Here is an 84,683-nt window from a genome sequence, read left to right as displayed (position 1 = left end):
GAATCTGGTTGCGGGAGCCGGATTTGAACCGACGACCTTCGGGTTATGAGCCCGACGAGCTACCAGGCTGCTCCATCCCGCGCCTGTGGAATCGAATTCTACGGAAATCCTTCCGTGAGTCAAGCTATTTTTCAAAAAACCCTTTTTTGTTCAATCCCTTAGCCTGTTGCACAGGCCAGGAGCTGAGCCATGACGCGGGTTGTAGCGGGTTTTGCGAGGGGGCAGTCATACCGATCATCCTTGCCCCCGTCGGGTGGGGCTGACGAATGCCGAGGCACGTGCTGTAATATCTGTATGAATTTACAGTGCTGACGGTCAGTCATGTCCCTGCGCAAGATCATCCACATCGATTGTGACTGTTTCTACGCCGCCATCGAGATGCGTGACGACCCCCGCCTGGCGGGTCGGCCCATGGCTGTGGGCGGTCAGCCGGGGCAGCGTGGGGTGATCGCTACCTGTAACTACGAGGCAAGGGCCTATGGTGTGCGTTCGGCGATGTCGTCGGGGCATGCCATGAAGTTGTGCCCGGACCTGCTGATCGTCAAGCCGCGTTTCGAGGCCTACCGTGAGGCCTCGCGGGAAATCCATGCGATATTTCGTGACTATACCGATCTGATCGAGCCCCTGTCGCTGGATGAGGCGTATCTGGATGTCAGCGACAGCCAGTGGTTTTCCGGCAGTGCCACGCGGATTGCCGAGGACATCCGTCGGCGCGTTTCCCAGACCTTGCACATCACGGTGTCCGCTGGCGTTGCACCGAACAAGTTCCTGGCCAAGATCGCCAGCGATTGGCGCAAACCCAATGGTTTGTTCGTGATCAGGCCCGATCAGGTCGATGAGTTCGTTGCCGCACTGCCGGTGGCACGCCTGCACGGGGTGGGCAAGGTGACTGCAGACAAGCTTTCAAGACTTGGTATCGATACCTGTCAGTCATTGCGCGAATGGTCGCGCCTGAGCCTGGTGCGCGAGTTCGGCAGTTTCGGTGAGCGGTTGTGGGGGCTTGCCCATGGCATCGACGAACGGGTCGTACAGAACGACAGCCGGCGCCAGTCGGTCAGCGTCGAAAACACCTACGACAACGATCTCCCTGACTTGGCCAGTTGCCTGGAAAAAATCCCGGATCTGCTCGACAGCCTGAACGGGCGGATTGCGCGGATGGACAGCAGCTACAAGCCAGACAAGCCTTTCGTCAAGGTCAAGTTCCATGATTTCAGCCAGACCACCCTGGAACAGGCGGGGGCAGGGCGGGACCTTGAAAGCTATCGGCAATTGCTCAGCCAGGCCTTCGCTCGGGGTGGCAAGCCGGTGAGGTTGCTGGGGGTGGGGGTAAGGTTGCGGGATCTGCGTGGTGCGCATGAGCAGTTGGAGCTGTTTCCTGCTCAATAAAAGAAAGGGGCGCATGGCGCCCCGTTCTTTTTACCGCTCTCCAGGGTCGGCGACCAATCTGCCGGTTTCCTTGGTCAGCGTCTTGAGGAATTCCTGCTGCAACTCCGGATCGTTGCGTGTCAGCTCGATCAGGCTCTGTTCCAGTTCGCTGGCTTCCTCTTCCAGGCCCAGTTCCGAGAGACGTTTGACCCGGTGTACCCACTGGCCAACGTCATCGTCCTCGAGGTCGTCGAAGATCAGCTCATGAGCCTCCAGCAGCTTGTTGCGCAGCGTACCGCTGACCAACAGGCTGGCGTCGCCGCGGATGCCGTTGTCTTCATCGATCGCCGCCAGGTGCAGGGTGCCGATATGGTTGAGGTTCTGCTCCGAGAATGGGCTGTCGAGCAGGTTCAGGCGTAGCACGCCATGCTTGTCGGTGGTCAGCTCGTGGGTCATCTTGCCAGCCTTGACCTCGACCAGGCGCTCGTTCCACGGCAGGCTGGTGAACTCCTCGCGCTTGTCCTTCTGGATTTCGCTGATGCCTGCGAGGTTCTGCTGTGCGCGACCGTTGGACTGCACGTTCATGAACGGATTGAGCCCGGCCAGGCCGTAGCTCAGCCAGTCGTGGGTCATGCTCTGCGGCAGGCTGTCGAAGGTGATCACGTTGACCACGTTGGCGCCTATGCCCGCGACCACCGCCACCGCACCCAGTGGGATCTCGTAGATCTCCCGCCAGGGCTGGTAGGGCGTGTAGCGGTCATAGCGCCGCGTGACTTCGAACTCGGTGACCTCGAAGCGTCGCTGTTCATTGATGCGAACACGCCGTTGCGGAAGCTCCATCACCTTGGGCTCGCCGACGTCGATCTGCAGACTGTGCTCGAGCAGCTTGCGCTCGACACGTTCCTCATGCTCGCTGCGCTGGGACATCTGGTTGGCGCAGCCGCTGAGGAACAGGGCGCCGCAGAGCGCGGCGCCCCCCAGGGTAAAGGTACTTCGCTTGGACATGTTCACTCGTGCATTGGTGGTCAGCGGCGGATGCGGGCCTGCAGGAAGGTCAGCACTTCGTTGAGCGGCAGCGGCTGGGCATCCTGTTCGGTGCGGTGCTTGTACTCCAGGTTGCCGTCGGCCAGACCGCGATCGCTGACGACGACGCGGTGCGGGATGCCGATCAGTTCCATGTCGGCGAACTTGATGCCGGGGCTGGTCTTCTTGTCACGGTCGTCCAGCAGCACTTCGTAGCCTGCGGCAGTCAGCTCGGCGTAGAGCTTGTCGGTTGCCTCGCGCACGGCGTCGGTCTCGTAGCGCAATGGCACGAGGGCGATCTGGAAGGGCGCCAGGGCATCGTTCCAGATGATGCCCTTGTCGTCATGGTTCTGCTCGATGGCGGCGGCGACCACGCGGGACACGCCGATACCGTAGCAACCCATCGACAGCACCACTGGCTTGCCGTTCTCGCCCAGTACCTGGCACTTGAGCGCCTCGCTGTACTTGGTGCCGAGCTGGAAGATGTGGCCCACTTCGATGCCGCGCTTGATGACCAGGGTGCCTTGGCCGTCGGGGCTCGGATCACCGGCGACGACGTTGCGCAGGTCCGCGACCTGTGGCACTGGCAGGTCACGCTCCCAGTTCACGCCGAAGTAGTGCTTGTCGTCGATGTTGGCGCCGATGCCGAAGTCGCTCATCAGGGCGACCGAGCGGTCGATGATGCATTCCAGCGGCAGGTTCAGCGGGCCGAGCGAGCCGGCACCGGCACCGATGGCTGCGCGCAGCTCGGCGTCGCTGGCCATGACCAGCGGGTCGGCAACCTGCTCCAGCTTGGTGGCCTTGATTTCATTCAACTCGTGGTCGCCACGTACGATCAGGGCGACCAGCTTGCCTTCCTCGGCGCCGCGCACGATCAGGGTCTTGACGGTCTTCTCGATCGCCAGGCCGTGGTTCTCGACCAGTTCGGCGATGGTCTTGGCGTTTGGCGTGTCGACCAGGCGCAGTTCTTCGGTCGGCGCTGGGCGCACGGTTTCCCGTGGAATCGCTTCGGCCTTCTCGATGTTGGCGGCGTAGTCGGAGGTGTCGCTGAAGATCACGTCGTCTTCGCCGGAAGAGGCCAGGACGTGGAATTCGTGAGAGTAGCTGCCACCGATAGAGCCGGTGTCGGCCTGCACCGGACGGAAGTCCAGACCCAGGCGGGTAAAGACGTTGGAGTACGCCTGGTGCATGCGGTCGTAGGTTTCCTGCAGGGAAGCCTGGTCGGCATGGAAGGAGTAGGCGTCCTTCATGATGAATTCGCGGCCGCGCATCAGGCCGAAGCGCGGACGGATCTCGTCACGGAACTTGGTCTGGATCTGGTACATGTTCAGCGGCAGCTGTTTATAGCTGGACAGCTCGTTGCGTGCCAGGTCTGTGATCACTTCTTCGTGAGTCGGGCCGACGCAGAAATCACGGTCATGGCGGTCTTTCAGGCGCAGCAGCTCGGGGCCGTATTGTTCCCAGCGCCCGGATTCCTGCCACAACTCTGCGGGCTGGATGCTTGGCATCAGCACTTCAAGGGCACCGGCGGCGTTCATTTCTTCGCGCACCACGTTCTCGACCTTGCGCATGACCCGCAGGCCCATCGGCAGCCAGGTGTACAGGCCGGAGGCCAGCTTGCGGATCATGCCGGCGCGCAGCATCAGCTGGTGGCTGATGACAACGGCGTCTGCCGGGGTTTCTTTCTGAGTGGCGAGCAAATATTGACTGGTGCGCATGGGAAGCCGTGTCGATTGCCTGAATGTTTGAAATGACCCCGCATTGTACGGGGGCGAGACGAAAGCGTACAGGATGCCCCAGGGCGCTTGGCTTGTCAGCCAAGAAAAAGCCCGGCAGATGCCGGGCTTCTTCAGGTGCGGGGCATTGCAAGCCGGGGCTTACAGGATGCTCAGCGGGTACTCGACGATCAGACGCAGTTCGTCGATCGAGCCGGAGCCGTAGTAGACGCCGTCGCTGGAGCGGTAGGTTGCCTGGCGTACGCGGAAGCTCAGGTCTTTCGCTGGACCTTCCTGCAGGACGTACTTGACGTCGATATCGCGTTCCCACTCTTTGCCGTCGTTGGTGGTGGCGGTATTGGCGCCGGTACCGCGGGCATAACGAGTCATGAAGGTCAGGCCAGGAACACCGAACTCGGCGAAGTTCAGGTCGTAGCGAGCCTGCCAGGATTTCTCGTCCTCGGCGTTGAAGTCCGAGCGAGCGATGGAGTTGGCGAGGAATACAGTGCCGCCACCGTCCACGCCGTAACCATAGTCGCCATCGCCGGTCACGCGCTGGAAGGCCAGGGTGAAGGTGTGGGCGCCAAAGGTGTAGGCGCCGGAAAGGCTGAACGCGCGGTTGTCGAGTTTGGTTTCCTCGTCTTTGGCTGCGCGCTGGATGCCTTGACCATCGCTCTTGGTGTCATAGATGTTGAAGTCGAATACCAGCCCTTGTTTGTCGGACAGCGGGATCGACCAGTTCACGTTGCCGTAGTACTTGCGCCAGTAGTCTTCGACTTTCGAGTAGTACAGGCTGGTGGTTAGACCATCGGTAATGGTGTAGGTACCACCAAATACGTTTGCCGATTTAAGGCCAAGGCTGTCGTGATTGGTTTCGGCCTGGGCGTTGAGCGCAGTGAAACGACCGGCGTGAAGAGTCAGGCCTTTGATTTCGTTGCTGGTGATGAGCGCGCCTTCAGCGGTTTCCGGCAGCAGGCGGCTGTCGTCGGTTGCCAGTACTGGCAGAGCAGTGAATTGCTGGCCAACTTTCAGTACGGTGTCGGAAACGCGGAATTTAACCGCAGCGCCACCCTTGGAGTAGTCGTCCTGCGAGCGGAAGTCAGAGCCAGTGGGGAAGAGGCCGGTCTGGGAGTAGCCGCGACCACTATCCAGCTTGATGCCCAGCAGGCCGATGGCATCGACGCCAACGCCGACGGTGCCCTGAGTGAAGCCCGACTCGAAGGTTCCAATGAAGCCCTGGCCCCATTCGCGCTGATCGTGGCGAATACGGTTGGCGCGGTTGCCGACGGTTTCCTTGTTGCGGTAGTCGCGGCTGAAATACAGGTTCCGCATTTTGACGTTCAGGCTGCTGTCTTCGATGAAACCCTTGGACTCATCTTGCGAAGAGGCGAGGGCCATCTGGGAAGTCCCCGCTGCAACAGCCAGGGCGATCATGCTCCACTTCATCACGCGCATCGTGATTTGCTCCTTTGGTTTTAGGAAGAGTACCGCTGCGCCCAAGTGTTTTAGTTATATGGGGCAGCTCTTTCTTTTTATGTCGGCGAAAATGTATATCACGCTGACTGTACTTGGCGACATGAAAAACGGAACCTTTCGGTAAGTTTACGGTCGTGTCGCTTTTGGCTATTTCCATGTCGCAAATCACGTCCCGCTAAAGGCGGGTCGTACACCCCAGCGCTGCTTCGAAGTCCGTCACGATTCCGTAAAGAATGGCTGCGTACTCGAAGCTCCCTGGTGAATCCCTTGTCGCTGTTGTTATTTGTCGCGTTCACCGGCTAATGCAGGTGCCGTGCCGACTTGGCGTAAAAAGAATGCAACAAGCGTGCACAAAAACGATCAGTGTTGATGAATTTTTCACAAATGCCCGCAAAGCGTCCTGAAACCTCCGGAAACACTGGTTCAGGCGCTTTGAGGGTATAGCGCGATGTTGATTATCGTTTGCAAAATAAAGCTGGCTTGAAAGTCAAGGTGTTACCGCTGACTGTTGATGCTGAGTAGTTTGTACCAGGCTGGTATGACAGGTGTATTTTTCGTTGCTTCATTTTGGTGCGAAAAGTAGCGCAGTGTTACCGCTTTTGGCGCGTACGTCTCGGTCGGGGGCGGACAAGTGAGTGGGTCGTGTCGTGGGCTCTGCAAGCAAGGTATCCTTGCGCTCCACCCGCGTTCGAGTCGGGTCGTGTCATTCGATGGAGGTTTGCCGTGTTTGTCCTGGATTCGCGTCTGCAGCAGGATTCCCTGGTGCTGGGGGATTTCCCGTTGTCCCGTCTTTTGCTGAGCAAGGATGCCAACTACCCCTGGTTCATCCTGGTGCCGCGCCGTGCTGATGTCAGCGAGCTGTTCCAGCTGGATCTGGCCGACCAGCAACAACTATTGAAGGAAACCACTTTGCTTGCCGAGGCGCTCAAGGGCGAATTCCTGGCTGACAAGATGAATGTCGCCACGCTGGGCAATGTCGTCAGTCAGTTACACATGCACGTGGTGGTGCGTCATCGCGGCGATGCGGCGTGGCCTGCGCCGGTGTGGGGCAAGGTGCCCGCGCTCGACTACGCGCCCGAGCAGGTCGTTGCAATTCGTCAGCGCCTGCGCGGGTTGGCGCTTGAAGGTTTCGAGGAGGCCTGAGCCATGTCACTGGAAGCGAGAATCGTCGAGCTGGAGATGCGCCAGGCGTTTCAGGATGACACCCTTCAGGCGCTCAGCGACGAAGTGGCCGGGCAGAACCGGCTGATCGAGCGTCTGCAGTTGCAGATCGCCGAGCTGATCAAGCGTCATGAAGAGATGGTCGGCCAGTACGAGGCCGGAGGGGAGGAGCCTCCACCGCCTCATTATTGAGGTGATGGAGGCGGGTGGTCAGCGGCGTGAAACCGCGACCACGTCTTCGGCCTGCAGGCCTTTGTCGCGATGCATTACCGAGAACTCCACGCGCTGGCCTTCGACCAGGACGCGATGGCCTTCGCCGCGGATGGCGCGAAAGTGCACGAAGATGTCATCGCCGGAGTCGCGGGAGATGAATCCGAAGCCTTTCGAGGTATTGAACCACTTCACGGTGCCGGTATCGCGCTTGCTGGCATCTTGCGGGCCTGCCTGGCTGGCGCGTGACTTGCGGCTGCTGCGGGCGAAGCCGGCGGCCAGGTGCAGGGCGGCTGCCAGTGCCGCGCAGAGCAGCGCCGACAAGCTGCCGAGCTCGGGGCGGGCAAGGACGGTGATGGTTTGCAGGATCACCGCCAGCACCAGGAGTGCGCTGGCCAGGTGTTGCAGTTGCTGGCGGGCGCCGCGGTAGTAAAGCGGTACAACCGGTGCCAGGACCAGGTTGAGCAGGCCCAGGAGTACCAGGTAAACCGCTTCGGGTTGTTGCAGGAAGGGTGTGGCGTCGGTTTTGAGGCTGGGTATGAACGACAGCAGCAAAGCCGCAACGCCCGTCACCAGATGGACGATCTTGAACATTGGGTTGGCTCACATATTTGGATAAGGCCGATCACAGGAAGAGCTGGCAGCACGGTGCGCATGAGGTATGGAGCGCGATCACGGGACTGTTCAGCCTATGCACCCGGCAATAACAGTCCGCACGGGTGGCACCCTGCCTATTTAACAGCAAAGCCAGGGGGTTCTCAAACCGCAGGGGGGGTCAGGCGATGTGTTGCCTTGTGTCACATGCAGCCGTCTGCAACTCTTGGTACAGTGTTTTCGCCCGCTTGATCGTCAAGCCTTATGGAAAGGGGAGATTCATGGCAATCGATATCGGTATCAGCGAAGAAGATCGCAAGTCCATCGTCGAAGGGTTGTCCCGCCTGCTGTCGGACACCTATGTGCTGTATCTGAAAACCCACAACTTCCACTGGAACGTTACCGGTCCGTCGTTCCGAACCCTGCACCTGATGTTCGAAGAGCAGTACAACGAACTGGCCCTGGCAGTCGACTCGATCGCCGAACGCATTCGCGCGCTGGGATTCCCGGCGCCGGGTTCCTATGCATTCTATGCGCGCCATTCCTCGATCAAGGAGGAAGAGGGAGTGCCCGCTGCCGATGAAATGATCCGCCAGCTGGTCCAGGGGCAAGAGGCGGTGGTGCGCACGGCGCGCAGCATCTTCCCGGTGGTGGACAAGGTCAGTGACGAGCCGACGGCCGACCTGCTCACCCAGCGCATGCAGGTGCACGAAAAAACCGCCTGGATGCTGCGAGTGCTGCTCGACGGCAAATAACGATGCGCCGGCCTATGGCCAGGCTGGTCCATCAAGCCCGGTGTCGCCTTGCGATCCCGGGCTTTTTTATTATGGGGAAACCCTTGCTGCTGCTCTGTGATGCCGGAACGGCGCTTCATTGAAGCACCCTCGACCTTGTTGTGCGGGGTATGAAGTGATCGCAATCAAGGAGCAGAACCATGGCGCAAGCAAGCAGGCACGGCGGTTGGCCAGGCAAGGATTGTCAGGATCCGTTCAGGGGTGATTTCGACATGTTGCAGGTCGTACCGGTCTCGCGGTCTGTAAGGCTCAATGGTTTTGCCACGTGCCTTCGGCTCGAGGCGGTCTACTGGCGTATTCTGGAGCGTATCGCCGAGGCCAATCGCTGTTCGGTGAGCGCTGTGCTGTCCTACGTCGATCGAGAGGTGCACCTGCGGCAGGGCGGTGTGCGTAATTTCAGTGGGCTGATTCGCGTCATCTGTGTGGCCTGGTTACTTGATCCGCCGAGTACACACTGATCGCCGGGCGGGCTGCACAGCACTCCTTAACCATATATAATCCCGCTTTTTGCTGCCCCGGCAGCCAGCGTTGTGGTTGACGAGAGACTTCCATGCCCCTTTATGACTATCAATGTGCTTCCTGCGACCACCGCATGGAGGTGTTGCAGAAAATCAGCGCCGCGCCATTGACCGATTGTCCGGCATGCCAGGCGTCGGCCCTGAAGAAATTGCTGTCGGTACCCGGCTTTCGCCTGAGTGGCAATGGCTGGTACGAGACCGACTTCAAGACCGGGGCGAAGAAGAACCTGGCCGGCGACAAGGCCGACTGAGTTGAATTGCAGCGACAGGGTCTTGCACTATTAGCCCTCAGGGCGGACAAGACCTCCACCGAATACACGAATCACGAGAAGCGAAACCACGATCATGATGCGCAGCCATTATTGCGGCCAACTGAACGAGAGCCTGGACGGCCAGGAAGTCACCCTTTGCGGCTGGGTCCATCGGCGTCGCGACCACGGCGGGGTGATCTTCCTCGATATCCGTGACCGCGAAGGCATGGCCCAGGTCGTGTTCGATCCGGATCGCGCCGAAACCTTCGCCGCCGCCGACCGCGTGCGCAGCGAATACGTGGTGCAGATCACCGGCAAGGTGCGCAAGCGCCCTGACGGCGCGGTGAACGCGAACATGGCCTCCGGCGCCATCGAGATCCTCGGTTACCAGCTGAACGTGCTCAACGAAGCCGAGACCCCGCCATTCCCGTTGAACGAATACTCCGACGTCGGCGAAGAAACCCGCCTGCGCTATCGTTTCATCGACCTGCGTCGCCCGGAAATGGCCGACAAGCTGCGCCTGCGTTCGCGCATCACCAGCAGCATTCGCCGCTTCCTCGACGAGAACGGCTTCCTCGACGTCGAAACGCCGATCCTGACCCGTGCCACTCCGGAAGGCGCGCGCGACTACCTGGTGCCCAGCCGCACCCACGCAGGCAGCTTCTTCGCCCTGCCGCAGTCGCCCCAGCTGTTCAAGCAACTGCTGATGGTGGCCGGCTTCGACCGCTACTACCAGATTGCCAAGTGCTTCCGCGATGAAGACCTGCGCGCCGACCGCCAGCCGGAATTCACCCAGATCGACATCGAGACCAGCTTCCTCGACGAGTCCGAGATCATGGGCCTCACCGAGAGCATGATCCGCAAGCTGTTCAAGGAAGTGCTCGACCTCGAGTTCGGCGACTTCCCACACATGACCTTCGAAGAAGCCATGCGTCGTTATGGCTCCGACAAGCCGGACCTGCGCATCCCGCTGGAACTGGTCGATGTTGCCGATCAGCTCAAGGACGTCGACTTCAAGGTCTTTGCAGGTCCTGCCAACGATCCGAAGTGCCGTGTCACTGCCCTGCGCCTGCCGGGCGGCGCTGCCATGCCGCGCAGCAAGATCGACGAGTACACCAAGTTCGTCGGCATCTACGGTGCCAAGGGCCTGGCGTACATCAAGGTCAACGAGCGCGCCAAGGGCGTCGAGGGCCTGCAGTCGCCGATCGTCAAGAACATCCCTGAGGCCAACCTCAACGTGATCCTCGATCGCGTCGGCGCGGTCGATGGCGACATCGTGTTCTTCGGGGCCGACAAGTTCAAGGTCGTCAGCGAGGCCCTGGGCGCGCTGCGTATCAAGCTGGGTCACGACTTCAACCTGCTCACCTGCGAGTGGGCACCGATGTGGGTCGTCGACTTCCCGATGTTCGAAGAGAACGAGGACGGCAGCTTCACCGCGCTGCACCACCCGTTCACCGCACCCAAGTGCACCCCTGAAGAGCTGGAGGCCAACCCGGCCACCGCCTTGTCGCGTGCCTACGACATGGTGCTCAACGGCACCGAGCTGGGTGGCGGTTCTATCCGTATCCACCGTAAAGAGATGCAGCAGGCAGTCTTCCGTCTGCTGGGTATCGAGGCGGCGGAACAGGAAGAGAAATTCGGCTTCCTGCTCGACGCCCTGAAGTTCGGCGCCCCGCCACATGGTGGTCTGGCCTTCGGCCTGGATCGTCTGGTCATGCTGATGACCGGCGCCCAGTCGATCCGCGAAGTGATCGCGTTCCCGAAAACCCAGAGCGCTGCGTGCGTCATGACTCAGGCTCCGGGCCTGGTCGATGCCAAGGCTCTGCGCGAGCTGCACATCCGTCTGCGTGAGCAGACCAAGGTCGAGTAACCGACCGCAGGCGCCCCGAAGTCGGGGCGCTTCGCGCTTGCGCGCAGGATTTTCCGCGTTCCGCCCTTCGGGGCGGAACCTGTTTCTGTTTCAAGGATTTGGAGTCGTTATGGCCGGTCATTCCAAGTGGGCGAATATCAAGCACCGCAAAGAACGCCAGGATGCCAAGAGAGGCAAGATCTTCACCAAGTGGATCCGCGAACTGACCGTCGCTGCCAAGCAGGGTGGTGGTGATCCGGCCTCCAATCCCCGGCTGCGGTTGGCGCTGGACAAGGCGCTGGGTGCCAACATGAGCCGCGACATCATCGATCGTGCGGTGGCGCGTGGGGCTGGCACCAACGAAAGCGACAACGTCGAAGAGCTCAGCTACGAGGGTTACGGCCCCGGTGGCGTGGCGATCATGGTCGAGGCCATGACCGACAACCGCAACCGCACTGCAGCAGCCGTGCGTCATGCCTTCACCAAGTGTGGCGGCAACCTCGGTACCGATGGCTCGGTGGCTTATCTGTTCGAGCGCAAGGGGCAGATCAGCTTTGCACCGGGCGTCGAGGAAGATGCGCTGATCGAGGCGGCCATGGAAGCCGATGCCGATGATGTGGTCGGCAATGACGATGGCTCCTTCGACGTCTTCACCTCCTTCAACAGCTTCTACGCTGTGCGCAATGCGCTGGAAGAGGCGGGCTTCAAGGCTGCCGACGCGGAAATCGTCATGCAGCCGACCACCAGCGCCGAGCTGGATCAGGACGGCGCGGAGAAGGTGCTCAAGCTGATCGATATGCTCGAGGACCTGGACGACGTGCAGAACGTCTACTCCAATGCGCAGATCTCCGACGAGATCATGGAAAAACTCGGCTAAGGTTTTCCTTGGTCTTCGAGGCCTCTTCGCGGGTCAGTGAAATGTGTAAAGAACCGCAGGCTTTATGACGCTGATTCTTGGTATCGACCCCGGTTCGCGAATCACCGGTTATGGTGTGGTACGCCACACGCCGCGGGGGTGCGAGTACGTGGCCTCCGGTTGCATCCGCACCGGTGGTGGCGAGTTGCATGAGCGACTGCAGATCGTGTTTCGCGGCGTCAGCGAGGTGATTCGCCTGCATGGCCCCGTCACCATGGGCATCGAGCGGGTGTTCATGGCACGCAATGCCGACTCGGCGCTCAAGCTTGGCCAGGCCCGCGGTGCAGCCATCGTCGCTGCCGCCGAGGCGGGCCTGGAGATCGCCGAATACACCGCCAGCCAGGTCAAGCAGTCGGTGGCCGGTACGGGCGGGGCGAACAAGGATCAGGTCATGCTGATGGTCATGCACCTGCTCAAGCTGACGCAGAAGCCGCAGATCGACGCCTCCGACGCCTTGGCCATCGCCCTGTGCCACGCCCATACACGCTCCAGCCTGGTGCCCCACGGCCTGGCCACCGCACGCCGGCGCGGTGGGCGCTTGCGTCTGTAACAGCTTCATGCCCTGATACACATTTTGTCCGGGTGACACGCTCACCCGCCGCATTTGCTGATAGGGTTGTCCGGTCTCCGACCAGACGCCCGAGAGAAAGGATCGGAACGTGATTGGACGTTTGCGTGGCACCCTGGCGGAAAAACAACCGCCGCACCTGATTATCGATGTCAATGGCCTGGGCTATGAGCTGGAGGTGCCGATGACGACGCTGTACCGCCTGCCCAAGGTCGGCGAAGCGGTGACGCTGCACACTCATCTGGTGGTGCGCGAAGACGCCCACCTGCTCTATGGCTTCTTCGAGAAGCGCGAGCGCGAGCTGTTCCGCGAGCTGATCCGTCTCAATGGCGTCGGCCCGAAGTTGGCTCTTGCGTTGATGTCGGGCCTCGAGGTCGATGAGCTGGTGCGCTGCGTGCAGGCCCAGGATGCGTCGGCTCTTGTGCGCGTACCCGGCGTCGGCAAGAAGACCGCCGAGCGCCTGCTGGTCGAGCTCAAGGACCGTTTCAAGGCCTGGGAAACCTCGCCTGCGATGTTCACCCTGGTGTCCGATGGGCCACTGCCGGTGGCCAGCACCTCCAGCGCCGAAGCCGATGCAGTCAGCGCCCTGATCTCGTTGGGCTACAAACCTCAGGAAGCCAGCAAGGCGGTGTCGGCGATCAAGGACAAGGCAAACATGACCAGCGAGGAACTGATTCGCCATAGCCTCAAAGGGATGATCGTCAAGTGATCGAAGCCGACCGCCTGATCGCCGCCAGCGGGCGCGACCGTGAAGAGGTTCAGGACCGTGCCATTCGTCCGTTGAGCTTGGACGAGTACATCGGCCAGCCGGTGGTGCGCGAGCAGATGGGCCTGTTCATCCAGGCCGCCCGCGGCCGCAACGAGTCCCTCGATCACACCTTGATCTTCGGTCCGCCCGGTCTGGGCAAGACCACCCTTGCCAATATCATCGCCCACGAGATGGGGGTTTCGGTCAAGAGCACTTCCGGCCCGATCCTCGAACGCCCGGGTGATCTGGCGGCAATGCTGACCAACCTCGAGCCGCACGACGTGCTGTTCATCGATGAAATCCACCGCCTGTCGCCTGTGGTCGAGGAAGTACTCTACCCGGCAATGGAGGACTTCCAGCTCGACATCATGATCGGTGAGGGGCCTGCCGCACGCTCGATCAAGCTCGACCTGCCGCCGTTCACCCTGGTCGGTGCGACCACCCGGGCCGGCATGCTCACCAACCCACTGCGTGATCGTTTCGGGATCGTCCAGCGCCTGGAGTTCTACAGCAACCAGGACCTGGCGACCATCGTCAGCCGGTCGGCGAACATTCTGGGGCTTGCCATCGAAGACAAGGGCGCTTTCGAGATCGCCCGTCGCGCCCGCGGTACGCCACGGATCGCCAACCGCCTGCTCCGCCGCGTGCGTGACTACGCCGAGGTACGTGCGAAGGGCCAGATCACCAAGGAAATCGCCGACAAGGCATTGAACCTTCTGGACGTCGACGAGCGCGGTTTCGACCATTCCGACCGGCGCCTGCTGTTGACCATGATCGAGAAGTTCGATGGCGGACCGGTAGGCGTGGACAACCTGGCGGCTGCGATCAGTGAAGAGCGGCACACCATCGAAGATGTCCTCGAACCGTACCTGATCCAGCAGGGCTACATCATGCGTACGCCGCGTGGCCGCGTGGTCACCCGGCACGCCTACCTGCATTTCGGCCTGAACATTCCGGGGCGCTTTGCCGAGGGCGGAGAATTTTCCGATCCTGACGATGAGTGACAGATCGAATCGGGGTTTTCGTGGTCCTAGCGCTGGCACTTTGCGACAGCGCTGGCAATACGACATTTCCCCTGAAAAAACAGTTGCCGGGGCGGATTGGCAAGCTGAGGAGTAAGCACTAGAGTATGCGCGCGCAAAATCGGCAGGACCCGTTCGCTCACCGTTGTCGCGTCTATTACGAGGATACTGACGCAGGCGGGGTGGTGTACTACGTCAACTACCTGAAATTCATGGAGCGTGCACGCACCGAGAGGTTGCGGCACCTGGGGTTCTCCCAGTCCGAGCTGGCGGAACAGAATCTATTGTTCGTCGTCCACTCCAGCGAGGCGCGCTACCACGCGCCGGCACGGTTGGACGATGCGTTGCGGGTAACCGCACAAGTACTTGAATTGAATCGCGCCAGCCTGCGCTTCGTGCAGCAGGTCTGGCGAGAAGCGGATGAAACACTGCTTTGCGAAGGGCAGTTCCTGGTGGCCGCCGTGCGCGCCGACACTTTCAAACCCCGGGCCATTCCCCCTGAACTGCGCGACGCTTTCATGGCGGACGGCACGGGTACTCAATCGAACGCAGGAGAATAAGCGTGGAAGCAAACGTCGTCGACCATACCTCCATGTGGAGCCTGGTCGCCAATGCCAGTGTGGTGGTTCAGCTGGTGATGCTGACTCTCGTGGCAGCCTCGGTGACCTCTTGGATCATGATCTTCCAGCGCAGCACCATGCTGCGCGCCGGTCGTCGTGCGCTGGACGCTTTCGAAGAGCGTTTCTGGTCGGGCATCGACCTATCCAAACTGTATCGCCAGGCCGGCAGCAACCCTGATCCGGATTCGGGTGTAGAGCAGGTCTTCCGCGCCGGCTTCAAGGAGTTTTCGCGCCTGCGCCAGCAGCCGGGCGTCGACCCTGATGCGGTCATGGAAGGGGTGGGGCGCGCCATGCGTGTAGCCATCTCCCGCGAGGAAGAGAAGCTCGAGCAGAGCCTGCCGTTCCTGGCCACCGTCGGTTCCACCAGCCCTTACATCGGCCTGTTCGGTACCGTATGGGGCATCATGAACTCCTTCCGCGGCCTGGCCAGCGCCCAGCAGGCCACCCTTGCCACCGTGGCACCCGGCATTGCCGAGGCACTGATCGCCACCGCGATCGGCCTGTTCGCCGCGATCCCGGCAGTCATCGCCTACAACCGCTTCGCTGCACGCAGCGAAACACTGATCGGTCGCTACTACACGTTCGCCGATGAGTTCCAGGCGATCCTGCACCGCAAAGTACACACCAGCGAAGAGTGATCAGGTAGACATCCATGGCCCGAGTTCGCCACAAACGCAAGCCGGTCGCCGAGATGAACGTGGTGCCCTACATCGACGTGATGCTGGTGCTGCTGGTCATCTTCATGGTGACCGCACCCATGCTCAACCAGGGCGTGAAGGTCGACCTGCCCAAGGTTTCCAGCGAAGCCTTGCCGCAGGACAACAACGTCCAGATCCTCACCATCTCGATCAAGGCCGACAAAACCTACTACTGGAACCTCGGTAGCGAAGTCGATACCGACAAACAGATGGACAAGGCGATGACCCTGCCGGAAATGACCAACGCGGTGACCAAGATCATCGCTGCCGGCCGCGACCAGGGCAAACAGACCCAGGTGTTCATCCGGGGTGACAAGGCCGTCGACTATGGCGCGGTCATGGGCGCCATGGGCGGGTTGCAGAAAGCCGGTGTCGGTAACGTTGGCCTGATTACCGAGGCGCCCTGATGCAACAGCGAGAGCCATCCGCCTCGGAAAGCTACTTCTGGCCCAGCGTCTGGGCCATTGGCCTGCATGTGCTGGTGTTCGGCCTGCTGTTCGTCAGCTTCGCCATGACGCCTGAACTGCCGCCGTCCAAGCCGATCGTCCAGGCTACGCTCTATCAGCTCAAGTCAAAGAGCCAGGCGACCACCCAGACCAATCAGAAGATTGCCGGGGAAGCCAAGAAAACGGCTTCACGCCAGACTGAAGTCGAGCAGATGGAGCAGAAGAAGGTCGAGCAGGAAGCTGTGAAGGCCGCGGAACAAAAGAAAGCCGACGCCGCTCAAAAGGCCGAGGAAGCTCGCGAGGCCGCCGAAGCCAAGAAAGCCGAGGACGCTGCCAAGGCTGCCGAGGCGAAAAAGGCCGCCGAGCAGAAGAAGGCCGAGGAAGCGAAGAAGCAGCAGGCTGACATCGCCAAGAAGAAGGCCGAAGACGAGGCCAAGAAACAGGCCGAGGAAGAAGCCAAGAAAGCTGCGGCCGAAGAGGCGAAGAAGAAAGCCGCCGAAGACGCCAAGAAAAAAGCAGCCGAGGACGCCAAGAAGAAAGCAGCGGCGGCCGAGGAAGCGAAGAAGAAGGCAGCCGAAGAGGCCAAGAAGAAGGCCGCTGCGGATGCACAGAAGAAAAAGGCACAGGATGCAGCCCGCAAGGCGGCTGAAGACAAGAAGGCTCAGGCTCTGGCCGAGTTGCTGTCCGACACCACCGAGCGTCAGCAGGCACTGGCCGACGAGCAAGGCGACCAGGTGGCGGGTGATTTCGACGACCTCATCCGCATGCGTGCGGCCGAAGGTTGGGCGCGTCCGCCATCCGCGCGCAAAGGCATGACGGTAGTCCTGCAGATCAACATGCTGCCGGACGGCACGATCACCAATGTGAGCGTGGCCAAGTCCAGTGGCGACGGTCCGTTCGACAGCTCGGCCGTGGCCGCGGTGAAGAACATTGGCCGGTTGACTGAAATGCAGGGCTTGAAGCCGAACGAGTTCAATCCGTATCGTTCGTTCAAGATGACATTTACACCTGAGGATCTAGCGTTGTGATTAAACGTCTGAGAGGACTGCTGGTCATGCTCTGCTGCGTGGCAGGCATGGCCGTGGCAGAGGAAAAGAACATCCTGGTCACCAGCGGCAGCGACCGGGCCACGCCCATTGCGGTAGTGCCGTTCGGTCTGCAGGGTGGCAGCGTGCTGCCGGAAGACATGGCCGACATCATCGGCAACGATCTGCGCAACTCCGGCTACTACGCGCCCATCCCGCGGCAGAACATGATCAGCCAGCCGACCCAGGCCAGCGAAGTCATCTTCCGCGACTGGAAAGCGCTGGGTGCCCAGTACGTGATGGTCGGTAGCATCGTGCCGTCCGGTGGTCGCCTGCAGATCAGCTACGCGCTGTTCAACGTTGCCACCGAGCAACAGGTGCTGACCGGCAGTGTCGGTGGTGGCGTCGATCAACTGCGCGACATGGCGCACTACATCGCCGACCAATCGTTCGAGAAGCTCACCGGTATCAAGGGTGCGTTCTCCACCCGCATGCTGTACGTGACCGCCGAGCGTTTCTCGACCAACAACACCCGCTACACCCTGCAGCGTTCCGACTACGACGGTGCCCGTGCAGTGACGCTGCTGCAGTCGCGCGAGCCCATCCTGTCGCCGCGTTTTGCGCCTGATGGCAAGCGTATCGCCTATGTTTCGTTCGAGCAGAAGCGTCCACGTATCTTCGTCCAGCACATTGACACCGGTCGCCGCGAGCAGATCACCAACTTCGAAGGCCTCAATGGTGCACCGGCCTGGTCGCCCGATGGCAATCGCCTGGCGTTCGTGCTGTCCAAGGACGGCAACCCGGACATCTATGTGATGAACATGGGGTCGCGTCAGATCAGCCGTGTCACTGCAGGCCCTGGTATCAATACCGAGCCGTTCTGGGGCAAGGATGGCAACACCCTGTACTTCACCTCCGACCGTGGTGGCAAGCCACAGATCTACAAGACGTCGGTGGGTGGCGGTGGCGCCGAGCGTGTCACCTTCGTTGGCAACTACAACGCCAACCCGAAACTGTCGGCGGATGAAAAGACCCTGGTAATGATTCATCGCCAGGAAGGTTTCACCAACTTCAAGGTGGCTGCCCAGGACTTGCAACGGGGAAGTGTAAAGATTCTTTCTGAAACGAGTCTTGATGAGTCTCCCACTGTTGCGCCTAACGGCACCATGCTAATCTACGCCACCCGCCAGCAGGGCCGGGGAGTCTTGATGCTCGTGTCGCTTAACGGCCGTGTGAGGCTCCCACTTCCTACCGCTCAAGGCGAAGTCAGAGAACCGTCCTGGTCCCCCTACCTGAACTGATTGCGGCGTAACAATTTTGCTTAACACACTGGGGTTTCATTAGGAGTTTCACGATGGAAATGCTGAAGTTTGGTAAATTCGCTGCGCTGGCTCTGGCCATGGCCGTAGCTGTAGGTTGCTCCTCCAAGGGCGGTGACAACGCTGGCGAAGGCGCTGTTGATCCGAACGCTGGCTACGGTGCAAACACCGGCGCTGTCGACGGTTCCCTGAGCGAAGAAGCCGCCCTGCGCGCAATCACCACCTTCTACTTCGAATACGACAGCTCGGATCTGAAGCCAGAAGCCATGCGCGCCCTGGACGTTCACGCCAAGGACCTGAAAGCCAACGGCAACCGCGTTGTTCTGGAAGGTAACACCGACGAGCGCGGTACCCGCGAGTACAACATGGCTCTGGGCGAGCGTCGTGCCAAGGCCGTTCAGCGCTACCTGGTTCTGCAGGGCGTTTCCCCTGCTCAGCTGGAACTGGTTTCCTACGGCGAAGAGCGTCCAGTTGCTACCGGCAACGACGAGCAGTCCTGGGCTCAGAACCGTCGCGTAGAACTGCGTAAGTAAGTTCTTATGCGTATGTGCCGTCGTGTTGTAACCGTCCTCGCCCTCAGCCTGCCGCTTTCTGCGTGGGCTGCGGTTCCTGTAGTTGATGACAACGGAGGCAGTTATCCGCCTTCGGGTTATGGCACGAGCGGCGCCTATGCCGGGGCAGGGGCTTCGGCCCCTGCTTCTGCACAGGGTCAGCTGTTCCTGCAGCTGCAACAGATGCAGGACCAGATTTCCCGTCAGCAAGGCATCATCGAAGAGCTGCAGAACGATGTGTCGCGCATGAAGCAGGAAAACCTGGAGCGATACCAGGATCTGGACCGCCGCATCAACAGTGGTGCCGCACCAGCCGCTACACCCGATAATTCCTCCACCGGTGGCGCATCCGACGCCGCAGGTGCCGCTGCAGGCGCAAGCGCTGCGCAGCAACCGGCTGCCAATGGCGAGCCGGCCGATCCGGCGAAAGAAAAGCTGTTCTACGATGCTGCTTTCGATCTGATCAAGCAGAAGGACTTCGACAAGGCCAGTCAGGCCTTCAGCGCCTTCCTGCGCAAGTATCCCAACAGCCAGTACGCCGGCAACGCGCAGTACTGGCTGGGTGAGGTCAACCTCGCCAAAGGCGACCTGCAAGGCGCCGGCCAGGCCTTCGCCAAGGTCAGCCAGTTGTACCCCAAGCACAGCAAGGTGCCTGACTCGCTGTACAAGTTGGCCGATGTCGAACGTCGCATGGGCCACACCGACAAGGTCAAGGGCATCCTGCAGCAAGTCATCACCCAGTACCCCGGCACCTCCGCCGCACAGCTGGCTCAGCGTGACCTGCAGAAGCTCTGAACTGCACCGCTTGAAAGAAACCCGCGCCTGGCGCGGGTTTTTTCGTTAGAATCTCTGCCCTTTTTTCGTAAACACGCTGTTGCGGATAACGCTATGTCGAGTCTGCAGCAGTGCCTGACGGAGGCGGTCAGCCTGTATAGCTGTCACGCCCGTGGCGACCATGCAAGACACATTACGTATCACCGAAGTCTTTTACTCGTTGCAGGGTGAAACGCGAACGGCTGGCTTGCCCACCGTGTTCGTGCGTTTGACCGGCTGCCCGCTGCGCTGCCAGTACTGCGACAGTGCCTATGCATTCAGTGGCGGCACACTGCGTACCCTCGACGACATTCTCGAGCAGGTCGCGGGTTTTCGTCCGCGCTATGTCTGCGTCACTGGGGGCGAACCGTTGGCTCAGCCCAACGCATTGCCTTTGCTTGAGCGCCTGTGCGATGCGGGCTACGAGGTTTCGCTGGAGACCAGCGGCGCGCTCGACATCTCGCGGGTGGACACGCGGGTCAGTCGCGTGGTCGACCTCAAGACCCCAGGTTCGGAAGAGGTTCACCGTAACCGCTACGAGAACATCGACCACCTGACGAGCAATGATCAGGTCAAGTTCGTCATATGCTCCCGCGAGGACTACGACTGGGCAGTGTCCAAGCTGATCCAGTACAACCTCGAAAGACGGGCAGGTGAAGTCCTGTTCTCGCCCAGCCACCATCAGGTGAGCGCCAGCGACCTGGCCGACTGGATCGTCGCCGACAACCTGCCCGTGCGTTTCCAGCTGCAACTGCACAAGTTGCTGTGGAACGACGAACCGGGCCGCTGATCAAGAGAGTGATGACATGACTGAAAAACGTGCGGTAATCCTGCTGTCTGGCGGCCTGGACTCGGCCACTGTGGTCGCCATGGCCAAGGCCGAGGGCTACAGTTGCTACACCATGAGCTTCGATTACGGCCAGCGCCACCGCGCCGAGCTCAACGCCGCTGCGCGGGTGGCTCGCGATCTGGGGGTGGTCGAGCACAAGGTCATTGGCTTGAACCTCGATGGTATTGGCGGTTCGGCCCTCACCGACAGCAGCATCGATGTGCCTGAAGCACCTACCGAGGGTATTCCGGTCACTTATGTACCGGCGCGCAACACCGTATTCCTGTCGTTGGCGCTGGGCTGGGCGGAAGTGCTGCACGCTCGTGACATCTTCATTGGCGTCAACGCTGTTGATTATTCGGGTTACCCCGATTGTCGCCCGGAGTTCGTCGAGGCCTTCGAGCGCATGGCCAACCTGGCTACCAAGGCGGGGGTGGAAGGGCAGGGGTTCCGCATCCAGGCGCCACTGCAGAACCTGAGCAAGGCGCAAATCGTCGAGGCCGGTATAGCCCGTGGGGTGGACTACAGTCTGACGGTTTCCTGCTATCAGGCAGATGATGATGGCCGCGCCTGTGGCAAATGCGACAGTTGCCGCCTGCGGGCAGAAGGCTTCAAGGCCGCAGGTGTGGCTGATCCGACACGCTATTTTTGAGAAATTTTCGATGGAGTGTTGATTTCCTCTGAGAAATCAGTAATATACGCGCCATCCAACGGGTCGTTAGCTCAGTTGGTAGAGCAGTTGGCTTTTAACCAATTGGTCGTAGGTTCGAATCCTACACGACCCACCATATTCACAGCGGTTCGCATGTATTGAACCACTGTACGAAAAGCCCGCCTTATGGCGGGCTTTTTCGTTTACGTCTCCGTGGTTCATGCCGGGTTCAACCAGCGTGTGCAGATCGTGGGAGCGTGACAACAAGCAAGCCTTGCAAATGACTTTAAAATGTTATGTTATAACTTTTATTGTAATCAGCTTTTTGTCGACACGAGTGCCCCTCCGCCATGGACAGACGCACCTTCCTGCAGCTGCTGTTTGCCGGCTGCACCTTGCCTGTCAGCCGCCTGGTGCTGGCAAATACCGCCGAGCAGGTTCGCGGTGCAGTATTGCGCCAGGCGGCAGAGGGCACGACCCTGCTGCTGGACCTCAGTGGCCCGGTAGCGGCCCGCACCTTCACCCTCGAAGCGCCGCCGCGGCTGGTTCTTGACCTGCAAGGCGCGGGGCTGGCGACTTCGCTTGATGGGCTGGCCCTCAAGGGCACGCCAATCAAGGCAATTCGCAGTGCAGCGACTGCAGACGGCGGCTTGCGCATTGTGCTGGACCTGCGCTCACCGGGGATTTCCGGCGAGTTGCAGACGCTCGCCCGCGGTCGGCAGTTGGCCCTGCGTCTTGGCGGATTGCCAGTTGCGGCCGCAGTGCCGACGGGCAAGGCTGTCGGGAATATGGCGCCGCCGCAGGGGCGTGACCTGCTGATCGTCATCGACGCCGGTCACGGCGGCAAGGATCCAGGTGCTGTCGGCAGTGGCGGCGAGCAGGAAAAGCTCGTCGCCTTGTCCATCGCCCGCCTGCTGGCGCGACGCATCGATGCGCAGAAGGGCTTCAAGGCGCGCCTGGTGCGCAATCAGGACGTGTTCATCCCGCTGCGCAAACGTGCCGAAATGGCCCAGCGGCTGAACGCCGACCTGTTCATTTCCGTGCATGCCGACGCCGCGCCGAGGCGCACCGCATCCGGTGCCTCGGTGTTCGCCCTGTCCGAGCATGGTGCCACCTCAACAGTGGCGCGCTGGATGGCACAACGCGAGAACGACGCCGATTTCGTCGGGGTGTCCAGCGTGTTGAAAAAGCCGCCCAAGGACCCGGTGGTGGCAGGCGTGCTGCTGGACATGTCGATGAACGCGACCATCTCCACCAGCCTGGACCTGGGGCATTTGGTGCTGGGCCAGCTGGAAGGCGTGGCCGGCCTGCACCAGGCCCGGGTGGAGCAGGCCGGTTTCGCGGTGCTCAAGTCGCCCAGCGTGCCTTCGATCCTGGTGGAGACTGGCTTCATGTCCAATGCCCGGGATTGCCAGCGGCTGCAGGATCCACGGCATCAGCGCAAGGTCGCCGAGGCGATTTTCGCCGGGCTCGACAAGCACTTTCGCAGGCGTGCACCCGATGGCAGCTACCTGGCCGCGCTTGCCGCGCATCGCCTAGCCGAGGCTGGCGTCCAAGGCTGAAGCTGGCCGCTTCGAGAACGCAGCGGGCTTGCGTATACTGTGCCGCTTCACGGTCCAGGGCTGAGCCTTGTGACCCGCTCACGCATCGCGCACAGAGGCTTGCCAGTACGATGACGCAAGGATGTACTTCCACCACCGAGGCTTCGGCACCGCTGATCTCGGTCGTCGCCCCCTGCTACAACGCCGAGAAGTACCTGGAGGCGGCCCTGGCGAGCATCTTTGCCCAGGACTACCCGAACTTCGAAGTCATCATCGTCGACGACGGCTCCAGCGACCGAAGCGTCGAGATGCTGCGCGCATTGCAATCGACCTACGATTTCACCCTGCTGACCCAGACCAACCAAGGGGTCAGCGGCGCGCTCAATACCGGTCTGCAGCATGCCCGCGGGGTCTATGTCTCGACCCCCGATCTCGACGACATCATGCTGCCGAACTCTCTCAGTGTTCGCGCCGCCTACCTGGATGCCCACCCGAAGGTCGGTTGTGTCGGTGCGTTGATCGTCTACATGGACACCGAAGGCTGTGACATCAAGACGCAGCAACGCACCGAGGTCAAGGTCTTCGATTTCGCCGAGATCCTGCGGGACGCAGTGGTGGTTGGCGCGCCAGGCTCGCTGTACCGGATGGAGGCGATGCGCGCGGCTGATTTCTACGATCCGGCCATCAAGGTCCAGGATTTCCAGATGACCTTGCGCATTGCCGCCCAGGGTTACGAGATCCACGAACTGCCGGTGTGCGTCACCCGCTACCGCCGCCACCCCAACAACCTGTCGCGCAAGTTCAAGGTGCTGCTGGAGGCCGATCTCAAGGCCATCGCGCCCTACCAGCAGTATCCGGGCTATGCCCGTGGGCGTTCGGTGCTGGTGCACAAGGCGCTCAAGTACGCCGTGGTTGCCGACAAGGCCTATGCCTGGGATCTGCTGCGCAGCATTCCCCTGCGCCACTACAACAAGACCACCCTCAAGCGCATCAAGCGCCTGATGTTCCACCGTTGATGCCGATCGAGGAGCGCCTGCCGTGAAATTTTTCAGGAACCTGGCCGAGCGCCGTGAACGCAAGCGTCTGCGGGCGATGGACAAGCTTGAGCGTGCGGCGGAGAAGATCCGCCTGCGCTATCCGCGTAGCACGGTCGGCGTGGGCAGCTACGGCATCCCCGAGGTCACCGATTTTGGTGATGATGCCGTCCTGCGCATCGGTAATTACACCTCCATCGCCGCAGGTGTTCAGGTGCTGTTGGGAGGCGAGCATCGAACCGACTGGCTGACCACCTATCCCTTTCCGGCAATGATCGACGGCCTGGAAGACATCAAGGATTACGCCCCCAGCAAGGGCGACGTGGTGATCGGCAGCGACTGCTGGATTTGCACCAACGCGGTGATCCTTTCCGGAGTCACCATCGGTCATGGCGCCATCGTTGCCGCCGGGGCGATGGTCACCCGCGATGTACCGCCGTTTGCCGTGGTCGGCGGCAACCCGTGCAAGTTCATCCGCTGGCGCTTCGACGAGCCGGTGCGCGAAGCCTTGCTGGAGGCGGCCTGGTGGGACTGGCCGATGGAAGAGGTCAAGCAGGTGGCGCGCATGCTCAGCAGCGCTGACCTGGACGCCTTCCTTGGCTACGCCAGAGCCCGTCAGGGCCGCTGACGCCTCGTCAGTCGGGCGGCAGGTCGCGCAGTTCTGCGGGGCGCCGTTGCTCGGTCGTTGTGGTCTGCTCGGCCGTGTGATCAATGCGCAGCAAGCGCTTGCCCAGCGGCAGCGCCTGCTCGCCGACCAACATTCCCAAAAGCCCGACCAACGCGATGACCGGCGGTGCAGGGGAGCGCACGCCGGTCAGCGAATAGATCAGGCCCACCACCACGCCGATGCCAAGCGATAGCAGATAGGGCTTCATCAGCTCACCCCTGGTGGGCGGCGAACATGCTCTTCACATACTGGATGCCGACCCCGAAGGCGCCGCCGTATTGGCGTGCAACGCCCGTGGTGAGGTCGTAGGTTTCAGTACGCGCCCAGTCACGCTGCAGCTCCAGCAGGTAGGTCAGGGCGGTGATCGGCCGGGCGCCGGCCTGGATCATGCGCTGCACGGCGCGCTCGTGGGCTTCGGCGGTGCAGTCGCCGCAGGCGTCGGTGACCACGTAGACCTCGAAGCCCTGTTCGAGCGCCGACAGTACCGGACCGTTGCAGCATACCGACGTCCATAGCCCGCAGATCACCAGGCGTGGCTTGCCCACGGCGTTGATCCGGGCGACGAACTGCTCGTCTTCCCAGGCGTTGGACGTGGTGCGGTCGATGATTGCAGCCTCCGGAAAGGCCCTGCTGACCTCCTCGAACAGCGGGCCGGCGAACGACTCGCGGGAAATCGTCGAGATGATCGTCGGTACGCCAAAGCCCTTGGCCGTTTCGGCGAGGATGCCGGTATTGGCGCGCAGGTTGGTGATGTCGATCGACTTGGTGTTGAAGGCCATCTGTGACTGGTGATCGATCAGCACCAGGGCGTGGTCATCGGGGCTGAGCAGTGAGCGGGCGGGCTTGGCGGTAGCGTTGATAGTCATGGCGGGATCCTTCTGGCAGCAGGCTGCATGAGTACGTCGAAAGATCGGGAGGGCAGGGCCCCCTCGACGCCAGCGAGTCTAGAGCGCCATCTGCGCGAGCAGTGTGCATGCATGCACGGACGCTCGCGCAAGGGTGCACGGGGCTTCAGTCGAATCGCCCGCAGCCTTCGATGAAATCGCGCCGGGCGATGATGGCCTCGGCGCAATGCTGCATGAACGCGTGCACCCTGCCGGACTTGCGGATATCGGGATGGGTGAGGATCCACAGCTCATCGTAGACCTCCGGCTGCACCGGGCTCAGGCGCACCAGACCTGGCTGCAGGTCGCCATGCATGCAGGGAAGAAGGCCCACACCGATTCCTGCCGCGATGGCCGCGGCGACGCCTGCGACCGAGTCGCTGCGGTAGATCACCTGCTCGGCGGCCACGGTCTGCTCGACGAAGTCGAACGCCCGCAGGCCCGACAATCCCTTGCCGTAGGAGACCCAGGGCATCCCCACCAGTTCACGAGCCTGCGGCATCGGCAGTGGCTGCACAGGTTTGCGGCCATAGACCGCCCAGGCAATGGTTGCGACCTTGCGCCCGAACAGGTTTTCCGGTGGTGCGAGGGTGGCGCGAAAGGCGATATCGGACTCGCCCCTGGCCAGGTTCAGCGCAGAGTTGCCGACGCTCACCTCGATGCGGATCTGTGGGTTGGCGGTCTGGAAGCGGGCGACGATGGGGGTGAGGAAGTCCAGCAGCAGCGCATCGCTGGTGGTCATGCGCAGCTCGCCTTTAAGTCCTTGGGCGTGACCAGAGACGCGGCGGGCGACGCTGAGAATCTCCAGCTCAAGACGGCCAGCCAGGGCCACCAGTTCGCTGCCGGCATCCGTTGCGACATAGCCGCTGCGACGGCGGTCGAACAGGCATACGCCCAGACAGGTTTCCAGCGCTGTCAGGTGTCTGGAGACAGTGGAGTGGTTGACCTGCAGGGCAGTGGCGGCGGCCACCAGGTTACCGTGATCGGCAATGGCCTTGACGATGCGCAGGTCATCCCAGCAAAGCGTTTGCAACGGGTCGTTCATGGGCTCTTTGGCTCGGCTGAGGCGGCTTTGCCCGCAGAGTAGGCCCAGGCCCGCTACCGGGCAAGCCTACCGGCGTTAGGTCAGCTCGGCTCCGCTCCGCCTGTATCCGCGCCCTGGTCAGCGTTCGATCGAGCGACTCCAGCGCGCGTTCCACTGTGGCCGCTGCTGGTTGACCTCGTCCCAGTTCACCACCACGGCGCTCTGCTGGTACTGCTGCATCGCTTCGACCTGGCCGCGCGTGCGTTCGGTGGTCGGGGTCGTGGGGTTGGACGGAATCTGGTCGCCTTCCTCCAGCGCCGGGGCCTGGGCCGCAGGCGTCAGCAGGTAGGCGGCGAGCTTCTGCGCCAGCTCCGGCTGGTCGTTGTTGGCTACCACGCATTCAGCGAAGTTCAGCACCACCGCCCCTTCCTTGGGCTGGGCGTAGGCCACCGGAATGCCCTTGGCCTGCAGGGTGGTGACCTGGGTGGGCGTCAGCGGGAACAGCGCAGCTTCGTCGGTCTGCACCATCTCGGAGATCTTCGCGGAGCTGGCGATGTACTCCAGCACGTTCGGCCCGACCTGTTTGGGCCAGGCCTTGAAGCCTGGTTCGACGTTGCTTTCGTCACCGCCCTGGAGGCGGTTGTACATCAGGAAGCCATGCAGGCCGAAGGTCGAGGAGGCCAGCGACTGGAACACCAGTTTGTCCTTGAAGCGCGGGTCTTGCAGGTCGCCCCACGAGGTTGGTGCGGCCCAGCCGTTCTTCTCGAACAGGCGAGTGTTGTAGGCCAGCCCCGTGACCCCGAGGCTGACAGCTACGGCTTCTTCCTTGATACGTGCCTTCTGCGGAATCTGCGACAAGGCCTCGCTGGGCTGCAGCTTGCTGCACAGCCCCATCGAGATGGCCCGGTACATGATGCCGTCGTCGAGCATCACCACATGCATCTGCGGCTTCTTGCTGTTGGCCTGGACCTTGGCCAGGTGGTCGGCCGAAGTGCCGGGCACGATCACCACCTTGACGTTGTTCGCCTGCTCGAAGGCCGGCAGCACCTTGTCGGCGTAGGTACGCTCCATGGTGCCGCCGTTCATGCCCAGGTACAGGGTCGGGGTGGCGGCCTGCAGCGTGGGGCTGGCGGCGAGCATAGCCAGTGACAGGCAGGACAAGCCGGTGCCGAGAATACGTTTGACGTGCTTCATGAAAGCGACCTTCCTCTTAGTGGTTACAGGCCAGGTCGTGACGGACCTGGAAACGACGGATGGAAAATGCCTCGATCGGCTGGCGGCTGGCGCCGTCGCAGACCAGCTCGGCCAGCGCCTCGCCGACTGCCGGGCCGATCTGGAAGCCTGCACCGGCAAAGCCGAAGCCATGCAGCAGACCGGGTTGGGTGGTGCTGGCGCCGATCACCGGCTCGTGGTCGGGCAGGTAGCCCTCGGTGCCGCTCCAGGTGCGGATCGCCTGGGCACCGGCCAGAAACGGGTAGAGTTCGACGGCGTTGCGCAGGATCGCCAGCACCGCCGATTGCCCTGGGCGGGCGCGGTAGGCGTCCAGGGCGAAGCCACGCCCACCACCGAGCACGCAATTGCCGCGGGCGACCTGGCGGGCATAGATGCCGCCGCCCTCGACACCGGTGCTGGCATTCATCACCCAGGGCAAGGGTTCGGTGACCAGCATCGCCGGGTGGCCAGACTCCATCGGTACCGGCTCGCCGAACTGCGCCGCCAGGTCGGCGGCCCAGGCACCGGCACAATTGAGTAGCCACGGCGCGCGCAGGCGCAGACCGCTCTGGGTGTGCATGATGAAGCGCTGGCCATCGTGCTCGACACGGCTGTCGCCGGCCTGCTCGATGACCCGTGCGCCTTTCTGGCGGGCGGCGCGGGCGAATGCGGGGGAGACCAGGCGCGGGTTGGCGTGGCCATCGTCGGCGCAGTACGAAGCGCCGACGGCGATCTCGCCGACCCAGGGGTAGCGGGCGCGCAAGGTGGTGCGGTCGAGTAGTTGCAGGTCCAGGCCGTGGTCGCGGCTGGCCGCTTCATAGCGTTGCAGCGCGACGAAGTCGGCCTCGCTGCGCGCCAGTTTCAGGTGCCCGGAGCGCAGGTACTCGCCATCGATGCCGATCAGCGCAGGCAGTTCGCCCCAGATCTGGTGTGCCCGCTGCGACAATGGCAATTGTGCCAGGCTGCGCCCCTGGCGGCGCACACCGCCGTAGTTGACGCCGCTGGACTGGGCGCCGCAGAAGCCGCGTTCCAGCAAGGTCAGCGAACGGCCACGTCGGGCCAGGGCAAGCGCTGCCGAGGCGCCAACGATACCGGCCCCCATGACGATCACCTCCGAGTCGATCCACGGGCTCATGCGTCATGCTCCACGCCGAAGGGCAGGGGTTTGATCGGTGCCTGGGCGCGCAGGCGGCCGACCTCGTGCAGGGCCTTGCCACTGCAACTGGCGATGATTTCCGCAGCTGCCGCGCCGCACATGCGGCCCTGGCAGCGGCCCATGCCGACCCGGCAGTGAGCCTTGACCCGGTTGATCTCCCAGTGGCCTTCGCCGACCACGGCGCGCAACTCACCGACGCTGATCTCTTCGCAGCGGCACACCACCAGATCGTCCGCTGCCTGCTCGGCCCAACGCTCGGGGAAGGGAAAGGCGGCTTCCAGCCCTTCACGGAAACGGCCAATGCGTGTCAGGCGTTTTTCCAGGGTGCGGCAGCGCTGGAGATCGACGCTTTGGCCGAGGTCCTGCAGCAGAGCCAGGGCGGCGCGTTCGCCTGCCATCTCGGCGGCGTCGGCGCCCATGATCCCGGCGCCGTCGCCGGCCAGGTAGACATCATGCTGGCTGCTGCGCCCGGCCTCGTCGCGGCGCGGCAACCAGGCGCGGTTGAGCGAATTCCAGTCGAATGCACAGCCGAGCAGGTCGGCCAGTTGCGTTTCGCTGCGCAGCGCATGGGCGAAGGCCAGCGCATCGCATTCGGTGTCATGAAGCTGGTCGCCCTTGCACCACAACGCCCGTTGCACCTGGTGCTCACCTTCGATGCGCTCCAGCGTCGCGCCGTGGTGCACCGGCACGCCATGGGCGGCGAGCCAGGCGCGGTAGTACAGGCCCTTGCCCAGGGTTGCCGGTTGCTCCAGCAGTTCAGGCAGGGCGCGGCACTGGGCGCTGAAGGGCGCGCTGTCGAGGACACCGAGTACCTTGGCGCCGGCCTTGGCGTACTGGTAGGCCACCAGGTAAAGCAATGGCCCGCTGCCGCAAAACAGCACGCGCTCGCCAATGGCGCAGCCCTGATGCTTGAGTGCGATCTGCGCAGCTCCCAGGGTGTAGACCCCAGGCAGCGTCCAGCCCGGCACTGGCAGCACCCGGTCGGTGGCGCCGGTGGCGATGATCAGGCGCTGGTAGGGCAGGTGTGCGGCATGGCCGTCGCGCAGGGTGTCCAGGGCGCCGTGTTCGGCGTTCCACACCAGGGTGCCGGGGCGATAGTCGATGTGCCCGGCGAGCTGGTCGAGGGTCTGGTGCAGCGCGCTGGCCTTGCGAGCCTCGAAGCCGTAGAGCTGGCGCGCCTGTCGCGTGAAGTTGGCCGGTTGGCGACGATAGATCTGCCCGCCGCCCTGGCTGGCTTCGTCGATCAGAACCGGACGCACACCGTGCTCCACCAGCGTCTGCGCGGCACGGATCCCGGCGGGGCCGGCTCCGACGATCACTACGGCGCTCATGGCCGGCGCCCCGGTTCGCGCAGCACCTGCTGTCCGGCTTCCAGCGCGGTGGCGCAGGCACGGACGCGGCGGCCATCACCCAACCGCACCCAGCAATCCTGGCAGGCACCCATCAGGCAGAACCCGGCGCGGGGCTCGGCGCTGAAGTCGCTGCCGCGCAGGTGCGTTCCACTGGTCAGCACGGCGGTCAGCAGGGTGTCGCCGAGCAAGCCTCTGGCCGGCTCGCCGTCGAGGGTGAATTCCAGCACCGGGCGCTGGCGCTCGGCGAGGCGTTTGAACAAGGCCATGTCAGTGCTTCCCTACCAGGACCCGATCCAGGCCATAGACCCGGTCGAGCAGAATCATGGTCACCGCCGTCAGGGCGATCACCAGGGCCGACACCGCAGCCATCATCGGATCGATGGATTCGGTGGCGTAGACGTACATCTTCACCGGCAGGGTCTGGGTGGCCGGGGAGGTGACGAAGATCGACAGCGTCACCTCATCGAAGCTGTTGATGAACGCCAGCAGCCAGCCGCCGGCGATACCGGGCAGGATCATCGGCAGGGTGATCTTGCGAAACAGCGTGAAGCGGCTCGCACCCAGCGACTCGGCGGCCTGCTCGGCGCTGCGGTCGACGCCGATGGCGGCGGCGATCACCAGGCGCAGTACATACGGGGTGATCACCACCGTGTGCGCCAGCACCAGCCAGGTGAAGCTGCCGTTGACCCCGAGCAGGGCGAACAGGCGCAGCAGCGCCACCCCCAGCACCAGGTGCGGAATGATGATCGGCGACAGGAACAGCACGTTGAGAAAGTCGCGCCCCGGGAACTGCAGGCGCGTGATTGCAAGCCCTGCCGGCACCGCGATCAGCGTCGCCAGGCTGGCGGCAAGAAACGCCAGTTGCAGGCTGTTGTTGAAGGCTTCGAGGAAGTCGGCGCGCTCGAACACCGCTTCGAACCAGCGCAGCGAGAACCCCGCCGTGGGCAGGCTCAAGGTGTTTTCCGGAGTGAATGCCACCAGGCACACCACCACCAGCGGTGCGAGCATGAAGACCACCACCAGGCTGTGGAAGGTCAGGGCCAGAGGACCGTTCTTGGACATGAGTTACCCCAGCGATTTCTTGTAGCGGCGTTCGATCATGCGGTTCCACGACAGCATGATCAGCAGGTTGACCAGCAGCAGGGCGATGGCGATGGCCGCGCCCATGGGCCAGTTCAGGTCGGCCAGGTACTGGTCGTAGACCAGCGTGGCGACCATCTTCAGTCGACGTCCGCCGAGCAGGCCGGGGATGGCGAAGGAGCTGGCGGCCAGGCCGAAGACGATCAGCGTGCCGGACAGCACCCCTGGCATCACCTGCGGCAGCACCACCAGGCGCATGACCTTGGCCTGGCTGGCCCCAAGTGACAGCGCGGCCTGTTCGGCGGCCGGGTCGAGCTTCTGCAGGCTGGTCCAGACCGGGATGATCATGAACGGCAGCATCACGTGGACCAGCGCGACGATCACCGCGAACGGGGTGTACAACAGCTTCATCGGCGCGCCACCCAGGGCCTGGATGGCGTGGTTGACCAGCCCATCGGCGCCCAGCAACAGGCTCCAGCCGAAGGCACGCACCACCACCGAGATCAGCAGCGGGGTGAGGATCACCACCAGGAAGATCGAGCGCCACGGGCTGCCCATGCGGCTGAGGATGTAGGCCTCGGGTACACCGATCACCACGCACAGCAGGGTGACCAGGGCGCTGATCCAGAAGGTGCGCCAGAAGATTTCGAGGAAATAGCTGTCGCCGAGCAGCGCCAGGTAGTGCTCGAAGGTCCAGTGGTCGGCACGGATGCCGACTTCGTAGTCGAACACATTGAACGACAGCACCAGGGTCAGCAGCAGCGGCACGATCAGCAGTGCGGCGAACAGTGCCAGCGCTGGTGTCGACAGCCAATAGCCGCGCAGGTCACGGTGTTGCCTGGCGCAGGTGGCGGGGGCAGGCACGGCGCTGTTCATGCGCTCACCTCGTCGGCGGCGAGCACCCGCAGCAGCTCGGGCTGCCAGTCCAGGCCGACATCGACACCTTCGCCGAGCGGGGCGCTGCCATCGTTGCGCCGCACCACGGTCAGCTCGCCCAGCGGTGTGCCGATGCGGTACAGCCATTGGCTGCCAAGGAAGTAGCGGGTCAGGATGCGGCCCTGCAGGCGACCGACGCCGTTGTCGAGCAGGTCGATCTTTTCCGGGCGCAGGCTCAGGGTCAGGCTGGCGTCGCGGCAGTGGTGCACCTGCGGCAGGCCTGCGCCGTCCAGCTCGCCGGGCAACAGGTTGGCCTTGCCGACGAAGTCGGAGATGAAGCGGGTGCGCGGGTGTTCGTAGAGGCGATATGGCTCGTCGACCTGGGTGACGCGTCCGGCCTGCATCACCACCACGCGGTCGCTGATCGACAGGGCTTCGGCCTGGTCGTGGGTGACCATCAGCGTGGTGATGCCGACTTCGCTCTGGATCCTGCGGATCTCGAACTGCATCTCCTCGCGCAGGTTGGCGTCGAGGTTCGACAGTGGCTCGTCGAGCAGCAGCACCGGTGGCTCGATCACCAGCGCCCGGGCCAGGGCCACGCGCTGGCGCTGGCCACCGGACAGCTCGCGTGGGTAGCGTTCGGCGTGCCGGTCCAGGCGCACCAGTGTCAGTACCTCGGTCACCTTGCGGCGAATCTCGGCTTCAGGCTGCTTGCGCATGCGCAGGCCGAAGGCGACGTTGTCGGCCACGGTCATGTGCGGGAACAGGGCGTAGCTCTGGAACACCACGCCCAGGCCACGACTGCTGGGCTTGGCGTGGGTGATGTCGCGCCCGTCGAGCAGGATGCGGCCGCTGCTGACGTCGACGAAGCCGGCGATCATCTGCAGGGTGGTGGTCTTGCCGCAGCCTGAAGGCCCGAGCAAGGAAACGAACTCGCCTTGTTCGATGGCGAGGTTGGTGGCGACCACGGCGTCGATCGCGCCGTAGCGTTTGCAAAGATTGTCCAGCTGCAGAAAGGCCATGACTGCGTTCCACCTGTCTTTTGTCGCGTGTCGGGCACGCTTGTTGTTGGGGCAGATGCAAGGAGGCAAATCGAGGACCGATGAATACTCACAAGGCCACCGGTGTGTTGTTCGATTTGTCCCGGTGGACGCAGAGTAGGCGCAAGCCTAGGATGGCCTCAATGGCGAATTTCACTGAGTCGAGCACTATTTTCAGTTTTATTCATTCAATGAAATTCTGATGAGGAAAAGCGCAAGTTGAATTCCGATAAGCGAAATCAGGAAGAACCAGGGGTCAGTGTGGTCTCGCGCTTGTTCGCGGTGCTGCGGGTATTGGGCGAGGCACCGGTGGAGGGCATGCGGGTGATCGAGCTGGCCGAGCAGGTGGGCCTGTCCCAGCCAACCGTGCACCGGCTGGTGCGCAGCCTGGTGGATGAAGGCATGGTCGAGCAGGAGGCGCGCAGCAAGCGTTATCGCCTGAGCCTGGCGTTCTTTGCCCTGGCGGCGCGGGCAGGCAACAGCGGTAACCTGCGCGATCTGGTGCGACCCAGCTTGCTGCGCCTGTCGGCTTCGCTGGGTGACTCGCTGTTTCTGCTGGCGCGCAGCGGCTTCGATGCGGTGTGCCTGGATCGCAGCGAAGGGCCGTATCCGATCCGTACCTTCACCAGCGATATCGGTGGGCGTGTGGCATTGGGCGTGGGGCAGGGGAGCCTGGCGATCCTGGCGTTCCTGCCGGAGGAGGAGCGCGAGGCGGTGATTCGCAACAACCTGCCGCGGCTACGGGATTTCCACCTGTACGACGAGGTGTTCCTGCGCGCGGAGGTGGAGAACGTGCGGCGCCAGGGGTATGCCGCGCGCAACACCGGCGTGTTGCCAGGCATGGCCGGGCTGGCGGTGCCGATCCTAGATGGCAATGGCCATGCCGTGGCGGCGTTGAGCGTGGCGACCATCAGCGACCGGCTGGGGCCGGAGCGCCTGCCGATGGTGGTCGAGTTGCTCAAGCGCGAAACGGCGGCGATCGGGCCGAGGATCAATCCGTTCGACCCGACCTTGCGCCATCCTTCGCGGGTGTTCGGTGAGTGAACACCGCAGTACCGCCGATCAGGTCCTGAACTGCTCCATCAGTGCCTGCTGCTGATTGGCCAGGCGGTTCAGCGCCTGGCTGATCCGCGCCGACTCTTCGGCCTGCCCTGACAACGACTCGGTCACATCACGAATACCTGCGACGTTGCGGTTCACCTCCTCGGCCACCGCGCTCTGTTCCTCGGCAGCCGACGCGATCTGCAGGTTCATGTCGCTGATCACCGCCACGGCCTCGCCGATCCGTTGCAGGGCCGGGAGCGCCTGGTCCATGCGCTGGGCATTGTCCTGGGCCTGGCGTTGGCCGGCCTGCATGGCATCGACCACATCCCGCGTGCCTTGCTGCAAGCCTTCGATCACCACGCGGATCTCCTCCACCGACACCTGGGTGCGCTGGGCCAGGTTGCGCACCTCGTCGGCGACCACGGCAAAACCGCGCCCGGCTTCGCCTGCACGGGCGGCCTCGATGGCGGCGTTGAGCGCCAGCAGGTTGGTCTGCTCGGCAATCGCGCGGATCACCTCCAGTACAGAGCCGATCTGCTCACTGCGTCCGGCCAGTGAACGGGCTTCGTCCATGGCCGCATCCATGCCCGCGGCCAGGTTGGCGATGGTCTGGCGGGTGCTGGCGATCAGTCGCAGGCCCTCCTGGCTGGCCTGGTCGGCGCCGCGCGCGGCTTCGGCGGCCTGCGAGGCGTTGTGGGCGACATCCTGCGCCGTGGCGCTCATCTCGTTGGCGGCGGTGGCCACCTGCTCGATCTCGCGATGTTGCAACTGCATGCCGGCACTGGTCTGGCTGGCGATGGCGGCCGACTGGTCAGCCGTGCCGCGTGCTTCGTGCAGCGACGCCTTGACCTGGGCGATCACCGGCTGGAGCTTGTCGAGGAAGCGGTTGAACCAGCCTGTCAGTTGGCCCAGTTCGTCGTCGCGGGCGTAGTCCAGGCGACGGGTCAGATCGCCCTCGCCGCTGGCGATATCGCGCAAGCGTTCGGCCACGGCAAGGATCGGCCGTGTTACGCCGCGCGCGGTCAGCCACACCAGCAGCAGGCCAAACACGGCGGCGACCAGGCCGATCAGCAGGCTGCTGAGGTTTGCCTGCTGGTTGTGTGCGTCCAGGCGCTGGTTGACCGCCACGGCAGGGGCGCGCAGCACCGCTTCCGGCACTTCCAGCAGCACCTGCCATGGCGCGGCGTCGGGGATCGGTGCGAACGGGTGGGCAACGCGCAGCATCCCGCCTTCCTGGCGCTCGACCGGCTGGCCGGCACGCATCGGTGCCAGCAGTTCGCGTACCGCCTCACCCAGCGCCTGCTCCAGGGGCTTGCTCAACTGGCTGGCGTCCTGGCTGTGTCCGGCCAGCAGGCCGACGGGGCTGACGATGCTGACCTGGCCCTGGCCTTCGAACAGCTCCTGGCGCCCGGCCAGGCTCAGTTGCTGCAGGTTGTCCAGGCCAATGTCCAGGCCAAGCACGCCGATCACCTTGCCGTTTTCCAGCAATGGCAGCGCGATGCTGGTCATCAGTACCTGACGGCCGTTGACTTCGTCGAAGTACGGGTCGAGCACACAGGCCTTGGCCGTTTCCAGCGGGCAGGTCAGCCAGCGGTTGTAGGCTGAGCCGTTGGCGCCGATGCTGGAGTCGGCCAGCATCGATTCGGGCATCGCTTCGGAGGCGACCTCGCCGGAGTCTTCGCGTGACCAGTACAGCGAGAAGCGCCCTTGCTCGTTGCTGCCCAACTCGGCCTGCCCCCTGAAACGCGCGTCCTGATGCTCCAGAGCGTCCGGTTGAAATACCAGGTAGAGGCCGATCAGGTCGGGGTTGCCTGCCAGTGCGGCACCGGCTTCCTTGACCAGGTCGCTGCGCAATTGGTCACCGCCGCGTGGCCTGAGCACCTGCACCAGGCGGGCGAAACCGTTGCCGTACTGATAGGCGTCCATAAAATAGCGCTGGATGCGCAGCGACTGGGTCTCGGCGTGGGCCTGCAGGCGCAGCCGCGCGCTCTGGTCGAGCAACTCGGTGTTGGCAGTGAACACCTGTTCGGCGCTGCGCCGGGATTGGATCAGCGAAGTGGCTACCAGCAAGGCGACCACCGCCAGCAGACACAGGCCGGCAAGCAGGGTGATTTTCCACTGGATGGAGAGACGGCGCAGCGACATGGAGCGTTTCCTTCTCGATCAAGACAACGCCCGCGTTCAGGCGCGGGCGTTGTCGGCAGGATGGGTCATTCGGCCACGTAGCTTGGCGGGGCGACGCGGAACGCCTTGGTCAGCCAGGCCAGGTACAGCACGCCGCACAAGGCCCAGGCGCCGCCGAACGCCAGCGAGTGCTCGTCCAGGTCGATCCACAGTACGGCGATGATGCAAAAGCCTATCGTCGGCAGCACCAGATACTTGAGGTTGTTGGTCAGGCCCTTGTTGCGCCGCTCGCGAACATAGCAATGGTTGATGACCGACAGGTTGACGAAGCTGAAGGCCATCAGTGCGCCGAAGTTGATCACCGAGGTGGCGGTCACCAGGTCGAAGAAGATCGCCGACAGGGCGACCACACCCACCACCACGATGTTCAGCACCGGCGTGCGATAGCGCGGATGCAGACGGGCGAACAGGCGGGCCGGGATCACTTTGTCGCGGCCCATCACGAACAGCAGGCGGGACACGCTGGCCTGGGACGCCAGGCCCGAGGCGATGGTGTTGATCACCGTGCAGGCGATGAACACCGACTGGAACAGCTTGCCACCGACGTACAGGGCGATTTCCGGCAGGGCGGCTTCATGATCCTGGAAGCGGTCCATGGTCGGGAAGTACGCCTGGATGAAGAACGACATGGTGATGAACACCGCGCCACCGATCAGGGCGATCAGAAAGATCGCGCGCGGGATGGTGCGCGCCGGGTCGCGGGTTTCTTCTGACAGGCAGGTGACGGCGTCGAAGCCCAGGAACGAGAAGCACAGGATGGTTGCGCCGGCGACCAGTGCACTGAACTGCGTCTGTTCATCGGCGAACGGCATCAACGTCCAGGCCGTGCCCAGCCCTTCGCCCTGGTGCAGGCCGCACACGCAAAGGTAGACGAACACGGCCATGATCGCGATCTGCACCGCCACGAACAGGGTATTGAAGTTGGCCACCAGGTTGATGCTGCGCATGTTGACCAGGCTGATCAGGGTGACGAAGGCCACCACCCACACCCATGCCGGCACCTCGGGGAACATCGCCGACAGGTACAGCTTGGCCAGCAGGGCGTTGACCATCGGCAGCAACAGGTAGTCGAGCAGCGACGACCAGCCGACCAGGAAACCCACGTGCGGGTTGATCGCACGTTGCGTGTAGGTGTAGGCCGATCCCGACTCCGGGAACCGCCGCACCAGCGTGCCGTAGCTCACGGCGGTGAACAGGATGCCCAGCAGGGCCAGGATGTAGGCGCTGGGCACGTGACCGGCGGTGATGCCGGAGACGATGCCGAAGGTATCGAACACGGTCATTGGCGCGATGTACGCCAGGCCGATGATCACGACCTGCCAGAGGCGCAGGGACTTGCGAAACTGCTCGTGACGGCTGGCAGGGTGCTCAGGCTGCATGCTGGCACTCCCGGCGATGACGGGACGAGGCGGGCGACGGGCACGGCAAGGTCGGGCGGATGAGCTCCATGTTGTTCACCTTTTATAGCGGAGCGAAGGTTCGCGCGTGGGCGCGGGAGTCAGTACGGGCGAGGCCGGCGAAACGGCGGCGCCTGGGGGCAGGGGCGGACAGGCATGATGGCGGCGCGGTCTTTTTTTGGGTGTATAGGGCGCGGAGCAAGGTGGGGAAAATAAAAGACGATTGGACGGTTGGGTGTCAAGTTAAACATGACAGGGTGATAGGTTTTCAGGTTTTTATCGGCTTTTTATCCACTCTTAAACCCTGTTATATGATTTTCACAGTAAAAAGCAGATTTTGGTGTTCGTAAAATTTTACGATCTTTGTCGTGGGTCATGCCTCTTGTAACGGTTTGATCAGTGAGGACAGATGTGCTCTGTGCAGCTGTCACCTGTCGGCAGTTGTAGGACGCGTCGCAAGTGCAGGAAAATCTCCCGGGCGAATACCGCGGTCGGCAAGCGACAGTGGTACGCTTGGCACCCCCGGTCGCGTGCTTCGCGCCACCATCAGCCCTATGGACAGCAATCGGTTCTATTCATGAAGAAATCAGTAGGCATCCTTTCCGGCCTGGCCGTCGCCATCGCCGTCGTCACCACTGCCGGCGCCTGGTACACCGGCAAACAGCTGCCGACGGAACTGGAGCAGTCCATCGCCCGCGGCAACGCGGAGTTGCAGAAGGCGCTGGTCGGTACGGGTGGCACCATGACCATCGAGTTGGTCTCGCTTGACCAGCACCTGTTCACCAGCGACGCGCAGTACCGGCTCAAGGCCAACGACCTGCGCCTCGGCGAGGGTGAGCCGGTGAGCTTCGAGGTCGGTGTGATCGACCATATCGAGCATGGCCCTTTCCCTTGGTCGCGGGTCAAGGCGCTCAAGCTGCTGCCGGTGATGGCGGTCAGCAACAGCCAGTTGCAGAAGGATGACGGCACCGCATCGTGGTTTGCCGCTGCAGGCGACACGTCGCCGGTGGTTGGCCAGGTCAGCCTGGGCTATGGCGGTGGCGTCGAGAGCGACATCCGGCTGGCGCCGGTGAAGCTGGACGAAGGTGATGGCAATGTCCTCGACTTCGCGGGCATGCAACTGGTGCTCAAAGGGGATCGTGAAGGCAAGGCGGTGGAAATCCACGGCAATGCCGAGCGCCTGGACATGACCCTGGTCGGTGATGATCACCCGCCGGTCAAGTTGCAGTTCAACGGCTTCAAGATTGGTGGCGAGCTGACCAGTACCGGCCACGACATGATCTATGTCGGCCACCTGAACCTGCTGCTGGCCGATCTGCAAGCCACGCTCGGACCGAAGCAGGACGTGCTGGTGCTCAAGGGGCTGGAGCAGAACAGCCTGTACAGCGCCGAGGGCCAGGACAAGCTGGGTGGGCGCCTGGAGTACAAGGTGTCCGACATCACCTACGCCGGTCGCGCAGTGGGCAGCGGGCAGATGGTGCTGAGCATGAAGTCGGTGAACATGCCGGCCACTCAGGCACTGCTGGAGTGGTACCAGACCAAGGCGCCCGAGCTGCAGGAGGCCGCTGCCCGCGGCGAGACGGTGCCGTCGCTGAACATGAGCCCCGAGGAGACCGCCAAGGTCCAGGGCGACCTGCAGAAATTGCTGGCCGACAAACCGCAACTGGCGGTGGAAGACCTGTCGTTCAAGACGGCCAATGGCCAGAGCCACTTCAACCTGTCGCTGGACTTCGCCAATCCGACCTCCTTCGACCTGCCGCCGGACCAGTTCGCCAAGCAGCTGATCACGCGCCTGCAGGGCAAGCTGTCGGTGTCCAAGCCAATGGTCGTGGATCTGGTGACGTTGCAAGCGTTGCTCGATGGCCAGAATGATCCTCAGGCCATTGCCCAGCAAGCCGGTCAGGCAGGCAACATGTTCGGCGTGATGGCGCTGCAGAGTGGGATGGCGCTGGAAGAGGGCAGCGATATCGTGTCGAAGCTGAACTATGCCGATGGGATGGTCGACTTCAACGGCAAGAAGATGACTGTCGAAGAGTTTGCCATGCTGATGAGCATGCACCTGGCAGCCTTGTCGCCGCAGGGCTGACGATTCCCGAGAGGGCTTCGCGGGTAAGCCCGTTCCTGCAGTGTCAATGCACCTGTGGGGACGGGTTCCTCCGTGAACGCCTCATCCCTTTCAAAAACCCTTTTGCATTCCCCCGATTGCCTGTAGCCTTCGCCGTCCGATAATAATCCGTGCCCGCAGATGGGCCGCGATGGCCCGCCACTGCCGGCCATCCGGCACCGTTAGCCGATCTGCCAGGGCCGGGTGGTACACTCGACTGACGCGCACGCAGGTCCAGCGATCATGACCCAGATTTCCGAACGTCTCCTGGTTCAAGCCCACCTTGACGCCAAGCAGCCCCATCCGCTGACGCCCGCGCAGGAGGCCGATTACCGTGCGGCCATCGCTGCCGAGCTCAAGGCACAGAACGCGGTTCTGGTTGCCCACTTCTACTGCGATCCGGTGATCCAGGCCCTGGCCGAGGAGACCGGTGGTTGCGTTTCCGACTCCCTCGAAATGGCCCGCTTCGGCAAGAACCATCCGGCTGACACCGTGGTGGTCGCTGGTGTGCGTTTCATGGGCGAGACCGCGAAGATCCTTACCCCGGAAAAGCGCATCCTGATGCCGACCCTGGAAGCTACCTGCTCCCTTGACCTGGGCTGCCCGGTAGAGGAATTCTCGGCGTTCTGCGACCAGCACCCGGAGCGTACCGTGGTGGTTTATGCCAACACCTCGGCAGCGGTAAAGGCGCGTGCCGACTGGGTGGTGACCTCCAGCTGCGCGCTGGAGATCGTCGAGACCCTGATGGATAACGGCGAGACCATCATCTGGGGCCCGGACCAGCACCTGGGCCGTTACATCCAGAAGAAAACCGGCGCCGACATGTTGCTGTGGGATGGTGCCTGCATCGTTCACGAAGAGTTCAAGTCGCGCCAGTTGGCCGACATGAAGGCGCTGTATCCGGATGCCGCGATCCTGGTGCACCCGGAGTCGCCGGAGTCGGTGATCGACCTGGCCGATGCCGTGGGTTCGACCAGCCAGCTGATCAAGGCTGCGCAGACGCTGCCCAACAAGACCTTCATCGTCGCCACCGACCGCGGCATCTTCTACAAGATGCAGCAGCTGTGTCCGGACAAGGTGTTCGTCGAAGCGCCGACCGCCGGCAATGGCGCCGCCTGCCGCAGTTGCGCGCACTGCCCGTGGATGGCGATGAACACGCTGGAGCGCACGCTGGATTGCCTGCGCAAGGGCAGCAATGAAATCTTCGTCGAGCCGGCGCTGATTCCGCGGGCGATCAAGCCACTGAACCGGATGCTGGACTTTACCCAGGCGGCGCGTCTCAAGCTCTCCGGCAACGCCTGACTCCAGACCGCCGCTCCCTCAGTGAGTGATGCCCTCGCTCGCTGTGGGAGCGGGCTCGTCCCGCGATCGGGGCGCGTAGCGGCCCCTGTCCATATCAGCGCATCATGTCCTTGACCATCCGCTGCTGTTCCATGATCTCCCGCTGGCGCTGGTCGATCTGCGACGCCAGTGGGAAGTTGCTTCCCGCCCGGCGCTTGGCGTAGTCCAACTGCTGGATCGCCTGGTCGAAATCACCCACCAGCGTGAAGTACTCAGCTCGTGCCCGGTGCAGGCCAATCGTGTTGCCCGACAGGCCGCGCACCTCGGCCACCTCATACCAGACATCCGGATCGTCTGGCCGGTTTTTCACCAGGTCATCCAGCACCTTTTCCGCCTCGGCCGGCTTGCTCTGCTTGACCAGCAGGTCGGCGCTCACCTGCTTGAGCGGGTAGTTGCCCGGATACAGCCCCTGCATGCGGGTGACTCGCTGCTGGGCATCGGCCAGGCGATTGTTGGTGATGTCCAGGTCGATCTGCGCCAGGTTGTAGGTGATGTCGTTGGGCGCCTTGGCCAACAGCGGCTTGAGGTTTTCCCGTGCCTCGTTCAACTGGCCACCCTTGATCTGCGCCAGGGCCAGGCCGTAGCGGGCCGCGTCAATGTTGGGGTTTTCGTCGAGCTGGGCACGGAAACGCTTGGCGGCAAGGCCAGGTGTGCCTTCATAGGTGAGGGCAACACGGGCACGGATCAGTTGGTAGCGCAGGCTGTCCTCGACACCGCCCTTGGGCGCCTGTTCTGCGCGGTTGCGGGTGTCGGCGATACGCGATTCGGTGACCGGGTGGGTCAGCAGGAATTCCGGTGGCTTGGCGTCATAGCGATACTGGCGGGCCAGGCGCTCGAACATGCTCGGCATGTTGCGCGGGTCGTAGCCGGCCTTTTCCAGGTTGAGGATGCCGATGCGGTCGGCCTCCTGCTCGTTCTGCCGCGAGAAACGTCGTTGCTCCTGCAGGGCCGCGGCCTGGGTGCCGGCGATCACGCCGATCCCGGCATCGCCACCGCCGCCGGCGGCCAGTACGATACCGGCCAGCAGCGCCGCCATCATCGGCAGTTGCATACGCTGCTGGGCCTCGACACCGCGAGCGAAGTGGCGCTGCGACAAGTGCGCCAGTTCGTGGGCCAGCACCGAGGCGTACTCGCCTTCGGTCTGAGCGTTGAGGAACAGGCCGCCGTTGACCCCGACGATGCCGCCGGGCGCGGCGAAGGCGTTGAGCTCGCGGCTGTCGATCAGGATGAATTCCAGGCGTCGGTCCTGCAACTGGCTGGTTTCGGCCAGTTTGTACACGCTGGTCTCGACGTAGTCCTTGAGCTGCGGGTCGTTGAGCTGGTTGACCTGGCCGCGCAGCAGGCTCAGCCAGGCACGACCCAGGTCGTGCTCCTGTTTCGGCGAGACGATCGCAGAGCTGGCATCCCCCAGCGACGGCAGGTCGTCGGCGTGGCCAGGAAGGGCCATCAGGCAGGCCAGCGTCAGCAGGGTGGGGCGCAGTAGATTCATGCACGAAGCTCGCGTCGATCAAAAACCCTTACTGTAGCCCGCTCGCACCTTGGCGACCAGTGGCGGTATCCTACCGACATCGTCTGCAACACCTTGTTGCGCCCGCCCTGGAGACCCCTGATGATCGATACCCCGACCTGCGATGCTGAGCTCGATGCCAGCGGGCTGAACTGCCCACTGCCGCTGCTCAAGGCGAAAATGGAGCTCAATCGCCTGGCCAGCGGCGCGGTCCTCAAAGTGGTGGCCACCGATGCCGGCTCGCAGCGTGACTTTCGCACTTTTGCCCAGCTTGCCGGTCATACGCTGCTTCGCGAAACGGCCGAGTCAGGGATCTACACCTATTGGCTGCGCAAGGCCTGAGTCTTCTTTCCCAAGGATCGTCAATGTTCAAAGTGCTTCGCGACTGGATGCAGCGCTACTTTTCCGATGAGGAAGCGGTGGTGCTGGCGGTCCTGCTGTTCCTGGGCTTCACCGTGGTACTCACGCTCGGTGGCATGCTCGCGCCGGTGCTGGCGGGCATGGTCCTGGCGTTTCTCATGCAGGGGCTGGTCAACGCTCTGGAGCGCTTCAAGGTGCCGACGCGCATGGCGGTGTGGCTGGTGTTCGCCCTCTTCATGGGGGCGCTCGGAGTGTTCCTGGTGGTGCTGGTGCCGCTGCTGTGGCACCAGTTGATCACCCTGTTCAACGAGTTGCCGGGCATGCTTGGTAAATGGCAATCGCTGTTGTTGCTGCTGCCCGAGCGCTATCCGCACCTGGTTTCGGACGAGCAGGTGCTGCGCGCTATCGAGTCGGTGCGCGGTGAAATCGGCAAGTTCGGCCAGTGGGCGCTGACGTTCTCGCTCTCCAGCCTGCCGCTGCTGGTCAACGCGATGATCTACCTGGTGCTGGTGCCGATCCTGGTGTTCTTCTTCCTCAAGGACCGCGAGATGATCGCCCGTTGGGTCAGCGGCTACCTCCCGCGTGAGCGCAGGTTGCTGACTCGCGTGGGCGACGAGATGAATCGGCAGATCGCCAACTACATCCGCGGCAAGGGCATCGAGATCCTGATTTGCGGGATCGCCACCTATATCGCTTTCATCAGCCTGGGGCTCAACTACGCGGCCCTGCTGGCGCTGCTGGTGGGGTTGTCGGTGGTGGTGCCCTACGTGGGGGCGGTGGTGGTGACCGTGCCTGTGACCCTGATCGCGCTGTTCCAGTGGGGCTGGGGTGATCAGTTCATCTATCTGATGGCGGTGTACGCGATCATCCAGGCGCTGGATGGCAACGTGTTGGTGCCGCTGCTGTTCTCGGAGGCGGTAAGCCTGCACCCGGTGGCAATCATCTGCGCGGTGCTGCTGTTCGGTGGGCTGTGGGGGTTCTGGGGGATCTTCTTCGCCATTCCCCTGGCGACGCTGTTCAAGGCGGTGCTCGATGCCTGGCCGAGGCAGGAGCCTACGGTGGCGCCACTACTGTAGGGGCGTAGCGTTCTTATTCGCGGGCAAGTCGGAACGCCGAACTTGTCCGCGAAGCAATTCAAGGCGATATCAGGCCTTGTTCAGGGCCTGAGCTGCCGCCAGCACCGCATCCACATGCCCGGGCACCTTCACCCCGCGCCATTCCTGGCGCAGCACACCGTCCTTGTCGATCAGGAAGGTGCTGCGGTCCACGCCCAGGTATTCCTTGCCATACAGCTTTTTCAGCTTGATCACGTCGAACAGCTGGCACAGCGCCTCGTCCTTGTCGCTGATCAGCTCGAAGGTGAAGCCCTGCTTGGCCTTGAAGTTTTCGTGCGACTTGATGCCGTCACGCGAGACGCCCAGCACCACGGTGTTGGCAGCCTTGAAGGCTTCGTGCTGGTCACGGAAACCCTGGCCCTGGGTGGTGCAGCCCGGCGTGCTGTCCTTCGGGTAGAAGTACAGCACCACCTGCTGGCCCTTGAGCGCGGACAGGCTGATGGTCTGGCCGCTGGTGGCCTGGGCCTGGAAGTCGGCAACGGGTTGGTCGATGGCAACGGCCATGGGAGCTCCTTAGACAGGGTTCTGTGGGCGCCAGGGTTCGATCAGGGCGTCCAGGTTCAGGGCGTCGGCGAAATCCAGGAACTGGTCGCGCAGCCAGCTGATCTGGGTGCCGGCCGGCAGGATCACGGTGAACTGGGCGTTGAGCATGCTGCTGCCAGTCTGCGGGGCGAGGTAGGTGTCGCAGGTCATCCCGTCGAGCTCGACGCGGTGGTCGAGGAAGAACTGGCACAGCTCGTTGATGATGTCCGGGCGATAGGCGGCGCTGACGTAGGCCACATAGGGCAGGGCCTGTGGGCGAACCTCCTGCTCGGCGCTGCGCACCACATCGAGGGTCAGGCCGTGCTTCTTGCCAAGGCCGGGCAGGGTGGTCTCAAGACGGGCCAGGGCATCCCAGCTGCCACCGACCTGCAGTACCAGGGCGCTGGTTTCGCCGTGGCGCGACAGGCGCGAGGTGACGACCGCGCAGCGGTTTTCGAAGGCCGCGCGGCTGAGGACGTTGGCAAGCTCCATGGGATTGGGGCCCAAGGCACTGATGACGAGGAATTGTTCGCGGGGGGCGGTGGACATGCAGCATTCCTAAAGCGATGAGCGGTCGGCGAAGGACGAGAGCTAGCCTCCCTGTCACCCGCATTCGCAGCCCTCTGGAGGGTGACGAAGTACTGGCGTGGAGCACTGTCGACGGCCCGGCGGGCCGCACTGCGCCGATCAAAGAATCAAGGGTAGCGAAAAGCGAGGCCGAGGGGAATGCTCCGCCCGCCAGCTTCGCTTGTGCAAGGTCGATGGCGCCAGTACCATTACCGCTCTCTTTTTCCGGCAGGAGCAGTTTCATGATCGCGGGCAGTATGGTGGCATTGGTCACACCCATGGATGCACAAGGGCGTCTGGATTGGGACAGCCTCGATAAACTGGTCGACTTCCACCTGGAAAAGGGCACCCACGCGATCGTAGCGGTCGGCACCACTGGCGAATCCGCCACGCTTGACGTCGAAGAGCACATCCTGGTCATCAAGCACGTGGTCGAGCGCGTCAAGCGCAGCGCCCGCCGCATCCCGGTGATCGCCGGCACCGGCGCCAACTCCACCGCCGAAGCCGTGCACCTGACGCAGAACGCCAAGAACGCCGGCGCCGACGCCTGCCTGCTGGTGGTGCCGTACTACAACAAGCCGACGCAAGAAGGCCTGTACCAGCATTTCAAGCACATCGCCGAAGCCGTCGACATCCCGCAGATCCTCTATAACGTGCCCGGCCGCACCTCCTGCGACATGCAGGCCGAGACCGTGATCCGCCTGTCGAAGGTCAAGAACATCATCGGCATCAAGGAAGCCACCGGCGACCTGGCCCGTGCCAAGGCCATCATCGAGGGCGTCGACAGCGACTTCATCGTCATGTCCGGCGACGATCCGACGGCCGTCGAGCTGATCCTGATGGGCGGCAAGGGCAACATTTCCGTCACTGCCAACGTCGCCCCGCGCGAAATGGCCGACCTGTGCGAGGCCGCCCTTGAGGGCAATGCCGAGAAGGCCCGCGCGATCAACGAAAAACTCATGCCGCTGCACAAAGACCTGTTCTGCGAAGCCAACCCGATCCCTGTGAAGTGGGCGCTGGTGGAAATGGGCCTGATGCACAAGGGCATTCGCCTGCCGCTGACCTGGCTGAGCGAAGGCTGTCACGAAAAAGTCCGTACTGCCTTGCGCCAGTCCGGCGTACTGGTTTAATCGAGGAAGTACACCGCATGAAGCGACTGGCTGGTCTTTCCGCGCTCGCCCTGATCATCTCCAGCACCAGCGGGTGCGGCTGGCTGTGGGGCGAGGATGGCTATTTCCGCGACCGCGGCAGCGATTACCTGCAGGCGCACCCGACTGCGCCGATGCAACTGCCGCCGGACGCCGCCAACGTCAAGCGTCTGGATCCGCTGCTGCCGATCCCGCGCAACGTGGCCGACGACAACGCCACCGGCGAGTTCGAAGTGCCGCGTCCGCAGCCGCTGTCGGCCAGCGCCGACGTCAGCGATTTCACCCTGCAGCGCAGCGGTGCCAACCGTTGGGTGCTGGCCCAGCGCTCGCCGGCCGAAGTCTGGCCGGTCGCGCGCCAGTACTTTGAAGACAATGGTTTCCGCATTGCCGAAGAGCGTCCGCAGACGGGTGAGTTCAACACCACCTGGCAGCGCTTCGATGAGCTGTCTGCCTCGCTCGGCCAGCGCCTGGCCAGCACCTCCAGCAGCCCGGACAGCGAAGTGCGCGTCCGTGTGCGCATGGAGCCCGGCGTGCAGCGCAACACCTCCGAGGTGTACGTGGTCAGCGTCGAGCGTCCGGCCGGCAGCACCGCCGAGCCTGGCTTCCCGAGCACGTCGAGCAACACCGGTGTCGACGCATTGCTGGTCGACGAGCTGCTGGCCAGCATGAACCGCAGCGCCGAGAAGGGCGGTTCGGTGTCGCTGCTCGCGGCGCGTGACTTCGATGCCCCGAGCCAGGTCAGCCTGAGCGAAGACGGCAGCGGCAACCCGGTGCTGTTCCTGGGCTCTGACCTGGACCGCGCCTGGTCTGGCGTAGGCCGCGCCCTGGAGCAGGGCGAATGGCGTGTCGAGGACATCAACCGCAGCCTGGGCCTGTACTACATCAACCTGTCCGAGAAACCCGAGGACAAGCAGAACGAGCCGGGCTTCTTCAGCCGCCTGTTCGGCAGCGCGCCGAGCAAGGAAGAGCGTGAAGCACGTGCCGAGCGCTACCAGGTTCGCTTGAGCAAGGTGGGCGAGTCGGTCCAGGTTACCGTCGAGAAGAACATCAACACCGTGGCCCCGGCCGATGTGGCCCGCCGCGTGCTGAGCGCGATCCAGGACCGTCTGGGCTAAGTGCGCTTCGCGGTACTGGGAAGCGGTAGCCAGGGAAATGGCACGCTGATCGCCAGTGACGATACCTTCGTCCTGGTCGATTGCGGGTTCTCCCTGCGCGAGACCGAGCGGCGCCTGGCGCTGCTCGGGGTATCGGCAGCACAACTGAGCGCCGTGCTGGTGACCCACGAACATGCCGACCACGTGCATGGCGTCGGGTTGCTGTCGCGGCGCTACAATGTACCGGTCTACCTCAGCCAAGGGACCTTGCGCGGCATGCGCAAGCCGGTGGAGGTCGCCGGTTTTCTCGGTTGTGGCGACGTACTGGACATCGGCAGCCTGCAGGTCAGTGCTGCGCGGGTCGAGCACGATGCGCTCGAACCCCTGCAATACGTGATCAGTGACGGGCGCCGGCGTTTCGGCATGCTTACCGACCTGGGCAGCTACGATACGTACCTGCTGGAGCGTTACCAGGGTCTCGACGCGTTGCTGATCGAGGCCAATCACTGCCGTGACCTGCTCGCACGCGGGCACTACCCGTACTTTCTCAAGCAACGGGTCGGCGGCAGCCAAGGACATCTGAACAACCACCAGGCTGCCAACCTGGTGGCCGAGCTGGGCTGGAAGCACTTGCAACACCTGGTGCTGGCCCACCTCAGCAGCAAGAACAACCTGCCACAACTGGCCCGTCAGTGCTTCGTCGACACCTTGGGGTGCGATCCGGACTGGCTCCAGGTGGCGAATCAGGAACACGGGCTCGACTGGCGCGAAATCGCCTAGCCCAACCACTCAAGCAAGCGGAGCCCATCATGGAAAAACGCGACGAACTCTACCGCGGCAAGGCCAAATCGGTTTACAAGACCGACGACGCCGACCGCTTGATCCTGCTGTTCCGTAACGACACCTCGGCGTTCGACGGCAAGCGCATCGAGCAGCTGGACCGCAAGGGCATGGTCAACAACAAGTTCAACGCCTTCATCATGCAGAAGCTCGAAGAGGCCGGCGTGCCGACCCAGTTCGACAAGCTGCTGGGCGACAACGAGTGCCTGGTCAAGAAGCTGGACATGATCCCGGTCGAGTGCGTCGTGCGTAACTACGCGGCCGGCAGCCTGGTCAAGCGCCTGGGCGTCGAGGAAGGCATCCAGCTGACCCCTTCGACCTTCGAGCTGTTCCTGAAGAACGACGAGAAGGGCGACCCCTTCATCAACGAATCCCACGTTGTCGCGTTCGGCTGGGGTACCGCCGAGCAACTGGTCGAGATGAAGAAGCTGTCGCTGAAGGTCAACGAAGTGCTGAGCAAGCTGTTCGATGACGCTGGCCTGCTGCTGGTCGACTTCAAGCTGGAGTTCGGCGTATTCCACGGCCAGATCGTCCTGGGCGACGAGTTCAGCCCTGACGGCTGCCGCCTGTGGGACAAGGAAACCCGCAAGAAGATGGACAAGGACCGCTTCCGTCAGGGTCTGGGCGATGTCATCGAAGCCTACGAAGAAGTCGCCAAGCGCCTGGGCGTGCCGCTGTAACCCGCACGCTCACGCAAGCGCCTGATACCACGCGAATTTTTTTCGAAAAAGGTTTGCCAGAAACGAAAACGCTGGTATGATGCGCGCCACTGGAGAGATGCCGGAGTGGTCGAACGGGACGGATTCGAAATCCGTTGTACTGGCAACAGTACCTAGGGTTCAAATCCCTATCTCTCCGCCATACACGAAGTAGTCGAAGCCCCCGAAAACACTGGTGTTCTCGGGGGCTTCGTCGTTTTGTCCTGCGCAGTTAGGGCAAAATTAGGGCAGGTTTTATACCTGTTAGACCGCTTTAGGTCGTTCCAGTCCGCTTGCCCAGCAATTGGATTGGAGTCGGAGCGGTTGGGGTGGGGCATAGGCCCCATCTCCGAATGGTGTTGCTGAGCACACACCATTGGGCTGAGCGATTGCGGGAGTGATTGACTTGTCGAGCAAGCAGCAAACTACCTACCAGAATCTGGATTCAGATAGCCTCTACAGCGGTGAGTATCTGTCGGTCGCCACTGTGCAGGCGGACTACTCCTTGAGCGCATCTGAACACGTCGTATTGAAAAGTGGATGGGTCTCTGCCTATGGGTGGGCCTTAAACGTCGGTTTCGCGACGTTTGGATACTTTTTGAGCATATTCCCCAAGCTTGTTGCCTATCTAGAGAATAGCGCCAACCCGGCAGTCGCGAAGGGCGAGTGGTGGGCACTGGGGCTGGGTTGTGGCGCAATTCTGGTTCTCTGTGCGATCGGCTATTTTTGTCCGAATGATAAGAGGGCGCTGATGAAGGCAATAGATAAGCATTTTGCCGATGCGCCAAAAGTACGCCGTAGAGTAGGGGGGTGATAATGTTTACTTTGGATTCGTTGCCGAGAAACTTCCGTCCTTACAAAAATTTGAATGTTTGTTCAAATAAATTGTTGGGTGGAGGGCATCTGTTTTCTGTTGGGAACAAGTTGCCAATTATCGTAGGTGCCGGTGTAAAACCTCAGATATGGCTGTATGGCGTAACCTCTCCTGATCGCGCACGCAATACTCTGCTGGTTGACTCCTCTATAGCCCAGCACTCATGGGTTCGGGTAGAGGAGGCGGGACGGCAATTGCTGGTCAAAGTTCATGGCTCTACCGTATTAAGGGTAGAGCAAACTGGCGAAGATCAAGCTGTCGTGTCTGAGATTGACCTGCGGCCTATTGGTTATAATGTGCATGGAGGTGTTTCATCACTTTCAATAGGTGGCGTGCAATTTTCTGGTTCGATATTTAACAATGTTGGTGTTGTTGCTGGCTTTAAAGGTTGAGATGTTGTATGGCCAGCCGGGGCATCCCGGCTGGCATTTTCTATTCAGTGAATCCCATCATTTTCGACACTAGCTCAGCCATGCTTTTCGTGTCTTTCGAAATCCATCTCCCGTAGTGCTTTCTAACCATCGTCGTGTCGCTATGACCGAGTTGACGTGCAACCCACTCAATTGGAACGTAACTGGATAGCGCTTGGCTTGCGAATGTATGGCGAGCCTGATTTGCGCCTCGATGTCGAATGCCCGCTTTTTCAAGGTGAGTGGTGAACCAATTGCTCACAGTCTTCCCGCTCCACAATAGCCCGCTGGTAGAACTGCGAAACAGGAACCGAACCCGTTCATGCTTCTTCGTGATGTTGTCCCGCTGAATAACAGTGATGTGCGTGGCTTCGTAATCTTTGGCTTCGGCCACAATGATGGTCATCAGATCCAAGGCAGGCTTGATCAGCTCTATAGTGCGAATGCGGGAGCGTTCTTTCGGCACCTTGAACTCACCGGCGACCAACGCCCGGCGAACAGTTAGGGTGCCGGCCACCAGGTCGACGTCCTCTACGCTGGCCGCGATCAGCTCGGAGAGGGACAGCCCGGCCCAGCAGTTAAAGACGATCATCCGGCTGTCTGCTGTTCGCTCCGGGTCGGCGGCGGCTAACCGCTCGATCTCGCTTCGGGTGAATGGGTCTGCGAATTCGCTGTCGCTGTCAGACTGGATGTTCTCGATGCGCTCCAAGGGGTTGAGTTTGATGATTTCATCGCTGAAAGCATCTCCCCATACTCCACGTATAATCGTGAAAACGTCATTCACCGTTTTCGGTTTGAGGCCATTAGTGAGCATCTCGGCTTGGAATAATTCAAGCTCGCTCTTTGGAATGCTTGCGATTGTTCTGCCAGTAAACTTCTTTCTAACGTGTTCGGATTTGCTTTTGTAGTTGATGAACGTGCTGTGGGCTTTCTTGACCTTGGCAACCGCAAGCCACTGCGTTATTCCTTCGTCTACGGTTCTCTTCGCGGGCTCATTTGGAGCGTCCTGTCTAGCCTTCAGCCATGCCGATTCGGGAAAGTGAGCTCCATAATCGAATCGGTTTTCCTTAATCTCGGCCAATATTGTTCTGCGTTTATTGTCCGCATAGGCAATAGCCGCCTTGTTGATTTTTGCAACATTGCGTAAAGGCTCCCGGCGGCGTTCGCCTTCGTACATGAAGGCGATTCGCAGGAGGTTGCCATTGATGTCGACGCCCGTAGGTAGGGCGTCGACACCTGCTGGGAGTTTCGCAGTCATGGACGGCCGGCCATCCAGTTCTCAATTTCAACACGGTTGTACACAATGACGTTGGCAGGGTCAGTACGCCATTGTTTTTCTTCTAGCCAGATGCCACGGTCGCGATATTTGCGTACAGCCTCAGTGCTCAAGCCGAAAACCGGGAATAACAGCTCCTTCCGGATCCATACGGCGGGAGTGATGAGAAGTTGAACCGCCTCGGCAGGCTGCTTGTTCGCTTCGTGAATGGGTTTAACTTGTGGCTTTGTCATTTATATTCTCCGATTTACCGAAGTGGTTGCAGGCGCTGAAGCTGCTGCGTTTTCTTTGCGGCCACGTTGGCCATGTAGGATTCCCACTCGACGTTCTTTCGCTGCTGCCGGATCTTGCTGCAGCGGGAATGGTTGCGGGTCGAGCGCGCTTGTCCGCAGATGTCGCACATGACAGGCAAGTCAAGGCTATGGGTGGCCATGCGGAGCCTGGTGGCTGATTGGCTCATGCCAGAACCTCAAGGACAGCGCTGTGATGGAAGGTGCGGGGTTTATTGGTCTTCCGATTTTTTCCGTGGATGTAGCCAGGACGAGACCACCAGGCTGCGCAGTGAGCTGTCACTCCCACTTCAATCTTGTTCCCGCTGGCTTGGATCATTAGCCGGCTGCCTGTTGGGTAGATACGTCGCACTGCTGCCAGCAAGCCGACCTGTGCCATTAGCAATTCATTGTCTGCCGCCTTGGCTTCGCAAAGAGCCTTGGTGGTGGGTGTGCTGTCAGGGTGGATGTTGCTGTCGGGCGTGCCGCCCTCCGCCTTGTCGAGGTCGCGGTCAACCGCAGCACCGGCGCAGGGCAGACCGGAGAGTATGATGACGCTCTCGGGCTTGCTGCCCTCGGTGTTCATCGGGCGGTGGCGCTGGTACTCGCGCTCCTCGCCGTCCACCGTGCCTGCTTTATAGCCAGCCAAGAACACCAGGTAGTCGTTGTGCGTGCGCATGTCGGCGAAGCCGGTCTTGTTCTTCTTCAGTTCGCGCTCGCCCAGGCCAAGCGGATTGGGGCCGACGAACCGATCTCTTGGATCGGTGTTCATGATTTGCGCCCTCGAATGATGATGAACCCAGCGGCTTGACGGGGCTTGGGGCATTGGTCGTGATTGCCCTTCACGCGAGCCTTACCGCAGATGTCGCAGATGAACGATATCGCGGGGCGAAGCATGGGCTGCATACCCTTACGCATCCGGGTAGTAGGGGGGTAGGACGATGTGTCGATCACAGCGAATACCTCTCATGGACTCGCCGAGCGTTTGGGCTCAGCGCGAGATGATCAAAGTTCGCAGCGCTGCTAACCCTCGATACCGCGCCTATCGCAGGGCGGTAGGCGGTGCTGCTGCGATACAGTTCGGCAATGGTGGCGATCAGTGCTCCAGCGAGCGCAAGGCTGATCAGCTGCCAGGCGCGTTTCGGGTTAGGCATGTTCACGGCCCTCGTTGAGCTGGCTGATAACCTGCCTGCTAGCTAGTTCGAACAGTTCGTTGGCGGATACTGGCGTGACGGACTGCTCGCAGTTGTGCACGGCTTCAAACCGAGTGCGGTACAGCCCGGCCTGGCCGAGCCAAGCGACGGCATTGTGTTCGGCGTTGGACACTGGGCAGCCTTGGGCTTCAGGGACAGTACCTTCCTGGGTGCGCCTGCACTTCCTGCAGTGATACATGCTGCCGTCGTCGGCCTCGCTCATGTACCAATCATGGCGGTGCGTGCTCATGCGGCCTCCTGCTGGTACAGGTCGATCAGGTCTTTCGCGTTGGCAGCGATCAAGTCTTCTGCTTCGTCAGGGCAGACGCTGTTGCCGATCAGGCGGATCTGGTCGGTGTTCTTGATCGGGCGCCACTCCAGCAGGCCGGTTTCTTTGTTTTCGAACAGGCCGCGATCAAGGATGTAGTCAGGGCTGAAGCCTTGGGCGAGCTTCAGTTCTGGGGCCTTGAGCATGCGCAGGGTGAAGTCGACCAGTGAATAATCGCCGAGTAGCACTAGGTCGACCAGATCGGGGAAGTGTTCCGGCAGGTACTTGTGCAGAAAGTGAGCGCACTTGCGGGCCTTCGCCAGCAGCTCTGGCGGCAGAAGCGCAGTGGGCACCTGAACAACGGTGACCAGCGCCATGCGTTCCTTGGTCGGCAGGGTGTGCATCGGTTCGCCCATGTCTTGCCACTGGCCGCCGGTGCCGTAGTACTTCACCAGGTACGCACTCGCCAGGCGCTGGTTGGTGCCGCGCCCGAGAATCGTGCTCAGTGGCACCTTCGCTGCTCGTCCGTCGCCCTTGTAGAAACCGCCGTTGGCTTGCTCGAAGTGGCATGCGGCGAACGCGTGGTGGGCGCTGCCGGTAGTCAGGGCGTTTACAGGGTGGTCCATGCCGCTACCAGTGGAGCCTTTGCGCAGGGTGATCATCGACGCGGTGACCAGTGCTTGCTCGCCTCTGTTCGCCCCGGTGATCGTCCGGATGGACCCGGAAACGGGGTATCCCGAACGGTCCCCATGATGTGTGAGGTGGGTCAGATGGGCTTCGGACAGGGCGAAATGGCCATCCTTGATCTGGGCCACCTGAGTGCGAAGCGGCTCGTCTGCGCTGAAGGTGCGCTGCGTGCTCGCGTTGGCAAACTCGGTGAGGCTTGCGGCGGCCAGCTGTTGCTCGTCCAGCTGGAGCACGAAAGGCTGCTCGGCCATGACGGTGTGGCGCCAGAAACCCTTCGCCACGCGCCGGCAGGTGTTGTCCACCAGTGGGCGTTTGCGTGCGAACAGGCTCTTGCCCAGGTCGGAAAAATCGATGCACTCGGCGGCGGTGCGCCAAGGCAGTTGGCCCGGTTTCGGGTTCTCGTGTCGCTTCGGTTTCGTCCAGACGATCGGGCGGCCATCCGTGCGGCCGATTAGGAACAGGCGCTTGCGGATAGTTGGGGAGCCGGCGTTCGAAGCGCGGCGCTCACGCCACTCTACGTTGCAGCCCAGGCCCCGCACTAGTGCGTCCATCGGTACCCACTGGCCGATGCAATCCATGATCTCGCCCATGTCCGGATGATCGGCAGCCAGGCCAGTGGTGAGGCAGGCGACGAATGCCTTGAAGGTGCGACCCGTTTCCGACTTGATCGGCCTGCCTGCGTCGTCCAGCGGCCCCCAGGCTTGGAACTCTTCAACGTTTTCCATCAACAGCAGGCGTGGGCGGGTGGCAAAGACCCAGCGAACCACGACCCATGGCAGCGAGCGCACAGCCTTGCTTCTTGGAGCGCCGCCCTTGGCCCTGGAGAAGTGGCGGCAGTCAGGGGACGCCCACAAAATCCCCACGGGCTGGCCGCCGGTGGCCTGCAGTGGGTCGACTTCGTAGATGTCGCTGATGTAGTGGCGGGTGTTGCGGTGGTTCGCGCGGTGTACCGCGATTGCGATAGGGTTGTGGTTGATGGCGATGTCAGGGTCGCGGTATACGCGGGCGCCGCCGCTGCTTGCCCCACCGGCACCGGCAAACAGGTCAACGTACAGTTCGCGTTGGAAGGGCAGGGCTTGCTGTTGCGCACCCTGGATATCGATCTGCAGGGCGGCTGTCATGCTGCGGCTCCTGCAGTTGTGGCGCTCGGAGTGCTGCGCAGTTGTACGTGGATCCGCTTGGCCAGCTCGTCAATAAATTCTGCCTGGGCGCGTGCTCTGGCTGCCTCCGCTTCGGTTTTCAGGGCTTTGAATGTGCGTTGGGCCAGGCGCATCGTCGACGAGGCGCTGACCAGCCACTCGTAGTCTGCCTTGGTCACTGGCAAGCCGGTGTACGACATGATGCGGGCTTCCAGCTCGGCGATACTGGATTTGAGATTGGCAACAGCCAGGTGGTGCTTACGCTGGCCAGCCTCGGACTGGATCCGGGCCTCGTCCAGATCATCCAGCAGGCCTTTGATCTGCAGCTTTAAGTCCGCCCTTTGTTGCTGCCTGCCTGTGTCCAGGCCACGGGTGAAGGCACGGTGGCGCATTCTTGGGATGATGATGGTCAGGGCGATGAGGCTGAAAAGCCACACGATGGCCATGGCTAGTACTTGCTGATGCGGTTGCATGTGCTGTGCTCCGAGATGGCCCGCCACCGGGCAAGGTGAGAGTCGGTGGCGGGCTGGGTGCCCCTGCTGGCCGGGGCCGCCTGGTTCAAGCGGATCGGGGAGAGCGTTCTGCCTGCCGGTCGAGGTATTCAGCCAAGTTTTGCAGGTACACCACGTATGAGGCTTTCTTAGAGCAGTCGAGCTTGCTCACGCGAAGATCAATCCGCCCCTTACTAATTAGTTCTTTGAACCGCCGATCCGAGCCAATGTGAGAGAAATAGCGCTCCCTCACAGCGGACAACGTCGGGCAGGGCGTGGAAAACTCGCTGCGCAGTTGTTCCAGGGTGCTCATGCGCACTTCCCAAGGTCGTCGGGGCCGGGCTGGAGCTTTGCGCGCACTGCCGCAGCGAGTTGCTCTTTGCTGGCACCGGTTACAGCGACACAGACATCGCCCTGGTCGTTGGTCACGACGGCGCCGAGAGGGAGTTGGCGGTTGACGGTGGCGATGACGTACGCGGTTTGACCGGGCTGCAGCACCTCTTCAACGCTGACCTGCGCCTCCATGAGTGCCAGCGCTTCTTCCGACTGGGCGCCGGAGTCAGCTCGGCCATTGGCCAGGTCCTGCACAAAGTCCCTCAAGGATTGGCACTTGGTGGAGAGGGCGCGTGGAAGGCTCAGGCTGCTGCAGAGCGGCCCAACGGTCACCTTGATGCAGTGGTGCGTGTTGTCGTTTTCGATCTCGATCTGTGCATCGACCGTGGCTTCGGGTCGCTGCAGCTTGCAGATCGCTGTGCCACCGTTATCCAGGGTGCGTTGCAGCAGCATGATGTGACGGAGGGAGATCTGGAACTCGCTCATGCTGCACCCCCGTTGGCAGGTACGGCGTGGGCTTTGCCATTCAGAGTGACGACCAGTTGCATGCCGGTGCTGCGCTGGAACGCTTGGATTTTCGCAAGGCTGCTGCAAGCGGTTGGATGGATGAGGACCGCTACCGATCCGTTGTGCTGTGCTGATTTCATTCTTCCGTGTCCTTGATGTGAGAGTGGGCACGGGGATGAAATTAGCAAAGGCTAATTAATTGATCAATAGCAAATGCTAAATTAGCAAGGCGTCGTTGCTCCCCAGCAGATCGCCGGTAGGAGACAACGCGGGGGCGTCAGAGCTTCTTGGCGTTCCAGGCCAGCAGGACGCGGGCTTGGATATGCATGCGCTCGATCATCGATTCGTCGATGGTAATCGGGGGGTAGATGGGATTGTCGGAGATCATTCGCAGCTGCCCTCCCATCAAGCGCTGCAGGCGTTTGATGTAGAGGTCTCCGTCGAGGGTGAACACATAAATGGCGTCGGTTTTCACCTCGGTGATCCCACGATCAACGAGCAGGGCGTCGCCGTCAGCGAATGTGCCAGACATGCTGTCGCCGTCGCCTGTGATGATGGCTAGGTTATCGACTTTCGAGAAGGTAAGGCCTTGCATTCTCAGCCAGTCGAGGTGAACCGTCATGTCGCGGATGACTTCAATGTGCATTTCAGGGGCTGCCTTGCCATGCCCCATCGACGCCGCGATATCGAGATGCGGTATCAGTACGAAGTTCTTGTCCTTTGCCGCCCTAGTGGGCAGACGAACCACGTTGGTTGGGGCTGCGGTTGAGGGCTCCTCCGTTGGAGGAGATGTCAGCGTCCCTGCTGCAAGCCCAATCTTGAGCTCGAGATTTCGCGCAGCCTTTTCCCCCAGCTTGCGGTGGCCGTTTAGCAGTTGTGACAGATACGACGCATCCAGGTCGTGAGCCTCGGCGAATTCCTTCTGGCTCAAGGTACCCATGATCGTGCGGAGGGAGGCGATACGCCTTTCGTTGATATCCATGCGGCGATGATTGCTTTCCGTTAGCAAACAGTAAATTACGAGTTGCTATTGCCTTGCTAATTAGCAATTGCTAATCTGGCTGCCAATGGAGGTGTCTATGACGCTTAGCGAATACTTGAAGACGATGGACAAGGAGGGGCTCGATGTCCTCGCACGCCGCTGCGGAACATCGGTTGGCCAGCTGAAACAGGTGGCCTACGGGAACCGTCGCGCCAGTGCGGGTTTGGCTGTCTGTTTGGATCGTGAAACAGGAGGGGAGATCGTCTGTGAATCGCTTCGACCGGACATTGACTGGGGATACTTACGGCAAGGCAAACAGTAAGAACGCTGAGCCAGGACTCTCACCTCCCGGCCCAGCTATGAAGGCGTAAACGCCAACACTCTCGTCACCCGGTGCTCTCTCTCACAAGTTCAGCCGGATGACTGTTACCGCATGCAATGCCCGCACAGCACGTGAGGCAACGCACACAGGTCGTAGTTGTAGGATAGGTCCTACCTAACCCTATGGCTACACCGTAAACCGAGGATTTACGGTTATGAGTCGCATTGATCTACTGCCGGACGCTGGTCCGGTTCTCGCTTTGCGGCAGGCGCTCTACCGCGCCGGTCGCGACTATCACGGTGGTATCACCAAGCTGGCCTTCGATATGGTCATGGACGTCGATACCCTGCAGAAGAAACTCCACCCAACTGAAGAGCGGCGCTGGCCCAGCCCGGACGAGATCGAGGAGATCGTCCGCTGGACAAAAGATACGCGGCTGCTTGATGCCCTCGTCCGTCCGGCCGGTGTCGTCTGGTATCGCCCGGAACCCGTGCCGGCGACCAATGAAGCACTGCAGGCCGTTGCCAAGCTGCTGGAAGAGTCCAGTGAATTCGTCGGTAGCCTGCACGATGGTGCCGCCGACAACGTCTGGACAGAGACCGAGGTGCTGGACCTCGAGTATCGCGGGATGGATGTAATCCGCCAGGTACTGGCGATCATGGCGGGTGCCCGCCAAGCCATGGAGGACGAAGCTCATGGCTGATGCCGTCGATTTTGCGAATGACCATGCGGAGTACTTCCTGCAGTTGTCGTTGCAGCGTCTTGCGCGACTTCCTGAAAAGCCAAGCGCCCAGTATTGCGAGGACTGCGACGAGGCGATTCCACTGGCCCGTCAGCAGTCGGTCGCGGGTTGTAAGACCTGTATCGATTGCCAAGGTCTTCGGGAGCGCCGGAGATGAGCGAGCGCCCAACTCGCGCTACAGCTGATTGGGCGCGGCGTTACATTGAAACCTTCGATCTCGCCCTGGTTCCCATTGAGCCAGGCGAGAAGGGGCCGAAGGGAGCCGGTTGGAACAAGCCCGGCGGCTATTTCACTGAGGCCTCGAAAGCTGAAGCATTCTGGGTTGCGAACCCGAGCCACAACCTCGGTGTTGTGCTCGGGCCGAGTGGTGTCTGCTCGCTTGACGTTGACGATGTTGAGCTGACAAGGCTGGTCCTGCGGCAAACGCTGGGGCTCGACGTAGACGCTTTGGCAGACGCGTTCCCGACCTCTGTAGGCAATCCTGAGAGATTTCGTGTGATGTTCCGCGTCCCTGAGGGCGTGGAGCTGAGCCGTCACGCGTTGGTGTGGCCGAACAAGAACGACCCCGACGGTACCATCTACAAAGGCCTCATGGCGCAAGTGAAAGCTGCCATGGAAGAGGGCGACTCCACCCGCGAGGCGGCTTTCCGTATGGCGGCTGACCCCTTCAAGAAAGTGACTGTCTTTGAGCTGCGCGGCGGCCTGGTGCAGGACGTCTTGCCGCCATCTATTCATCCCGGCACTCGAAAGCCATACACATGGCGAACCCCTCCGGCTGCAGAAGGCTTGCCCGAGTTGCCGGCCGAACTCTTGGCCACCTGGCAGAGCTGGGATGCGTTTAAACCGAAAGGCGAGGCCGTTTGTCCATGGTGGCCGAAGGCGGCAACGCTTGTCCCGGCCGCTCGTCCAGCCGCGAAGCCTTCACCAGTTGCGGCGCGAACCGGTGAGCGTCTACCCGAAGTTATTCCAGAGTTCAACCGCATCCACGACATTGCCACGATGATCGAGGCCCACGGTTACAAGCGCATCGATGGAAAATGGTTAAGCCCGCACAGCAGCTCAGGGGCGCCTGGCGTAACGATCACTGATGGCAAGCTCTATTCGCATCACACCTCGGATCCGCTGGCGAACGGACATAAGAACGACGCGTTCGATGTGTTCTGCATCCTGATGCACAATGGCGACCAGAAGGCCGCGACCAAGGCAGCGGCGCAGATCCTCGGCATCGATGCGAAGTCCCGTCCACCCGCGCCGCCACCAATGGGCGAGCTTCCCCTTGCCCCCTCGGTGGTCGAGCAGGCCGAGCTGCCTCCGCTCGAGGCCAGCGATACCGAGCACCCCCACGCCCCATCGGATGATGAAGCGCCCAGCCCGGCCGGCTCCTCGGCCAAAGGGGGGGCAGGGGGTGACGCCCTGGATATAGATGATGCAATGCGCCGATTCGCCCTGGTCGAAGGCACCACCAGCGTGTGGGATTTGGACAAGGGGCGGGCGATGAAGCGGGCAGGCTTCGAAGCGCTGGTTGGCAAGCCGCTGGCCAAGGAGTGGATAGAGCGTACCGACAAAAAGCTCATTGCTTCCGAGCAGGTGACTGAGTTTGAACAGGCCCGAAAGATGTCCAGTAAGAAGGGGGGGGCGCTGAAACTGGAACCGCTCGACCGGTACATCTACATCGATGGTACGAAAGAGGCCTGGGATCGCGAGAAGAAGCGGCGCCTGCCTGAGGGCAGCGTGAAGATGGCCCTGGGTGACGCTTATCAACTCTGGCTGAACAGCCCGGGTCGGCGAGTGGTAGACGTTGACCATATCGTGTTCGACCCGACGATGACCAAGGACCCGGCGATCTACATCAACACGTTCGAGGGCCTTCCGCTTACACCGGTTCGCAACGATGCCGCCTGCGAGAACCTGCGGTGGCTGATCGCTTTCCTTTGCAACAATGACGCTGAGGCGCTGGACTGGCTGATCAAGTGGCTGGCCTACCCGCTGCAGCACATGGGGGCGAAGATGGACACTGCGATCCTGTTCCACTCAACCATGGAAGGTTCGGGCAAGAGCCTGCTGTTCGCCGACATCATGGGCGAGTTGTACGGTCGGTACAGCGCAACGGTTGGCCAGGCGCAGTTGGAAGGTAACTTTAACGCGTGGCAAAGCGGCAAGCTGTGGGCTGTGTTCGAAGAGGTTGTGAGCCGCGACCAGCGCTACAACCAGGTCGGCAAGATCAAGCACATGATCACTGGCAAGACGGTGCGCATGGAGTCGAAGTTCATCAACGGCTGGGAAGAGTCCAACCATATGAACTCGGCATTTCTAAGCAACGAGATCATGCCGTGGCCGATCAGCGAAGACGACCGCCGGATGCTAGTGATGTGGCCGCTGGAGACGCTACCTCCTGAGCGACAGAAGGCGATTGCCGAAGAGCTGGCGAACGGTGCGGTTGCTGCCTTGTACGGGTGGCTCTTGGATGTCGACCTCGAGGGCTTCAACCAGCGCACGCGTCCGCCGAAGACTGAGGCCCGTCAACGCTTGGTTGAGTTGAGTCGCACAGCCTGGCAGACGTTCTTCCACCTCTGGCGTAACGGCGAGCTTGGGTACGGCCTTTGGGGCTGCTGCCTGACCTCGGATGTATACGCCATGTTCATTGAGTGGTGCGCCCACAACAAAGAGCACGCCATGAGCCAGACCAAGTTCTCGTTGATGCTCAGCGCGAAGGTGGAGAAGACGAGGGCAATTCCTTGGTCGGATTGCTCCACGGGGAAGGACGTCCGGCGCTTTGCGGCGTTCTTCATGCCCATTGATGGTGATCCTTCCCTGCCCCCATCCATGAATGCGGCCGTGCTGGGCAAGAACGTTCGCGAGTGGCGCGAGCGAGCAAAGGTCGCGGGCTGGATGGTGGAAGCCTGGGACCACATCAAGAGGGTTGCAGCATGACTACGCCGGTAGGTGTGTTGGGTGTGTTGGGTTGGTGTTGGGTTGGTTTATGCAAGCCAACACAGATTAAAACCCCGGAATTCGTGGCTTGGCGGCAGTCTGTGTTGGGTGTGTTGGGTTCACGCACGCGCATGCGCATGCGATCTACTCCAACTGATGGAATCGAAGGGCGGATAAATCTCTATGCGAACTCTGAAAAACCCAACACACCCAACACACTAAACACAGATCCTTCCAATCCATTGAATTTATTGAGTTTGGTGTGTGTTGGGTTTGTGTTGGGTTGGCTAAATGTGTGTTGGGTGGTGATTTCGGAGGAATGGCGATGACGATGGAAATGGAAAGACGCCTTCAACGCCAGATGCAGGCGGCCCAGCATCTGAAGGACATGGCGGATTTGATCGACCAAGCCGAGCGCCTGCACCTCGTAGGCGGACTCATGCAGCACTGGGGCGAGCAGCGTCGGCAGTTAGGATTGGAAGCCAGCCTGGGCAGCCAGATGGGTACGATCATGGAATGGAAGGGGGCGGCACCGCGCACCGGTTCTTCTGGTGCCCGAATCTTGATTGCAGGCGCTGGCCTGGATCACGCCGCTGCAGAGGTCGATGCGGCTGTTGCTGAGTTGAACCGCCGAAATGAACGCGGGGCGACGCTGGCCAAGCTGGCCGAGCTGCGCTATCTACACCAGGCCACGATCAGGGAGCAGATGCGCGAGGTCGGGCTGGCCGAGGGAGCCGACCGTACCTACCGGAACTGGATTAAGGCGCTGCACCTACAGGTGTTGGGTATCCTATCCGCCCGCGCCGGGCGTGTTCGCCAACAGACCGTCCGTCGGGTCGCTATGCGACTTGTGTGCAACATTGATGCTACATAGCCGCCACATGGCGACGAACCGAAAACTGCCCCTTTTCGGTTTTTCCGGTGGCAGGTAAAAAGGCATCACGATCACGAACCTGCGCCTTGGCATGCCCTTACAAGCACGGAGCAGATTCTTCGATAGTTTCATCGCTCCCTTCGGCGGGGTATCTCTTCACGCTTCGCCCGGTTCATCAGCTCCGCTCGGAGATATTTTTTGAAGAACCAACCAGCCACTAAAAAGACAACCAACCCCACAGCAGCGATGTTTATGGCGGCGTAGCGCAACCAGAAATCAAGTTGGTTGTTCGTGAGCAGGGTGTAAATGCTGTGAATTTGGCTTGCGAAGAAAACCGCAAGAGCACACCACATACCGAAGACTTTCAGATCTACAAGCCTCTCACCGCTCACAGAAAAGTAGCCAATCACGAGAGGGAGAATTAACTGAACCGCTTCGAGTTTTGTCATTGCAATACCGTGGTTTGAGTGGCTGTTCCTCGAAGCCTAAGGCGCACCGCGTTTTGCAACAACTCAATTTTCAGCACTCGAATTGAACTCTGGTCAACTAATTATCGAAATTACTAAATGGTGTTGGAGGAGCAATGACGAACGAGCAACAGGCGTTAGCTGAGATGCCGATATGGCTGGTTATCGTCCTCTCTCTGGTCGGTGGGGTTTCTGGTGAGATGTGGCGAGCAGACAAGGCAGGAGCTCGCGGTTGGGGGTTGGTTCGCCGGCTCGCACTGCGTTCAGGAGCCTGCGTTACCTGCGGGCTCTCGGCCAACATGCTGCTGTACGCTCTCGGCGCATCGGTGTGGATGGCTGCAGCGGTTGGGTGCCTCACGGCAATGGCAGGCGCCGATGTAGCGATCAGTCTCTACGAGCGCTGGGCCGCCAAGCGGCTGGGCATCGAGCAGGTGTCGCCCCAAGCCGGCGAGCCGGGGCAGTGACCCGACCGGCAGCCCCGGCAGGGCCGGGGACCCTGGCGATATGGCCGGGGTACGGGGCAGGAAACCCGCGGTTCTGCGCTAGCGGCAGGTTCACCAGCTTAGTGAACTGCGGTGAACTGGTTAACCCCTTGAGTTTACTGGGTAAACTGGAGATTTCGACATGACCTACCTGACCAAATCGGAGTTCGCTGCCCGACGCGGGTGGTCGAAATCCTACGTTTCCAAACTTGCTTCTCAAGACCGCCTGGTGCTGTCCGAAGATGGCAAGGTGGATCTTGAGGCCACCGAGGCGCTGCTTGCTGAATCTGCCGATCCCAGCAAGGCCGCCGTCGCGGCCCGGCATTCAGAAAACCGCGTCGAGCGGGATGTTCGCAGCCAGCTCCAACCGACCGGCGACACACCTGCGGTGCTGCCAGCGGTGCAGGCGCCCGCAAAAGGGCGTGACTTTCAGGCTGCGCGGGCACACCGGGAGTACTACCTGGCCCAGCTCGCCGAGGCTGAGTTCAACAAGGTGCAAGGCACCCTGGTAGAGCGCAAGCCAGTGGAGGATGCCGCGTTTGCTGCCGGTCGCGGCCTGCGCGACCAGATGTTCGGGCTCGCGCCCCAGCTGGCCGCCGAGCTTGCTGGAATGACCGATCCTTGGGACATCGAGAAGCATCTCACCGACACCTTCCGGCGAGTCTTCACCGATGCCGCGAAGATGAACCATGCCGACCTCGAAAGAGCCATGACACTGAGCTGAGCCTATGCCTACCGGATACGCAGACGGTGCCCAGGCGTACCGCGAAGCGTATTGCAGAGGGCTGATGCCCGACCCGGAACTATGGGTCGATGAGTGGGCGGACGAGTACATGCGGATCCCGCGTGATACTGGCGCCGCCGAGCCCGGCAAGTACCGCACCGACCGTACGCCATATGCCCGTGAACCCATGCGCTGCCTGTCGCCCGCTCACCCCTGCAAGCGGGTGATCACCGAAGTGGCTTCGCAGCTGATGAAAACGCAGATCGCCCTGAACTGGATCGGGGCGCTGATTCACATGTCGCCGTCCAACATCCTTACGCTGCTGCCCAGCCTGGCCCTGGCCAAGCGGGTGTCTTCCCGGATCGGCAAGACCATCGCTGTCACGCCTGAGCTGAAAGCGCGAGTAGCGGCGAATCGCTCGCGTGACGCCCGCAACACGATGGACACCAAGGAATTCGAGGGCGGCACGCTCTACGCGACCACTGCGGGCTCGGCCTCCAACCTCTCGGAGCTGGCCGCGCGCTTCATCTACGGCGATGAGGTCGACCGCTGGGACGTGGACGTCGATGAAGAGGGGGATCCCATCGAACTGGCGGAAACCCGAGGCAGTACGTTCGGGCGCAACGCCAAGTTCTATTTCTCCAGCTCGCCCACGATCAAGGGCGCCTCGCGGATTGATGACTTGTTCCAGCAGAGTGATCAGCGGCACTACTACGTGCCGTGTCCGACCTGCGGGCACATGCAGGTGTTGCAGTGGGAGCGCCTGCTGTACTCGGCGGACTTCACGACCGTGCATTACCAGTGCGCCGGGCCTGAGTGCGACGTGCTGATAGAGGAGCACCACAAGGGCGACATGCTCGCCAGGGGCGAGTGGCGCGCCCATGCCAAGGGCGATGGCGAGACGGTTGGTTTCCACCTCAGCGCGCTGTATTCGCCGCTTGGTTGGGTGTCTTGGGCTGACCTGGCCAAGCAGTACGAGAAGGCCAAAAAAGCGCAGGATCGTGGGGACCTTGAACCGATGCAGGTGTTTTACAACACCCGTCTTGCCAAGGTGTGGGACAGCGCGGTCGAGCAGACGAAACATGAGGTGCTGCAAGCCCGTGCGCTGCAAGAGGACTTCGTGCTGGGTACCCTCGCCGTGGGCGTGCTGGTGCTGACTGCTTCTGTCGACGTGCAGGCCAACCGCCTGGAGCTGATGGTTATCGGCTGGGGTGTTGGCATGGAGCGCTGGGTTGTCGATCACCAGGTGATCCCTGGCGATCCAGCCGATGAGCGTACCTGGGCGGTGCTTGATGAGCGCCTCAAGGTTCGCTATCTGCACCCATGCGGCGTCAGCCTGGCGATCCTGGCCACGGGCATCGACTCGGGCGGTCACCATACGCATGAGGTCTATCAGTTCACCCGCGTTCGGCGCTGGCGAAACATCTTCGCACTGAAGGGGGCGAGCAAGCCTGGGCGACCTGTGATCGCGCAGCGGCCATCTCCAGTGGATGTCACTTGGAAGGGCCAGACCGAACGCCATGGCGCCGAGTTGTGGATGGTCGGTACTGACACGGCCAAGGACTGGATCTACAACCGCTACAGCTTCGAGGCGGGTCCCGGCTCGCTGCACTTCGCCAAGGACCTGCCCGAAGAGTTCTTCATGCAATGTGTGGCCGAACGCAAGGTCGCGCGCTATGTGAAGGGCTACAAGCGGATCGAGTGGGTCAAGGGCAAGGCCGACCGCAACGAAGCGCTCGACCTGATGGTTTACAACCTGGCGATGGCCTATTTCCTTGGGCTGCACCGCTACGGTGAGCAGGACTGGGACAAGCTGCGGCAGAAGCTCGCGCAAACCAGTCTGTTCGACCAGGGCGAGCCGCAGCCAGCCCGGCCTCATATAGGTGAGCCTGATGGCGATCATGATGACGAAAGCTCTTCAGCTGCTAAACAGGATCCAGTCAGCAGGCCAACGACGCAGGCACTACCGGCGCCCGTCGCACCACCTCCAATCGTACAACGCCGCAGCTCCACCAGCGGCTACCTCAAGAGACGCTGACCATGGCATATACCCAAGCTCACCTCGCGGCAGTCGAGCGTGCAATTGCGCGCGGCGAAAAGACCGTGCGTTACACCGACCGGACGGTCGAGTACCGGTCCGTGGACGAACTGATGCGCGCCCGTGACTTGATCCGTTCGGAGCTGGTCCAGTCTGCCGGGCCGCGCTCGCGGGTGGTGCGGCTCTACCACGGGGGTAAAGGGTTGTGAGTCGCTTTATCTCCACGCGCTCCGGCATCCTGGTGCCTGAGCGGATCAAGGCCAGCTACGACGGGGCTGCCGAAGGACGACGCTCGTCGAACTGGGACGCACCGGACACCGGGCCGAACAGCCTCATCATGCCGGCATTGCGCAACCTGCGTTCGCGTTCCCGCGCTGCGGTGCGCAATGACCCGTACGCGGCCAACGTGATCGACAAGCGCGTCAGCAACCTGATCGGCACCGGCATTACCCCGCAACCCCGCTTGACTGACAAGGCCCTGCGAGGGGCCATGCAGGTACTGTGGGAGGACTGGGTCGATGAGTCGGACGCCGATGAGCTGACCGACTTCTACGGCCAGCAAGCGCTGATCGCGCGCACCGTCGAGCAGTCCGGGGAATGCTTCGTGCGGCTTCGTCCTCGGCGATTGGAAGACGGGCTGGCGGTACCGCTCCAACTCCAATGCCTGGCCCCCGAGTTCGTGCCGCATGACAAGTTCGAAATAACCCGCTCTGGCAATGTGATCCGCGCTGGCATCGAGTTCAACAGCATCGGGCGCCGGGTCGCCTACTGGTGCTACCGCAACCATCCCAGCGACAAGTCCTCGCAGAACGCCGGTTACAACCCGCTGGTGCGCGTTCCGGCTGAGCAAATGCTGCATGTCTTCGAGCCACTGGAGCCTGGACAACTGCGGGGAGTGCCGCGACTTGCCCCGGTACTCAAGCGTCTGCGCAGCCTGGACAACTACGACGATGCGGTGTTGTTTCGCCAGGAAGTCGCCAACCTGTTTGCCGGGTTCGTGCGCAAGCCCGCCCCGGACGCAATGGGGCCTCCCCCCGTGGACATGGTCACTGGCGCACCGGTCAACTACGACCGTGACAGCTTCACGCCGATGGTGGCGCTGGAGCCGGGCACGATGCAGGAGCTGCTGCCGGGCGAGCAGGTCGAGTTTTCGGATCCCCCCGATGGCGGTAACAACTACCCCGACTTCATGCGGCAGCAACTGACCGCTGCAGCGGCTGGGGCAGGGCTGCCCTATGAGTTGATGACCGGCGACATGCGCGACGTGAACGACCGCGCGATCCGCGTGGTGCTCACAGAGTTTCGCCGCCGCCTCGAGCAGCTTCAGTTCCAGGTGTACGTCCATCAACTGTGCCGCCCAGTGCGGTCGGCCTGGATGGACATGGCGGTGCTGTCGGGTGCGCTCGACCTGGTTGACTACACCCAGCGGCGCCGTGAGTACCTGCGCACGCGTTGGGTGCCGCAAGGTTGGGCCTACATCCATCCCGTGCAGGACGTGCAATCGCGGATGCTCGAAGTGGGGGCAGGCTTCGCTTCGCGTAGCGAAATGTGCCTGCGAGCGGGTACCAACGCAGAAACGGTGGATGAGGAAAACGCCGCCGATATCGCCAGGGCGAAAGACCTGGGCCTCAACTACAGCAGCTTGTCGGCCATCGACGATGACCCCGACGAATCCGACAAGAAGGAGAGCAAATGAAACCGCTGAAACCGCTGATGCCGTTCCGCATCTTCAACAAGGCCAGGACCACGCAGCCGGTGCAGGACCAGCAGTGGTACACGATCAAGGCCGCAGCCGAGGCCGAGGGCGACGCCAAGGTCATCGAGGTGTACGTCTACGGCGAGATCGGCGCCTGGGGCATCACCGCCAATCAGTTCATCCAGGATCTCAAGGCTGTGGACGACGGAGACTCCCCCGTGGTCGTCGCGTTTAACACCATCGGGGGTGACCTGTTCGAGGGCCTGGCCATCCACAACGCCTTGGCGCGGCTCGGTGAGCGTTGCACAGGGCGAATCGATGCCCTTGCTGCCAGCGCGGGGAGCGTCGCGGTTTGCGGCGCGCATCGGGTGATCATGGCATCCAACGCCATGCTGATGATCCACAACCCCTATACCTGGGTGGGCGGCGATGCCGAGGATCTGCGGCGAGTGGCTGACATGCTCGACCAGGCCTTCGAGGCGATCATTGCGGCCTACAAGGCCAAAGCGCCGGACATTGATGACGCAGAGCTGCGCCGGATGGTGGATGCCGAAACTTGGCTGACGGCTCAGGAAGCACTGAACCTGGGCCTGGCCGATGAGGTGGGCAATGGCGTCAAGGTTCAAGCGTGCCTGGGGCAGGGCACCGCGCTCGCGCGGTACCGGCAAACCCCGCAAGCGTTGTTGGACCAGCTTGAAGCGAGCCAGGCCGAGCAGGTGCCAACCGAGCCGCAGGATACCCCCGCCGCACCTCCTGCAGGCCCCGAACCAGATTCGGCTGCTTTGGCGCTGCAGATCACCCAGGCCTGCGCCAAGGCCGGTATCAGTAACTTGGTCGAGCCATTGATCGCATCTACGAAGCTTGCAGACGCAGCAACTGTGCAGGCTGCATTAACCCGCGCAAAGGCCGTGCGCGATCTGTGCGCGGCGGCCCGCCTGCCGGAGCTCACCGCAGAATATGTGCAGGCTGGGCTGGACCCCGGAGCGGTGCGTGCTCGTCTGTTCGACAAGCTGGTTGGCTCTGGCAAGGGCTTCGAGATCGACAATAGCCTCCCACCGGCCGAGGACGAGCCTGAAAAGGTGAAGGCGGCATTACCCAACCCCAGCAACATCTGGTCTGCCCGTCGGCAGGCCACGCAACAACATACCGGCAAAGGAGCCTGAACATGAGCAACACCTACGTCGAACCGGTCCATGCCGGTGAATTCCTGCTGTCCGAAGGGGCCGGGCAGATCTCTCGCGAGGCGATTGATATCGCGCCGGGCGAAGCGCTGGTGGCCGGTCAGGTGCTTGGCCTGGTCACCGCCTCTGGGCAGTTCGCACCGTATGACCCTGCAGCCGAGGACGGTAGCCAGACCGCCAAGTGCATTCTGTTCGCCTCCGTTGGCTCCTCCGACGTGCCTCGTCGAGGCCGGGCAGTGGTCCGCCTTGCTGAGGTATCGGAAGCCCTGCTGACCGGCCTGGATCTGGACGGCGAGAAAGCCCTCGCTTCGCAGTTCATCATCGTTCGCTGACCGCGAACCTTTTTATTCCAGCCCCGCCCAGTGCGGGGTTTTGCATTTCTGGAGGGCCTTCATGGCTGACATCGAGATTTTTGAAGACAACGCATTCACTGTTCCGGCCCTAACCGCCGCTATCAACGAGCAGCCCTTTGTGCCGGGGCGTATCGCTGAGCTGGGTCTGTTCGAGGAAGAGGGGGTAACCACCATCACCGTGCAGGTCGAGAAGGACGGCGAGACGCTCGCGCTGGTACCGGCAGGCGAGCGCGGCACCTCGGGCCTGGTGGTCGGTGGCAGCAAACGGATCCTGCTGCCGTTCAACACCGTGCACCTGCCTGAGCGTTTTGCGATCAAGGCCGACGAGATCCAAGGTATTCGCGCCTTCGGATCGCAGACCGAGCTGCAAGCGGTGCAGGACGTGGTGAACAAGCGCCTGGCAAAGGCTCGGCGTCAGTTGGATGCCACCCATGAGTTTCACCGCATGGGCGCCCTGAACGGCTTTGTGCTCGATGCCGATGGCAAAACGGTGCTGCTCGATATCTACAAACGCTTCGACATCAAGCCAGTCGAGATCGTGATGGATCTGGACAAGCTCGAAACCGAAGTCCGGGTGAAGTGCGTTGATGCACTGGATGCTCAGGAGGAGGCGCTGGGCGCGACGGCCAGCTCGGGCGCGCGAGCCTTCTGCGGTAAGAACTTCTGGCGGCTGTTGATCGCGCATCGCAGCGTCAAGGAAACCTACGAGGGCACCCAGTACGCTGCCGCGCTGCGGGCTGACGGCCGTGAGGCGTTCGACTTCGGTGGCATCACCTGGGAGCGCTACCGTGGCAAGGTGGGCAGCACCGCGTTCGTAGGCGATGACGATGCCCGTTTGGTGCCTGAAGGTGTGCCGGGTCTGTGCATCACCCGCTTCGCACCGGCCGACTACATGGACACGGTCAACACCGAGGGCCTGCCTTACTACAGCCAGTTGGAAATGATGCCCTTCAAGAAAGGTGTTGCAGGCGAAGCGCAGTCCAACCCGTTGCACCTGGTCACCCGGCCGAAGGCGATCATCCGCTTGAAAGCGAAGCGCTGACATGAGCTTCCGCGATCTGGTGGAAGATCTGGATGAGACGGTATTCGAAGTACTGGGCGATCCCGCCCGGATCGAAGGGTGTGAGGTGCTGGGGATGTTCTCGGCGCCCTGGCTGCAACCCAAGCTCGGCCGCATCAACACCGGGCTGCGGGAGCCGCACTTGGTCATCCGGGTCGGCGACAACGCAGGCGTCGAGATACGCCAAGCCGTGGCGATCGATCTGCCGCCCGAGGATGGTGGCGGCAACTACATCATCACGAACGTTGAGCCTGGCGGGGACGGACTGGTGACCTTGGTGCTGAGGAAGGCGCCGTGAGCGTTGGTAGCCACACCAAGCAGTCGGCCAATTCCGGCCTGATCACCCTGCAGGCCGATCCGGGTGAGATCGAGGCCTTCAAGGACTTCGCTGCCCTGGTGCCCAAGGCTGCGGCCGCTGCTCAGCGCCGGTCGCTCAACAAGACGCTGCGCTGGCTGCAGACGCATATCGCCCGGGCGGTCGGCAAGGAACAGCGGATAGCCATCGCGGCGGTGCGTCAGCGTTTGCGGGCCTACCCGGTGAACAACAACGGACAGGGCAAGCTCTGGTTCGGCATCAACGCGATTGAGGCCAGCCGCGCGGGGCGAGCCCGGCAGACCCGGTCGGGCGTGTCGGTTGCTGGGCGCCGGTATGAAGGGGCGTTCTTCAAGAAGGTCTACGGCGGCAAGCCCGATATCTGGATCCGCATGGTCAGCAAGCACTTCAAGGCCAGCGATTACCCGGATAGCGAGGTGTCGGGCGCGGGCGGTGTCAGCTCGGGCTGGATTGCCGAGAACGACAGTCGCTTCCCCCTGGCCAAGGCCAAGATCTCTCTGGAAGGCGTCAGGCCGCACTTCGAGTCCTGGACTCGCCGCGCTCACGAGCGCCTGCTGGAGGTGATGGAGCAGGAGCTGAACTTCGAACTGCAGAAATACTTGAGGAAGTCCGGCAATGGATGATTCACCTATCCCCCTAGCGTGGCTGTATGCCGCAATGGAAGCACACATCAGCGCTGCCATCCCTGGCCTGCAATTGGTCACGGCCATGCCCGATCAGATGCGGGTGCTGGCTTTGCCTGCCGTAGTGATCGAGCTGGCAGGCTGGGAGCCCGGCCCGGATCCTGGCACAGGCGAAACCGGCGTCGAGGCCCGGTTCGAGGCTCGCGTGATCGTCGGGAGCGAAGTGGAAGACGCGCTGAAGGTCGCGGCATTCGCAGGCGCGCAACTGACCGTGCTGCTGCGCATGCAGACGTGGGGGCTTTCCGTCGAGAACGCGGTGTTCGTGCGGGCCGAGCAGGACTGGACCCGCCCGGAGCTGGATGGGTATGCCGTGTGGGTGGTCGAGTGGACCCAGATCATCTATCTCGGCGAGGAGGAATGGCCTTGGCCGAACCAGCCGGCCAGCTCGCTGATGTGGGGCTTCGAGCCCGATCTCGGTGCCGGGCACAAGGAGGATTACACGCCTGCCGGAGAGATCACATGAGCTATGTGTCTGCGCAGCATGACCGCATGTTGGCCAGCCTGGTGATCCCTTGTCGGGTTGTTGCGGTGGATCTTGAGGCGGCGATGGTGCGTGTCTCGGACGGCGACGACTGGACCAGCGCCTGGGTACGCTGGCATGCGCTCGCGGCTGGCAAGGCCAGGCACTGGCGGGCGCCTAGCCTGGGTGAGCAGGGCATGCTTGTCAGCCCGAGTGGCGAACCCGCGCAGGGTACCTTCGTGCCCGGCTTGTATGGCAATGCAGGTGCCCCACCTGATAACCGCGACCACACCGAGGTCTGGCGCTTCGATGATGGTGGTTCTCTGGTGTACGACTGGCAAGCCAAGTCCTACTCGATCACGCTACCCAGCGGCACCGCCACGGTGAAGGTGGGTGGTAGCGAGGTGGTGGTGACGGACACGGCGATTACCGCGAAGACAGGCAGCGTCACCGTCACCGGAGACGTGACCATTAACGGCACCTTGCAGGTGACGGGCGACATACGCGGCGGGGCCCGGATCATCGATACAGCCGGGAACACGCCGAACCACAAACACTGACAGCCCGCCTCGAGCGGGCTTCTTTTTGGCCTGGAGAATGTATGGCGAACAAGAAACCTGATGACCCGTTGATCACTCCTGCCGTGGCGTCGTTCCGTGACACGCGGTTCACCTCGCGGCAGATTTTCACCACGAACCTGCGTCCATTGCTGGTGGCGGCGGGGCGGGTCGTGGTGCCGACGAGGGATGCCGAGGCCATAGCGTGCCTTGAGCGACATCCTGACTTCGAGCGAGTGGAGTAACGCCATGATCGGACTGGACCGCCGTGGCGGGCAGCCGTTGTCGGGCGTGGCCCACTTACGGCAGTCCATCGAAGACATCCTGACTACCCCCATCGGCAGTCGTCGCATGCGGCCTGAATATGGCAGCGAGTTGCGCCGCTTTGTGGATCTGCCAGTCAACGATGGCTGGAAAAGCGCGGTGCAAGCGGAAGTGGCTCGTTCGTTGGGGCGCTGGGAGCCGCGTCTGCAGCTGGAGCGCGTGCGCGTTGTTGCGGTGCTGGACGGGCAGATCACCCTGGAGCTTTCCGGTGTGTACCTGGGCGACAACATGGTTGTGGAGGTGAGCGCGTGAGCATGATTGATTTGACGGCGCTTCCTGCGCCGCAGGTGCTTGAAGATCTGGATTTTGAAGATCAGTACCAGGCTGATCTGAGAGCTTTCCGCGTCAATATGGGAGATGATTGGACGGCGCTGCTTGAGAGCGACCCAGTGACCAAGCTGATCGAGGTAGGGGCATATCGCAAGCTCACCACCCGCTCGCGTATCAACGACGCGGCCAAGGCGCTACTGCTCGCTTACGCCAAGGGCAGTGATCTTGATCATCTCGCGGCGAATGTCAGCCTGCAGCGGCTGTTGGTGCAGGCTGAAAACCTCACTGCCGTGCCACCGGTATCGGCGGTGTTCGAGACTGATGAGGCTCTGCGTGAGCGGGTACAGCTGGTCTATGAGGGCCTGACCACAGCGGGGCCACGTAACAGCTACATTCTGCACGCGCGCAATGCGTCGGGTAGGGTCGCGGATGCAACCGCTGAGAGCCCGTCGCCTGCCGTTGTTGATGTCACGGTGTTGAGCGTCGAAAACGATGGCCACGCCAGCGCCGACCTGCTGGCAGAGGTTGCCTTGCATCTAAATGACGACGACGTCAGGCCCGTGGCTGACAGGGTTCGGGTGCAGAGCGCTGAGATCCTGCGCTATCAGATCGATGCGGTCGTGTACCTCGCCGGTTCAGGTCCAGAGGGTGAAGCGGTGCTTGCCGAGTCGAAGCGCCGCTTGGAAGCATGGGTCAATCCGCGACGTCGCCTTGGCGTTGAGGTCGCCCGCTCAGGCATTGACGCCCAATTGCATATCGACGGTGTCAGCCGGGTTGAGCTGATCGGCTGGCTTGATCTGCGGCCGACAAAAGCCCAGGCCGCCTGGTGCACTGGGGTGAGCGTTAAGCGTGGGGAGGTGACGTGAGCTTACTTCCTCACAACAGCACGCTGCTGGAGCGGGCCATAGAAACCGCAGCTGTCGAGACTCCGACGGTGCCGTTGCGAGCGCTCTACCACCCCGACAACTGCCCGTCGCACCTGCTGTACCAGCTGGCATGGGCGTGGTCGGTGGACCGCTGGGACGATACTTGGTCGGACGAAGTCAAGCGCTCGGTCATCCGCTCGGCGTTTCGTGTCCATGCCCGCAAAGGAACCATTGGCGCTCTGCGCCGCGTCGTTGAGCCCTTTGGGTACCTGATCGAGGTGCTGGAGTGGTTCAACCAGCAGCCTGAGGGTGTACCCGGCACTTTTGCGCTAAAGATCGGTGTTTCCAACGGCGGAATCAGTGAAGAGACGTACCGCGAGCTGACGGCACTGCTCGATGACGCGCGGCCTGTGAGCCGCCAGATGACAGGTTTGCAGATCAGCCTCGAAACCCTTGGCAAGTACTTCATCGGTGGCTCAGTGAGCGACGGCGATGTGCTCGACGTTTACCCGCCCATTTCGCGTGAAATCGAGGTCACCGGCCGCATCGGCCGTGGTGGCCGTGAACACACCATTGATACTCTGGACATTGCACATGGTTGACCAGAACTCCCAGTTTTACGCCATCCTCACGAACGTGGGGGCGGCCAAGCAGGCTAACGCTGACGCCCTCGGCATCCCGTGGAAGATCACGCAGATGGGCGTGGGTGACGCCAACGGCACCGATCCGACGCCGAACGCTACACAGACCGCGCTCTTGGGCGAGTGGCGCCGCGCGCCGCTGAATCAGCTGAAAGTAGACGAGAAAGACAGCGCCATTATCGTCGCCGAGCAAATCATCCCGGCTGATGTGGGCGGGCGCTGGATTCGTGAGATTGGGCTGTATGACGCGGACGGCGACCTTGTGGCGGTGGCCAATTGCGCGCCGACCTACAAACCGATGCTCAACCAGGGGTCGGGGCGTACCCAAGTCGTTCGGATGAATCTCGTTGTCAGCAGCTCCAGCAACGTGCAGCTGAAGATTGACCCGTCTGTTGTGCTGGCTACACGAGAGTATGTCGATTCACGCGTGAATACCCGGTTGCCGCTAGCAGGTGGTGAGATGACCGGCGATATACAGATGACAGAATCGCGCGTGCTCAACATGATCGGGGACAGCTCCGCGAGCTGGGCCAATGGCCTGGTGTTCCGCGACAAGGCGGCGAGGAACTGGAAAGGCGCGATTGGCGCATGGGGCAATCAGAATGTGGTGAACAATTTGTTCATTGCGCTGGGCCCTGAGCCTTGGGCATCAGGTAACGGGATGCGTGTCTACCCCACGAAAGTTTCGTTCAGCGGGCCGATGGAGGGGGACGGCAGCTTGTTGTGGGGTGTGCGTTACAGTGCTTTGACGGGCCTGCCCACGACTCTGAGCGGCTATGGCATTGCCATGGCAAGCCAAGTCGAAGCTGAGCAGGGTTCTGACACGACAAAGCCGATGAGCGCATTGCGGGTCTTCCAAGCCATTGCTGCAAAGATACTGCAAGCGACCACCAGCCGAGAGGGAATCGCGCGTTTCTCTTCGCAGCTTGCGGCAGATACTGGTGAAGACTCTAACACGATGATTTCTCCGCTTACCCTCAAGGGCGTGCTCGGTAAGTATCTGCGCCAAGCGCGAGAAGATGACTTCGGCGTCGTCAAACTTGCGACTGCCGAAGAAGTCACCCAAGGCAACAACACCGAAAAGGTTATAACGCCTAAGACCCTGTCAGCTCGGCTTGGCAACTTTCTGCGCCAGGCGCGTGAAGATGATTACGGCGTTGTAAAACTCGCCACTCTTGATGAGCTAGTCGCGGGCACTAACCAGGAGAAGGTGGTCACTCCCGGCAAAATCCGCTACGGCGTCTCGTGGTTGTTCGGTGCGCGGGGGCACTTTGCGTTCCCCACGTGGCTCGGCGGCATGGTTATCAATTGGGGACTCGAAACGGGCATACCCACTGCGGTCGACGCTGCTGCAGAAGTGGGGCCAGTACGTGACGTCACACTATCGCTCGCATTCCCGCAAGAAGGATTTGGCGTGCTCGCGACGATGGCATTTCACACGATGAACGTCCGCGCGGCGAATGCTCCGGGTGCGGCGCTGCTGTCGCGTTCGGTCGTTCGCTTGCAAAACAACTACACCGCTTCCCCTGGCGCAATTTTCTGGGTTGCATTCGGCAACTGAAGGGTATTGATGATGAAGATCTACTACCACCACGACACCCGCAGTTTCCTAGACTCAGCGGCTTACTCACAGGATCAGATCCCGGCCGATGCGATTGAGATCGATGTGAAGCTGAAAAAAGCACTGCTGGAAGGCGAACGTCAAGGACAACTCATCATTCAGGGCGAGGGTGGAATGCCTGAGCTCGCCACAGCTGCGCCTGACCCGGATGCGTCGAGCCGCCGGGAGCGATATTGGCGAGATGGCGAGATACAGCGCGTGACGTGGCTGCGAGAGCGTCATCGGGATGAGGTCGATCAGGGGCATCCCACAACGCTCACAAGTGCTCAGTTCTCAGAGTTACTCGCTTACATCCAGCAGTTGCGTGACTGGCCGCAAGGGACGGTATTCCCTGCGACCGAGCATAGGCCGAACCCGCCTGCTTGGATCGCTGATCAAACCTGAGATCGCTCGCTCTAGGCGCTATCACCTTTCTTACCCCCACGGCCCCGCATTGCGGGGCTTTTTCATATCTGGAGTAAACATGGCTGGATTCTTCCACGGCGTCACTGTAACGAACGTCGATACCGGTGCCCGAGTCATCGCGCTGCCGTCGTCCTCGATCATTGGCTTGGTCGACACTTTCACGCCTGGTGCGGATGCCTCGGCAAAGGTGAACGACTTGGTCTTGATCACCAGCGAGCGCGAGGCCGTTGCGGCCTTCGGGCCAAACGCAGCGATCACCAAGGCCTGCCGCGCAATCTACATGCGCGCCAAGGCAGTCATCGTCGCCTGCGGGGTGGCAAAGCTCGATACACCCGCCGAACAGATCTCGGCAATCATCGGCGGTGTCCAGGCCGACGGCAAGCGCACCGGCCTGCAGGCGCTGCTCGATGGCAAGAGCCGGTTCAACGCACAGCCGCGGCTGCTGATCACGCCCAAGCACAGTGCCACCCAGGCGGTCGGTACCGCACTCGTGGCGCTGGCGGACAAGCTGCGTGGGATCGCGATCATTGATGGACCGAACACCACTGATGAGGCGGCAATCGCATACGCAGGCGAGTTCGGTGCCAAGCGGGCCTACATCGTCGATCCGGGCGTGCAGCTGTGGGACACCGACACCAGCGCGACGGTCAACGCCCCCAGCTCGGCCTGGGTGGCTGGTCTGTTCGCCTGGACCGACAGCGAATACGGCTTCTGGGCCTCGCCGTCGAACAAGGAGTTCGTCGGCATCACCGGTACTGGTCGGCCGGTCGAGTTCCTCGACGGTGATGAAACCTGCCGGGCGAACCTGCTGAACAACGCCAAGGTGACCACCATCATCCGCGATGACGGTTACCGACTGTGGGGCAACCGTACCCTGTCGAGTGATCCCAAATGGGCGTTCGTCACCCGCGTGCGCACCATGGACATCGTCATGGACGCGATCCTGTACGGCCACAAGTGGGCCGTTGACCGATCGATCACTGCCACCTACGTCAAGGACGTGACCGAGGGCCTGCAGGCGTTCATGCGCGACCTGAAGGCGCAGGGCGCAATCATCAACTTCGAGGTGTACGCCGACACCGAGCTGAACACGGCCAGCCAGCTGGAGCAGGGCAAGGTGTACTGGAACATCCGTTTCACCGACGTGCCGCCCGCCGAAAACCCCAACTTCCGCGTTGAAGTCACCAACCAGTGGCTGACCGAAGTCCTCGACGCCCGCACTTAAGGAGCACCTGCAATGGCAATGATTCCCGAAACCCTGGCCAACCTGAACCTGTTCGTCGATGGCGTGAGCTTTCAGGGCGATGTGCCCAGCCTGACCCTGCCCAAGCTCACGCTCAAGACCGAAGAGCACCGCGCGGGCGGTATGGACATGCCGGTCGAGCTGGACCAAGGCATGGAGAAACAGGAGGCGGCCTTTACCACCACCGGGATTCGGCGCGAGTCGCTGAAGTTCTTCGGCCTGGCCGACGGTACCGCTTTCAACGGCACTTTTCGGGGCGCCTTCAAGGGCCTGAAGGGCGTCATCAAGCCGGTGGTCGTCACCCTGCGCGGCACGCTCAAGGAAGTAGACCTGGGCGACTGGAAACCGGGCGACAAGGCCGAGATCAAGCACTCGGTCGGAGTGACCTACTACAAGCTCGAAGTCGACGGGCGTGTGATCTACGAGATCGATGCACTCGGCATGAAGCGTGTGATTGATGGCGTCGACCAGCTCGCCGCGCAGCGCCAAGCCCTCGGCCTCTAACCCCTCTCAACACAAGGAACTGACCCATGGCCAAACCATTGCCCAACTACCTGAACCTCGGCGCCGACAGCGTGATCGTGACGCTGAGCAAGCCCACTGAGCTCAACGGCATCACCGCCGACAAAATCACCCTGCGTGCCCCGACGGTGCGGGACATTCGCGCTGCGCAGCTGACAGCCAGCGGCGACGAAGAACAGACCGAGCTGAACCTGTTCGCCTCCCTGGCCCAAGTCGGCGTCAAGGATCTGGAAGGCCTGGTCTTGAAGGATTATTCACGCCTGCAGGCCGGTTATTTTCGCCTGGTGCAGGAAGACGAGCTTTAACGCGAACCTGCAGAAGGGGCTGGCCAAGCGGCTGGCCCGGGAGCTGGGTTTCTCGTCGGCCGAAATTCAGGCCATGACCTGGTCGGACATGGTCTGGTGGCTCACGGACTGAGCCGCACAGGGGGTGACAGATGGCGAACAAGGTTTCGTTATCGCTGGTACTCGGCGGCGCGGTTGCGGCGTCGGTCGGCAACGCCTTCCGCACAGTGGAAGGCGGCATCGACAAGCTGGCGAAGAAGGGTGAAAAGGCCAAGGTGCTCAAGAGCACCATCGGCGAAACGATGAAGCTGCAGACAGAATGGAAGCGGGCACACGATACCGGTGCTGCCACGGCTGACAAACTGCTGCGCAAGCTGAACACCAACCTCGACGCGTTGCGTAAACAGGGCGTGGAGGTCGGACGTCTCGGGCGGGAGTACTCACGTCTGGGACGGGAAGCCAAAGCTGCAGATCTGCAACTCAAGGGACACCAGCAGATCGCGGCAGGGCGGTCGTCCCTGAAAACCGCAGTCGGTGCGACGGCGGTGGGCGTCGGCCTGGCCGCCGTGCCGACGAAGATCAGCGCGGATTATCAGGCGATCATTCGCGACATCGCGATCAAGTCGGACGCGGCCAACACGCCTAAAGAGGTGGAGCTCAGTCGGGCCGTTATCCAGACGTCGACGGATACCGGCATGTCGCGCAACGACGTGGCGGACCTGATCAACCAGCTGGTCGGTGCGGGCATGGAGCTGGACCAGGCGATGTCGTACGCCAAGGTCGCGTCCAAGTTCGCTGTGGGGCAGGGCGCCTCGGGCGTCGACACGGCGAGCATGATCATGGCCCTGCAGCAGAACGCCAAAATCACCGATCCGAAGATGATGCAGCAGGCGCTGGAGGCTATCGCGTTCCAGGGCCAGGCGGGCAGCTTCGAGGCCAACGACATGGCCAAGTGGTTCCCGCAGCTGCTGGCAGGGATGGAGAAGAACGGGATCACCGGCCTAGAGGCTGTTACATCGCTCGGCTCGATGCTGCAGGTGCAGATGAAGACTGCGGGCAGCTCGGACGAAGCGGCAAACAACTTTAAGAACTGGATGGAGAAGATTGGCGCCAGTGATGTGGTCAAGGCGTACAAGGACGCCGGAATCGATTACCAGGCGTCGTTGAACACCGGGCTGCAGAAGGGCATGAACGTCATCGAATCTTCGATGGCCCTGGCCATGCAGTACGTGCAGGCGACGGACCCAGCCAAGGCGCAGAAACTCAAGGATGCCCAGGCCAAGATCGATAAGGAGGTCGACCCGGAGAGGGCCAAGGCCGCGCTGGAGGCGCTGGAAAAGACCCTGCGCACGGGTGATCTGTTCGCGGACATGCAGGTCAAGGCCGCGCTCACTGCATACGGTCAGAACCGTGGGCTTTATGCCGAGTTGAAAGCCGACTCGCAAAAGGCCACGGGCATTCTGGACAAGAACCTGGCCGAGCGCCGTGAGACCTCGGCGCAGATCTGGGCCGAGACGCTGCAGGCGGTCGATGACGGCATGCGCAGCGTAGGCGACGCAATCCGACCTGCGACTGATGCGTTTGCCAAGGGCGCCAAAGCTGTGGCCCGAGGCTTGACGTGGCTGAGCGACGGCTTCCCGATGGTTGTGCAGGGCATTGCAGCAGTGACGGCGAGTATTGCCGCTCTGGTGACGGCGCGCAGCGCGTTGAAGATCGGACGCGGTGTGGTCAACCTGGCTCGCGGCCGCGTGATGGCCCGTACGGCCGGTCGTGCGGCTGCGGCAGGGGAGGTGGCCGCCAAGACTGGAAACCCGGTGGTCGACGCGGGGCTAGGTGCGCTGGGTAAGGTATTCGGCGCACCTGCCAGCAATGACCCCGCGACGGGCCTTGGCGGCGAGCCTCTGCGTGTCTTCGTGGTCAATGCCGGCGCATTGGGTAGATTGGGCGGCGGCCCTGGTGGTGATGGTCCTGGCCAGCCCCGGCGACGTGGCCGCAGTGCCCGACGTGGTCGTGACGGCCGGATCGGTCGGGCAGGGCGTCGGAGCGCAGGCACGTCTGTGCCGCGCCCCGTTGTTCCAGCGGCACCACCTGCTGCCACGGTAGCGCCGCTTACCGCCAGCGGTGGGCCGGGGCGATTCGGCAAGGTGCTGGGAGTTGCGGGCAAGGTCTCAAGGTTTGCCCCTGGTGGGGCGCTGCTCGACTCAGGGATGACCGTGCTGGATACCGCCATGAACGCAGAGACCAGAGACCAGAAAGCTGACGGCTACGGATCCGCTGCTGGCGGCCTTGCCGGTGCGCTGGCCGGTGGTGCTGCCGGTGCCGCGCTGGGATCGGTGGTGCCAATCATCGGCACAGCCATCGGCGGGGCCATCGGTGCCGCCCTGGGCAGCATGGGCGGCGAGTCGCTGGGCGGCTGGCTCGGGCTGAAGCTGTTCGGCGAGGACAAACCCCAGGCCGTTGCCAAGGCGCCTGGGGAAGTGGTGCGCGACCTGGTCGCGACCACGCCGCCTGCAGCGAGTGCCGCACAGGTGGCCAGCGCAGCCACCCCACCCAAGCCTCCAGCACCGAAGGTCGATCAGGCGTTTTCGTTCGCGCCGTCGGTGTCGCTGGTGGTGCAGGGGGATGTGAAGGATCCGGCGCAAGTTGTGCGCTCGGCAGAAAACACGCTGCGGGGCATGTGGGAAGGCTGGCAGCGGGATGCCGGTGCCCGCATGAGCTCGGGGCAGTTGTACGACGCAGCGGATGTAGCCTAAGGAGGTGCCATGGCATACGAAGAGCAAATGACGCGGGTGCTGTCGTCCGTCGTTGCGGCCGGTGAGGCGGGCCGCAACGGGCCAGGCGGGATGCTTGATCCGCTCAACATCGCGGTCATGGGGATGACGGTCGCGGCGGATGAGCTGGAGCGGCGCGGCTCGCTGGATCCGCAGAAGGGCGCAAAGCTGCAGCGCGGCTTGCGCGCGATACGGGCCGCGCAGGGGTTCGCGACTCAGGTGGCGAACAAGAATGGACCATCCACCCCCGGCACCACTGCGGTGCTCGGGGTGCTGACGGTCTTGGGCTCGCAAACGGGTCGTGCCAGCTCGGCGGCCAGGCGCATCGCGGGCCTGGTCGGCAAGACGCCTGGCATTCTGCCGACAGGTGCGATCAAGCCTGCCGGTTCATCTGCGGCTGCAGCTGTGAAGCCGTTCGCGCACCTGCTGGTGATGCAGCCCCTCAAACCGGGCGGGCGCACGTTCTACTTCAACCTCGATACGGCGGCCTTCGATGAGCTGAGCCGCAAGACGGCCTATCGCTGGCAGGGTCAAGAGCGGCTGACGCGCGACATCGCCCAGCAGGGCGTAGGTCAGGGCGAAGACCGACTGACGATCAAGGGCGCAATCTTCCCGACGTTCAAGGGCGGTATCGGCCAGCTCGATGCGCTGCGCGCTATTGCGCGAGAGCTCAAGCCGATGATGCTGACCACCGGGTATGGCTCGGTGCTCGGCAGCTGGTGCCTGGTTAGCGTGGACGAAGAGCAAGCCTCGCTGCTCGCCGGGGGCATCCCGCGTAAACAGTCTTTCGCACTGGAGTTCGTCAAGTATGGCGTTGATATGCAGAACGTCTGACGGGGATTTGCTCGACACCCTGTGCAATGGCTACTACGGCCATTTGCGCGGGACCGTCGAGGCAGTACTGCAGGCCAATCAGGGGCTGGCCGATGAGCCGCAACCCTACCGCGCCGGGATCCTGATCACCCTGCCTGACCTGGCTGAACCGGAGGCCGAAGAGATCACGCTGTGGGACTGATCGCGGCCCCATTTATCGAGCCCCGCCGTGTGCGGGGCTTTTCAATTCTGGAGGGCCAATGAAACCGATGTTTCGCATCGTCGCTGACGGCCGCGATATCACCGCGCTGATCAACGACCGGTTGCTGCTGCTACGCACCAAGGACAAGCCGGGCATGGAGTCCGATGAGTTCGAGCTGCACATCGATGACCGCGAACAGGCTGTAACGCTGCCCGCGCGCGGGGCGAAGATTGAGATCTTCCTCGGTTATGAGGGGCAGGCGCTGGCACGCCTGGGCAGCTATGCGGTGGATGAGCTGGAGCTCACTGGACCGCCCGATACGCTGACACTGCGCGGCAAGGCAAGCGACATGCGCGGGAGCGGCAAGACCACACGCAGCGGCAGTTGGGAGAACGTGCCGCTGTCGCAGATCGTCAGCGACGTGGCGGCGCGCAACGGCTGGAAGCCAGGCTGCAACGTGCAGACAAAGGTGCCGCGTGTCGATCAGCGCAACGAATCGGACTTCAACTTTCTGACTCGGCTGGCCAAACAGTACGACTGCACAGCCAAGGTCGCCAACGGCCAGCTGCTGGTGATGCCCCGTCAAGGCGGTGCCACGCCGGGCGGCAAGTCATTCGGTGCGGTGGTGATCAGGCGTCAGGACGTGGCGCGTTACTCGTTCCGCCTGGGTGACCGCAGCGCGCAGAAGGCGGTGAAGACCAAGCACCAGGACAAGAAGACTGGCGCCCTCAGGATAGTGGAGCTGGGCAACGACGACGCACCCGCCGGGATCCCTGCGGTGCACACCGACCGCCATGTATACCCGGACCAGAAAGCCGCAGAGCAGGCCGCTCGCGCCCGCCTGGCCGCGTTCAACCGAAGCACGGCCGGGGTGCGGCTGGAAATGATGGGACGAACCGATCTGTTCGCCGAGCGCTCGATCAACGCCCAGGGCTTCAAGAACGGCCTGGACGGCGAGTACCTGGTGGACGGCGTCGAACACACCTTCAACGGCTCAGGCTGGACCACGGTCGTCGAGTGCAACGGCGGCAAGAAGGGCAAGGCGAAAGCCAAGGGCAAGAAGAAAAAGGCAACCAAGCCACTGCGCACAGTGGATGTTGGACCTACCTGACCATTTTCACAGGACACACATGATGGCAGTCACAGAAAAGCAACTGCAGCAGATCCTCCCCAACGCCAGCCGACAAGCTGGCGTTTTTGTTCCTGCCCTGAATGCAACGATGGGCAAGTACGGCATTGTCGGTCGCCAGCGCATGGCGGCCTTCATTGCGCAGATCGGACATGAGTCGGGTCAACTGCGCACCTTGGTCGAAAGCCTCAACTATCGGGCAGACCGTATCCGTCAGATCGGTCAGGCATCACCTGAAGGCAGCCGCTGGCGTTCGCTGGTACCGCGCGCCGATGAGCTGGCCGGTAAGCCTGAGCGCTTCGCCAACGCAGCGTACGGCGGTCGCATGGGCAACCGGCCGGAGGCCAGCGGGGACGGATGGCTGTTCCGTGGTCGCGGGCTGATCCAAGTGACCGGACGGAGCAACTACGCCGCCTGCAGCGAAGCGCTGTTCGGCGACAGCCGTTTGCTGAACACGCCGGAGCTCCTTGAGCATCCAGTGTACGCCGCGTTGTCGGCGGGTTGGTTCTGGCAGAAAGAAGGGCTCAACAGCCTGGCTGACAAGGGTGATCTGCTCGCGATCACCAAACGCATCAACGGCGGTATCAGCGGCTTTGATGACCGCAAGGCGCTGTATGAGCGTGCACTTGAGGTGCTGCAATGATCTCGCCCGATGCGCGGCTGGTGATCTTCGCCCTGCTGCTGGGCGCCTACGTGGGCGCCCGTGGGGCCTGGATGTGGCAGGACACGCGCTATGGCAAGGAGCTGGCAGAGCAGGCGGCGAGCTACCAGACCGAGCGCGAAGCCGCAGCGGCTGCGGTCATCGACCAGCTGCAGATCCATCAGGACAAGCGCGAAGAGCTAGAGGCGCGTCTGGCCGCCTCGGCGGAAACCCACTGGAAGGAATTGAATGATGCACAGAGCACACAGGCTCGTTTGCGTGACCGGCTTGCTACTGCTGATCAGCGGTTGTCAGTCTTACTCGACGTCACCTCAACCCCGCACCGTGGCTGTGGGCTGCCAGAAGCCACCGGCCCCGCAGGCGTGGTTCATGACCCCGTACGCGCCTACCTTGACCGAGCGCATGCTCAGCGAATTATCGCCATCACCGACGAAGGCGACCGAGCAATCATCGCCTTGAAGGCCTGCCAGGCCTATGTGCGTGAAGTGAACCGGTAGCTAAAGAGGCGAGCCGGGTGGATGCGTCAACATCCAGCCCGGCCCACCGAACCCGCAGACCCTTCCTGCAAGTCCAGCCGTGGCCCCTGCCTTGTGCACAAAGCGCGGCGAGCCTAACACCTGTTTATCCATACAGTAAAGACTTGCATAA

94 protein-coding genes, 3 tRNA genes and 2 pseudogenes are annotated in these 84,683 nt (G+C 62.2%); 68 read left to right on the top strand and 31 right to left on the bottom strand.

The window, feature by feature from the left end; all coding sequences use genetic code 11:
• Nucleotides 1–5 precede the first annotated feature (5 nt).
• A tRNA-Met gene (locus F6X62_RS09925) sits at nt 6–82 on the bottom strand.
• Between the two features lie 245 nt (nt 83–327).
• Between F6X62_RS09925 and dinB the strand changes: the two genes are divergently transcribed.
• On the top strand, nt 328–1,386 hold the full coding sequence (dinB, locus tag F6X62_RS09920) for a DNA polymerase IV (protein WP_177339373.1): 1,059 nt from the start codon (nt 328–330) through the stop codon (nt 1,384–1,386).
• 30 nt (nt 1,387–1,416) lie between these two features.
• On the opposite strand, the gene F6X62_RS09915 is transcribed toward dinB, so the two are convergent.
• The 3 genes from F6X62_RS09915 to F6X62_RS09905 form a co-directional block, all read right to left on the bottom strand.
• Nucleotides 1,417–2,370: a hypothetical protein gene (locus F6X62_RS09915; protein WP_054891010.1), complete on the bottom strand. Its 954-nt coding sequence runs from the start codon at nt 2,368–2,370 to the stop codon at nt 1,417–1,419.
• 20 nt (nt 2,371–2,390) lie between these two features.
• Complete coding sequence (locus F6X62_RS09910) at nt 2,391–4,106, bottom strand: proline--tRNA ligase (protein WP_153773383.1); 1,716 nt, start codon at nt 4,104–4,106, stop codon at nt 2,391–2,393.
• Nucleotides 4,107–4,265: 159 nt separating this feature from the next.
• Nucleotides 4,266–5,558 carry an OprD family porin gene (locus tag F6X62_RS09905; protein WP_153773382.1) on the bottom strand — a complete coding sequence of 431 codons (1,293 nt, stop codon included), beginning with the start codon at nt 5,556–5,558 and terminating at the stop codon, nt 4,266–4,268.
• A 744-nt stretch (nt 5,559–6,302) separates the two neighbouring features.
• Here F6X62_RS09905 and F6X62_RS09900 point away from each other — a divergent pair.
• A complete protein-coding gene (locus F6X62_RS09900) occupies nt 6,303–6,722 on the top strand; it encodes an HIT domain-containing protein (protein WP_153773381.1) in 420 nt (139 codons plus the stop codon).
• Nucleotides 6,723–6,725: 3 nt separating this feature from the next.
• A complete protein-coding gene (locus F6X62_RS09895; RefSeq protein ID WP_054891006.1) occupies nt 6,726–6,932 on the top strand; it encodes a SlyX family protein in 207 nt (68 codons plus the stop codon).
• 18 nt (nt 6,933–6,950) lie between these two features.
• Here F6X62_RS09895 and F6X62_RS25505 read toward each other — a convergent pair whose 3' ends face one another.
• Nucleotides 6,951–7,544 carry a cold shock domain-containing protein gene (locus F6X62_RS25505; protein WP_054891005.1) on the bottom strand — a complete coding sequence of 198 codons (594 nt, stop codon included), beginning with the start codon at nt 7,542–7,544 and terminating at the stop codon, nt 6,951–6,953.
• Nucleotides 7,545–7,825: 281 nt separating this feature from the next.
• On the opposite strand from F6X62_RS25505, the gene F6X62_RS09885 reads away from it, so the two are divergent.
• The 21 genes from F6X62_RS09885 to F6X62_RS09785 all read left to right on the top strand — a co-directional run bounded on the left by F6X62_RS09885 (nt 7,826) and on the right by F6X62_RS09785 (nt 24,366).
• Nucleotides 7,826–8,299: a Dps family protein gene (locus F6X62_RS09885; protein ID WP_023381917.1), complete on the top strand. Its 474-nt coding sequence runs from the start codon at nt 7,826–7,828 to the stop codon at nt 8,297–8,299.
• A 179-nt stretch (nt 8,300–8,478) separates the two neighbouring features.
• Entirely contained in the window at nt 8,479–8,796 is a 318-nt protein-coding gene (locus tag F6X62_RS09880; protein ID WP_153773380.1) for a ribbon-helix-helix domain-containing protein, read from the top strand.
• Between the two features lie 92 nt (nt 8,797–8,888).
• Nucleotides 8,889–9,107: an FmdB family zinc ribbon protein gene (locus F6X62_RS09875; protein WP_153773379.1), complete on the top strand. Its 219-nt coding sequence runs from the start codon at nt 8,889–8,891 to the stop codon at nt 9,105–9,107.
• 94 nt (nt 9,108–9,201) lie between these two features.
• A complete protein-coding gene (gene aspS / locus F6X62_RS09870; RefSeq protein ID WP_054891002.1) occupies nt 9,202–10,977 on the top strand; it encodes an aspartate--tRNA ligase in 1,776 nt (591 codons plus the stop codon).
• A 109-nt stretch (nt 10,978–11,086) separates the two neighbouring features.
• Complete coding sequence (locus tag F6X62_RS09865; RefSeq protein WP_054891001.1) at nt 11,087–11,833, top strand: YebC/PmpR family DNA-binding transcriptional regulator; 747 nt, start codon at nt 11,087–11,089, stop codon at nt 11,831–11,833.
• 64 nt (nt 11,834–11,897) lie between these two features.
• On the top strand, nt 11,898–12,422 hold the full coding sequence (gene ruvC, locus F6X62_RS09860; RefSeq protein ID WP_054891000.1) for a crossover junction endodeoxyribonuclease RuvC: 525 nt from the start codon (nt 11,898–11,900) through the stop codon (nt 12,420–12,422).
• 109 nt (nt 12,423–12,531) lie between these two features.
• Nucleotides 12,532–13,149 (top strand): Holliday junction branch migration protein RuvA, encoded by a 618-nt coding sequence (ruvA, locus tag F6X62_RS09855; protein WP_063545876.1) that lies wholly within the window; start codon nt 12,532–12,534, stop codon nt 13,147–13,149.
• A complete protein-coding gene (gene ruvB / locus F6X62_RS09850; RefSeq protein WP_054890998.1) occupies nt 13,146–14,192 on the top strand; it encodes a Holliday junction branch migration DNA helicase RuvB in 1,047 nt (348 codons plus the stop codon). The genes ruvA and ruvB overlap by 4 nt, the downstream gene beginning before the upstream one ends.
• Before the next feature lie 125 nt (nt 14,193–14,317).
• Complete coding sequence (gene ybgC, locus F6X62_RS09845; protein WP_054890997.1) at nt 14,318–14,770, top strand: tol-pal system-associated acyl-CoA thioesterase; 453 nt, start codon at nt 14,318–14,320, stop codon at nt 14,768–14,770.
• Nucleotides 14,771–14,772: 2 nt separating this feature from the next.
• Nucleotides 14,773–15,468: a protein TolQ gene (gene tolQ, locus F6X62_RS09840; RefSeq protein ID WP_054890996.1), complete on the top strand. Its 696-nt coding sequence runs from the start codon at nt 14,773–14,775 to the stop codon at nt 15,466–15,468.
• A gap of 14 nt (nt 15,469–15,482) precedes the next feature.
• A complete protein-coding gene (tolR, locus tag F6X62_RS09835) occupies nt 15,483–15,935 on the top strand; it encodes a protein TolR (protein ID WP_054890995.1) in 453 nt (150 codons plus the stop codon).
• Entirely contained in the window at nt 15,935–17,002 is a 1,068-nt protein-coding gene (tolA, locus tag F6X62_RS09830) for a cell envelope integrity protein TolA (protein ID WP_054890994.1), read from the top strand. The genes tolR and tolA overlap by 1 nt, the downstream gene beginning before the upstream one ends.
• A 26-nt stretch (nt 17,003–17,028) precedes the next feature.
• Complete coding sequence (gene tolB / locus F6X62_RS09825) at nt 17,029–18,300, top strand: Tol-Pal system beta propeller repeat protein TolB (RefSeq protein ID WP_054890993.1); 1,272 nt, start codon at nt 17,029–17,031, stop codon at nt 18,298–18,300.
• A 53-nt stretch (nt 18,301–18,353) separates the two neighbouring features.
• The gene (gene pal, locus F6X62_RS09820; RefSeq protein ID WP_023381906.1) at nt 18,354–18,851 is read left to right on the top strand and encodes a peptidoglycan-associated lipoprotein Pal; all 498 of its coding nucleotides are present in this window, start codon (nt 18,354–18,356) and stop codon (nt 18,849–18,851) included.
• A 6-nt stretch (nt 18,852–18,857) separates the two neighbouring features.
• Nucleotides 18,858–19,664, top strand: coding sequence for a tol-pal system protein YbgF (gene ybgF, locus F6X62_RS09815; RefSeq protein WP_063545875.1), 807 nt, complete (start codon nt 18,858–18,860; stop codon nt 19,662–19,664).
• Between the two features lie 160 nt (nt 19,665–19,824).
• Nucleotides 19,825–20,472: a 7-carboxy-7-deazaguanine synthase QueE gene (queE, locus tag F6X62_RS09810; RefSeq protein WP_153773378.1), complete on the top strand. Its 648-nt coding sequence runs from the start codon at nt 19,825–19,827 to the stop codon at nt 20,470–20,472.
• Nucleotides 20,473–20,488: 16 nt separating this feature from the next.
• Nucleotides 20,489–21,163, top strand: a complete 675-nt coding sequence (queC, locus tag F6X62_RS09805; RefSeq protein ID WP_153773377.1) for a 7-cyano-7-deazaguanine synthase QueC — start codon at nt 20,489–20,491, stop codon at nt 21,161–21,163.
• 60 nt (nt 21,164–21,223) lie between these two features.
• Nucleotides 21,224–21,299, top strand: a tRNA-Lys gene (locus F6X62_RS09800).
• Between the two features lie 214 nt (nt 21,300–21,513).
• Nucleotides 21,514–22,725 carry an N-acetylmuramoyl-L-alanine amidase gene (locus F6X62_RS09795; RefSeq protein ID WP_153773376.1) on the top strand — a complete coding sequence of 404 codons (1,212 nt, stop codon included), beginning with the start codon at nt 21,514–21,516 and terminating at the stop codon, nt 22,723–22,725.
• A gap of 110 nt (nt 22,726–22,835) precedes the next feature.
• Complete coding sequence (locus F6X62_RS09790) at nt 22,836–23,720, top strand: glycosyltransferase family 2 protein (protein WP_153773375.1); 885 nt, start codon at nt 22,836–22,838, stop codon at nt 23,718–23,720.
• A 76-nt stretch (nt 23,721–23,796) separates the two neighbouring features.
• A complete protein-coding gene (locus tag F6X62_RS09785) occupies nt 23,797–24,366 on the top strand; it encodes a CatB-related O-acetyltransferase (protein ID WP_054890988.1) in 570 nt (189 codons plus the stop codon).
• A gap of 7 nt (nt 24,367–24,373) precedes the next feature.
• Here F6X62_RS09785 and F6X62_RS09780 read toward each other — a convergent pair whose 3' ends face one another.
• From F6X62_RS09780 to F6X62_RS09735, 10 genes are all read right to left on the bottom strand, one after another.
• The gene (locus F6X62_RS09780; protein ID WP_054890987.1) at nt 24,374–24,613 is read right to left on the bottom strand and encodes a DUF1427 family protein; all 240 of its coding nucleotides are present in this window, start codon (nt 24,611–24,613) and stop codon (nt 24,374–24,376) included.
• Between the two features lie 4 nt (nt 24,614–24,617).
• Nucleotides 24,618–25,271, bottom strand: a complete 654-nt coding sequence (locus F6X62_RS09775; RefSeq protein WP_153773374.1) for a hydrolase — start codon at nt 25,269–25,271, stop codon at nt 24,618–24,620.
• A 145-nt stretch (nt 25,272–25,416) separates the two neighbouring features.
• Nucleotides 25,417–26,334 carry a LysR family transcriptional regulator gene (locus tag F6X62_RS09770; protein ID WP_153773373.1) on the bottom strand — a complete coding sequence of 306 codons (918 nt, stop codon included), beginning with the start codon at nt 26,332–26,334 and terminating at the stop codon, nt 25,417–25,419.
• 117 nt (nt 26,335–26,451) lie between these two features.
• On the bottom strand, nt 26,452–27,507 hold the full coding sequence (locus tag F6X62_RS09765; RefSeq protein ID WP_054890984.1) for an ABC transporter substrate-binding protein: 1,056 nt from the start codon (nt 27,505–27,507) through the stop codon (nt 26,452–26,454).
• A 16-nt stretch (nt 27,508–27,523) separates the two neighbouring features.
• Nucleotides 27,524–28,660: an FAD-binding oxidoreductase gene (locus tag F6X62_RS09760; protein WP_153773372.1), complete on the bottom strand. Its 1,137-nt coding sequence runs from the start codon at nt 28,658–28,660 to the stop codon at nt 27,524–27,526.
• Nucleotides 28,657–30,012, bottom strand: a complete 1,356-nt coding sequence (locus F6X62_RS09755) for an NAD(P)/FAD-dependent oxidoreductase (protein WP_153773371.1) — start codon at nt 30,010–30,012, stop codon at nt 28,657–28,659. The genes F6X62_RS09760 and F6X62_RS09755 overlap by 4 nt, the downstream gene beginning before the upstream one ends.
• The gene (locus F6X62_RS09750) at nt 30,009–30,299 is read right to left on the bottom strand and encodes a (2Fe-2S)-binding protein (protein ID WP_125931589.1); all 291 of its coding nucleotides are present in this window, start codon (nt 30,297–30,299) and stop codon (nt 30,009–30,011) included. Before F6X62_RS09750 ends, F6X62_RS09755 begins: the two co-directional genes overlap by 4 nt.
• Nucleotide 30,300: 1 nt before the next feature.
• Nucleotides 30,301–31,095 carry an ABC transporter permease gene (locus tag F6X62_RS09745; RefSeq protein ID WP_054890980.1) on the bottom strand — a complete coding sequence of 265 codons (795 nt, stop codon included), beginning with the start codon at nt 31,093–31,095 and terminating at the stop codon, nt 30,301–30,303.
• A 3-nt stretch (nt 31,096–31,098) separates the two neighbouring features.
• Nucleotides 31,099–31,989, bottom strand: a complete 891-nt coding sequence (locus F6X62_RS09740) for an ABC transporter permease (protein WP_153773370.1) — start codon at nt 31,987–31,989, stop codon at nt 31,099–31,101.
• Complete coding sequence (locus F6X62_RS09735) at nt 31,986–33,011, bottom strand: ABC transporter ATP-binding protein (protein ID WP_153773369.1); 1,026 nt, start codon at nt 33,009–33,011, stop codon at nt 31,986–31,988. The genes F6X62_RS09740 and F6X62_RS09735 overlap by 4 nt, the downstream gene beginning before the upstream one ends.
• A gap of 237 nt (nt 33,012–33,248) precedes the next feature.
• On the opposite strand from F6X62_RS09735, the gene F6X62_RS09730 reads away from it, so the two are divergent.
• On the top strand, nt 33,249–34,073 hold the full coding sequence (locus F6X62_RS09730; protein ID WP_153773368.1) for an IclR family transcriptional regulator: 825 nt from the start codon (nt 33,249–33,251) through the stop codon (nt 34,071–34,073).
• An 18-nt stretch (nt 34,074–34,091) separates the two neighbouring features.
• Here the strand turns inward: F6X62_RS09730 and F6X62_RS25620 are convergent.
• From F6X62_RS25620 to F6X62_RS09720, 3 genes and pseudogenes are all read right to left on the bottom strand, one after another.
• Nucleotides 34,092–34,604, bottom strand: a pseudogene (locus tag F6X62_RS25620) (methyl-accepting chemotaxis protein); the annotation flags it as partial.
• Nucleotides 34,605–34,949: 345 nt separating this feature from the next.
• A pseudogene (locus F6X62_RS25615) lies at nt 34,950–35,999 on the bottom strand (HAMP domain-containing protein); the annotation flags it as partial.
• A 284-nt stretch (nt 36,000–36,283) separates the two neighbouring features.
• The gene (locus F6X62_RS09720; RefSeq protein WP_153773366.1) at nt 36,284–37,636 is read right to left on the bottom strand and encodes an APC family permease; all 1,353 of its coding nucleotides are present in this window, start codon (nt 37,634–37,636) and stop codon (nt 36,284–36,286) included.
• 595 nt (nt 37,637–38,231) lie between these two features.
• Between F6X62_RS09720 and F6X62_RS09715 the strand changes: the two genes are divergently transcribed.
• Entirely contained in the window at nt 38,232–39,740 is a 1,509-nt protein-coding gene (locus F6X62_RS09715; RefSeq protein ID WP_153773365.1) for a YdgA family protein, read from the top strand.
• A 261-nt stretch (nt 39,741–40,001) separates the two neighbouring features.
• The gene (nadA, locus tag F6X62_RS09710) at nt 40,002–41,060 is read left to right on the top strand and encodes a quinolinate synthase NadA (protein WP_054890972.1); all 1,059 of its coding nucleotides are present in this window, start codon (nt 40,002–40,004) and stop codon (nt 41,058–41,060) included.
• Between the two features lie 94 nt (nt 41,061–41,154).
• Here nadA and F6X62_RS09705 read toward each other — a convergent pair whose 3' ends face one another.
• Entirely contained in the window at nt 41,155–42,588 is a 1,434-nt protein-coding gene (locus tag F6X62_RS09705) for a M48 family metalloprotease (protein ID WP_065862227.1), read from the bottom strand.
• Nucleotides 42,589–42,708: 120 nt separating this feature from the next.
• Here F6X62_RS09705 and F6X62_RS09700 point away from each other — a divergent pair, with 120 nt between their 5' ends.
• Both F6X62_RS09700 and F6X62_RS09695 read left to right on the top strand, forming a co-directional pair.
• Nucleotides 42,709–42,948 (top strand): sulfurtransferase TusA family protein, encoded by a 240-nt coding sequence (locus F6X62_RS09700; protein WP_054890970.1) that lies wholly within the window; start codon nt 42,709–42,711, stop codon nt 42,946–42,948.
• Between the two features lie 23 nt (nt 42,949–42,971).
• Entirely contained in the window at nt 42,972–44,042 is a 1,071-nt protein-coding gene (locus tag F6X62_RS09695) for an AI-2E family transporter (RefSeq protein WP_054890969.1), read from the top strand.
• Nucleotides 44,043–44,111: 69 nt separating this feature from the next.
• On the opposite strand, the gene F6X62_RS09690 is transcribed toward F6X62_RS09695, so the two are convergent.
• Together F6X62_RS09690 and F6X62_RS09685 are read right to left on the bottom strand one after the other, a co-directional pair.
• Entirely contained in the window at nt 44,112–44,585 is a 474-nt protein-coding gene (locus F6X62_RS09690) for a peroxiredoxin (RefSeq protein WP_054890968.1), read from the bottom strand.
• Nucleotides 44,586–44,594: 9 nt separating this feature from the next.
• Complete coding sequence (locus F6X62_RS09685; RefSeq protein WP_054890967.1) at nt 44,595–45,152, bottom strand: glycine cleavage system protein R; 558 nt, start codon at nt 45,150–45,152, stop codon at nt 44,595–44,597.
• Nucleotides 45,153–45,412: 260 nt separating this feature from the next.
• Between F6X62_RS09685 and dapA the strand changes: the two genes are divergently transcribed.
• The 7 genes from dapA (at nt 45,413) to F6X62_RS09650 (ending at nt 50,216) form a co-directional block, all read left to right on the top strand.
• Nucleotides 45,413–46,300, top strand: coding sequence for a 4-hydroxy-tetrahydrodipicolinate synthase (gene dapA, locus F6X62_RS09680; RefSeq protein ID WP_054890966.1), 888 nt, complete (start codon nt 45,413–45,415; stop codon nt 46,298–46,300).
• A 17-nt stretch (nt 46,301–46,317) separates the two neighbouring features.
• Complete coding sequence (gene bamC / locus F6X62_RS09675; protein ID WP_065862225.1) at nt 46,318–47,433, top strand: outer membrane protein assembly factor BamC; 1,116 nt, start codon at nt 46,318–46,320, stop codon at nt 47,431–47,433.
• Nucleotides 47,434–48,192 (top strand): MBL fold metallo-hydrolase, encoded by a 759-nt coding sequence (locus tag F6X62_RS09670; protein ID WP_153773364.1) that lies wholly within the window; start codon nt 47,434–47,436, stop codon nt 48,190–48,192.
• Nucleotides 48,193–48,221: 29 nt separating this feature from the next.
• Nucleotides 48,222–48,932, top strand: coding sequence for a phosphoribosylaminoimidazolesuccinocarboxamide synthase (gene purC, locus F6X62_RS09665; protein WP_063545856.1), 711 nt, complete (start codon nt 48,222–48,224; stop codon nt 48,930–48,932).
• Nucleotides 48,933–49,023: 91 nt separating this feature from the next.
• Nucleotides 49,024–49,113 (top strand) — tRNA-Ser (locus tag F6X62_RS09660).
• A 243-nt stretch (nt 49,114–49,356) separates the two neighbouring features.
• A complete protein-coding gene (locus F6X62_RS09655) occupies nt 49,357–49,764 on the top strand; it encodes a hypothetical protein (RefSeq protein WP_153773363.1) in 408 nt (135 codons plus the stop codon).
• 2 nt (nt 49,765–49,766) lie between these two features.
• Nucleotides 49,767–50,216: a hypothetical protein gene (locus tag F6X62_RS09650; protein WP_153773362.1), complete on the top strand. Its 450-nt coding sequence runs from the start codon at nt 49,767–49,769 to the stop codon at nt 50,214–50,216.
• Nucleotides 50,217–50,256: 40 nt separating this feature from the next.
• On the opposite strand, the gene F6X62_RS09645 is transcribed toward F6X62_RS09650, so the two are convergent.
• The 9 genes from F6X62_RS09645 to F6X62_RS09605 form a co-directional block, all read right to left on the bottom strand.
• Nucleotides 50,257–51,492: an Arm DNA-binding domain-containing protein gene (locus F6X62_RS09645; protein WP_153773361.1), complete on the bottom strand. Its 1,236-nt coding sequence runs from the start codon at nt 51,490–51,492 to the stop codon at nt 50,257–50,259.
• A complete protein-coding gene (locus F6X62_RS09640; RefSeq protein ID WP_153773360.1) occupies nt 51,489–51,743 on the bottom strand; it encodes a hypothetical protein in 255 nt (84 codons plus the stop codon). The genes F6X62_RS09645 and F6X62_RS09640 overlap by 4 nt, the downstream gene beginning before the upstream one ends.
• A 223-nt stretch (nt 51,744–51,966) precedes the next feature.
• Nucleotides 51,967–52,551 (bottom strand): hypothetical protein, encoded by a 585-nt coding sequence (locus tag F6X62_RS09635; RefSeq protein ID WP_153773359.1) that lies wholly within the window; start codon nt 52,549–52,551, stop codon nt 51,967–51,969.
• Nucleotides 52,552–52,925: 374 nt separating this feature from the next.
• A complete protein-coding gene (locus F6X62_RS25395) occupies nt 52,926–53,222 on the bottom strand; it encodes a hypothetical protein (protein ID WP_256674020.1) in 297 nt (98 codons plus the stop codon).
• On the bottom strand, nt 53,219–55,048 hold the full coding sequence (locus F6X62_RS09625) for a DNA cytosine methyltransferase (protein WP_153773358.1): 1,830 nt from the start codon (nt 55,046–55,048) through the stop codon (nt 53,219–53,221). The genes F6X62_RS25395 and F6X62_RS09625 overlap by 4 nt, the downstream gene beginning before the upstream one ends.
• Entirely contained in the window at nt 55,045–55,539 is a 495-nt protein-coding gene (locus F6X62_RS09620) for a hypothetical protein (RefSeq protein WP_153773357.1), read from the bottom strand. Before F6X62_RS09620 ends, F6X62_RS09625 begins: the two co-directional genes overlap by 4 nt.
• An 85-nt stretch (nt 55,540–55,624) precedes the next feature.
• Complete coding sequence (locus F6X62_RS09615) at nt 55,625–55,870, bottom strand: pyocin activator PrtN family protein (protein WP_153773356.1); 246 nt, start codon at nt 55,868–55,870, stop codon at nt 55,625–55,627.
• The gene (locus F6X62_RS09610) at nt 55,867–56,376 is read right to left on the bottom strand and encodes a hypothetical protein (protein ID WP_153773355.1); all 510 of its coding nucleotides are present in this window, start codon (nt 56,374–56,376) and stop codon (nt 55,867–55,869) included. The genes F6X62_RS09615 and F6X62_RS09610 overlap by 4 nt, the downstream gene beginning before the upstream one ends.
• Before the next feature lie 298 nt (nt 56,377–56,674).
• A complete protein-coding gene (locus tag F6X62_RS09605) occupies nt 56,675–57,379 on the bottom strand; it encodes a S24 family peptidase (protein ID WP_112898800.1) in 705 nt (234 codons plus the stop codon).
• Nucleotides 57,380–57,476: 97 nt separating this feature from the next.
• On the opposite strand from F6X62_RS09605, the gene F6X62_RS09600 reads away from it, so the two are divergent.
• From F6X62_RS09600 to F6X62_RS09580, 5 genes are all read left to right on the top strand, one after another.
• Nucleotides 57,477–57,701 (top strand): YdaS family helix-turn-helix protein, encoded by a 225-nt coding sequence (locus tag F6X62_RS09600; protein WP_153773354.1) that lies wholly within the window; start codon nt 57,477–57,479, stop codon nt 57,699–57,701.
• 214 nt (nt 57,702–57,915) lie between these two features.
• Nucleotides 57,916–58,404 carry a phage regulatory CII family protein gene (locus tag F6X62_RS09595; RefSeq protein WP_112898798.1) on the top strand — a complete coding sequence of 163 codons (489 nt, stop codon included), beginning with the start codon at nt 57,916–57,918 and terminating at the stop codon, nt 58,402–58,404.
• Nucleotides 58,397–58,600, top strand: coding sequence for a TraR/DksA C4-type zinc finger protein (locus F6X62_RS09590; RefSeq protein ID WP_153773353.1), 204 nt, complete (start codon nt 58,397–58,399; stop codon nt 58,598–58,600). Before F6X62_RS09595 ends, F6X62_RS09590 begins: the two co-directional genes overlap by 8 nt.
• A complete protein-coding gene (locus F6X62_RS09585; RefSeq protein WP_153773352.1) occupies nt 58,597–61,374 on the top strand; it encodes a DUF5906 domain-containing protein in 2,778 nt (925 codons plus the stop codon). The genes F6X62_RS09590 and F6X62_RS09585 overlap by 4 nt, the downstream gene beginning before the upstream one ends.
• 325 nt (nt 61,375–61,699) lie before the next feature.
• Nucleotides 61,700–62,248 (top strand): hypothetical protein, encoded by a 549-nt coding sequence (locus tag F6X62_RS09580; RefSeq protein ID WP_153773351.1) that lies wholly within the window; start codon nt 61,700–61,702, stop codon nt 62,246–62,248.
• 128 nt (nt 62,249–62,376) lie between these two features.
• Here F6X62_RS09580 and F6X62_RS09575 read toward each other — a convergent pair whose 3' ends face one another.
• Complete coding sequence (locus F6X62_RS09575; RefSeq protein ID WP_153773350.1) at nt 62,377–62,697, bottom strand: hypothetical protein; 321 nt, start codon at nt 62,695–62,697, stop codon at nt 62,377–62,379.
• 134 nt (nt 62,698–62,831) lie between these two features.
• On the opposite strand from F6X62_RS09575, the gene F6X62_RS09570 reads away from it, so the two are divergent.
• The 27 genes from F6X62_RS09570 to F6X62_RS09440 all read left to right on the top strand — a co-directional run bounded on the left by F6X62_RS09570 (nt 62,832) and on the right by F6X62_RS09440 (nt 84,532).
• Nucleotides 62,832–63,179 (top strand): phage holin family protein, encoded by a 348-nt coding sequence (locus F6X62_RS09570; RefSeq protein WP_153773349.1) that lies wholly within the window; start codon nt 62,832–62,834, stop codon nt 63,177–63,179.
• Between the two features lie 160 nt (nt 63,180–63,339).
• The gene (locus F6X62_RS09565; RefSeq protein WP_153773348.1) at nt 63,340–63,921 is read left to right on the top strand and encodes a terminase small subunit; all 582 of its coding nucleotides are present in this window, start codon (nt 63,340–63,342) and stop codon (nt 63,919–63,921) included.
• Nucleotides 63,922–63,925: 4 nt separating this feature from the next.
• Entirely contained in the window at nt 63,926–65,959 is a 2,034-nt protein-coding gene (locus tag F6X62_RS09560) for a phage terminase large subunit family protein (protein WP_153773347.1), read from the top strand.
• Nucleotides 65,960–65,961: 2 nt separating this feature from the next.
• Nucleotides 65,962–66,168 carry a phage head-tail joining protein gene (locus tag F6X62_RS09555; protein ID WP_054925440.1) on the top strand — a complete coding sequence of 69 codons (207 nt, stop codon included), beginning with the start codon at nt 65,962–65,964 and terminating at the stop codon, nt 66,166–66,168.
• On the top strand, nt 66,165–67,655 hold the full coding sequence (locus F6X62_RS09550) for a phage portal protein (protein WP_153773346.1): 1,491 nt from the start codon (nt 66,165–66,167) through the stop codon (nt 67,653–67,655). The genes F6X62_RS09555 and F6X62_RS09550 overlap by 4 nt, the downstream gene beginning before the upstream one ends.
• A 5-nt stretch (nt 67,656–67,660) precedes the next feature.
• Nucleotides 67,661–68,818 carry a head maturation protease, ClpP-related gene (locus F6X62_RS09545; RefSeq protein ID WP_153773385.1) on the top strand — a complete coding sequence of 386 codons (1,158 nt, stop codon included), beginning with the start codon at nt 67,661–67,663 and terminating at the stop codon, nt 68,816–68,818.
• Between the two features lie 2 nt (nt 68,819–68,820).
• Entirely contained in the window at nt 68,821–69,168 is a 348-nt protein-coding gene (locus F6X62_RS09540) for a head decoration protein (protein WP_153773345.1), read from the top strand.
• 61 nt (nt 69,169–69,229) lie between these two features.
• Nucleotides 69,230–70,231 carry a major capsid protein gene (locus F6X62_RS09535; protein ID WP_153773344.1) on the top strand — a complete coding sequence of 334 codons (1,002 nt, stop codon included), beginning with the start codon at nt 69,230–69,232 and terminating at the stop codon, nt 70,229–70,231.
• Between the two features lies 1 nt (nt 70,232).
• Nucleotides 70,233–70,547, top strand: a complete 315-nt coding sequence (locus F6X62_RS09530) for a hypothetical protein (RefSeq protein WP_153773343.1) — start codon at nt 70,233–70,235, stop codon at nt 70,545–70,547.
• On the top strand, nt 70,544–71,206 hold the full coding sequence (locus F6X62_RS09525; RefSeq protein WP_153773342.1) for a hypothetical protein: 663 nt from the start codon (nt 70,544–70,546) through the stop codon (nt 71,204–71,206). The genes F6X62_RS09530 and F6X62_RS09525 overlap by 4 nt, the downstream gene beginning before the upstream one ends.
• Nucleotides 71,199–71,729: a hypothetical protein gene (locus F6X62_RS09520; RefSeq protein ID WP_153773341.1), complete on the top strand. Its 531-nt coding sequence runs from the start codon at nt 71,199–71,201 to the stop codon at nt 71,727–71,729. Before F6X62_RS09525 ends, F6X62_RS09520 begins: the two co-directional genes overlap by 8 nt.
• Nucleotides 71,726–72,286 carry a phage baseplate assembly protein V gene (locus tag F6X62_RS09515; protein ID WP_153773340.1) on the top strand — a complete coding sequence of 187 codons (561 nt, stop codon included), beginning with the start codon at nt 71,726–71,728 and terminating at the stop codon, nt 72,284–72,286. Before F6X62_RS09520 ends, F6X62_RS09515 begins: the two co-directional genes overlap by 4 nt.
• A 41-nt stretch (nt 72,287–72,327) precedes the next feature.
• Nucleotides 72,328–72,528, top strand: coding sequence for a hypothetical protein (locus F6X62_RS09510; RefSeq protein WP_153773339.1), 201 nt, complete (start codon nt 72,328–72,330; stop codon nt 72,526–72,528).
• A 4-nt stretch (nt 72,529–72,532) separates the two neighbouring features.
• The gene (locus tag F6X62_RS09505; RefSeq protein ID WP_153773338.1) at nt 72,533–72,859 is read left to right on the top strand and encodes a GPW/gp25 family protein; all 327 of its coding nucleotides are present in this window, start codon (nt 72,533–72,535) and stop codon (nt 72,857–72,859) included.
• The gene (locus F6X62_RS09500; protein WP_153773337.1) at nt 72,856–73,743 is read left to right on the top strand and encodes a baseplate J/gp47 family protein; all 888 of its coding nucleotides are present in this window, start codon (nt 72,856–72,858) and stop codon (nt 73,741–73,743) included. The genes F6X62_RS09505 and F6X62_RS09500 overlap by 4 nt, the downstream gene beginning before the upstream one ends.
• Nucleotides 73,740–74,345, top strand: a complete 606-nt coding sequence (locus F6X62_RS09495) for a phage tail protein I (RefSeq protein ID WP_153773336.1) — start codon at nt 73,740–73,742, stop codon at nt 74,343–74,345. The genes F6X62_RS09500 and F6X62_RS09495 overlap by 4 nt, the downstream gene beginning before the upstream one ends.
• Nucleotides 74,338–75,945 (top strand): phage tail protein, encoded by a 1,608-nt coding sequence (locus F6X62_RS09490; protein ID WP_153773335.1) that lies wholly within the window; start codon nt 74,338–74,340, stop codon nt 75,943–75,945. The genes F6X62_RS09495 and F6X62_RS09490 overlap by 8 nt, the downstream gene beginning before the upstream one ends.
• A 9-nt stretch (nt 75,946–75,954) precedes the next feature.
• Entirely contained in the window at nt 75,955–76,389 is a 435-nt protein-coding gene (locus F6X62_RS09485; protein WP_153773334.1) for a phage tail assembly chaperone, read from the top strand.
• 79 nt (nt 76,390–76,468) lie between these two features.
• On the top strand, nt 76,469–77,635 hold the full coding sequence (locus F6X62_RS09480) for a phage tail sheath family protein (protein ID WP_153773333.1): 1,167 nt from the start codon (nt 76,469–76,471) through the stop codon (nt 77,633–77,635).
• Between the two features lie 12 nt (nt 77,636–77,647).
• On the top strand, nt 77,648–78,157 hold the full coding sequence (locus tag F6X62_RS09475; RefSeq protein ID WP_153773332.1) for a phage major tail tube protein: 510 nt from the start codon (nt 77,648–77,650) through the stop codon (nt 78,155–78,157).
• A 26-nt stretch (nt 78,158–78,183) separates the two neighbouring features.
• A complete protein-coding gene (locus F6X62_RS09470) occupies nt 78,184–78,480 on the top strand; it encodes a phage tail assembly protein (protein ID WP_153773331.1) in 297 nt (98 codons plus the stop codon).
• A 131-nt stretch (nt 78,481–78,611) separates the two neighbouring features.
• Nucleotides 78,612–81,212 (top strand): phage tail tape measure protein, encoded by a 2,601-nt coding sequence (locus F6X62_RS09465; RefSeq protein ID WP_153773330.1) that lies wholly within the window; start codon nt 78,612–78,614, stop codon nt 81,210–81,212.
• Between the two features lie 9 nt (nt 81,213–81,221).
• On the top strand, nt 81,222–82,064 hold the full coding sequence (locus tag F6X62_RS09460) for a phage tail protein (protein ID WP_153773329.1): 843 nt from the start codon (nt 81,222–81,224) through the stop codon (nt 82,062–82,064).
• On the top strand, nt 82,039–82,245 hold the full coding sequence (locus F6X62_RS09455) for a tail protein X (RefSeq protein WP_153773328.1): 207 nt from the start codon (nt 82,039–82,041) through the stop codon (nt 82,243–82,245). The genes F6X62_RS09460 and F6X62_RS09455 overlap by 26 nt, the downstream gene beginning before the upstream one ends.
• A gap of 58 nt (nt 82,246–82,303) precedes the next feature.
• Nucleotides 82,304–83,356, top strand: coding sequence for a phage late control D family protein (locus tag F6X62_RS09450; protein WP_153773327.1), 1,053 nt, complete (start codon nt 82,304–82,306; stop codon nt 83,354–83,356).
• A 22-nt stretch (nt 83,357–83,378) separates the two neighbouring features.
• The gene (locus F6X62_RS09445) at nt 83,379–84,017 is read left to right on the top strand and encodes a glycoside hydrolase family 19 protein (protein WP_153773326.1); all 639 of its coding nucleotides are present in this window, start codon (nt 83,379–83,381) and stop codon (nt 84,015–84,017) included.
• Entirely contained in the window at nt 84,014–84,532 is a 519-nt protein-coding gene (locus tag F6X62_RS09440) for a lysis system i-spanin subunit Rz (protein ID WP_178117540.1), read from the top strand. Before F6X62_RS09445 ends, F6X62_RS09440 begins: the two co-directional genes overlap by 4 nt.
• Nucleotides 84,533–84,683 lie beyond the last annotated feature (151 nt).

The sequence above is a fragment of the Pseudomonas sp. MNR3A genome (assembly GCF_009650575.1).
Lineage (GTDB): Bacteria > Pseudomonadota > Gammaproteobacteria > Pseudomonadales > Pseudomonadaceae > Aquipseudomonas > Aquipseudomonas machongensis.
Note: the sequence above shows the minus strand (reverse complement) of the source record. Positions and strands in the feature narration are given on the sequence as shown.

Coding starts and splice junctions, on each gene's coding strand:
- F6X62_RS09440 (WP_178117540.1), top strand. CDS start 84,014: ATGATCTCGCCCGATGCGCGGCTGGTGATCTTCGCCCTGCTGCTGGGC.
- bamC (WP_065862225.1), top strand. CDS start 46,318: ATGAAGCGACTGGCTGGTCTTTCCGCGCTCGCCCTGATCATCTCCAGC.
- F6X62_RS09640 (WP_153773360.1), bottom strand. CDS start 51,743: ATGACAAAGCCACAAGTTAAACCCATTCACGAAGCGAACAAGCAGCCT.
- F6X62_RS09695 (WP_054890969.1), top strand. CDS start 42,972: ATGTTCAAAGTGCTTCGCGACTGGATGCAGCGCTACTTTTCCGATGAG.
- F6X62_RS09765 (WP_054890984.1), bottom strand. CDS start 27,507: ATGAAGCACGTCAAACGTATTCTCGGCACCGGCTTGTCCTGCCTGTCA.
- F6X62_RS09595 (WP_112898798.1), top strand. CDS start 57,916: ATGAGTCGCATTGATCTACTGCCGGACGCTGGTCCGGTTCTCGCTTTG.
- F6X62_RS09540 (WP_153773345.1), top strand. CDS start 68,821: ATGAGCAACACCTACGTCGAACCGGTCCATGCCGGTGAATTCCTGCTG.
- ybgC (WP_054890997.1), top strand. CDS start 14,318: ATGCGCGCGCAAAATCGGCAGGACCCGTTCGCTCACCGTTGTCGCGTC.
- F6X62_RS09895 (WP_054891006.1), top strand. CDS start 6,726: ATGTCACTGGAAGCGAGAATCGTCGAGCTGGAGATGCGCCAGGCGTTT.
- ybgF (WP_063545875.1), top strand. CDS start 18,858: ATGCGTATGTGCCGTCGTGTTGTAACCGTCCTCGCCCTCAGCCTGCCG.
- purC (WP_063545856.1), top strand. CDS start 48,222: ATGGAAAAACGCGACGAACTCTACCGCGGCAAGGCCAAATCGGTTTAC.
- F6X62_RS09510 (WP_153773339.1), top strand. CDS start 72,328: ATGGCGAACAAGAAACCTGATGACCCGTTGATCACTCCTGCCGTGGCG.
- F6X62_RS09615 (WP_153773356.1), bottom strand. CDS start 55,870: ATGAGCACCCTGGAACAACTGCGCAGCGAGTTTTCCACGCCCTGCCCG.
- F6X62_RS09795 (WP_153773376.1), top strand. CDS start 21,514: ATGGACAGACGCACCTTCCTGCAGCTGCTGTTTGCCGGCTGCACCTTG.
- F6X62_RS09555 (WP_054925440.1), top strand. CDS start 65,962: ATGGCATATACCCAAGCTCACCTCGCGGCAGTCGAGCGTGCAATTGCG.
- queE (WP_153773378.1), top strand. CDS start 19,825: ATGCAAGACACATTACGTATCACCGAAGTCTTTTACTCGTTGCAGGGT.
- tolR (WP_054890995.1), top strand. CDS start 15,483: ATGGCCCGAGTTCGCCACAAACGCAAGCCGGTCGCCGAGATGAACGTG.
- F6X62_RS09770 (WP_153773373.1), bottom strand. CDS start 26,334: ATGAACGACCCGTTGCAAACGCTTTGCTGGGATGACCTGCGCATCGTC.
- F6X62_RS09455 (WP_153773328.1), top strand. CDS start 82,039: ATGGCGTTGATATGCAGAACGTCTGACGGGGATTTGCTCGACACCCTG.
- F6X62_RS09915 (WP_054891010.1), bottom strand. CDS start 2,370: ATGTCCAAGCGAAGTACCTTTACCCTGGGGGGCGCCGCGCTCTGCGGC.
- F6X62_RS09885 (WP_023381917.1), top strand. CDS start 7,826: ATGGCAATCGATATCGGTATCAGCGAAGAAGATCGCAAGTCCATCGTC.
- F6X62_RS09535 (WP_153773344.1), top strand. CDS start 69,230: ATGGCTGACATCGAGATTTTTGAAGACAACGCATTCACTGTTCCGGCC.
- F6X62_RS09460 (WP_153773329.1), top strand. CDS start 81,222: ATGGCATACGAAGAGCAAATGACGCGGGTGCTGTCGTCCGTCGTTGCG.
- F6X62_RS09465 (WP_153773330.1), top strand. CDS start 78,612: ATGGCGAACAAGGTTTCGTTATCGCTGGTACTCGGCGGCGCGGTTGCG.
- F6X62_RS09705 (WP_065862227.1), bottom strand. CDS start 42,588: ATGAATCTACTGCGCCCCACCCTGCTGACGCTGGCCTGCCTGATGGCC.
- F6X62_RS09575 (WP_153773350.1), bottom strand. CDS start 62,697: ATGACAAAACTCGAAGCGGTTCAGTTAATTCTCCCTCTCGTGATTGGC.
- F6X62_RS09585 (WP_153773352.1), top strand. CDS start 58,597: ATGAGCGAGCGCCCAACTCGCGCTACAGCTGATTGGGCGCGGCGTTAC.
- tolA (WP_054890994.1), top strand. CDS start 15,935: ATGCAACAGCGAGAGCCATCCGCCTCGGAAAGCTACTTCTGGCCCAGC.
- F6X62_RS09635 (WP_153773359.1), bottom strand. CDS start 52,551: ATGAACACCGATCCAAGAGATCGGTTCGTCGGCCCCAATCCGCTTGGC.
- tolB (WP_054890993.1), top strand. CDS start 17,029: ATGCTCTGCTGCGTGGCAGGCATGGCCGTGGCAGAGGAAAAGAACATC.
- F6X62_RS09685 (WP_054890967.1), bottom strand. CDS start 45,152: ATGTCCACCGCCCCCCGCGAACAATTCCTCGTCATCAGTGCCTTGGGC.
- F6X62_RS09780 (WP_054890987.1), bottom strand. CDS start 24,613: ATGAAGCCCTATCTGCTATCGCTTGGCATCGGCGTGGTGGTGGGCCTG.
- F6X62_RS09560 (WP_153773347.1), top strand. CDS start 63,926: ATGCCTACCGGATACGCAGACGGTGCCCAGGCGTACCGCGAAGCGTAT.
- F6X62_RS09700 (WP_054890970.1), top strand. CDS start 42,709: ATGATCGATACCCCGACCTGCGATGCTGAGCTCGATGCCAGCGGGCTG.
- F6X62_RS09785 (WP_054890988.1), top strand. CDS start 23,797: ATGGACAAGCTTGAGCGTGCGGCGGAGAAGATCCGCCTGCGCTATCCG.
- F6X62_RS09735 (WP_153773369.1), bottom strand. CDS start 33,011: ATGGCCTTTCTGCAGCTGGACAATCTTTGCAAACGCTACGGCGCGATC.
- F6X62_RS09565 (WP_153773348.1), top strand. CDS start 63,340: ATGACCTACCTGACCAAATCGGAGTTCGCTGCCCGACGCGGGTGGTCG.
- F6X62_RS09445 (WP_153773326.1), top strand. CDS start 83,379: ATGGCAGTCACAGAAAAGCAACTGCAGCAGATCCTCCCCAACGCCAGC.
- nadA (WP_054890972.1), top strand. CDS start 40,002: ATGACCCAGATTTCCGAACGTCTCCTGGTTCAAGCCCACCTTGACGCC.
- F6X62_RS09610 (WP_153773355.1), bottom strand. CDS start 56,376: ATGAGCGAGTTCCAGATCTCCCTCCGTCACATCATGCTGCTGCAACGC.
- F6X62_RS09520 (WP_153773341.1), top strand. CDS start 71,199: ATGGATGATTCACCTATCCCCCTAGCGTGGCTGTATGCCGCAATGGAA.
- F6X62_RS09745 (WP_054890980.1), bottom strand. CDS start 31,095: ATGTCCAAGAACGGTCCTCTGGCCCTGACCTTCCACAGCCTGGTGGTG.
- F6X62_RS09910 (WP_153773383.1), bottom strand. CDS start 4,106: ATGCGCACCAGTCAATATTTGCTCGCCACTCAGAAAGAAACCCCGGCA.
- ruvC (WP_054891000.1), top strand. CDS start 11,898: ATGACGCTGATTCTTGGTATCGACCCCGGTTCGCGAATCACCGGTTAT.
- F6X62_RS09580 (WP_153773351.1), top strand. CDS start 61,700: ATGACGATGGAAATGGAAAGACGCCTTCAACGCCAGATGCAGGCGGCC.
- F6X62_RS09530 (WP_153773343.1), top strand. CDS start 70,233: ATGAGCTTCCGCGATCTGGTGGAAGATCTGGATGAGACGGTATTCGAA.
- F6X62_RS09625 (WP_153773358.1), bottom strand. CDS start 55,048: ATGACAGCCGCCCTGCAGATCGATATCCAGGGTGCGCAACAGCAAGCC.
- F6X62_RS09490 (WP_153773335.1), top strand. CDS start 74,338: ATGGTTGACCAGAACTCCCAGTTTTACGCCATCCTCACGAACGTGGGG.
- F6X62_RS25395 (WP_256674020.1), bottom strand. CDS start 53,222: ATGAGCACGCACCGCCATGATTGGTACATGAGCGAGGCCGACGACGGC.
- F6X62_RS09650 (WP_153773362.1), top strand. CDS start 49,767: ATGTTTACTTTGGATTCGTTGCCGAGAAACTTCCGTCCTTACAAAAAT.
- F6X62_RS09570 (WP_153773349.1), top strand. CDS start 62,832: ATGACGAACGAGCAACAGGCGTTAGCTGAGATGCCGATATGGCTGGTT.
- F6X62_RS09620 (WP_153773357.1), bottom strand. CDS start 55,539: ATGCAACCGCATCAGCAAGTACTAGCCATGGCCATCGTGTGGCTTTTC.
- F6X62_RS09740 (WP_153773370.1), bottom strand. CDS start 31,989: ATGAACAGCGCCGTGCCTGCCCCCGCCACCTGCGCCAGGCAACACCGT.
- F6X62_RS09905 (WP_153773382.1), bottom strand. CDS start 5,558: ATGCGCGTGATGAAGTGGAGCATGATCGCCCTGGCTGTTGCAGCGGGG.
- pal (WP_023381906.1), top strand. CDS start 18,354: ATGGAAATGCTGAAGTTTGGTAAATTCGCTGCGCTGGCTCTGGCCATG.
- queC (WP_153773377.1), top strand. CDS start 20,489: ATGACTGAAAAACGTGCGGTAATCCTGCTGTCTGGCGGCCTGGACTCG.
- F6X62_RS25505 (WP_054891005.1), bottom strand. CDS start 7,544: ATGTTCAAGATCGTCCATCTGGTGACGGGCGTTGCGGCTTTGCTGCTG.
- F6X62_RS09875 (WP_153773379.1), top strand. CDS start 8,889: ATGCCCCTTTATGACTATCAATGTGCTTCCTGCGACCACCGCATGGAG.
- aspS (WP_054891002.1), top strand. CDS start 9,202: ATGATGCGCAGCCATTATTGCGGCCAACTGAACGAGAGCCTGGACGGC.
- F6X62_RS09760 (WP_153773372.1), bottom strand. CDS start 28,660: ATGAGCCCGTGGATCGACTCGGAGGTGATCGTCATGGGGGCCGGTATC.
- F6X62_RS09590 (WP_153773353.1), top strand. CDS start 58,397: ATGGCTGATGCCGTCGATTTTGCGAATGACCATGCGGAGTACTTCCTG.
- F6X62_RS09485 (WP_153773334.1), top strand. CDS start 75,955: ATGATGAAGATCTACTACCACCACGACACCCGCAGTTTCCTAGACTCA.
- F6X62_RS09470 (WP_153773331.1), top strand. CDS start 78,184: ATGGCCAAACCATTGCCCAACTACCTGAACCTCGGCGCCGACAGCGTG.
- F6X62_RS09450 (WP_153773327.1), top strand. CDS start 82,304: ATGAAACCGATGTTTCGCATCGTCGCTGACGGCCGCGATATCACCGCG.
- dapA (WP_054890966.1), top strand. CDS start 45,413: ATGATCGCGGGCAGTATGGTGGCATTGGTCACACCCATGGATGCACAA.
- F6X62_RS09505 (WP_153773338.1), top strand. CDS start 72,533: ATGATCGGACTGGACCGCCGTGGCGGGCAGCCGTTGTCGGGCGTGGCC.
- F6X62_RS09750 (WP_125931589.1), bottom strand. CDS start 30,299: ATGGCCTTGTTCAAACGCCTCGCCGAGCGCCAGCGCCCGGTGCTGGAA.
- F6X62_RS09600 (WP_153773354.1), top strand. CDS start 57,477: ATGACGCTTAGCGAATACTTGAAGACGATGGACAAGGAGGGGCTCGAT.
- F6X62_RS09475 (WP_153773332.1), top strand. CDS start 77,648: ATGGCAATGATTCCCGAAACCCTGGCCAACCTGAACCTGTTCGTCGAT.
- F6X62_RS09605 (WP_112898800.1), bottom strand. CDS start 57,379: ATGGATATCAACGAAAGGCGTATCGCCTCCCTCCGCACGATCATGGGT.
- F6X62_RS09865 (WP_054891001.1), top strand. CDS start 11,087: ATGGCCGGTCATTCCAAGTGGGCGAATATCAAGCACCGCAAAGAACGC.
- F6X62_RS09755 (WP_153773371.1), bottom strand. CDS start 30,012: ATGAGCGCCGTAGTGATCGTCGGAGCCGGCCCCGCCGGGATCCGTGCC.
- F6X62_RS09645 (WP_153773361.1), bottom strand. CDS start 51,492: ATGACTGCGAAACTCCCAGCAGGTGTCGACGCCCTACCTACGGGCGTC.
- F6X62_RS09715 (WP_153773365.1), top strand. CDS start 38,232: ATGAAGAAATCAGTAGGCATCCTTTCCGGCCTGGCCGTCGCCATCGCC.
- F6X62_RS09720 (WP_153773366.1), bottom strand. CDS start 37,636: ATGCAGCCTGAGCACCCTGCCAGCCGTCACGAGCAGTTTCGCAAGTCC.
- F6X62_RS09515 (WP_153773340.1), top strand. CDS start 71,726: ATGAGCTATGTGTCTGCGCAGCATGACCGCATGTTGGCCAGCCTGGTG.
- F6X62_RS09790 (WP_153773375.1), top strand. CDS start 22,836: ATGACGCAAGGATGTACTTCCACCACCGAGGCTTCGGCACCGCTGATC.
- F6X62_RS09480 (WP_153773333.1), top strand. CDS start 76,469: ATGGCTGGATTCTTCCACGGCGTCACTGTAACGAACGTCGATACCGGT.
- F6X62_RS09775 (WP_153773374.1), bottom strand. CDS start 25,271: ATGACTATCAACGCTACCGCCAAGCCCGCCCGCTCACTGCTCAGCCCC.
- F6X62_RS09880 (WP_153773380.1), top strand. CDS start 8,479: ATGGCGCAAGCAAGCAGGCACGGCGGTTGGCCAGGCAAGGATTGTCAG.
- F6X62_RS09690 (WP_054890968.1), bottom strand. CDS start 44,585: ATGGCCGTTGCCATCGACCAACCCGTTGCCGACTTCCAGGCCCAGGCC.